Below are 115343 nucleotides of genomic sequence, written 5' to 3' on the forward strand. Positions count from 1 at the left end.
TTTCTAATCAGTTCGCTCGACTTGCATGTATTAGGCACGCCGCCAGCGTTCATCCTGAGCCAGGATCAAACTCTCCGAAGAAATATTTGACTTGCTCATTTAAAAAATAAAATTTAACGTTGACGTTTGTCGCTTTGTTCAGTTTTCAAAGTTCAATCGCCGCTCTTAAGCGACTTTTTAATCTTACCAGTTTATCTCTTTCTTGTCAACAACTTTTTTAAGAAGTTTTTTCAAGTTTTTGATAAATTTAGTATCGCTCATTGGCGACGTATATAAATTTACCACGGATATTTTAAAGCGTCAATAGATTTTTTAAAATAAATCGTGTTTTTTTAGAAAAACCTTTTATCCAGGCTATAAAGTCATATGTCAGGGTATCTACACGTCATAACCGCACCGTATCAGATACCCTTTATCCTCTCTATCATTTCGCCACATAGTGTCTATGGTACAAACTCTTTCCTTTGGTTTCTACTTTTTTTACCATAATGATATCTTTTTCAATTAAAAACTCAAGAAGTATTCCTAAATCAATAGCATAAGGGCGTATTTCGGGATGATGAACCAGTTCATTAAACGTCCATTCCTGCTTTTCACTTTTCATAATATGAACAAGATGCTTGGCACCCAATTCAGTTTTTTTATTTACTAGAAATTCACTCGCTAAAAAAAGCAGCTCTAAACGCTTGCTAACCTCTTCTTGGCTAATAATTAGCTCTTCGTAAAGACGATGAATTTCAGGTTCTATTTTTTTCACTTGGTTCCATACTGTCACTTCTGGGTGAAATCCATTTTCTAACACAGACAGTCGTGCTAAATGATGAAGAGCATGAATGACATGATTGAATGCATCTAAATAATGATTAGACGCATAAAAGTCTTTTCCTTCTTTAAATCGGCGAATCAATTTAGCAAACTCGACACCTATTCTCTTTGTCCGATCTTCTCTAGGAAAATCAATTAAGCGTTTCTTTAAGTTTTCCATATATTCGTTTCGATCAAATAGCACTTTACCATTTAAGATCCAATCAATAATACGGCGGTTCGTCCCATTCATAATCCATTCACTCATTTGCTGTTCAGAAGCCATATAAAGTGCCGCACGCTCATTTTCATATTCGTATTGTTTAATAAAAAGAGAAGTTTCTGTAGTTTTGGTCACAATAAATAAGATAGCATCCAAATTATCCGTCACTGGAGATTCTGATTTCTTTTTTTCAATCAGTAAGATACCTAGTGTGTCTTTATTGCTAGCTCTTTCTTGATATATTGGCCGTAAAACATCTTCCATTTTGAGCTCTCCTAACTGTAATAAACAAATATTTTTCAAAATTTTAAAGGCTATGGACTAAGATTTCTTTTTTTATTATATACGATGTATAACGGATATCCCACTCAGAATTATGGAAATCATTCAGAAAGCTCAAAAACCAACGATAATTTTCCGAAGATTCAATTTTTATCATCATTCACTGTCTCACTCTATGATATATTGGTAACAGGGGGGATACTGATGGGGATAAAGTATTCAAATAAAATTAACAAGATTCGCACGTTTGCACTCAGTCTGATCTTTGTTGGTTTCATTGTTATGTATGGGGGAATTTTCTTTCGGTCTTCAGTCTGGCTAATGACTATTTTTATGCTTTTGGGGTTGCTGTGCATCGTAGCCAGTACCGGCGTTTATTTCTGGATTGGCATGCTTTCTACAAAAGCGGTTCAAGTAACCTGCCCTACATGTCAAAAGCAAACAAAAATGCTAGGGCGCGTAGATATGTGTATGTATTGCAACGAGCCGCTTACGCTTGACCGGTCTCTTGAAGGAAAACAATTTGATGAAAAGTATAATAGAAAAAAACAAAAAGAAAGCTGATAGTATCACTACTATCAGCTTATTAATGCGCTTTTTTAGCCGTACAATCAGGACACGTTCCGTAAATTTCCATTCGGTGGTGACTAATATCAAAGTCAGTAATATGAGCAGCCAGCTTTTCTACTTCGTCTAAACCAGGATAATGAAAATCCACAATTTTTCCGCAGCTTTCGCAAATCACATGATAATGCTCTGTTGTAACATAATCAAACCGGCTTGATGCATCACCGTATGTTAGTTCCTTTACAATACCAACTTCGCGAAATACTCTTAAATTATTGTACACGGTTGCTACACTCATATTTGGAAACTTACCTTCCAGCGCTTTATAAATATCATCTGCTGTTGGATGTGTCATGGAATTGATTAAATACTCTAAAATAGCATGACGTTGTGGTGTAATACGAACGCCAGTACCTTTTAACGTTTCAAGGGCTTCTTGTAAATGATTTGACACGCCATGCACCCCTCTTCTGTAAGTATTATTACTTTATAATTCTTATAATTAGTCTACATGTTTTACCCACGTTTTGTCAACTTGATGCCTATTCCTATTTTATGTAATACATCATCATTATTTACGTATTCTGTGCAAAAAAAGAAGTGTGGAAATTAATCCACACTTTTAAATATATTAACATCTGAGGAGGTATGCCCTACACTGATATTGTATGTGCAAAGACAAAAACTGCTCTAGTTATCTGCCTGTTTTTATGCCATTTTTTCTTTAATAAACGATAAAGCTTCTTCCACATGGCCTTTTACCCGTACCTTGCGATACTCTTTTACGAGCATTCCTTCTTTATTAATGATAAAAGTGGAGCGTTCAATGCCCATATATTCTTTTCCAAAGTTTTTTTTCAGTGTCCATACTCCATACTCTTCAGCTACGCTGTGATCTTCATCAGCTAAAAGTAAGAATGGAAGGCCGTGCTTATCAATAAACTTATGGTGTTTGTCGATCGGATCCGGGCTCACTCCTAAAATCACCGCATCTAGCTCTTCAAAATTTTCATGCTGATCTCTGAAATCACAGGCTTCTGTTGTACAGCCTGGCGTCATATCTTTCGGATAAAAATACAGCACAACGTTTTTTCCTTTCATCGACGCTAGTGATACTTGCTCTCCATTTGTAGACATCAATACAAAATCGGGTGCTTTTTCTCCAACTACAGCTGTCATATTTATCTTCTCCTTTACGCTTTTCATTTTCTTTGAATAGCGTACCCAATATTAGATAAGATGACAAGTTTAAGTGCGGGTAACAGTTCGCATCACAAAGATTGCAGGCATAATATAGCCGATAAACGCTTCAAAAGTTGCAAATAATTTCCCAATTCCAACCGGATACATATCTCCGTATCCTACTGAAAATAACGTTGCTGCGCTGAAATACATGCTGTTAAACAGCGTATAAAAATAATGACCTTCATGTTCAAACCCTCCGCTTAACACTGGAATACTCCCCATCTCACACACTGTATAAATAAGGCTAAATCCCAATAAAACTGTAATATATGAATAAAACAAGACAAAGAAGTGACCAATTGAGAAAAAATGAAATTCTCCAAGTTCTTTTTCAAAGAGAAACTTCATACTACCAATTACAAAAACAACGATAACGAGGATTAGAAAAATAACCATCATTCTACTCCTTTAATTTATACTCTATTACCACTATACGCGCGTTCTTGTCCATTCATTACTACTCTGAAGCCACGAAAAAGAGCAGGCATTTAATTGCCTGCTCCTCTGTATTTTTTGACACCTGTATTCCATAAGAAGATAGAGATCGTAAAAAAGATGATTCCCATTACTGGAGTTAAAAATGCATATCCGTACCATTCAGCTCTTCCTAGGAAATAAGCAGCTGGATATACGCCTACAAATGCAAAAGGAAGAATCCACGTTAAAACATAGCGGATGACATTATTGTAAATATCTACAGGATACCTTCCGTAGTTTCCAATATTATAAATAGTGGGCATAATAGAGGTTCTGGCATCCGACCAGAAGCCTATGCTTGCTAAGGCGATGAAAATTCCTGCGTATACAAGCGCTCCTCCCAAAATAAATAATAGAAAAACAAAAACATCATACCACTGGAAATGAAGATGTAAAGAAGACGCAGCGTAAGCCATTACGGCAATCCCTGTGACACCACCAAACAATGATTCTAGCTCCATTCGCTCCAAAATAACTTGAAACAAACTATGAATCGGCCGCGTTAAAATTCGGTCCATTTCTCCTTTAACAATGTAGCGCTCATTGAAATCCCAAATGTTAAAGAAAGACGAAAAAATAGCAAAAGGAACTAAAAAGAAACCATAAATAAAGATAATTTCCTCTCGTGACCATCCGTGCAGCGACTGAGTATGACCAAATACAACTAAAATAAAAATTAAGTTAACCGCTTGAAATAATAAGTCCGATATGATTTCAACTACCATGTCGGTACGATACTGAAGCCTTGTTTTCATATATTGACCAATGTACTGAAAGAAAATCGAAAAATAAAACATTTTCATAGACTACCCTCCTTGAATAACCATTTTTTTCTTCGCTATGTTCCACAAACATGCAATAGGGATAAATAGAAGTCCTGACCAAACTGCTTGTGTGATAAGAGCATTTATTACTTCCTGCCCTTTAAATCCATTTGTGAAAATCATGCTCGGAATATAACTAATGGCTTGAAAAGGGAAATAGCTCATAATATGTTGCGCCCAGAAAGGATAGAAACTGATGGGCAGAAGAAGTCCTGAAAACAAATCAATAACAACGCGCTTCGCTCGAATGAGTCCATCATTGTTAAAGAGAAAGAAAGTCGTAATACCCGTTAATAAATTAATTTGTGTATTGATAATGAAACTAAAAATTAAAGACAGTCCAAAATAAAGCCATGTTGCTGCATTTGCTGAGAACTGTACTGGAAATAAAAACGCGACAATAATCATGCCGGGCACTGAGAAAAACAGCACTCGAAAAATCCCTTCTCCCAGTCCTTGCATCGTTTTCATACCAAGGTAGCTGTATGGTTTAATTAACTCTACAGCCACTTTGCCATCTTTAATTTCCGTTGCCATTTCACGGTCAATGTTATTAAAGTAAAAGGCTCTGGCCATCCATGAAACGGCTACATACGTTGTCATTTGAGTAATGGATAAACCTTGAATATTCTCTTTTCCTCCATAAATAGCCGACCATAAAAAATAGTAAGCACCAATATTAATTGCATAAATCAATATTCCGCTGTAATAATTCGTCCGATACGCCAGCATCATTAAAAAGCGAATGCGTATCATCTCTATATATTTATCCATTCACAACACCTTCTTCATAAATGTTGCGGATAATTTCTTCCGTTGAAATTTCTTCAATGTTAATATCGCTGATTTCATGCTTTGCCACCACTTTAGCAATCAGCTGCGACATTAAGTCTCCTTTATTTTGAAGCTGCGCTGTCCACAAATATTTTTGATCACCTTCAATCCAGTTAACAGGCATTCCTTGCGTCAATAGCTTCAACTGCTCTTTATTTGGCGCAGTCCCAAATTCAAACGTAATCTGCTTAAGGTCGCCCCAGTTCGAACGCAGCTTTTGCAGCGATCCATCATAAATAATACTGCCTTCATCCAGCATTACAACGCGTTCACATAAAGCTTCAATATCTGCTAAATCATGTGTTGTAAGCAAAATCGTCGTGTTGTATTTTTCATTAATTTCTTTTAAAAATTGGCGGATTTTTAATTTAACTAGTACATCTAAACCAATCGTCGGTTCATCTAAAAATAGAAGCGGCGGATTATGAATGAGAGCAGCAGCCAGCTCACAGCGCATTCTTTGACCTAAAGAAAGCTTTCGCACCGGCTTATCTAGCAGCGGCCCGATATCTAACGTTTGAATAACGTGCTCCATATGAGCGTTATAATCTTCATCTGACACTTTGTATACTTTTTTTAACAGGCGAAAAGATTCTTGTACGGCAATATCCCACCATAGCTGAGAGCGTTGACCAAAAACTACCCCAATCGTTTGGGCAAACTTTTCTCTTTCTTTATGAGGGTTCATTCCATTTACGGTAATGTCGCCTGCAGTTGGAGTTAAGATCCCTGTTAGCATTTTGATTGTGGTTGATTTCCCCGCTCCGTTTTCTCCTATATACCCTACCATTTCCCCTTGTTTTACGGTAAACGAAATATCGTTCACAGCTTTCATGACTCTATAATTACGGGTAAATAAATCCCGGAATGCCCCTTTAAGGCCAGAGCGGCTAGAATAGGCTTTAAATTCTTTCCGAAGTTGATTCACCTCAATAGCATTTTTCATTGTATTCCCTCCGTTACGTCGACGTATTAGTGGTTTCTTTTATTGTTTCCGGCGCCCTTGCTAGCAACTCCTCCAAGAGACGAGGAACTATTTTCTAGCAGTTAGCTCACAAATTTCTATCATACACGTTCTCGAATGTTTTTCAAGAAACAAATAAGTTTGATAGAATAAAGAAGTTGAACTTTTCATTAGGAGGCATACTATGCAATTCACAAAATCAGAACAATTACACGCTGAAGCGCTCGAACATATTGTAGGCGGCGTTAACAGCCCTTCACGTTCATATAAAGCCGTAGGAGGCGGAGCGCCTGTTGCAATGGAGAAGGCAAGCGGAGCTTATTTCTGGGACGTTGATGGAAATAAATATATTGACTATTTAGCAGCTTATGGTCCTATTATTACAGGACACGCTCATCCTCATATCACGAAAGCTATTACAAAAGCAGCTGAAACGGGTGTTCTTTACGGTACTCCAACTGCTCATGAAGTCACATTTGCTAAAATGCTCAAAGAAGCGATGCCCGCATTAGATAAAGTGCGCTTCGTCAACTCTGGAACAGAAGCCGTTATGACAACGATTCGTGTAGCACGCGCTTATACTGGACGCGATAAAATTATTAAATTTGCAGGTTGCTACCACGGCCATTCTGACCTTGTGTTAGTAGCAGCTGGATCTGGTCCTTCTACACTCGGCACTCCTGACTCTGCTGGTGTACCAAAAAGTATCGCTAACGAAGTCATCACAGTTCCTTTTAACGACATCGAGCCTTACAAGGAAGCATTAGAAAAATGGGGCGATCAAATTGCGGCTGTTTTAGTAGAACCAATCGTTGGAAACTTCGGAATTGTTGAGCCGGAACCTGGCTTTTTAGAACAAGTTAATGAATTAACTCACGAAGCTGGAGCACTTGTTATTTACGACGAAGTTATTACAGCGTTTCGCTTTATGTATGGCGGAGCTCAAGATTTACTTGGTGTAAAACCTGATCTGACTGCATTTGGAAAAATCATCGGCGGCGGTCTTCCGATCGGAGCCTACGGCGGTAAAAAAGAAATCATGGAAAAAGTGGCACCGCTTGGACCCGCTTATCAAGCAGGTACAATGGCAGGAAACCCAGCTTCTATTCTTTCTGGGATTGCTTGCCTGGAAGTACTAAAGCAAGAAGGTGTTTATGAACAGTTGGATAAGCTAGGGGCGATGCTCGAAGAAGGTATTTTAAAACATGCTCGTACATATAACATGCCTATCACTATCAATCGATTGAAAGGCGCTCTTACTGTCTACTTTACAACAGAAACGGTCAAAAACTATGAACAAGCAGAAAATACAGACGGCGAATTATTTGCACGCTTCTTTAAACTAATGCTCCACCAAGGTGTCAACTTAGCTCCTTCGAAGTATGAAGCATGGTTCCTTACTACAGCTCATACAGAACAAGATATTACCGACACATTAGAAGCAGTCGAAAAAGCATTTAAACAATTAAGTGAAGAACGCTAATTCTTATTCTAAAGAGGCTGAGATAAAAGGATTTTAGACGAAGTGGAAAACGAACCATTGATCAAGATGTTTGATTAGTGGTTCGTTTTTTTTGTTAGGGTAAACGTAGGTTTCATGTATGCAGGTCTTTCTAGCAGCTGATTGGAGGGCAAGTCGAAGACTTCTGCAGAAATCAACTACTGTGTCACAAGCGATTCAGCCCATGTATCCTATTTATTCATCTTTAGATTGCATTTACTTCGTTATATCTCAACCTCTTTTTCGTTTTACCTTTGGGTTTCCTTATAGAACATTTCCACCTTTCATAACCATTTCTTACGCGTCATCTCCTTTTTGTCAGCCTGTCGAAAAATCCCGAGAAATACCCTTATTTTTCTGCTTGTTTTCTCTTGATATCCATTCTTAAACCTTGTATAGTATGTTATTGTTTATATTATTTCCAACAGGTTATGTAATAAAGAAGGATTGATTTTTGCAATTTATCATTTGTTTTGGGGAACATTCTTCATAACGAAAAAACTTTTTTACAGAAAGGAACTACGAACGCACATGAAACTTGGTGCCCGCATCTTAAAAACGGGAATTGCCATTACACTTTCATTGTTATTAGGTGAATTTCTAAGTTTACCATCTCCAATATTTGCGGCAATTGCGGCAGTTTTTGCAATTCAACCGTCTATTTACAGATCTTATTTAACAATATTGGAGCAAATACAGGCGAATGTGATTGGAGCTGCTTCTGCAGTTTGTTTTGGACTTATTTTTGGTACCCATCCCATCATTATTGGTTTTACCGCTGTTGTTGTCATCGCAGTCAACTTAAAATTACGTATTAATAATACAATTGGGCTTGCGCTTGTGACAGTAATTGCAATTATGGAAAATCCAGGAGATAATTTCGTTGAATATGCACTTATACGCTTTGGTACAGTGTTACTTGGGGTATTCTCAGCATTTATTGTCAATCTTATTTTTATTCCGCCAAAGTATGAAACAAGATTGTATTATAAAATTGTAAGCACAACGGAAGAAATTATTAAATGGATTCGCATGAATCTTTATCACGCATCTGAGCACACATTGTTAAAAGAAGACATTGAAAAAATGAAAGACAATGTGGCTAAAATGAATCAAATCTTTGATTTTTACAAAGAAGAACGCACTTATTCAACCAAAAAACGTTTTGTTAAGTCACGCAAGCTCGTTTTATTTCGTCAAATGATTACCGTAACAACACGAGCTCTTACAACCTTGAAACTACTTCACCGAGTAGAAAATGATCTTCAAGTCATGCCGCAGCAATTTCAAGATTTAATCAAATCTGAAGTTGAGTGCCTGTTAATGTATCATGAGCAAGTATTATTAAAATTCATTGGGAAATTACGCGTACAGCCAACCACTACTGTACCAAACGAAGCCTGCGTTGGAAAACGAGCTTTAATCGATAAATTTATGCAGTACAAAATATACGATAATGATGAAGAGAATAAGGTTATTTATCATATCTTCCCTTTAATTTCTGTCATCATTGAGTATAGTGAAGAGTTAGAGCATCTTGATAAGCTGATTGATACGTTCCAAAACTATCACAAAGATGCTAACTCATTTGATATTAATCATCAGCGACAAGAAGATTAAAAACACCACCTATTGTTAGACAATAGGTGGTGTTTTTAAATTGTATCAAGCTGCTGAACGTTAAAGAGCTGATAGTAATGACCTTTTTTCTTAATTAACTCCTCATGAGAACCTCGTTCGACTACTCTTCCATTTTCTAAAAGTACAATTTCATCAACATGAGTAATTGTAGATAAACGATGGGCTACAATGAAAGTCGTACGGTCTTTTGCTAGTTCAGCTAATGCTTCTTGAATATAGTGCTCACTTTCCAAATCTAGAGCTGAAGTGGCTTCATCAAAAATAAGAATAGCTGGATTTTTCAAAAATACGCGCGAAATAGAAATACGCTGCTTCTGTCCCCCTGATAGCTTCATTCCCCGCTCTCCCACTTTTGTATCATATCCTTCGGGCAAATTCATAATAAAATCGTGGGCATTTGCGGCTTTTGCCGCAGCAATTACTTCTTCATCTGTCGCTCCTGGCTTTCCAAGCAGTATATTGTTTTTAACCGTGTCACTAAACAACACCGTATCCTGCAGGACGATTCCAATCTTATCTCGCAGGCTGCGTACCTTATAGGTTTTGATATCAATGTCATCAATGAGAATTTTACCCTCTGTCACATCATAAAAGCGCGGAATTAAGCTGATAAGCGTGGATTTCCCTCCTCCGCTCATTCCAACAAACGCAACGGATTTTCCTTTTTCTACATCTAAATTAATATCATGAATCACAGGTTTTTCTTCTTCTTCATAAGCAAATGAAACGTGCTCAAACTGCACCTTTCCATGAAGCTCAGTACATTCTTTTGCATCTTTCTTGTCTGTAATATCGTATTCTTCATCAATGAACTCAAACACCCGGTCCATAGATGCAACAGACTGCGTGAGCGTAGTCGATGAATTGACCAAGCGGCGAAGCGGATTATACAAGCGGTCAATATAGGCCACAAATGCTACCATCGTTCCTACGCTAAGACTTTCTGTGATGACTTGATATCCGGCAAATGTAATCACGATTAAAGGTGCCAAATCGGTAATGGTATTCACTACTGCAAATGTTTTTGCATTCCAATTCGTATGATTAATTGCTTTTTGTAGAAAATTTGAATTTTGCTTATCAAATTGTTTCTGCTCATGAGGCTCAATAGCAAAGCTGCGAATAACAGAGATCCCTTGAACCCTTTCATGCAAGTGACCCTGCACTTCCGCTAAAGCCTGCGAACGGACTCTTGTTAAATGGCGAAGACGACTGTAAAAATATTTTACAGAGAACGCATAAACCGGCAGCAAAATAATCGATACCAGTGTTAAAGGTACATTCATCGTAAACATAATCACAATGGCTATTACAATCGTCATCATATCAAGCCATACATTCATTAAGCCTGTGATAACAAAGTTTTTTGTTTGCTCTACATCATTAATGACTCGTGAAATCACTTCACCCGCTCGCGTATTTGCATAATAACGTAAGCTAAGCTTTTGAATGTGGCTAAACAGCTGATCCCGTATATCATATAGTACTTTACTCGATACCCACTGAGCATAATACTGCCTGTAATATTCAATAGGGGGTCTTAACACTAAAAATATAACAAACGAAATCCCCATAATCGTCACCATTTTATGAACTTTTTCAGAGGAAGACATGCCATGGCCATTTACGATATCGTCCAAAACATATTTCAAAAGCAGCGGAATTAATAAAGGAATAGCAAATTTAATAATACCAATTAATACAGTGCCGACAATTTGCCATTTGTATGGCTGTACAAACTTCATGTAGCGTCTTATACTTCCCATAAAATCTCCCCTTTCTATCTATGAGGGCAAGCTTTCTTAGTATATGTACACGCGTCGATTTTTTAGTGCTTTTATCTCTTCTAAAAGATGGTGAGCATAACGCCAAAAAGAACATTATATCAAACAGTCAGCTTTAGACGGCCTAACATAATGTTCTCTAGATCATTCATCAAGAATGCCGATATGTTAAAAAACGCTCATACCAAATGTCAATGAAATCTGGAGCAAACGGGCCTTTTCGCTGTCGAATCCAACCTTTTAACTCCTCGACGTGATTATGTAAAATACGGTCAATCACTTCTGGATAATTCATTTCTTTTCGATGCTTCTCATATTCATCTTCATCAAGAAGGGTGTATGTCATATCTGGATAGACTTTGATATCTAAATCATAATCAATATATTTGAGCGCTTCATTGTCATCATAAATGAACGGCGAACTGATATTGCAGTAATAATAAATTCCATCTTCACGGATCATCCCAATGACATTAAACCACTGCTGAGCATGAAAATAACAAATTGCAGGCTCTCTTGTGACCCATGTTCGTCCATCTGATTCTGTAACGACCGTACGATCATTTCCTCCAATCACTAAGTTATTGGTTGCTTTTAATACGGTTGTCCGATCCCACACGCGATGAATATGTCCATTATGCTTGTAGCTGTGTATTTGAATTGTTTCTCCTTCCACCGGAATTCCCATCTCCAATACCTACTTTCATTTTAGCACTTAAAAAAATTCATATAACGTCTCCATTTGTCTTATGTTTATTATAACGGTTTCTCTCTCATTTTAACACAAATGCGCTAACCTTCTTGAGTTCAAAAAAGCCACTCCCCCTACTTTTCCTTTGCTTGGCAGCCTTAAAAAAGAGAGGAAGTGACACATCAATGTTCATTAAGCAAGTGTAGAGCAAGCCCCTTCACTTTTATATGTACGAATAATGTCTTCGGTTTGTGCTTCAAACGTCAATTGAATCTCTTTTAATTTTAGCTTCATTTCACTAATTTCATCTTGCACAGAATGAAGTTTTGCTTCTTCATGAAGTTTTATTAGTTCACCTTCGATTTCCTGACAGCGCTCAATCTCAGACTGCAAAAACAGAAGTTGATCCATGGTCTCCAATTGTTGAGTCACTAGCTGATCAAATTTTTTCATACGATAGCTCCTCTCTATTTGCTTTAACCATACACGCGGCACTTCTGTTAACATTCTGTTTAGGTGATCCAGATTCCTTTGACGAGTTGTGTAAAGTTTCAAGAAGTTTTGTCGTACTTTGTTGCTTTTTATATAAGAAAAAGCGAACTTAACATCGCCGTATGAAAGACGTTAAGTTCGCTTTTGATATTAACCTTGGTATTTACCAGAGTTTTGGTTTTTCTTTGCTTCAGCTTGTGCGTTTTGTTGTCTCACTTCTTGAGCACTTGTTTCGCTAGCAAATTCAGTACCGAAGTTGTTTTTAGATGCTTGAGCATTTTGGCTTTTGTTTGCCGCTGCTTGAGCATTTTGTTGTTTCACTTCTTGTACATTTGTTTCGCTACCAAATTCAGTACCGAAGTTGTTTTTAGATGCCTGAGCATTTTGTTGTTTCACGTGTTGTGTGCTTGTACCAGATGCTGTTTTGTTTGTTTGTTTTGCCATTGTAATCACCTCCACGAAAATTAATATGCCCGGGAGGTAAATAGGATATGCAAACTTTTTTCAGTATTTTAAGGCACAAGCACAAAACACATTTACCTTACATTAAAAGTGAACGCCCTCCGTCAATAATAAGCGTTTGACCGCAAATCATATTTGCTTGATCGGACACTAAGAACATAACTGCATCCACCATGTCTTTTGGCTCCACCATACGACCAGCTGGAGTATGCTTGCGTGCATCATCTAGAAGCTCATCGCGATTTGGGAAATGCTTTAATGCTCCTGTATCAACAGCTCCTCCAGATACAGCATTTACCACAATATTCTTTGGAGCCAGCTCCACTGCTAAATAGCGGGTCAACGCTTCTACAGCAGCTTTTGACACGCCTACTGTTGTATAATTTTCTAAATAGCGAATAGAACCAAGCGAACTGATGGTAACAATCTTTCCTCCGCCTACTTTTTCCATACGTTTAGCCGCTTCTTGTGCACAGAATAAATATCCTTTGCTGTTAATATCCATTGTCCAGTTCCAGTGAGTTTCTTCCAATTCCATAATAGGACGTAAGACTCCTGACGCTGCATTACTTACAAATACGTCTAAGCGACCGAATACTTCATCAATTTGCTCAAACATTTCTTTAATTTTTTCTACTTTTCCTACGTTTGCTTTAACAACTAATGCTTCTCTGCCTAATGCTTTGATTTCTTCTGCTACTTCCTGCGCTGCACTTTTGCTTCGTGCATAGTTTAATACAATATCGTATCCTTCTTTAGCCAGACGTAAGGCAATTTCTTTACCAATACCTCTGCTGCTTCCCGTAACTAGTGCTACCTTTTGTGACATGATGTCATCTCCCTTATGTATCGTATTATCTTTACATTGTACTGATTTTATCGCATAAGAAACAAGTAATATAGGGAAAATAGATAAAACTTGATGAAATGAACGAGGTGAATAGAATGTATGTAGGTAGAGACATGACGGCTCTTTCAATGATTTCTAAAAGCGAGTGGAAAGACAGCGAGCTTGCGTTTTTCCATCACTCTTTACAGCAAATGACGCCGTATTTAAATGCTGAAGGACAAAGTATTCATCAGCAAATTATTAAAGAAATTGAAGCACGGGGCGGGTTACAGCGCCACGAAGCAGATTACACACACGGTACGCATGTATCATATGATTAAATAAAAGAAGCGCGGAGTTTATCCACGCTTCTTTTATTTAACAAGTAAATATTCTTTTAAGATTTTTTGATGGGAAACAGGAAATGCATATTGTTCTAAATCTTTTTCAGAAACCACTTTCAAATTTTTTAATGCACTGATATCACTTGCAAGCTCTGCTTCATATACTGTGATGTTCCAGACGATGTGAGAAAATACGTGCTGAATTGTGGTAAACGGCGCATGAATTTTAATATCGGCTCCGTACTCATTTTGAATAAATGCCTGAAGCTGCTGATGATCTGGCGCTATACTAAGATCTACTTCTATATTTGGAAATTCCCATAGGTTAGCTAAAAGTCCTTTGCTTGGACGTTTATGAATCAGATAATTTCCGTCCTCGTCTCTAATCACCGCTGCAGCAAGCTGAAGAGCACGCGGCGCTTTTTTCTTTGATTTAACAGGAAGCTCATTCTGCACTCCTTCTTCAAACGCGCGGCAGTGTTCGCGAACTGGACATAACAAACAGGAAGGAGAAGTTGGTGTACAGACAATGGCACCAAGTTCCATCATGCCCTGATTGAAATAGGAAGGATTATCTTTTGAAATAATTTCATGCACGATATCTTCAAACAGCTTTCTTGTTTTCGGTTTTGCAATATCATCCCAAACGGATAAAATGCGCGATAGCACACGCATGACATTTCCATCTACAGCAGGCTGCGGCACTCCGTATGCAATACTTAAAATGGCTCCTGTTGTATAAGGGCCTACTCCTTTTAGTTTAGAGATTTCTGCTGGCGTATTTGGAACTTCTCCCCCGTATTGTTCGTGAACTTCTCGAACGGCGGTTTGTAAATTACGGGCACGGGAATAATAGCCTAATCCTTCCCACGCTTTTAACACATCATCTTCATTCGCATAAGCTAAATCTTTGATAGTGGGAAATTTGCTAATAAAATTATTAAAATACGGAATGACCGTATCTACTCTCGTTTGTTGAAGCATAATTTCAGATACCCACACTTTATAAGGGTCCTGATCTTGACGCCAAGGTAAAATGCGCTGTTCCTGCTCAAACCAAGAGATTAAATCATCTTGAAATGCTCGAATATCGAAATTTTGTACAATATCTTTACTTTGTTTCACGTCATAGCCTCCGAGGTATTAACTATACATATACAATGTGTTGCTTTTTGAATCTTAGTAACTTTATGATAACCTTATAACAACTACAAATATGAATAGTAAAATGAATTGTTCAAATAATGAATAAAAACAGCTAATTTGCTGCGTTAGTAATAAGGCGAGATTTTTCGCCCTAAATTAAGCTTCCATGCTGAATTAGGATACTCTAAGATTGTCATTTTACAAAGGAGGAGTTCGCTCTGGATACTGGTACACACATTGCAATGGGAATCGCTTTAGGCGGCCTTGCAACATTAGACCCCACTGTATCTGCGAATACAGCCACAATGGATGCTGTAATGATTGGCGTAATGGCCGGGTCATTAGCACCTGATTTAGACACTGTTTTAAAGTTGCGAAACAATGCACAGTATATCCGCAATCACCGTGGAATTACACATTCTATCCCGGCTGTTATTTTATGGCCTTTGCTTATCGTGCTCATTCTTTCGCTTCTGCTGCCAGGAGCTAACTTGCTGCATCTCTGGATGTGGACCTTTGCAGGCGTCATTATTCACGTTTTTGTTGATATCTTTAACGCTTATGGCACGCAAGCTTTACGGCCTTTCACAAATAAATGGATTGCGCTTGGCGTAATCAACACGTTTGATTACGTGATTTTCTCAGCTCACGTACTCGCGATTTTAATCTGGTTTATTGGAGCAGAGCCAGGACCAACATTTATTACGCTGTATGTGTTATTGGCGTTTTACTATGGACTGCGCTTTTATATGCGCCACCAAATTGCCAAGAAGCTTCGAAAACAGTTTCCTGATGTTATCAAGCTCAATATCTCTCCTACAATGCGTTTCACTCACTGGCACTTAGCTGTGACGACCGAAAAGTATTTTCATGTAGGAAGAGCAATCGGAGAAGAAATTTTTATTTATGATACGTTTGATAAAGTTCCAATTCCCGAATCAGCCGTAATTGAAGTAGCGAAAAAAGATGAAAATTTATCTGCTTTTCTTTCATTTTCACCTATTTATAGATGGGAACTGGATGAATATAACGACCACATTGAAGTGCGCTTTATTGATTTACGCTACCGCAGCAAGGACTACTATCCATTTGTAGCCGTGGTCCAGCTTGATTATAATTTAAATATCATTTGTTCGTACACAGGTTGGATTTTCAGTGAGAAAAAATTGCGTAAAAAGCTTGATTATCTCCCGCACTAATCATAACAAGAACAAATATGAAACCCAAAAACGAACCGTCTGCTCAAGACGGTTCGTTTTTATTTAATGTTTTAAATAGTCATCGTTATTCAATAAATGCTGATATTTAGGGTTTTTAACCGCGATTTCATGAAGTTTGTCTCCGTAGCTGTTAATATACATCGTAACAACCTTTTCCGTCGCTTCTTTCCCTTTATAATCATACCCGGCTTTTGCGTAAGATGACTCAAAATCTTCCCAGAAAAGCTCGACCCACGTGCGTGCTTGAGCATATGAGAGCGAACTGTTTTTATTTAAGAGCTGATTCGTTAATCTTTCAAATATATCGTTCATAAGAACACCTCGATTACCAAAATTCTTTATGAGTATGTTTGCACTTTTAACTTACACTATAAATGCGGAGTTATTCACTCCCTCATGTACTATATCATAACCGCAACGCTTTCTGTTGTAAAAGGAGAGGTATCGATGCGCAATAAAGCAAAAGATTTTACAAACCAACATCATACTAAGCTTGAAGGCGAACCTCGAGCAAAAGCTGAGTACGCTTCAAAACGTGCAAATGGAACTATTAACACGCATCCTCAAGAACGTATGCATGCTTCTAATGAGCGCGAAGAATAACCGCTTGCTTTACGTTTAAAAATAGAGTAAATATAGAAATCAAACAAGCAGCACACCACACTTCGTGCTGCTTGTTCATCCCTTTATTTTTTCAACATAGAAATAGGCAGTGCCTCTTCGTTTTGCGGTGAGCCAAGCCTAAATCCCCACGCAAAAACTCCGTTCATATAATCAATTTTAAAATATGAACCCGGATCTCCTTGAATTTCATATACTTCCCCTGCTTTAAACGTTTCGGGATCCAATAAATATGACCTAGCCATCGTTACTTTTCTTTCTAATACTGCATACTCATTGACCATGCCAAGCTGTTCAGCTTTTCGTGCTTTTTCTTGAAGAGACCCAATTTCTTGTTGAAGTTCATACGTCGTCATATCACTGTAACGTTTTTCAGACATGCTGTTTTCCCCCTTGTTTGCTTTCATTTTATTATAACAAAAGGTATAACTAAAGGGAGACTATGAAAAGGGAGTTTTGGGAATGAAAACAGTGCTAATCACGGGCGGTGCGACCGGTCTTGGAAGAGAACTCGCTAAACTTTACGCAAAAGACTACAACGTCATTCTAGCTGGACGCAATCACCATAAATTAAAAGAGGCGCAGCATGAGCTAGGAGACAACGTATATACGATGTCTGTAGATATTACAAAGTATGAAGAAGTAGGAAAATCTGTAGAAAAACTGCTGATGCAGCATTCAGTAGATATCCTTATCAACAATGCAGGCATTGGACATTTTGGTCCTTTGACCGATTATACAAAACAAGCCATCGATGAAGTCATCGATACAAATGTAAAAGGAACTATTTTTTTAACACAAGCGCTTATTCCTCATCTCTTGACGAGACCTGAGCCTAAAGTTATGAATATCATTTCAACTGCAGGACTTCGCGGGAAAGCTAATGAAAGCGTCTATGTGGCCAGTAAGTTTGGCGTAAGGGGATTTACAGAAAGTTTAAAAGTGGAATACCAAGATACCAGCCTTCATGTGATTGCAGCTTACATGGGAGGCATGAATACCCCTTTTTGGGATCACAACAACCACATTAAAGATAAAAGCCGATTGCGCTCGGCTTCAGAAATTGCTGAGATTATTTATAAACAGCAGAATGACTCAGAAGATATTTTGTTTTAAAAAGAGTGAAACATAACTGCATTAATCTAATCTAAAGATAAACACATGAAGTTTACGTTTGCCATCACAATAAAAAAATCCGAACGAGTTGGATTCTCCATCAAGAATCTCGATTCATCGTTCGGATTTCCCTTCAACTAACATACTTTTGTCCCGCCTTTATTCCTCTTCAATAGAATCTAGAAATGATTGAATTTGGTCAATAGAGAATCCTTTTCTATAAAGAGCTTGCTTCATTTTTTGCTGATATTCCCAGCCTTCATACTTTGAAAAACGACGATGCGCTTTCATTCCTTGGTATTGCAGAGCTTCCCATGCCTCATCGCTTTCTTTTTCTGTATTCGTGCGCTGAAATGCTTCTTGAATAATAGAAAATGAATAACCATTCACTGCCAATGCTTGTTCCATTTTTTGTTTCATCATTACCTGAGATAATTTTTTATATTTTCCTTTTAACTTTTCAATTAACTTCACAGCAGTTTGAATTTGCTGTTCTTCGGGGTATTCACATAAACTAAGGGTAATAATGGAATCAGAAATTCCCTTCTCTTTTAATTCTCTTTGAATCACATTTGGTCCTTTTGATGTCGTGTTCATCTGAGTTAACACAAATGCTGTGGCAAACTCTTCATCATTTAAATAACGTTGGCTGACTAATTTCTGAATAACTTGTTGAATAATAGTAGAGTTAATTTCTTTTTTCTTTAAATAATCATGTACCTCTTTTTCAGAGCGCATTCGATAAGATAAGTAAGTGATCGCTAAATTATAAGCTTTCTTCTCATCATCTGCGTACTGAATTTCCGTTAATTCAAATTCATCAAGCTCACGACCTTTTTTCAAGTCATATTTGATAAGGACATTTTCGTCAACACCAAAGCCAAACTCTTCACCTTTACCGTAATCTAAATACACATTATAACGTTCACCGCTATTCTTTTGCGTTGTGATCTTTGTGACAACAGGCATACACCTTCACCTCATATTTCTTATTAAATTGATGGCTGAAGAACCGCCAAACGTATCATACACATTTTTATTTATCTCAACAAAGGAGGAAGTTCGTATGAAAATTGTTATTGCTGGAGGAACTGGATTCGTAGGTAAAGCTTTAACAAAACATTTTTTAACACAAAAACATTATGTATATATTTTAACACGCAATGCAGATAAAGCTGCAAGAGATCCGAAACTTAAATATGTAGAGTGGATGCAAGAAAACAGCCAACCTGAAGAGCATGTAGAAGGAGCAGACGTTTTTATCAATTTAGCTGGCGTTTCACTTAACAGCGGCCGCTGGACGGACGAGCGCAAAAAAGCCATTGTGGAAAGTCGCCTTTCTTCTACTCAAGAAATCCTTCGTATTATGGCTGCCTTACCCGAAAAACCGTCCCTTTATGTAAATGCAAGTGCGGTTGGTTATTACGGGACATCGACTACAGAAACGTTCACAGAAGCTTCTCCATCCATCGGCACAGACTTTTTAGCTGAAACGGTAAAAAAATGGGAAAATGAAGCGTTAAAAGCGATGGAACTCAATATTCGTACTGTTTTAACAAGGTTCGGCGTTATATTAGGCAAAGATGGCGGGGCACTCCCTTCTACTGCCCTTCCTTATAAATTATTTGCAGGAGGGACAGTTGGTTCGGGAGAGCAGTGGATGTCTTGGGTGCATCTTCAAGACGTCGTCAAAATTATTGATTATTGCATTCATACCGAACAAATAGAAGGACCTGTTAATGTAACTGCTCCCAATCCCGTTCAAATGAAAGAGTTTGGAAAGACGATTGGAAAAGTATTGAATCGCCCTCACTGGATGCCCGTACCTAGCTTTGGCCTTCAGCTGCTGATGGGAGAAATGAGTATGATTATTTTGAAAGGACAGCGCGTTTTACCTGAAAAATTGATTCAACAGAATTACATTTTTACATATACTGTATTAGAAGATGCATTGCGAGATTTACTCTAGTTATTTTCTGTTATTTCCCTAAAACAGGTGACTAAGCTGCCTATAGATAGGAGTAACTTTATGAAAACCATTCTCTTGAAAAATGCAACGCTCTATCCTATTACGTCAAAACCTATTTATAATAGTGATGTGCTCATTCAAGATGGAAAAATTGTTTTAATTGGGCCAAACTTGCAGCCACCTCTTCAAGTAGAAGTTATTGACTGCAAACAGCGTTATTTATTCCCTGGATTTATTGATGTTCATACACATCTAGGATTATATGATGAAGGAACCGGCTGGGCCGGGAATGATGCTAACGAAACCATTGAACCCATGACTCCACATATCCGGGCTTTTGACAGCGTACATCCTTTAGATCCTGGGTTTAAAGATGCCATTGAAGCGGGTATTACGTCTGTACACATTATGCCAGGAAGTGCAAATGTGATTGGAGGTACAACGTCCGTTATTAAAACAGCTGGAACAAGCATTTCTCAAATGTTAATTCAAGAGACAGCTGGACTTAAGATTGCGCTAGGAGAAAATCCAAAACGAATTCACAGCCACGGCAATAAAGAATCGATTACGCGAATGGGTATTATGGGGATGCTGCGAGAAGCCTTTTATCACGCAAAAAGCAGTGACAACAAAGATGATTTACGCATCAAACCTCTCACTCAAGCACTGAATAGAGAAATTCCAGTTCGAATTCATGCTCACCGAGCCGATGATATTCTATCAGCTCTGCGCTTAGCAGATGAATTTAATTTAGACGTCCGTATTGAGCACTGTACAGAAGGCCATTTAATTGCTAAAGAGCTGGGTGGAAGAAATTTAAAAGTGAGCGTAGGTCCAACTTTAACACGCCGCTCAAAGGTTGAACTTAAGAATAAAACGTGGAAAACCTATCAAGCTCTTTGCAATGAAGGAGTAGAAGTTTCCATTACAACAGACCATCCTTATACGCCTATTCAGTATTTAAATATTTGTGCATCCATTGCCGTACGTGAAGGCCTAGAAGAGCAAAAAGCATTAGAAGGCATCACGATTACTGCTGCTCGAAATCTCCGTATTGATCATCGAATCGGCAGTATCGAAGCAGGAAAAGACGCTGATTTAGTGCTATGGAGCCATCATCCCTTTCACTACCTTGCAAAGCCTATTTTCACCATGATAGATGGTAAAATATTATTTAAAAAAAATTAACATTTTACCTATTTTCTTTTTTAATTTTTTTTAGTATGATACGTTTAGAAGCATGTGAATTTCACAAAAGCATAAACATCACACGTTGACTTTTTATGTTTGTTGACTTGTAATGGGAAGGCAAATGGTGCGCCACCAGGTAACTGGTTCTAGTGGGTTCGATTCCCACCCCGAAATTTTTTTAATTATTAAAAAATTTCGAGGGTGGGGACTTGATTGGAGTCTGTATATACCCTCGATCAGGAGGGAAAAGTTATGTTAAAAAAACGTGACCTAAATGACTGTCAATCTCTATACGAACTCATGGTACATCCTGATGTCTTCCCTTTTGTTCGTCATAAAGCCCATTCCTATGAAGAATTTTTATTTGTGACTAAACAAACGATGGAAGCAGAAGATCATGGAGAAATCATTTCTCGCACGATTTTAGACGAATGGGGTAACCCTATCGGCACCATTAATTTATTTGATGTACAGGACCAAGCTGGTTTTTTAGGCACTTGGCTTGGCAAACCGTTTCATGGAAAAGGATATAATCAAATTGCAAAAGAAGCGTTCTTTAATGAACTGTTCTTTGAGTTAAATATAGAACGAATTTTTATGCGAATTCGTAAAATCAATATCAGGTCTATTAAGGCTGCAGAAAAACTGCCTTACGCAGTACTTGCAAATGAAACACATAAAGCTTTATACGATGAAATTAATCAACATGAAGACGTATATGATTTATACGAAATTCCAAAAGACTTGTATACATTATACTACTTGCGTCACGAACAAGACGTTCAAGAAGATCACCAGCTTAAAGAAGCGTAAGAGTCTCTCCGTATAACGGAGAGTTTTTTTTATGATTAAAAACGAGAGATTCTGGAAAAAATAAGTAGCATGATCGAAAAACGTTAATTGGAGGGTTTTTTATGTCTGAAAAAAAACGAAAAGAAAACGCAAAAAATACGTTAAGTAGCGCTCAAGAAATCTATTACGGCCGCGAGTTTAAAAAAGCAGACCGTGCAGGCGGCTACACGAAAAAATAAGTGAGGCAAAACATCTCTATCCAACGCTTGATCATCCCAACGTCCTTTCTGTACAGTTTGTATCGGAAGGACGTTTTTATATTATGTAAAAATAATAACACGAAGATTTTATGCGTATGATTTACGTTTTTTTAACACTCTACTATATCCACAAAGTTTACCCACAATTATGTGGATAATGTGCATAACTTTATCGAATATGTATATTACCGCTTTCATAACTTGAAATGACAGCGGGTAATTTTTATGTAAATTTTCTGAAAAAATGTGAATAGTGTGGATAAAGTTGTGAATATCCTATATAATTCAGCAGTTAACTTCTTGTTAACCTGTGGATATCTTCTTTAGCACTTTCGTTTGTTTTAGCAGCATGAAAGCTTTTGATATATTATAAGTATAATAATAAAAAGTAGGGGAGCTTCCCCTACTTTTTTATGATTGGAAACAATATATCCACACTTGTTCCTTGATTTAACCGACTCGAAAATGTCATCTGCGCACGGTGAGCTTTAATAATCCGATAGCTGACCATCAGTCCTAAACCTGTACCTTTTTCTTTTGTACTATAAAAAGGCTCGCCTATCTTCGCTAACCGTTCAGGAGGAATACCTTGCCCTTCATCAGCAAGCTGCAGCCAAAGGTGGTTTTCTTTTGCTTTAATCGTAATATGGATACCGCCTCCTTCAGGCATTGCTTCGATAGAGTTTTTAATAATATTAATAAATACTTGTTTTAACTGATTTTTATCTCCATATACCTGTGGTAACTGGTCGTCTCTTTCAAATATGAAAGCTACCTTTTTTTCTACTGCTTCAGGTTCAAGAAGCGAGCACACTTCTTGAACAAGCGCTTGCATATTCAAGGGTTCAACATTCATTACCTGAGGTTTTCCTAACATCAAAAATTCTTCTACGATTCCATTCATTCGTTCTAATTCAGTTTCCATGATATCTATATACAAAGCATCTTTAGGATTTTGTTCTTTTAATAAGTGAACAAAGCCTTTTAAAGAAGTTAGAGGATTTTTGATCTCATGGGCAACTCCAGCTGCAAGTTCTCCTACAACGGCAAGCTTCTCAGAAGTTCTAAGCTTCTCTTCTGCTCTTTTACGCTCCGTAATATCTGTCGATACGCACAGCATTTGAATCACTTCCTGTTTTTCATTCATAATAGGAAGTTTTGCTGTTTCGACCCAGCGCCGGTTTCCTTTCGAATCTTTAAACTGTTCTTCTAATACCATCCCTTTTTGGGTACAGTTTGAAAACGCCCCTTTATATAAAAGATCTGATTGAAGGTTGAACTGATATTTATCAATTGATTGTCCAATTAAGTCATCAGATTTTTCACCTAAGAGCATCGCAAAAGATTCATTAACGAGAATGAATTCCCTTTTTTGATTGATAGCATAAATATAGCTTGGATTAATGTCAATAACTTGTCTTAAAAACGTTTTTTGTTCCTGCAGCTGATTTTCTTTTTGCTGTAAATTCGCTTTAGAATGGCGTATATAGCTAATCATTTCATTAAACTGTTTAGATAAAATACCGATTTCGCCCCGCTCAATTTCTCGTTCCGGAATTTTTTGATGAAAATTCCCGCGCGCTACTTGTCCCGCCAATTCATATAGTTTATGAATTGGATTCACAATTTGCCTTGCATATAACGCAGTAAAAAAAGAAAGCAGTAAAATCGTAACGCCTGAAACGATCCAAAGCGTTTTTTCAAACATTTCATAGGGCCTGTAAATTTCTTCAACGGGTAATTCAGCGACAATTCCCCAATCCAAAACAGGAATATATTCGAAAGACGCAAAGAAATACTTGCCTTCGGTGTTCACAACGCGCTGATATCCTGATTTATGATTCATCGTTTTCTGAACGATTTCATTTTTCTTGGCATTTTCACCGATTCTCTGTTTCTCTGGGTGGGAAATAATTCTACCATTGCGGTCTACAATAAATGTATAGCCGTTCTCTCCTATATCAAACGTTTGAAAGATGGATTGAAAACTTTTATTTTCTTCAATTCGCAGCGCTAAATTTACGACTTTTTTTACATTTTGCTGCCCATCCAAAATAGGAATCGCCATCACCACAATGTAGTGCTTTGTATCTGCTGAAACGACATCGCTTAAATATATTTTTTTGGTTCGCAGCGCTTCTTGAAAATATTTTCTTTTACTTAAGTTCACATGTTTCATATTTTTTAAATCATTCGGGTAATAATGCTCAACATACCCTTTTACATTAAAAATGGTTCCGCTATCGATATACGGTGAAATATTAACTATTTTCTGCAATTCTTTGTCTATTTCCTGTTCATCATCCGATAAAAAAATAGGATCTTGCTGTACCTCGTCGCCTAGGCTCCAAATATCTTTAATGACGACGTTAATTTGCTCTTTCATTCTCTTGACGGTTTTATCAGTTACCTGTCGATATTGATCTTGAGAAATATTAGGCAGCATCACTCTTGAAACAATAAACATTAGCGTTAATATGGTACAAATAAGAAGCACGTTAATCGTGAAGATTTTCCAAAACGTATGAGATTTAAACCATTTCATGTTTGTTCACCTTAATCTAATGAAGTCTACCTTCATTGTACTCCAAAATGAAGACTTTTCCATATAAATGACGGAATTCCATCTTTAGACATAGAAGAAAAGCAATTTGTTCTATATTCCTATCAGAAAACTATGAGCTTTCTCCCTATGTTTTCTGTTAGAACAACTTTTTAGTTTTCTTCTATAAACTTTGCTTCCTGCATTTTATTCATGCAGTAGAAATCAATTATTTATCCTCCACTAAAAAGACCTCATCACGGAGTGATGAGGTCAGAAGTTTACTATATTTTTTTATAAAAAATTATGGTTGTTCCCTGCTGATTTTTTAGCCTTTAAAGATTTATTTATTTTCCCCTTCTAGTCCAGTAAAAAATAAATAAGAGAATAAACCAAACGGGCGTCAACAATAAGGCTGGGCGCGTCGCGTCAGAAAACAGCATAATAACAAGAATCACCGCAAACAAAGCTAACACAACATAGTTTATAAATGGTGTTAACGGTGCTTTGAATGCTGATGCTGCATGCAGCTGCGGACGCGTCTTTTTATACCTTAGATGGCAAATAAGAATGATACTCCACACCCAAATAAAACAAATAGCGCTAATGGTCGTTACGATGCCAAAAGCTTGGTCTGGTATAAGCTTGCTTAAAAGAGCTCCCGCTGAGATGACCAGCGTAGATACAAATAATCCGTTACTTGGTACGTGATTTTTATTCAGTTTTGCAAACTTGGATGGCCCTTGGTCATTTTTACTTAAATTATATAAGATACGGCTTGTTGAAAACATCCCGCTATTACAAGCAGAAGCGGCTGAAGTTAATACAACAAAATTAATAATTCCAGCAGCAAGCGGAATTCCGACTAAACTAAAGGTTTTAACAAATGGGCTTTCTGCTGCATTTAATTCCATCCACGGGTTAATAAATAAGAGGACGATAAGCGCTCCAACATAGAAAAATAAGATTCGCAGCGGAATTTTATTAATGGCCGATGGAATATTTTTTTGGGGATTTGATGTTTCTGCTGCCGATACCCCTACCAACTCAACCCCGACGTATGCGAATATAACCATTTGGAATGAAAGTAAGAAACCTGAAACTCCATTTGGAAACAGTCCTCCGTGATTCCAAAGGTTTTGAACAGTAACGGATCCCGCGTCTGTTTTAAATCCCATTACCAGCAAAATAACGCCAATAATAATTAACGCAAGAATCGTAATAACCTTTATTAAAGCAAACCAAAACTCTAATTCTCCAAATAATTTTACGGTTAATAAGTTAAGCCCTAATAAAATGATTACACAAATAAGTGCAGGAATCCACTGAGGAATATTGAACCAATATTTCACATATACGCCAACTGCAATCACATCAGCCATAGCTGTCATGATCCAGCAAAACCAGTACGTCCATCCGGTGACAAATGAAGCCCACGGTCCAAGATACTCTTCAGCAATATCTGTTAGTGATTGATAACCTGCTTTAGAAAGCAGTAGTTCTCCTAACGCTCTCATCACAAAGAAAAGCGCAATACCAACAATTAAATAAGCAAAGATGATAGAGGGACCCGCAAGCTGTATGGCTTTACCAGAACCTAAAAACAAGCCCGTCCCAATGGTTCCTCCAATCGCGATTAGCTGAACATGACGATTGGATAAATCCCTCTTTAATTCTCGTTGTTCCAACTCTAACTCCTCCTAACAATAAAACCTTTGATGCAAACGTGCGGACTACAAATAAAGTCCAATAAAAAAAGAGATTGGATGCGCTCCAATCTCATGGTCATAAGAATAACAAATATTAAGATACATGTTACCAATTAGTAACACGCCAAATAAATATCCGGTACTCTCCTGTCCTTTTGCCTGAGATTGTGAACCCTTCGGCGTCGCGAAACTCTCGCGATCTCTCCAGAAGCTGCTCCTGCTATAGTGTGATCCATAGCAATCATAGCTTTCTACGTATTAAATTTTTCCGATCAAGATAATGACTGTCGAATAGTTGTTTATTTTAATACCAGTTTAATGCTTTGTCAACAAGAAAGATTATTTTCATTTATTTACCTTCTTTGAAAAAAGATGATTGCACAGGTTCAATTGTCAACTTAGTATCCTTTTCCGCACGCTATCTTAGTCCCTGAGGAAACCTGAACACATTAAACGGATCGTACTTCTTATTCACTCTCTCTAATCTCTCTGCGTTGTCTCCAAAATACTCACGCTCGTAGTTTCTAAGGTTGCTGATAGGAAAGTTCACGTAGGAACCTACCGTTATACTTTTAATATCTTGAAATCGCTTATAAAGCCACTCTCTGTTGACTCTTGCATATGCATCGTCTGTCCATACAGACTGAAACCCCATAATATATCTAGCATTTCTGTAGAAAAAGGCTGTCTCTCTTTTACCAACACTGCGGATTTCTCCTCCTAGTGCATAAAAAGAAATCGCCGCATAAACGGAACCTTCTGCTGGACGCTGTATGAGATCTGTAAGATTTTCAAGCTCACCACGTGAATATGTTCTTTGCACAAATCTTCCCGTTGACTTAAATTTTTCAGGCGGAGGATAGGTTGCCTCTATTTTTTTTACCGCTTCAAGAAAAGATAATGACTCTAATTCGACTCGAAACCCTTCTACTTCTGCAAAAGGCTGCAAAACCTTACGAGCTCTTTCTGGGGAGCCGTAAAAAAAGCCGTTTGCAAATATGCCTACCCCTTCTCCTTCAGCATTATAAAAGCTTGCAACTAGCGTCATACGTTTGTCCAGTTCGGGAAGCCAGTTTTGCCATATATTCATCACTTGCGCCTGCTTTTCTCTCGTAGTACCTACATAAAAGAATCGAACGAGCGTCACCGAGCTGTTCGTTGGCTTTGGAAGCTGAAACGTCATGCTTACTACAACGCCAAAGTTACCGCCACCGGCACCGCGGCATGCCCAAAAAAGATCAGCGTTACACGATTTATTTGCTTTAATGAGCTTTCCTTCATAATTGACTAACTCTAGCTCTATCAAGCTGTCGCATCCTAACCCGTAAAGTCTGCTCGAAAGTCCCCAACCTCCTCCGAGCGTAAAGCCAGACACGCCAACAGTCGGACAGGTTCCTCCTGGAAAAACATATCCGTTCGAACCGATGAAATCATACACTTCCGTATTTTTCGCTCCTGCTTCCATCTTTAAAATGTTCCGTTTTTTGTCTAATTCCAACCCATTTAATCGACTAATATCAATGACTAATACACAGTCACCCGTAGAATATCCTTCATAATGATGACCGCCAGATCGAATGCGAATCTCAATACGATGCTTGCGCGCCCAGCGGATCGCATTCACAACATCCTGCTTTTTTTCACAGTACACAATCACAAGCGGAAATTTATCAATAGCGCGATTCCATTCCTGACGAGCTTCCTCATAAATGGGGTCTTTTGGCGTTATCACTTCTCCCGTAAGCCCTTTTAAAAATATTGGGTCCATTTGACCTCTGCCACCTCTGTACATACTTTTTAGTAGTTTTATTAATATAATATTCTTGATGTGGTTAAAGGTTTGGGTTTTGGGATAGAATTTGCGTTTATTATTTTTATAAAATACGCCATTATAGTTATATTTTAAAGACATTAATTCTCTGATTTAACTTCTCTTTATCGATGTAAAAATTTACAATAATAGATTTTATAGGAATTCCACTTCACTATACTAAGATATTTTTATATTAAAGAACAGATGTTTAATTTTAATAATTCCCCCCATTAATAAAAGTACAGCTCAAAGAAAAAAGAGCAGAATCTAATCTGCCCTTTACTCTTTTTCTATTCATTTTTTTAACGTCAAACTCACTACATTCTCCACATGTGCGGTTTGTAACTGGCAACACAAGAGATGTTAGCGGGTTTCTTCGTAGCAATTAGCTAGTTAAGTTTAATTTTATTTAAAGACCATAAAAAATAAAATTTTATGAATAGGAGTATTTTATGGAAGAAAAATATCGTTTAATGTTTGTTTTTAGGACCCGTGATATCTCTATGCTTTATTGTGTAGGTATGGATTATTTGAGGGGAGCTATGTTTAGTATAAGACTTTACAGTCCTAATGATAAAGTCCAAGTGGATTACAACACTAGACATTATCCTAATCAATTAATCGAATACCTGAAACAAGAGAAAGAAAAAATTGATCAAGGCCTATATGATATAAGAATGTGGGAGATGGATTTATACGATGAGCAATTACTAAAAGATAAATAGTATCTTTATAATACAAACCCATATCTTTTATATTTCATTAAGAATGGCACAGGTATGAAATATTAAATTCTTTATTTTTAAATTGTTTATGAAGTGATTTCATATACCTTTTCTGTTTCAAGATATAAAGGCTATGAAGAACATAGCAAGGCTTATTAAAAAGAAAAGTTCCCATTAAAGATTCCCTGTATGAATTGGGAACTTTTCTTTTTTTATAATTTTCTCAAAAAATAAATTATAATTACAATTCGATTAAGTAAAGATTATTTTATAATTGAGAACTGAAGTCTAAATTATAGTTTGATGCTCTAATTTCTTCTAGAGAAATCAAAAGCCAATTATCACTATGAGAATGCCGTTTCTTATATGATTCCTTGAAGTCCTCAAATAAACTTTTTATTGATTTTTTATTTTCCAATGAAAAGTTTCTAAGGTTGTAAATCCATACCTTTTTGCAATTTGCTTTTCCCTTAGCATTTTTTCTAAAAAACAACACATTTACTTCCTCTTTTTCTTCTTTGTAGAAACCTTGAGGCAATCTTAGAATCATATCTAGATCACAATCTTCTATAAGCTTACGTCTGGTTTCCTTTCCAACCTTCTCTCTTAAAGCTCCGTCGCTTAATACAATTGCTGCTCTTGACTTGTCATTAGGCTTTAAAGATATTATAGTTTGATGGAGAATATTTAATTGATTGTCAGTTGTAAGCTGATACCCTTTTGATAGATCTATCTCTAGACTCTCACTTAACGTAATTATAGGGTCCGTTATTATAACATCATATTGATTATACCCGTTAGATTCTGCTAATCCACTTTTAAGATTTATATTGGGATGAGCGATATCGCTAAACACCTTAGAAAGCCCATTAGATTCTGCACTTTTATAAGTATCATAATTCTCTACCTCTTGAAAAGCAGATATAAAATTAGCGCTATGTAATAAAAGTCCAGCAGATCCCGCAGTGGAATCAAATTCATATGAGTTGTATACATTTTCATTTGGTTGGATATCCATCAACTGATTTATTAGTTCTTCCAATTGGTTATTCAAAACAGCAGAAGCAGAGATTTCTTCTTCCTTAGTCATATTTATATCGAGAAAATCCTGTCTCGCTCCATAACTATGTGGGGAGTTTAGTATATTTACAATCCTATCCAGATGAAAAATATCAACATTAATATTTGTTAAATTTATTAATTCTTTTCGTTTAGATATAGTAATTTCTTGATTCGTAACAAAAGCCAATCCACTGGCTTGATTTTTGAAAACACCATCAAGATCTTCCAGAAATTTTTTCTTTATTTTCCCAAATGTTTTTTTCTTTCGAGGAAAATAACAAGCACCCACCCATATATCTCCATCTTTTTCACATAACATATCTTTGGTTCCATCTCTGCCTCCAAGTGGATGAGACGGATCAATAGACTTATAACCTTCCATATTTAAAATATGACTAGAAAGTCTCTCTGCTGGAGTCTGACCCCCAACCCAATCTACTAACCGATACCGTGTTTCTTCACCATTGCTTCTTCTATTATTAGCCACAGTTATATACTTCCCTCCAAAAATTGCTTCCGATAAGCAAAATAGCATAGATTCTATGTATACTTTGTGATTATTCAAAATAGTTAATAGTTAAACTAATAAATAAACTTTAAGTTAATATTATTAAATTTAAGCTACAAAACTTCAATTTAAATTTAAACCATATGCTCGCGAACCAAGTTTATTTTTATATTTCATTTCTTCAATCAATATTTCATTTCTAGTTAACGTCTTTGGCAAAGTTTGAAGAATGGAAAATTTAAATTTCTGGATTCTGTGTGGATCCAATTCTATAATTTCTTTCAACTTTTTGTTTTCACCGTGCCCATTCTTAGCGTACTCTTTCCAACGACCAAGAATTCCTTCTTTTCCAGAAGCAGAACCAATATATTGCAAACCATCTTTAGTATCTAAAATTAAGTATATACCTCCTACTAAAGATAGCATTTTATGCCAAATGCTATTAGCAATCGGATCTGTAATAACCCTTTGGAGTTCCATAAAAGACAAATTGATTTCTAAGTAACCAGGGAAATCTCTTACATACCCTTTGGGTAATAATTGAACGACCTCCTTTTCATTGGTATCAAATTTCATACACCAGGCTTGTGCTATGTTTTGCCACTTAATTACTAGTCTCCCTTCTAATTCTTCAAATCCACTCAATTTTTCTAATTTATATCTGTATTTGCTGTTAACTTTTGCATTCCCTCTAAATGGAACGTCTACATTATCCGGAAACCCCTCTACCTTAGCTATGTTTACTATTTTGTAAACACCTATAAATAGCGCCTGATTATTTTCAAGCCCAAGGCAAGAAACAAGATAATCACAATCTTTAAACGTATTTTTTTCTTGATAAGATTGATATAGTTCAAAGTATTCAGTGACATATAATTCGTGTACATCCACTCCCCTAGTATCCATATGTCTTGCAATTTTAATTCTTTTTGATATATCCAAGCCAGCACATTTCAAAACTTTATTAATTGTTATCATACACATCCTCCAATAAATAAAAACTAAAAACTTAAATATTTCTCGAGCGGATAATTATAATATTACATAGAAAGTGATGTTCAATAATAAAGTACATATTGATCATTCTTTACCCTTCATTAATGATTTAATTTATAATTAAACTCTTATATAGAAGTGAGCAGATACACTGCGTATCTTAATAAAAAAATGAAATTTATTTTTTACAAGACTGATATAGTTTGAAGCTTAAAATAGAATTTTTGTATTGTTGAATAGAGAATTACGGAGATGTAAGGATAGGCGAAGACAAAAACCTTAAAACTAACAGTAAAATTTAAAACTGAATAGCTATATTCGGAAAAATAATTCAAGAACCAAAACCCTCTAAAAGGAATTTTGGCTCTTAAAACTGGAAACGATAGTTAAAATTTTCTTATTAGAATGTTATGTAAATTCCTTATGAGGTGTTTACATATAACAATTATATAAACTTTATATAATTTCACAAAATTCAAAAAGTTGTTCTCGTCCTATAAGAACAAATTCATTATCCTCTCCCCATAAATTCAATTTTTGTAATTTCCTTTTTATCATACTAAAATGATCTAAACAAATTAGATATACAGTATGTTGCAAACTTTCTGTTTCTAATTTGCTACTTAAAAGCCTTAGATAATTTATATCCTTGGTATGAAAAGCTTCAGGACTAAACTTTATCTCTACAAACTCTCCCATATTTCCATCCCAATATCCAGCATCTACAGTTTTTCTAGTCCTGTCACTGTCCTCAGGCGTATAGACAGGATTATTAACTGTATATATAACCGGAGATCCACTTATATCTACTCTCGCACCATAACCCTTTTGACATCTTGTTCCATTATGTCTTTCCTCAAATATCTTTTCAAAAAGCTTTTCTGGTACTAGCCCTCTAATCTTTTTTATTTCATCATTATCTTGACAAACTCGAAAAAATTCAGTTACTAAAGCGGCCAGTTCTAGGGTATCTGAGGCTGCTTTGTTCTTTTTTCCAATATATCTAGGGGACCAACGATCGAGGTTACTCTTATAATTGGACATATTCCAAGTTCCACTTACTCTCATAAACTCCGCAAAGTCCTTAACCTTACTTCTGTGCCTATATAAAAAATCAGCAATTTTATTAGCAACTGCTTCCAATGAAGGATAATCATAATCTAGCTTTGTAAAAGTAACTTGATCAAGTGACATTATTTCTCACCTTCCAAATCCTCTTTTCTATTACTCTTTATAGACTCTAATATATCCATAGTTGGTAAAACAATAGGTGGTATTGACATCTGAGAAGTAATGCTACTTATTAAACTTCTTGCATAAGGAAGAAGCTGGGGAGTTGTTTGTATTTGAGTCCACTCTTCTAACGAAGCACTGTCAATTGGATTCTCGCTTACAAAACGACCTCTGTGTATAGTAGTTATATGTAAACCTACTTCTTTTGAGTCCAACTTCTTGCATACAACATCTACTTTTAAGTAACCATAGATTTCTTTTTCATTTATCTCTTCCACTTTGTTTCCAAAACTAATTTCTTTCAAATACTCTCCCTCAAGCTCTGGAGTTTCTTTTTTCACTTGAATTGATTCTATTTCTGCACTTTCAAGATAAATATTTGTCTTAGCTAATTTATAAATGTTAAAAGCTTTTTTTGTGTCCATTTACCTATCACCTCATAGTCTATAATACCAAAAATCCTGCTGGGTATCAGCAGGATTTGTTTCATTATTCCATATAAAACTTTCAAAACCTTCATATTTTGAGAAGTTACTTAGAAGCTGCTTCTCAGATACAGTTAAATTCTGATCTGTCATTATAGTAGCTGCTTGCTCTAAATAACTTTCCATAAATTCATCAATTGAAGTAATTGTTTCGGCAATCGATGTAAGAAGACTTTCAATAATATTATTTTCTATATCCATCTCAAGAAGCATTTCTCTATACTCTAAAAAGTGCAAAGTTTCCTCATTATCATTCAAATTTATTGATTCAGTCTTTCTAATAGAATTTATACCTTCTTCATTTAACCATTCAAAAAAGTAAGAAGTTTCTTCTTCAAGTTGATTTGCTATTAGCTGCTTCACGGAAGTAAATTCATTAATATTTAAATTAAGTTGTTCGCAAACTGAAGTAAATGCTTTAGTAAATATATTTTTTAATATTAGATCTGCCTGAGTTTCTTCAGATCTTTGAACCCCAATGAATTCCCAAACATTGTAGGACATCAAAGTTCCTCCTTATAAAGAATTTCCACTTATTATATTTATATGTAATTACAAACTTTAAGTGTCTCTAATTAATAAAATTATCCTATAAAATCCTCAAATTATCAAAAAAACCAACTTACTATTATATACGACTAATCGTTTCCTTATTCCTTTTTCTAATATTTATTAATATTATATATAATAACCAATAATTTATCCATATAAAACCTTTTTTTAAAGAATAACTTAAACTAATTATATGTCATTAGACAGTTTTTATGAAAAAGGTTTAAAAATTTGATCTTAATTATAATATTAGATTTAATTAAAATTGTGTAAATAGTTTTACCTAACAATATAAAGTTACATAACTAAAAACCCAAAACATTTCATAGTTAATTAGAACTATAAAAAAGGACCTTTTTGGTCCTTTTTTCGAAATAAGTATATTTTTGAGAATTAGTTAATAAATCCGAGAAGCAAAAAATATCTAATGTAACATTAATTATTTTTATATATTCACCATTCACCGCTTATAAGCTCATTAGATAAATATAAAGGAGGATAAGAATAAAAATATCCCTATTACATCTTATATTAATTCTCTAATTTTTTTAAATCCTGCTTCTGAGCTTAAACCTGAGAATTCTCCTCCTACTTTCCAAGATTCACTTGTTAAATTACTACTATTAATTTTATTACTAAAAAGCGCTAGAGTAGTCGAAATCTCACCTTCTGTAACATTTAAAATTAACCCTATAAGTCCGTTAATTGACTTTGCTCCCATCGTCTTTTGTAGATAGTAATTTTTGTTATACAATGTATTAACTTCTTCTAGATTGTTAAACCCTATAACCTCTTCAAAACAGCTACTCCATTTTTTGTGAATAACATTCCAACAAGGGATTAATAATTCTTTTGAAATAATTTCAGCCTGTTTGTTAACATAAGCCAATTTATCTTCAAAAGGTAAATCTTCAAAATCAGGTTCACTTCCAATGAAATGTTCACAAATAGGCCTAATCGATTCATAAAAAGTTTTGAACCCAATAATTCCGATAGAGTTTGAATTATTTATATCAAGTTTAATTGCATTTTTCCAAACAGATCCCTTATCTTCATTTAATATATGAGCTACTTTTATTGCTATATGTTCTTTCACATCAAATTTTTTCACCATCTCTAAAAGATCATACTTGTATAACGCAAGTATAGTGAGATCCATTTTTAAAGGTTTGGCTTTAGAATTTATATTATTAAATACTTTGACTTCCCTTCTTCTTTTATCGTCTTCAATTATCATAATAATTACACTAAGCTCATAGTCTAATAATTTTTCATTTGATTTTGCAGCTAATTCTAATCCTTTCAGCCTATGTTGGCCATCAATTATTCTGTAAGGGCGCTCTTCTCCTTCTTCAGGTATATGAATAAATAAACTATAAATATTGTCGCTGATATTCTCTGTCTTTAAATTATTAAAATCTGATCTATTAATCCCCAATACGATAGATGTGGGAGAAATTAATTCATTTGATTTATTAATACTTCTAAATATCTTTTTAAAATGAGATGGATTTAAATTTCTTTGATAGCCATAAGGTTCGTCATCTCCGTAGACTAAAGTTGTGGTGATTTTATTAAGAATATTAAAGGGTAATACTGTAATGAAATATTCTTGATCAACCTGTAAATATCTTAGAGCATTGAATTTATTCATAACGTCCTCCTAAAATAACATTTAATAAACTTATGGTTCCATTAATTATTTCCGTCTTTGCCTCATCAGGCGACTTAATCTTATTCAAAGATTCCACCATTTTACTTATAAATATCTTCTTATCTCTATCATCTTCACTGTTTAATCTCACGTCTTGAATAAATAAATGTTTAAATAGTAAGAATTTAAGTTCCTCAATGAAGTTTTCAAACTCTTCAAGTTCGAGATCTTCAAAATCAGAAAATTCCTCTTCTTGAGAATTATTTCCAACATCGTCAATTGCGTTATTTATCATAACAAACTGAGCTAATGCCTTGGTATTAATAAGTAAATTCTCTCTGAAACATTCAAAATTACGTTCCTTCATAATATTCACAATAGTATTGATATATTGATCTGATAGCAATTTCATTGTCAGCAAATCGGCCACGTCATCAAATGAATGATACAAAAGACCTTTAATTAAACTTTCAATTCGTTCTTGTGCTTCTGGAATATTATCAGCTTGTTTGAGTTGAATCCAATTAAAGTGAATTGCTTCTAATAGTGCAATATCAAAATTATTCATTTTCAAAACCTTGAAATTTTCAATCAGTTCATTTTCCAGCGATAATTGTTCAGGTAACTTTATATTCTCAACTTTCACTTGATGATCTACAGAATACTTTCCAAAACAATATTCATACACACCATATATTCTATCCATATTTTTCTCTAATACATATTTAGAATTGTAATGTGCTTGGACGAATTCTTTAAAACCTTCACTTATAGATTGATAAAAGCTATATTTTTTATATTCGCTATTAAATTCATTTTTACTTTGTCTGATGGACAACATTAGATTTTCCGTTTGCTCTAGTAAGGAGCCAATTCCAAGCATTATTTCTTTATTGTTATTTTTAACATAGTTAAAATCATAATCTTTATAGAAAAGATTATGTTCTAAATCTCCCCAAGTGGAGTCTATCTTGCTTTTCACTTGCAGTTCAAATGAGTATGTATTTTTATATCGTCCTTTTATTTTAAAAATCTTTCTTCCGTTACTCATAGTAGTTGGTATATCACCTTCTAAATCCAACTCTATACCGTTTGTTTCATTAGACATCTTTTCCTTAATAAGTTTTAATACATTTTCACAGTCATTATTGAGACTCGTAAGTATTTTTACTCCAATGATGTCATCGATTTCATAAAAGAATTTATTTAATTCCATTTTTTGATCTTCTTCTAGACTATTTGTATTGAAGCGCTCAGAAAGGTCAAAAATAATATTTTTATTTTTTAACTTTTCAACTAGACTTATCGGTTCTTTGACCCTATCTGTAAATTCAAACAGGTATATATTTTCATATACAGAATTACTAATCACTAATTCAGCATCTCGAGCGTATAATTCAAATATCTCTTTAAACTCTCTTGTGATTTCAATTGTTATGTCTTTCAAATGGTTATATACATTCTGCTTATAGTACTCCCCAAAAGAATTTGCTTTGTCTACATAATCTTTAATATGTTCCATAGGTTCTTTTAACCTCCTTTAATGCCTTGCTTATCTTCAATAATGTTTGATAGATATATAGTAATAAATAAGAAGGTAATTCTGTGATTCCTCGTATTTTTAGATTATCTAAAATCTTTATTAGTACTCACACCTTCTTATTCCTTATATTAAATAGAAATAAATAAGTACAAATTGAAATTATCTTTTCAACTTGTACTTATGACTTATTAAGCTCCTTCAAACTCCTCAGTATTGCGATTAATATTGTCAATCACTCCAATAATTCCACGAACATCATCAATATTATCTCTAAACAACTCCGTCACACTACCCAAACTACGAAACGGATCTTCCTGCAATACTTTCTTCTCTAAAGTACCGTTTTTCACCACATAATCAATAATAAGTTTAACAAATTTTATTTGATTAACATTCAGCTTTTCTTCATTAAGGAATTCGGAAAAGGCTTCGTTAGCCGCCTGTTGATCTAAACCTACAATTTGCCTTACTAACTTTGTTATAGGAGTATCGCCAAACTCTTTTTTATAATCATCTTCTGTACCTAACTCAGTCCATAAGATTTCTTCTAGAGTCTGTATATCCTGTTTTGTTAACGGTTTGTTTTGACGAAGTTTATAAATAGCCGTTTGATCTTGATGATCCTTTAGGTATCGGTTCACTTTTTTACGGTAATTCTGTAAATCATTAGAACCATAGAAAGCCTCTTCTTCTTTATTGATAATCGTAAACATATCACTAAAGTTAGTATAATAATCTTTTTGACTTTCTTTTTCTAAAAATTTCACCAGTTCACGAATAGCTTCACGAACTTCTTCTAATTCAAAGATATTCGCTTCTTCCCAGAATTCTTCAGATTGTACTTTTATTAATATATCTCGTTTAGCATTGATTTGAGGGATAGTACTAAGTTTTGATAACTCTTCAGCCGTTTGGACCACACTTTTTATTGGTTTTCCTGCGCTTTTAGCCGTTAATTTAGCTAATTCAATTGAATACATAATATTATCAAAACGTTTGGCTAATTCATCGTCTACAATTGAAAGAATTAAAGGAGAAATATGCTCTTGAATTTCACTCACATTCGTAACGGAAAGAGCTTGCCAGTTGGAACGATTTTTATACTTATGCACAAATTGCAAATGCATTCTCACTTGAAAATTTTCATCGTTTAAACGGCTAATTTCTTGGTAAACATCTTCAATTAATTCTTTTCTGTGATTAATATAAGCCTCTTCTTGGAAATCCAATCCTTGAAGTTCTTTAATAATATCTACTTTCATATTAAATATTCGTTCAGTTAACCCAACTGAAACTTTTCCTTCAATGCCTTTTTGATTTTCCCTGAAAAACTCAAAATTTCGAAGGTAGTCAAAGATTAGAAAGTGTTCCTTATTTTGTCCTATCCCCAAAAGGTTTGGACAAAGACGCGTGCCTCGGCCAATCATTTGCCAAAACTTTGATTTTGAACGAACTTTTTTGAAGAATACCAAATTGACGATCTCAGGTATGTCAACTCCTGTATCTAACATATCTACAGACACTGCGATTTGAGGCAGCTTATCTTTAGTTGAAAAGTCTTCAATGATACTTTCAACATAATCTACCTGATAATCGACCTGGGCAGCAAATTTCCCATTATAGTGGGGATAGATATGGTTAAAGCGGTCTACTATATGTTTAGCGTGCTTTGAATTATTAGCAAAGATAATAGTCTTCCCTAATTTATCTCCACCTTCTACTTTAATACCTTTTTCCATTAAATCGTTAAGTACTTGATCAATCGTACTATGATTAAACAGCCACTGATTTACGGCAGAATTGCTAATCTCTTGGCCTTGCTCTTCGCCAAAAGTGTCTTCGTATTGTTCTCTCTCTTCATCTGATAACTCATCATAGCGAACCCCATCGTCTAGAATTTTTGAAGTAGATTCAATTGTACGATATTCCACAAGATAGCCATCTTTAACTGCTTGTTCTAATTCATATGCGTATGTCGGTGCACCAGTTTCCAAGCCAAAGATATCATACGTATTTTTATCGATTTCATCCTTTGGTGTAGCTGTTAACCCTAATGTAATACTATCAAAATATTCAAAAATTGTTCGGTATTTTTTGTATATACTTCGGTGACTTTCATCAACGATAATTAAGTCAAAATGACCAACAGTAAACAATTTATTTCCGTCTTTTCGTTTTGTATCATCAATGGCATTCATCATTGTTGGATAAGTAGAAAATACCATTCGGCTTAATTCTGGATTATCTTGGTTGTCCAATAAATTACATAATGTCATACTAGGAAGGAGATTATTGAAGTTTTTCTTTGCTTGAGATACAAGTGTTTTCCGATCAGCTAAAAACAGAACATTCTTTACCCAATTATGTCGGACTAGAACATCCACAAGTGAAATAGCCGTTCTCGTTTTACCGCTACCGGTTGCCATAACTAAAAGCGATTTTCTCTGCTTTGCTTGAATCGTTTCACATACAGAAAGGATAGCTTCTTTTTGATAATAACGGTTGGAAATCTCATCTTTAATCTCAATATTAGTTAATGGCCGCTGGATTGTACGTCTATTAATCAATAATTGCAGGTTGGCTTTCGTATAAAACCCAGACACTTTTCGTTCTGGATAATTAGTATCGTCCCAAAGACGAATATCAAATCCATTTGTATAAAAGATTATAGGCCGCTGTCCGTGCATTTGCTCAATACAATCAGCATACAGCTTTGCCTGTTGCTTTCCTTTATTTGCATCATAAGAAGTTTTCTTGGCTTCAATCACCGCTATTGGTTTACCGTTATCACCCAATAATACATAATCTACAAAACCAATACCTTGATTGTTCGGCATTCCAGTTACTTGATATTCCTCAAGAATGTCCCTACCAAACTCCCAGCCCGCTAATTTCAGTTCAATATCAATATAAATCTTTCGGGTATTAAATTCAGAAAGCTTGTCCACTTGAAAATCGTATTGCTCTGTATTTTCAATTCTTTTTTCAGTTAAATCTTCACGTAACTTTGCGTTTTCTTTCATTAAATCTTCAAGTTTACGATCTTTTGAACTCAATTTTTCATATAGCTCTTTATATTCTTCTGGTCTTTTTCTTGACTCTTTCCCCGTAAAAAGAATTTCTTCTTTAAATTCTGATTCTGAATACTCTTCAGAGTAGCAATAATCTAACCAATCAATAAATTGGTGTAGATTATGTAATGCCAATACAGCTTCATCTCTTGTAATTAAAGAATTCGTATGAACTGCTACATTGCCTAATTTAATAATATATTTCATTAAAGGAAAAAGATCTTCGTCAATAATAGACATAAAGGTACGTTCGTGAATTAAGCTTGATAAATTATCCTGATATGGAACTTTTAATTCACTATCTGAAGCATACAACCATTTAACTGATAGCTCTAACGCGCGTCGTGTCAAAATTGCACAAGTAGTAGGGCTTACTTGAAGGCTTTTCTCTGCCTCCAAGCAAGCATTTGTAAAACTATTAAACTGAGTCTTCTCCCTCAAAAATTCAAAGTTGGTTAACAAATAAATTCCCCCATAAAAATTATCAAGTTATGTTAAATTCATTAAGTTAATTGTTAAACACTTCTCCTTTAAACGCCTGTTGTATCAGAGAGTTAAAATTATTTTCTAATTCTCTAAGACTGTTTTCAAGTTTTAACTTATTTTCAGAAATTTCATTAACTATATCAGCAAAACTATTTTGCTGCTCCATAGAAGGTAATAAAATTTCCATATCTATGAATTTTTTTTGAGATATATTTAGCATTGAACCGCTTGTCCCAGTTGCTTCTTTAGAAAGATTTTTTCGAAAAGATTCTTGCTGTATAAAAGTAATAAAGTAGTATGGATTAATACAATCTAACTTCAAATTAATTTTCCAAATTTTATCTGGAATGAACAAATCTTCATAATCATTCTCGATTATACAAGAAGCCCCGACCAATTCCCTCGTATTTGCTCTACTAAACAATATGGAGTGTTTAGTAGGATGTATTATTTTTTTAGGATTTTTAATTTCTTTAGTTGGAACTTTATAAGCTTTAGCGTTAAATGTTCCTTTAGTAACCGAACCAACAGTTAATACACCATACTCACCATCTCTTTTTTCTCTAGCTTCTCCGCCCGTACTTAATCCAGCTTCTAATGAGTCAACTAGATCTACTATTTTCACTCTTTTCAAAGAAGTTTGATCGCTAAACATATCTAAAAATACGCTTTGCTTCAGGGATGATAGTGCTATAATTTGAGATTTTCGTTTATCGATAAGACTTCTACATAGATTAAGCATAGCTACTATTTTTTTTTGTTTATCGATTGAGCAATAAGGGATTTTAATATCCCTAAGGATTGAAATAGATATATTCGGTTGCGCTCCTCCTACACCCTTAGAGATTAGTTCACTTTTAATATTTCGAAAAAAATAATAAAGATATTCAGGTATAATATCTTCAGTTGGTAAAAATGCTGCACAAGCTTGGTTAGTAGCAGCTTCTATAGACAGAATAGAACTATTGCCAATAGTTGCCCCATACATTGCAACCAGAACTGTACCTTTAGGAAACAATTTGGCAGAAGATTTTTCTAATCCTTCTTCTGTAATAGACTCTTTTACTTTTTCTAAATACATACTTTTTAGATCACCAGTTTTAGCCCAAGGAATTTTTCCTTCTGAATAAAACTCAGAATTTTTTCTGGAAGGTGTACCACCTGATGTAATCTTATAATAATTAGATAGCTTTTCATATCTCATTTTACTTGATGTCCTTTTATTGTCTTTGTTAATTCAACTAAATCTAACATTATTTCTTTCTCAAGATTATTAATTTTAGATAATATTGCTTCCGGTTTTTCATACTCAATTTCTTCGTAGTCAACTTCTTTGTATTTATTAATTGATAAATCATATCCATTGTCACGAATTTCATTAACTGACACTAAAAAAGATGTATCTTTACGGTTTCGGTCCTCTTCACTTGCTAAGTCATTAAATCTAGCTAAAATATCAGGGATATCATTTTCTTCAATTAGATTACGTTTGTCATCTAAGGAGTAACCATCCGCTTTCATATCATAGAACCAAACGTTATCCGTTCCGCCTGCGTCTGTTTTTGTAAAAATCATTATAGCTGTTGAAACTCCTGCATAAGGCTTAAATACTCCTGATGGCATTGAAATAATTGCCTCTAGTTTATGATTATCCACTATTTCTTTACGAATAGACTTGTGAGCATTTGAACTTCCAAATAAAACACCATCTGGAACAACCGATGCACATCGGCCTCCTTTTTTTAGCATTCTTAGGAACAAAGCTAAGAAAAGAAGTTCTGTTTTCTTTGTTTTTGTTACTTTCAACAAATCATTCGAAACAGAATCATAATCCAATGAGCCTTTGAAAGGTGGGTTGGCAAGAATTAATGTATACTGCTCTACATCCTTATTTTGTTCCGACAAACTATCACGATATGCAATATTAGGATTATCTACACCGTGAAGCATCATATTCATTGCGCCAATTCGAAGCATCGTACCATCCATTTCAAATCCGTGGAACATATTCTGATTAAAATGTTCTCTTAATCCTTGAATAAGGAACATATCACTATGGTTTTCTTTTAAGTACTCTCCTGCACCCACAAGAAATCCAGCTGAACCAGCTGATGGATCAACAATTATATCTTCTGGTGTTGGCTTCATTAGGCGGACAATCATATCAATAATATGTCTAGGCGTTCTAAATTGACCATTCGTTCCAGCAGTAGAAAGTTTAGATAATAGATACTCATATAGATCTCCTAAAGTATCTTTCTTTCCTTCCGCATTACTAACTTGTAATAATCCATTAATTCCAGCAACAACTCTTGCTAGTAAGGATGGAGTTGGAATAACAAAAATAGCATCCTTCATAAATTTAGAGTAAATCGATTCTTTACCGCCTAAATCTTTAATAAATGGAAAAACTTCTTGAGTTACCACCTCAAACATTTCTTCTGCACCCATATTAGAGAAGATAGACCAACGCAATTGAGGTTTATCTTTAGGAAAAACTCCTTCAAATTCTAAGCCTAATAGTTCAGCATCTGCTTCCTTTTTTTTCTCATTATCATCTAAACCTTTTATATAAAGCAGATAAGTAAACTGCTCAATCACAGTAAGTGGATTTGTAATACCGCCTGTCCAGAATGTTTCCCAAACTTTATCTATTTTGTTTTTTAATTCTCCAGTAATCATTATTACACCTCAAAAATAAAAGTCATATAAGTTCATATGTAACTTACATTATACAGCATTCCTCACTAGAACTATAATGACTAAATCCATTCTAAAGACTTAACGACACCTTCTAATGACCTATTTATAACAGTATTTAAAAATAATAATTGGCTATAAAAAATATTTTTGATTTTTTCTCTAGACCCTTGTTTTCTAAAAAAGTTAAAGAATATAATCCCGATGAAAAATTTAATAGAGGTAAAAGGAGAGAGTACATTTGAAAGTAATTCGCCGCTACGCTACACCAGAAGAAGCAGTTAATGTAAAGAATATTATTCAAGACTTATTAGTTACTGAGTTAGATAAGATAATGAATTCGCAATTAAAAGAGGATTTGTCAAATGAAAGCAACAGCCCGGATAGTGACTGCGCTTGAACTCTATTACATATAAAAATAAAACAATCCCTAACAAGAAATTTATTCAGCAATTAGAAGAGCTTCAGAGGAAGGGTTACTTATCTCCCTTCCTCTTAGAAAGCTTTCTTAACTCACAAAGACGGAGGGACCATTATGAAACAAGACAAGATTGAATTATTTCCTGGTCAAAAAAGAGGAACAATCAAAGTTTTTATTAATTGTGCAGATAATAAAGAACCTATTCAGTTACAACTTGAATTGAAATTTGAAGACTGAATTATGTAAGTAACCAAAGTCGCCTTTGTATAAAATGCACCTACTTCCGTCAAAGATGGTAAGCGGAGGTGTATTTATGCGAAGAAAAGTTCAATTACGAACAGAATCAGAAGTAAACACTGTTACAGACTTATGGATTCAACACCTGATTCAACGTATTATCGTTGAACAATTAGAGATTCCTCATAGACTACAAGCGAAATTACTTCATCAAAAGTTAGAGAAGGGAAAGAAATAAAAAATGAATAATCTACAGCAAAATAAATATAAAGTTTTTTTCAGACGTGTTAGTACAGTTGGACAAGATCTCAGTATGCAGGAGTCAGCAGATGCTCTATACCGTCAAAGGTATATTCCGAGTGAAATTTTAATGATTAACGAGTATGGAGTTTCAGCAAATAAATTGAGTATTGAACGTCGACCTGAAATGAAAAAATTAATCGTAATGATTCAAAATAGCCAGGTTGAGACCGTTTATGCTTTTGATCGTTCTCGTCTATTCCGTGATTTTTATGAATCAAACTATTTTGTATGGCTATGCAAAAAATATAATGTTCAAATTGTTTTCACATCAAGCGGTCATCAAGATGCGACAGATAGTACATTGATTGAAGGAGTAATGAACATTGTGGGAGATATCGAAGGGAAAAACATTGCCCGAAGAAGCGCAGAAGCACGAAAAAGATACCCGGCTAAAAAATTCGGCTACATCAAAAAAAAGGAAACAAAAAAATACGTCAAAGATTCCATAAAGAAAAGCGCTATTGTAGAATTTTTCAACGATGTATCAAAAATCAAAACAGTTAATGAGTTAGAGGCAGTATTACAACGCTATAAAAAGATCCTAAAAAAGACACCAGATAAGCTTCTTAAATTTGCAACTGATCCTTTCTATGCTGGATATGATTTAAGTAATGGTGAAAATAAACTTTCACACGTTGAACCTTATTTATCGTTAGCACAGTTCAAAGATTTACAAACAAAAAATGTGATTGTTTCAAAATACGTAGAGAAAAAAGCACAGCTGATAGCCGAAGATATTTTTCAACCATATTGCGGGAAATGCAAAAAACTAATGAAATTTCAATTTAATGTCTTAGAAAATAAAGCTTGGTACCATTGCTCAAGTAAATCACGCCATTCAAACATTGTTCTATCAACTAAAGATTTGATTTGCATTATTAATACAACTTTAGATAAAGCTCTTGGGCAGCTTGACACAGAAAAAATAGTTAAAGATTCTCGTGCTTACCTTCAATATATCCGCAAACCTATCGATGAAGAGTTAACATCGATTTCTAAGAAGAAGAACCGAATACTACAAAAAATCATTATAGAAAATGATGAGCTAACAAATTGGAGAGAGCACCCTTCTTATATTGAACTATCTAAGTTAGAAGATAATCAGCAGCTATTTCTCAACGAAATTAACACGAAGGAAGAGTTATTGTTAGAAAATAAGTATTTAACTAAATTAACAAAAGAATATTTAAATAACTGCAAAAAGACGAACCTTTTCTTTCTTATGTCTATGCTCATTAAACGTCTAGATGTTTATCCTCAGGAGATAAACATTGAGATTAGCAAATTTGACTATCTTGCAGATTTTCAAAGCCAATACATTTTTGATGAAGGTGAACTCGTATGAGGTTAGCATTTGGGTATATTCGAAGATCTTCTTACAAACAACAGGAAAATAACAGCGTGGAAATTCAAAAACAACATATTCAAGAATTCGCTAAAAGAAATCAATTAAATGTACCAGATGATTTTATTGTTATTGAAGATGTTACAAGTGCATTTTCCAAGCGAGCAAATCAGAGAAAAGAGCTAATGAAACTACGGGAGAAAATGATTGAGATGAATGTTCCAATCGTTATTTTTCACGAGGTTTCTCGTATGGATAGGACAGGGTATTCTTTCACAATTGATTTTTATCGCCCACTATTAGAAAGTTTACCTAACCTTGAGGTATACACAACACAGTCAAATGAACCTATTGATCCAGATAGTATGAATTTAAAGATGAACTTCCTATTATTCCAACACGAATCAGAGGTAAAATCGGAGCGTGCATTGAGTAACTTGAAAGCTGAACTTCAACAAGAACGACCTGTTCGTCCTGGTTCAACTATACCTTATGGATACACACAAATAGATAAACAGCTTGTACCAAACAAAGACGCTGAAATAGTTTCGTTTATTTCCTTTCTTTACAGTTGGGGAAAGTCACTAAAGAAGATTGCTTTTCTCTTAAATGAAGCTGGTGTACCTTCTCCTAAAGGCAAACAATGGCGTTCAAGTACCATAGAAAACATACTCAAAAACTCTGTTTACACAGGTAATCTCACTTGGAATATTACCAAGATAAAAGATGAAGAAAATGTTTTTATTTTTAAAGATTCACACGAACCTATAGTAAGTGATTTTCACCTTCATTTACACCAATACAATAAAAAAGTTCAAGCAACGTACGGTCGTCTAGATACGCCTTTTCTGTTTCTTAACAAGCTTAGATGCCATCACTGCCATCAGGCTATGGTCACTCAAAATGGTTCCACTAAACGTAATGGAACTACGTATCAATATCATTATTATGTTTGCAAGCATTGCCAATATAAAGTGTGTATTAACGACGTTCATAAAAGTTTAGTTCCAATGATTTTTGAGCATATTCAACAACTTTCATTATCAGAACAAAACAAAAAATTAACTTTAGAGCTACTTAAACAAATGAAAGCTAAATTTGAAAAGGTAGTTCTTGAAATAAACGTTACAATCAACACTCTCTACAAAAAGTTAAAACAAGCACAAAAAATAACCGATCGCGAGTTAGAGCTACAAATATTAGCTATGCTAAATCAAAATCAAAATTCGTTATTAGAATATGAAAAGGTGTTAAATGCCTTAGATAACTATTATCGAGCAGTTGAATCAAATCACTTTTTTCCAAGATTCAACGAAATTTTGGAGCATCAATTAGACACTTCAGAAAAAAGACTGATTATCTTATACTTTGTTGATTTCATCCTAATATCAACTGACCAAAAGCCGCATATTCAGTATAAGACTAACATCTTTGATTTCTTACAACCTGCTTGCAATGAGTAATGGATGCACTACCGAAATTAAAACAAATTGATTGGTTGAAAAACCGAACACAATTTATTAGAGATTTAATTGTTTAACATCAACTTCAGAAATCCCTTGTTATAAGGGATTTTATCTAGGGCTTGTTCGATAATGCGTCCAAACTGGTATACCAATTTGGACATAATCCCGAAAAGTATTATCAGTATGGACAAATCACCGAAATTTATACATAGGCTGATTACTATACCAAGGAGAGATTTTATGCCAATACACATTAATTTACCATATATTTCTTTAAGAGTTAAAACAGCGTTCTACACTACCTTTGAGACTTCTGCTTCTTTTTTATCTCAATTTGATCTTGGAGGTAACTTAGTATGAGATGTGCTATATACGCTCGTGTTTCAACTAAATATGATTCTCAAAAGACCTCTATCGACAACCAGATTGATTTCTTTCGTCACTATGCTGCCCAAAATAATTGGGAAGTTACAAAGATTTATACAGATGTACAATCAGTTACGAAAAAAAGTGGGAGTGGTTTAAAAAATCTCATAGAAGACGCAAAAGCGGGTCTATTTGATGTAATTGTAGCCAAAGAACTTGCCCGCTTCGCACGTAATGGTCGCCTATCTTATGAACTGCGAGATACTTGCATACTAAATAATATTGATATAGTGTGTCTTGACGACTCTATTGATACTACTAAGGGTGATATGGACAAGTTCGGATTATATGTTTGGATGTATGAAACAGAAGCCGCTAATACTAGCAGACGAAACAAACAAGCTAAACAAGCAAAGGCTCGCAGAGGTCTATTTGTTGGTTCTACTCCTCTTTACGGTTATTATAGTGAAAATGGCGTACTAAAAGTCCGTGAAGATGAAACTCCCAATGTAGTTCGTCGTATATTTAATTGTTATTTAGAAGGAACCGGAATGGACTCTATTGCTAAATCTTTAACAGCTGAAAAAGTGCCTACTCCTTCTCAAATAGCTAAAAAGTCTAACGCCTCTAATTTATGGCACGCTTCTACCATTAAAAACATCTTAAAGAATCGACATTACTGTGGTGATTTAGTTCAAAACAGAACGGAAACTATTGCAGTAACAACAACCAAACGCCGTACTCTTGATGAAGATGGTCTAATCATTCAACAAGATACACACGAACCTATTATCTCAAGGGATGTTTTCCAAACTGTACAGAAGATGTTACAAAGTAGAACTCGCACTTCTACAGCTCCTAAGAAACACTTTTTTACAAATATGCTATATTGTGAAGACTGCAAAAGAGGGCTGTGGTATAAAGCTAATCAAAAAGCATACCGGTGTGGCGGAAATCTTAAGTATGGAGACAGTTATTGCTTGAATAGAAAAGTTGTTCGAGAGAAAGAACTCAAGAACGTCATTCTTAGCGATTTGCAGGAGCTATTTCAGTCTTTCCACAACGATTCTCTTATAGAAAACTTATCGAGCAAAGCTAATAGGAAGCACGAGCAAATGCAACAAGAACTAATTAATATCGAACATAAAATTAAAGAACTACGTAAGCGAAAACTAAATTATGTTAATTTATATACAGAACAAGTAATAACAAAAGAAGAACTAATTGAATACAAAGAGTTAGTTGATCAAGAACTTAAAGAACTGGATATTAATAGAACTCAGCTTGTTCAAAACCTTACTGAAGGGCAAGATGAGAGTTATACTGCTGATTTACTCAAAAAATTAAAGGCTGCTTTCTTAGTAAAAGATCTTGCTCCACAAACCTTACATTCTTTAGTGAAGAAGATTACTTGTACAACTGAAGGAACTATTCAAATTCACTACAACTTTTCGAATGACTTTATAGAGAATTAAAGAAAAGATATTATAATGGCGTATAAACATAGAAAAAAGAAGCTGCTCTAATAAGCAGCTTCTTTTTTATCCAATTTATAAGTAGTAGTTTATGTTGTATTCAAAACATTTATATACCTAATAATTTAAGAATAAAAAAAATGGTCAATACTAAGTCTGGAACCCGCTAACATCTCAATACAAAATTACTATTGGTGGTGATTGTATATGAGATGCGCTATCTATGCTCGTGTTTCAAAAGAGCTTGATTCACAAAAAACATCTATTGATAATCAAATTGATTTATTTCGTAACTATGCTAACGAAAACAACTGGGAAATCGTTAAGATTTACACTGATAAAACATCTGGAACAAAAGTTAACAGACCGGGTTTAAAATCCTTAGTTGCCGATGGAAAAGCTAAATTATTTGATGTAATTTTAGCTAAAGAACTTTCTCGATTAGCTCGAAATGGTCGTTTATCTTATGAATTAAGAGATATTTGTCAGTTAAATAACATTCACATTGTTTGCCTTGATAACTCCATTAACACTCTTACTGGCGATGTACAGAACTTTGGATTATTTGCTTGGCTTTATGAAAACGAATCTTTAAATAATAGTCGAAGAAATAAAGCATCCAAGCGTACAAAAGCTGTTAGAGGCGAGTTCACAGGATCTAACCCTACGTATGGATACTATAACGATGGCGGCAAATTAAAAATTCGTCAAGATCAATCGCCTGATATCGTCCGTCGGATATTTAACTATTATTTGGAAGGGACGGGAATGGACACTATCGCTAAAACTTTAATAGCTGAAGGCGTTCCGACCCCTTCTCAAGTAGCTAAAAAAACAAACGCATCTACTTTATGGCACGCTTCTACCATTAAAAACATCTTAAAGAATCGACACTACTGTGGTGATTTAGTTCAACATAAAACAGAAAGTATCTCAGTAACTACTACGAAGCGACGTACTCTCGATGAAGAAAGCCTTATTGTTCACCGAGATATGCACGAGCCCATTATTTCAAGAGAGACTTTTGAAGCTGTACAGAGAATGTTACAAAGCAGAACTCGAATAGGCAAAGCACCTAAAAAGCATCTCTTCACAAATGTATTATATTGTAAAGAATGTGGACGAGGTATGTGGTATAAAGTTAACCAAAAAGGATATAGGTGTGGTGGAAACCTTAAGTATGGCGATTTTTATTGTTTAAACAAAAAAGCTGTTAAAGAGCTCAAATTGAAGAAGATAGTTCTTGCTTACTTAAAAGAGCTATTTCAGGCCTTTCAAGATGACTCTATGATGAAAAGCCTAATGAAAAAGCTTGAGCAAAAACAGCAAGAATTTCAAAAAGAAATGTCTAATGTAGACAATCAAATTCAAGATTTACGTTTAAAAAGGCTTGAATATCTTAACTTATATACTGAACAGGTAATAACCAAACAGGAGTTAATTGAATATAGAGAGCTAACAGACAAAAAACTTAAAGAACTAGATATAATTAAAGCTCAAATTCATCAAAATCTCGAAGAATGTACAAATGAAAATTACGCTATAGAGTTAGGTAATAAATTAAAGAATTTCTTTCCACTTAAAGACCTTGATTCTAAATTGTTACATTCCTTGGTAGAAAAAATAACCGTTAGCATAGACGGCGATATTGATATTCACTATACCTTTATAAATCCTTTTCAGGACAAATAAAAGACAACTTCCCCCGAAGGGGCTAGTTGCCTTATTTTAAAGTGAGTTGCGAGACACATTCCACGTGCGCCGTATGAGGGAACATATCCACAGGCTGAATATAATCAACATGATAAGCCTTCGACAGCTGCTGCACATCTTTGGCTAATGTGGATGGATTACAAGAAACGTAAACCACTTTCTTTGGCTTCACTTGTAAAATCGTTTTTAGAAGCTGGTCATCACAGCCTGTTCGCGGCGGGTCAACGACGATAACTTCTGGCTTCCAGCCTTCTTTTACCCATTTTGGCATCCACTTTTCAGCTGGACCCGTCACATATGTGGCATGTTCAAATCCATGATCTTTGGCATTTTTTCTCGCATCTACAATCGATTCTTCAATCGTATCCATTCCGCGAATTTCTTTGGCATCTTTAGCAAGCCATAAGCCAATTGTCCCTACTCCGCAGTAAGCATCTACAATTTTTTCATTGCCCGTTAGCGCAGCTGCTTTTTTTACTTCATCATATAGCTTCACGGTTTGAAGAGGATTCAGCTGGAAGAATGCACGAGCTGAAAGTTCGAATGAAATGTCTCCTAACGTTTCTTGAATCACTGACTTTCCAGCAAGAGTAAACGTTTCGTCTCCAAAAACAAGCGATGTTTTTTGGCCGTTTACGTTTTGTACGAGCGATTTCACTTCCGGTAGGCGACGCTGAATTTCTTTAATCAGCAGCTCTTTTTTCGGAATATCTTGTTTAGCCGTAATCAAGACAATTTGCACTTCACCCGTTTCAAATCCTACTCGAGATACGATGGTACGTACAATACCACGGCGTTTGCGCTCATTGTAGATAGGAATTTGAAGGTCTTGTAAAATTCGTTTTATTTCTTTTGTCACGTGATTTGTAGCTTTATGCTGAATGGGACAGTTTTCAATATCAATCAAGCGGTGAGAATTCAGTCCGTACAAACCAGCGATGACTTTTTGTTTGTCCACACCGACTTGAAACTGGGATTTATTACGATAGCGCCAAGGATCTTCCATACCAATCGTTTGGCGTGTTTTTTCTTCTACTTTTTTTAATGAGCTGTGACGTTCGAACGCTTGCAAAACGATATCGCGCTTGGATTCTAGCTGACCTTCATACGATAAGTGCTGAAGCTGACAGCCTCCGCACTGTTCGTAAATAGGACAGGGTGCTTCTACGCGATGAGGAGATTTTTTGCGAATTCGCTTGATTTTTCCCTCAGCAAAATTACGCTGAACGTTTGTTGCTTCTACAACCACTTCTTCATTTGGCAGTGCTCCCGGTACAAAGACGACTTGGCGCTTAAAATATCCTACGCCTTCTCCATTAATACCGAGTCTTTTTATCGTTAACGGAAACGTTTGTCCTTTTTGAACTTTCATTTCAGTTTTTGGTTTATTCATGAGACCAACTCCGATTAGTTTAAATTCTTTATATAGTTATTAACGGTCCTTAGCTGCTTAAAACCTAGTAGACCGTATCGCTTTAAAAAAGACATCAACGCATATTATAACACTTCAACAGCAAAAAACCGACAGGAGAAACATTCCCATCGGTTTTTATCGTTATTTCGTTTTAGAAGAACTTTTCTTCATTTGTTTGCGTTCGTTCATTAAATCATCAATGCTTTTAAACGTATAGCCCTGCTTTTTTAAATCTACAATCGCTTGATCTAATGCATCTGCGTTATCCTTTGAAACAGTATGCAAAAGCATGATCGCACCTGGATGTATTTGAGCCATCATATTGTCGTATGAGTAGCGCCAGCCTTTTTGTTCATTCACTTTCCAGTCAACAAATGCAAGTGACCAAAATACGTTCGTATAGCCCTCTTGCTTTGAAAGAGCTAGCGTTCGTTCACTAAATACGCCTCTAGGTGAGCGAAGATACTTCATTTCATCACGACCCGTAATGTTCTTGTATTCATCTTTTACTTTTTGCAGTTCTTCTTTAAAACGTTTGTCATCCACTTGAGTTAAGTCAGGGTGATGCCATGAATGATTGCCGACAATATGCCCTTCTTTTACCATTCGCTTAATTAGCTCAGGCTCTTCTTTTAAATAATGTCCTGTTACAAAGAACGTCGCAGGAACCTTTCTTTTTTTGAGGACGTCTAATACCTGCGGTGTATAGCCATTTTCATAACCGTTATCAAATGTTAAATAAATATTTTTTTTAGTTGTATCTCCGAGGTAAAAAGCATCATACTTAGCAAGAATTTGTTCATAAGCTGTACCTGCGGATGCGGGCTTGTGATTTTTGCTTTTTTGAAATCCCCAGCTAATCGGAGTGTTTGGATACATTTGTGCTTCAACAGATGATATGCCTGTTGACATCACAAATAAAAAAACGAGAAAAAAGGTGAACCGGCGCATAAGAAGCTCCTTTCGGAAGTCATTTTACGCTTAGTATCCACTCAATTTTCTCGTTCATGAACGTTACTTTTTACCATAAGCTCCGGACGTATGTTTATTTAAATACCGGTTCTTTAAATTGCTCAAGCTTTTCAAATGAAGACTTGTCTACATCTGCATGCAAGCTGTTTCCGTGTGAATCCATCGTCACTACAGCTGTAAAGCCTTCTACTTTTAAATGCCACATTGCTTCAGGAATACCGAACTGCATCAAATCAACGCCTTCTACACTCTTGATACAGTCAGCATAGTACTGTGCAGCTCCGCCGATCGCATTTAAATATACGCCGCCGTGCTCTTGAAGAGCAGCAAGTGTTTTAGGACCCATACCGCCTTTACCGATAACCGCGCGAATACCAAATTTCTTCATAATATCTCCTTGGTACGGTTCTTCACGGATACTTGTTGTTGGTCCTGCAGCGGTTACGTGCCATTTTTCATCTTCATCTTTTAACATAACCGGACCACAGTGATAAATGATTTGTCCATTTAAATCAATTGGCGCATCGTGATCTGTTAAATGCTTATGAATAGCGTCGCGTCCTGTGTACATCATACCGTTGATACGCACCACGTCGCCAACTTTTAATTCACGAATTTGCTCTTCTGTAATAGGTGCTTGTAATACAACTTCTTTTGTTTCATCCGCATTTTGTTTCTCTTCTGCACCTGCATTTTTATTAAAATCTACTTCTTCGCCTTCTTGATACAGCCACTCTTGAACGCTTCCTGTATCGGCATTGATTTTAACGCCCAAACGGCGGTAAGCCCAGCAGTTATACGCAACTGACACATAGAAGCTAGCAGGAATACGATTAATAACGCCGACTTTACAGCCAAGTAATGTCGTTTCTCCGCCAAAGCCCATTGTACCAATTCCTAACTTATTGGCATTTTCCATTACATACTCTTCTAATTCTTTCAGCTGAGCATTTGGATTTTCGTCATCTAAGTTTCGGAACAGCTGCTCTTTTGCTAATTCATAGCCTGTTGTACGGTCGCCACCGATTCCAACACCAATGACGCCGGCACTACAGCCTTGACCTTGTGCTTGATACACAGAGTGCATCACACATTTACGAATTCCGTCTAAATCACGGCCAGCTCTACCTAAACCTTCTACTTCACAAGGCAGGCTGTACTGAATGTTTTTATTTTCACAGCCGCCGCCTTTTAAAATAAGACGCGCATCAATATAGTCATTTTCCCACTGTTCAAACTTAATAACCGGCGTGCCGCCGCCTAAATTATTACCGCTGTTTTCTCCCGTTAACGAATCTACGGAGTTAGGGCGAAGCTTTCCGTGCTTTGTTGCTTCTTCAATTGCCCAATAAATCGCTTCTTTAATTTGAAGCTGATTCACTCCTACAGGGGTTTTAATTTTAAATGTTGGCATACCTGTATCTTGACAAATTGGTGATAAATTATCATCCGCCATTTTAATATTATTGGTAATGGTCGCTAAAGACATTGCTGCACGCGTTCCTGCATTTTCACGCGCTTTTGCCTTTGCGATAGCACGTCGAACGTCTTTTGGCAATTTTGTAGATGTTTCAACAATTAAATCGTACATGCTTTGTTTTAAAGCTTCAATCATCACTTAATTCCTCCCATATCCCGCTAATGTATGTATTTATCTATCTGTCGTACAACTTTCAAAATTTATTATACTCCTTCAAAAATTGTTTCGAAAGACCTTTATAGGAGGATTTCCACTTCAAGCAAAAAAGCGCTAGTTTTTCTAGCGCTTTTTCCTTTGTTCATTCTTTATCTTTTTTAAACTGCTCACATTTTGCTTCGAGGTCATCAATCATTGTAATCAAACGGTCAATGTCTTCTAGGTCTGTGTTTTCAGGCTCCATAGAGTCTAATACGTGTACAAACATATTTAAACGATCTTTTAAATAACGTACTTGTGAATCTTTATCTCGAACGGCGTTTCCCATTTTAAACCCTCCTGATATAGCTTTTCATTCGTATTTCTTTATATCCTAACGAATACTTTCATATTTGACAACTAAAAGCAATAAAATCCATAATAGTCACTGGTGTCCGTTTTGAATGAGACGTATAATTTATTCTAGCAGGACGGACCGTGAGATGTTTTCATCATCATTTCACTTTACGGAAAAATAAAAGGAGTTTTTTTATGGCCACTTTACAACGAATTACCCCGGAGTTCGATCCGTGGGAAGCGTATTTAGATATGAAACAATATGGCAAACCCACGCTTACAAACGTTGAATTTACCACAACGACGCTTTGTAATATGCGATGTGAGCACTGCGCAGTTGGATATACGCTGCAGCCAAAAGACCCAAACGCACTGCCGCTTGATTTAATTTTAAAACGTCTCGATGAAATTCCAACTCTTCGAGCGTTAAGCATTACGGGCGGAGAGCCGATGATGTCTCTATCTTCTGTGAAAAATTATGTGGTGCCTTTATTAAAGTATGCACATGAACGAGGTGTCCGTACACAGATTAATTCAAATTTAACATTAGATCTTGCTCGTTACGAACAAATCATTCCTTATTTAGATGTTTTACATATTTCTCACAACTGGGGAACGATGGATGACTTTGTGGAAGCTGGCTTTGCAATGATGGAGCGAAAGCCTACTTATGAGCAGCGCGCCAAATATTTCGACCGTATGATTGAAAACAGCCGCGCGCTTGTAAAAGCAGGTGTAACCGTATCAGCTGAAACGATGTTAAATAAACGTACGCTTCCTCATATGGAAAAGATTCATCGTCAAATTGTTGATGAAATGCTTTGTCAGCGTCACGAAGTACACCCTATGTATCCAAGTGACTTTGCCAGCACTCTAGAAACATTATCTCTTCCTGAAATGCGTCAAGCTATTCATCACCTTCTTGATATTCGAGATGAAAATGTGTGGATGCTATTCGGCACGCTGCCGTTTTATGCATGCAGCAATAATGAGGAAGACTTAACGCTCTTACAGCGCTTATATAGCAGTAAAAATGTAACCGTTCGAAACGATCCAGACGGGCGCTCTCGCCTAAATGTAAATATTTTTGACGGAGATATTATCGTAACCGATTTTGGGGATACGCCTCCTCTTGGCAACATTCAAGATACAAAGCTTACAGACGCTTTTGATACGTGGCAGCAAAGCACGATTTCTAAAGAACTTAGCTGTCATTGTTCAGCAGTGTCTTGTTTGGGACCTAATATTTTGGTGAAAAACAGCTATTATCAAGATACTGATTTTAGCAAACTCCAAGCGAATATCACAAAATAACAAAAAGAGATTCCACCACTGGAATCTCTTTTTTGTTATCTCGGCTGATCGTAAGCCCCAAAGCTTAAGGAAACATAATCTTGTACTGGAATCCATGCTCCAATTCCTTGAGACGTTACATTTCTCACTACAATTGAACGCTTGCTTCCTTTTACCGTTACATACACTTCTCCATATGTTACTTTTCCTTTTTCACTTACAGCAGGCGTATACGCATACAGATAACCTACTTTTTTAGGAGCTACGTTATAGACCTGGTCTTTTTTCGTTCCGGCACCTACAAACGTTTGAAATGATAAAGTGAGCTTTGTTTTTTTAGCTGCTTCAATTAGCATCATTTGTTTCACATGATCAGGCTGAGGTACTTTTGCTGTTAATCCGCCTTTTATATGGCTTTGATTTTCCTGGCTGTACATCATTTTGTACTGAGTTTTTCCTGCTCTGTTATCATAATGATTTGTATTGATTCGCTGGTGCTGCCAGTTAACGTTTGTTTCTGTTGATTCGTAATTTAATGGCCACTGTCCTAAAAAGATAGTTGCTCTAAAACCAATTGCCCATGGAGTTTTAGAAATGTTTGATTCATTTAATATACGAATTAAATCAGGGTTTTCAATTTTCACATTTGATGTTTCAATGAGCTCTTTTGTAAACTCACTCGGCTGCAAATATGGCGTATCTTGACTAGCATTTGGATACGTATTTTCTTTTGAAATATTTAAAGCTGAAGAAGGCACGTTGATGGTAGGCTGAGCTGTTTTCGCAATGGCGATCTTCGTTGAACATGAAAATGAAATAATGATGGTAAACACAAATAAAAGCAATTTACGTAACATCTAGAAACTCCTTTCAACATCGTTAATGAATGCAACCATAGTTTTTTCAAACATCTCCTGTTTTATCCTGAATACCAAAAGGGAAATTCTTCTATTTACTTACACAAAAAGAATCCGAACGATTAATCGTTCGGATTCTTCCTTCAACTAAAACATGTTTGTCCCAGCCTCTTCTTTTTTAAATAAGATAAAAACCAATTCCCATAATAATATAAGCACCTAAAAGAGTTGCACCTTCGAACCAGTTTGTATCTCCGTCATTAGAAATAGCAATAGTTAAAAATACGGCCGTTACCATCGCAATCAACTCAGGCCAAGTAAAGACAAGAGACATTTGATTTTCGAACATCAGCGAAACTAACACTAATATTGGTGCTACAAACATCGCGACTTGTAAAGTGGATCCAACAGCAATTTCAACAGCTACACCCATGCGGTTTTTAACAGCCATAATAATAGCGGAAGCGTGCTCTGCTGCGTTTCCAACAATCGCTACAATGATGACCCCGATGAACAGCTCACTCCACCCAAAACTTTCGGATACAATTTCGATTGTACTAACCAAGCTTTCGGATACGTAAGCTACAGCTAACGTAGACAAAAAGAGAACAGTAATCGCTTTCCACATTGACCATTCTGGCTCTTCATGTTCTTCCACTTCTTCACTTTTATGCTGATACACGCCTCGGTGCGTTACCAGCTTAAAAAATAACGCCGCTAAGTACAAGATGATGAGAATAATGGATATTCCGACACTCAGGGACATGGTCTTCGCTTCGTCCATTTCGCTAGCAAACACTTCAGGAATAACAAACGCAACGATAACGGCAAAGATCAATAATCCAGAATTATGTCTTGCATCATAGACATTAAATTCTTGGCGCTTAAATTTTAATCCCCCGATGAAGAATGAAAGACCGCCTACAAGAAGGAGATTTCCTAATACAGAACCGGTTAACGATGCAAGCACCACCGCTGTAAGGCCTTCTTTTAGAGCAAAAATAGAAATAATTAATTCTACAGCGTTACCAAACGTAGCATTTAATAGACCGCCTATTCGAGGACCAGCTACAACAGCTAAGCTCTCTGTTGCTCTCCCCATAAAAGCTGCGAGGGCAATGATTGTTAAACAGTAAATAATAAACATAAGAACATCTGACCAGTGCATCATGTGCCCAATAACAGATAGCGGCACCCCAAGAATAACCGCTATAAGAAAAATTCGATTGATCATCGATATGTACACCTACCTTATTCATTTTTTGACAACAAAATCAATCATATCAAATTAATGGAATTTGTATAGACTCACCGTCAATGTTAGTATTTTTAACCTATTTTTATAAAAGATAAACCCTTAATTGATTTTTGATTAAGATAGTTAAAAATCAGCCAAACTACCAAGGGTAAAAAGATATAATAAGGAGTGAAAAAATGAGCAATAATGATGTGAAAAATCAAATTTTATCCGTACTGGATGACTATACAATTGGGACGTTAGCTACAATTCAAGATGGAAAACCTTATTCACGCTTTATGATGTTTTTTCATGAAGACCTTGTGCTCTACACCGCCACCAATAAAGATACCCATAAAGTCGAAGAACTAGAAAAAAACCCTTACGTTCATATTTTGTTAGGCTATGATGGGCAGGGTTGGAGTGATCCGTATGTAGAGGTAGAAGCCAAAGTAAATGTAGAAACAAACGAAGAGTTAAAAAAGAAATTTTGGAATGAAAAGTTAAAAGAGTGGATTAAAAGTCCAGATGATCCAAATTATTTGCTTCTTCAGCTGACTCCTGAACGCATGCGCTATTTTGATAAAGCCGGCAGCAAACCGAAGGAAATATGAGATTGAGACGTAGCTAAGTCCATTCCATCTGAAGACGAACAAATGGGAGCAAGGAGCTGAACCGCTTGTAACAACACCATAAAAATCCGAACGAGTTTGATTCATCGTTCGGATCTTCTTCAACTAAAATATTTTTGTCCCAACCTCATTTAATTTCGAAGGTTTCTGTCACTTCAATACTGTCAATAACCGACTGTAGCATCGAACAATTTTTTCGTGCTAGCTCAATTGATTTTTCAATTTTTTCTAATGGAAGGTCTTCTCCTGTGATGATATAGTGCAAATGAATTTTTTCGATTCGCCCCGCTTTTTCATCATTTCGCGTCACATCAGCTTGGATGCGTAAATCGGAAAAAGCAATCCTTTTTTTCTCTAGAATCTTTCTTAACACGCCTCCGCTGCAAACAGCAATGGACGATACCATGAGCTGATACGGACGAAAGCCATACTCTTCATCTCCGGCGATATGTAGCTCTCCATAAGGAAGATTTGTTGTAAATCCCGCCTCTTTTTTCATGTTAAATTCCATTTCCTTCACTCCTTTACTTCATTATAAACCGCTTTTTATATAACCAACTACTCTCAATACGGATACTTGTTACACCGTCACCATAAAAAAATCCGAACGAATTTGATTCCCCATCAAGAATCTCGATTTATCGTTCGGATCTTCCTTCAACTAAACTACTTTTGTCTCAGCCTTTTTTATGACTCTGTGTTAAATTAATTTTCCGGCGCGAATATCATTTGTCATTCCTTCGTAAGGCGCTTGAGCGATAACTTCCTCATTGTTCGCTCCGACATTTTTGATAAATGTAATGTCAGCAAATTCGGGTACAACATATTTCGGATATGTTTCGTATTTTTCACGGGATTCATGCATTAAATCAAGATGATCATTTTGATAGCACACGGTAATTTCAGGATGTTCATGTACCCATTTTGGGAAGAAAATAATGCCGTGCATCCGTTTTTCATCAGGCATAAAGTTCAAAGATACATCTGTTCCAGTCGGCTCAGTCCACGATACTTTATATACACCTTCTGTTAATTTCACAATATCTACTTTTTGGTCGCGAACCCATCGTCCTGCCACCATTCCGCTATGAATACGATAATCGATTGTATTTTCGTTTTTGATATAAATTTCATATTCCCATCCGTTTTCGTATGTGTAAATCATATGATTTCCAATAAATTTTCCCATTTTTATATCGCTCCTTTGATTTATAACACTTCGTATATATCTGACACAACGCGATCCGATCTAAGCGTCTCACAGCAGTGCCTAGAAAAACGCAGTTTTGTAAGCGTTTGTATTTCACATTTCCTGTATGACCAATGACAATCGCTGTACCGACATTGATTGTGAATGTCGCTATTTTCTTAAGCACTGTTTGTATCCTAGCGATCACTTTTTATTTGTAAATAAAAACATGTAACTATTTACATGTTTTATTCTACTTCCCTTATAAAAAGATGTCAAATTAACAGCACAGCACGTCTACATCCTTGTCAATAAAGCGTTTTCCTTGTACGATTAAACAGTTAGATTGACAAAATATAGATAAAAAGAGGTTGAATGCTGTGAGTGCTACTCATAAACAACGTTTCTGGATTTTAGTTAGCCTTGTCGCCATTTCTGGATTCAGCCAAGGTATGCTGCTGCCTTTAATTGCTATTATTTTTGAGAAAGATGGTCTTTCTTCTACTATAAACGGATTAAACGCAACTGGATTGTATCTAGGTATTTTATTTATTTCTCCTTTCATGGAAGGGCCGCTTCGCAGATACGGATATAAACCAATTATCGCAGCAGGCGGACTTTTAGTTATTGTATCTTTAGCTTTGTTTCCCCTGTGGAAATCTGTTGTTTTTTGGTTTGTGCTCCGTTTATTTATTGGAATAGGAGATCACGCGCTGCACTTTGGTACTCAAACGTGGATTACATCGTCTTCACCTGCTGATAAACGAGGTCGAAACATTTCATTGTACGGGCTCTTTTTCGGTATTGGTTTTGCGGTTGGCCCTTTAATGACGCCGTTAATTGAAATTAATCAAGCGCTTCCTTTTATGATTTCTTCAGCTCTCTGCCTCATAACATGGGTGTTTTTATTTTTGATAAAAAATGAATTTCCCCTACAGGAAGTGGAGGTTAATTCATTAAAAGAAACGGCTAAGCGATTTTCTAAGGCGGCTAAGTATGGTTGGATTGCTTTTTTGCCGCCTTTTGGATATGGATTTTTAGAATCATCACTGAACGGAAGCTTTCCTGTATATGGCTTACGAATTGGTTTGCAAGTAGAGTTTATTTCCCTCCTCTTGACTTCCTTTGCAGTTGGAGCTATTGTATTTCAGCTTCCTCTCGGAATACTGAGCGATAAACTTGGACGAAAATTGGTATTAGGATGGATTTTATCCATTGGAGCCGTTACGTTTTTTACAGCAAGCCTCTTGGAAGAGACCGCTATTCCATTGGTAGCTTGTTTATTTATAGCTGGCATGGTTGTAGGCTCGACGTTTAGTTTAGGAATCAGCTATATGACGGATTTGATTCCTGCTCGTCTACTGCCTACAGGTAATTTACTATGCGGCATTGCTTTTAGTATCGGAAGCCTTGCCGGCCCTTACATAGGCGGCACGTTTATTCAGTTCTTTCACCATATCAGCTTTTTTAATATTATTAGCGGGATGCTTGGCTTTATTTTTATTATTCTTTTTGTATTCGGACAAAAGATGCCTATGCAACAAAAAACAAGCGAGAACCTATAGGTTCTCGCTTGTTTTTTAAACTTTTAGCGTTCGATGCTGAAGAGCTGATTTTTCAATTTGTATCGTGGTATGCTCAATGCCGCAGTGATCATGTACTAAATCGATGGCTTTTTGCAAAATTTGCTGACAATCTTTTTCATCTTCTACGCGCATATGACAGCTCAATGAGTCCAGTCCTGAAGTAATGGTCCAAATGTGTAAATCATGCACATCTTTGACTCCTTCAATGTTTTCAAGAAGGTTTTTTATTTCACTGTGGTCTACCCCTTCAGGAGAGCCTTCCATCAAAATATGAACGCTATGAGCAAGCACGCCCCAAGCGCTTTTTAAAATTAATACAGACACAACTACAGAAATAATAGGGTCAGCAATATACCATCCAAAGAGCATCATAAGAAGTCCAGCTACAATAGCTCCAATAGATCCTAAAGCATCTCCCAATACGTGTAAGTAAGCGCTGCGTAAATTTACGTTTCCTTTTACATCGCCTTGTCTCATAAGTGACCATGCGCTGATTAAATTAGCGAGTAAACCAACAGTAGCAATCAGCATCATGCTGCCGCTTGCTACAGACTGCGGCTCTAATACGCGCTGATAGGCTTCATAGATGATAAATCCTGCTATTACAAACAGTGCCACTCCGTTAAAAAGAGCCGCTAATATTTCAAAACGATAATAACCGTACGTTTTTTTAGCCGATGCAGCTCGATTAGCAAACCATATCGCTACAAGGCTAAGAGCAAGTGAGCTTGTATCAGAAAGCATGTGTCCGCTATCGGATAATAACGCTAAACTATTTGTAAAAAGCCCTCCAACAAACTCAAGAACCATAATACCCGCTGTGATAATGAGTGCAATTAACAGACCTTTTTTGTTGCCTTCACGCTGTGTATCAAAATGGTGATGGTGACCGTGATGGTGACCATGATGGTGGTGATGATCATGACTCATGCAAAGCCCCTCCTTTTATTCGTTATGTGCGCATTCTACGTGCTGAATTACTTGATGCAGTATTCCAACCACGTGTTCATCATCGTACGTATAGAAATACGTATTCCCTTCACGGCGATATTTTACTAAACGTAAATGACGCAAGTGAGTTAACTGATGTGAAATAGCTGATTGTGAAACACCAAGCACTTCAACCATATGACCGACTGAACACTCTTCTTGAAATAGCAAATAAAGAATTTTCATTCTCGTAGGATCTGAAATAGCTTTTAGTATTCTTGACGCTTCTTCTACTGTTTGAGGCGATAAAAACGAATGTTCATCTTTTTTCATAACATCTCTCCGTTCATTATATGCAAGTATATGAGCATATGTTCATATATAAATTATAAAACACCTTTTTCTATATAGTCAATTATTTACGTCTTTCTAAATTTTTTTGCCTATTTTAAAAAAAAATCCACACAAAATACTTTTTCTGTTATATAATACAATTAAATATAATAAACTGTATTAAAACAGATGGAGAGGAGAATAATAAATGAGCAGACAAGAACGCAAAAACATGATTACATTTATTGAAACAATGAAGGGGATTGACCGTGAAACCTTAATGTACATGACGGATGCCGATATCGAGCACATTTACACTTCCGCTTATAGATATTATGAAGAACATTTAGATATGTAGTACGTTTTTTACAGAATGCAGACGTCCAGCTGCATTCTGTTTTTATTTTTTAGGCGTTAGTCGTTACCTCCTTGCTTGTTCCGTGCTATACTATACTAAATATCCCAATTTAAAAGACAATAAATGAAAGAAATGTGCTGCTATCGCTGAGATGGCAGCTTTCGTGCTTTTTTAGGGGTAATGATTGTGATTATTCTTCTCAATTATCGTTCAAGGAGGATTTGTATGGAAAATGTGTTACCTAAAAAACAAGAACAAGCGCGGCAAACATCTTCTGCTGTCAATGTATTAAAAACACATGGTGAACTCATTGCTGCATTGTTAAGCAGCGTGCTAATTTTAGCCGGCTGGCTGCTGTCAAAACAGCAGGATACTGCTCTATCTATTACGCTCTTTGTATTAGCTTACGTGATAGGCGGATTTGCTAAAGCAAAAGAAGGCATTGAAGAAACGATTGAAAATAAAGAATTGAATGTCGAAATGTTAATGATTATTGCAGCCATTGGAGCGGCTGTAATTGGCTACTGGACAGAAGGCGCTATGCTTATTTTCATTTTTGCATTAAGCGGTGCATTAGAAACGTACACCATGAATAAAAGCAATCGAGAAATTAGCGCCTTGATGAATTTACAGCCGCAAGAAGCAACGCGTTTGATTGGAGATCAAGAAGAAATTGTATCCATTTCAGATTTACAAATCGGTGACTTGCTGTTAGTTAAGCCGGGTGAACGAGTGCCATCCGATGGTATTGTTGTCTCAGGTCAAACAACGATTGATCAGGCTGCTATTACAGGGGAATCTGTTCCTGTACTAAAACAGCTCGATGATGAAGTATTCGCGGGCACGGTGAATGTGAAAGGCGCCATTACCATTAAAATGACAAAGCCAAGTGCTGAGACGCTGTTTCAAAAGATCATTCAACTTGTTCAAACGGCTCAAAGTGAAAAGTCGCCTTCTCAATTGTTTATTGAACGATTTGAAGGCACATACGTAAAAATTGTTCTATCGGTTGTGGCAGTTATGCTATTTCTCCCACACTATGTGCTTGGATGGAGCTGGACCGAGACATTTTACCGTGCAATGATTCTCTTAGTTGTAGCGTCTCCTTGCGCTCTGGTTGCATCTATCACTCCTGCTTCGCTGTCTGCTATTTCAAACGGAGCAAAAAAAGGAATTTTGTTCAAAGGCGGCGTTCATTTGGAAAGGTTAAGCCATTTAAGCGCAATCGCTTTTGATAAAACAGGAACGTTAACAAAAGGAAAGCCAGAAGTGACAAATGTCATTGTCCGTTCTGATATGAACGAACAGGAATTTCTTGTTAAAATCGCATCAATTGAACGTCAGTCCAATCATCCCCTTGCTCAATCCATTGTTGACTTTGTGAAAAACAAGCAGGAATTGATCCTCGTTCAGCCAGATTCGCTTGAAGACGTTCCTGGATATGGTGTCATTGGGTCTCTTCAAGGAAATACGTGGAAGATAGGAAAAGCAGATTTTGTAGGTAAAGAAGATGCAGGTGAATTTGAAAATGGGATTTCATCTGCGCTTGCCAGTGAAGGAAAAACGATTGTGTACGCAAAAGACCAGCATGGTATTGTGGGATTGCTTGCGCTAAAAGACGTTGTACGAACAGAAGCTGTAGATGCTGTTAAATCTCTTAAAGAGCAGGGTATTCATACCGTCATGATTACAGGAGACAGCGAAAAAACAGCCGAAGCCATTTCAAAAGAATGTGCAGTTGATGAATACATTGCAGAATGTTTGCCTGAAGCGAAAGTAGATAAAATTAAAGCGTTAAAAGAAAAATTCCCTACCGTTTCAATGGTAGGAGATGGCATTAACGATGCACCTGCTCTTGCTACTGCTAACGTTGGAGTAGCCATGGGAGAAGGAACGGATGTGGCACTTGAAACAGCGGATATCGTTTTAATGAAAAATGATCTATCAAAAATTTCGGATGCAGTAGCTCTTTCCAGAAGAATGAACTCAATTGTGAAGCAAAACGTTATTTTTTCTATTGCCGTCATCTTTTTATTAATTTGTTCAAATTTTTTCCAAGTGCTTGATATGCCATTTGGTGTTATAGGTCACGAAGGCAGCACCATTTTAGTTATCTTAAACGGCCTTCGCTTGCTAAAATCTTAACGAAAAAAAAGCCTAACGTATTTGTTAGGCTTTTTATTATGGAAATCAATGCCTTAATGGTAACCGTTTTGTCCATTTTGGCTGTTGCTTGTTTTATGCTTTGGCTGGCTCTTTTTATTTTGCTTTGTATTGCTTCCGTCTTTTTTTGTATGCTTTGTCATGATGTAAAACCTCCCTTTCACTTTGTTAGTATGCTCATATCTTGCGAATGATTTCATCCCAATTTGTGACTATGAAGATTTAAACCGACGGTCGTAGAAAATAGCGTTAATTTCTCCTCCAATAACGATAATCATCCCCGATAGGTACAGCCAAATAAGCAGGATAATAATTCCGCCCAAGCTTCCATATGTAGCTGTATAGTTATTGAAATGATTTACGTAATATGCAAACAGCATCGATACCACTGTCCATCCGACCGTAGCAAAAGCCGCTCCTTTTACCACATTTCGAATCAGCAGCTTTTTATTAGGAGCAAAGTAATATAACCCCGTAAAAACAGTAAACAAAATGAGACCGCTGATAATCCAGCGGGAAGCAGACCATAAAGCGAGAAAGGTTTCTGAAAACCCAAACGTAGACGATAAATAAAGACCAATCATATGACCGAAAACAGGAAGTAAAAGCGCTACAATAATAACAAATATCATCGCAAAAGTAAGGAGAACTGCCATACCTCTCGCCACTAAAAAAGGCCGATTTTCTTGTACGTGATACGCTCGGTTAAATGCTCTTACAATCGCATTAATTCCATTTGAAGCAGACCACATCGTCGCAATGATACCAAAGGACAATAGCTTTTCATTATGAGAACCAATGATATGGGAAACGTTGCTTTCAATCATGTGCAGCGTTTGCTGTGGCGCTACATTTTCGACCAAGTCAAGCAGGTCTGTTGATTCCAATGGCAAAAATCCAATCAGTGTAATTAAGAAAATTAAAAAAGGAAATAGCGAGAGCAGCAAATAATAAGCCAATTCAGCTGATAAACTGGGCAGCTCATCTCGATGAATGCGGCCCATCAGTTCTTTGCCAAACCTTACGATGTTATTTATGTACATTCCAGCCATATGTGCCTCCTTATTTATTTTTGTTCATCACCATACTTCTCCACAAATGCTTCTTTTGTATCGTTTACAATTTCCATCACCTGAGGCGTTGTTTCTTTTAACTTTTCTACTTTTCCTGCTACAAATGATACATCTTCAGAAACTTGCTCAATGGTCGTGCGAATGGTTTCGTATTTCTCTTTGACAGTATCCGTTACAAGTTCAGGGTGCTGAATAAGATTTGTTGTTTTGTCTTTCAGTTTTTTACTTCCTTGAATGACGGATCTTCTTGTTTCTTTATCAAATAAAGAAACAGCTCCTCCTATAATTGCTCCAATGACAATACCTTCTACTAGCTTATTGCGTTTACCCATTTGTCGTTTCTCCTCCGTTTTTTATTTTTTAAGTATCGCTTATTCCGAGAAATGCTTCTCTATAATTTCGTCTAAAAGAGCCTTGCATCCTTCTTGAACTAAGTCATATACTTCGTCAAAATTTCCCGTGAAATAAGGATCAGGCACATCTTCAATATGTAAATCGGGCACAAAATCCAAAAGCCTTGCAATATAACCTGTTTTAGTATGTCCAGCCATCCTTCTCAGATTTCCTACATTTTCGACATCCATTCCAATAATATAATGAAATTTAGCTACATCCTCTTGAATCACTTGTCTTGCTGTTTGCCCTTTAAAATCAATGTTGTTTTTCGTTAAAATAGATTGCGTCCCTTCATGAGGAGGATTGCCTTTGTGCCAGCCTCCTGTGCCTGCAGAATCTACGTGAATTTTTCCTTCCAGCCCTTTTTTCTTCACCATATCTTTAAAGACCGCTTCTGCCATGGGTGAACGACAAATATTTCCTAAACAAACGAATAATACGTTAATCATAGTCTCGACTCCTTTCCCTTATTACAAACATTATATACAATCATTTTTAAACTAAAAAATAGTTTTCTTTTATTTATATCGTTTCCACTCTTCTGTGGATAAGAACCTGACATAAAAGTGTTCACACGATAAAAACATGTTACAATAAAAAAAACGCAACTGGAAGGATGAACAAAGTGGATTTATCAGTAAAATCTCCAGAGAATATTAAACATATGGTCGATAGCATTAGTGAAAAACTGCGCATGCTAAATATCGGAGCAATTAAAGCTGAAGCTTTTGACGAAGAAATGTATGAAGACTTAAAGTACTTATACGATATGGTAATGAGAAAAGATTCTTTTAGCCCAAGTGAAATGCAAGCGATCGCAGAAGAATTAGGTACACTGCGTAAACAAGCTTAATGACAACTCCGTCGATGACTAATAGCCATTGACGGTTTTTTCTACATTTTTTTCTACACATGAATGCTGCGCCTTTTAGCGAGCAAATAAGAGTTAAATCGTTTACATACACATAGATGAAATATTCCCAAAAATCTTTCTTTTTTATTAGGAATTGACGTTTTTATTATTTGTCTATAGAATGTATCGAAATACCTAAAGCTCGTATAGTCTTGGAAATAGGGTCCAAGAGTTTCTACCGAACTACCGTAAATAGTTGGACTACGAGGGTTGAACATCATTCATGCTGCATTTTTATTCTTCTTTATGTTCTCCCTTACATAGTCCTTCATTGTTATTCAGTTATACAATGAGAGGAGTCACATTCATGTCAAATACAAAAACAACCTTAAAAAAACAGCTTGCTGTTGCCAATAAAAAAATACCTGCAGATCTTGTAGTGAAAAACGGGAAAATTATCGATGTCTTTACGCTTTCCATCATTGAAGCTGATATTGCGATTGCTGATGGAGTGATCGTTGGAATAGGTCAATACGATGGGAATAACGTTGTGGATGCAAAAGGAAAATACATTTCTCCTACATTCATTGATGGACACGTTCACATTGAATCATCAATGGTTACACCTAAAGAGTTCTCAAAACTTCTTGTACCTAGAGGCGTCACAACTGTCGTAACGGACCCTCATGAAATTGCGAATGTTTCAGGGAAATCTGGCATTGAATTTATGCTTCAAAACTCGGATTCCATTCCTTTAGACGTATTTGTAAACTTACCTTCAAGCGTGCCAGCAACTCCTTTTGAAAGCTCTGGAGCCGTCTTAAAAGCAGTTGACTTAGCGCCATTTTTCTCTCACCCTCGCGTGCTTGGATTAGCAGAAGTGATGGATTTCCCTGCTGTTCGAGATGGAGATGACGATATGCTCGATAAATTACAAGCAGCTAACGATGCAAACGGCGTAATTGATGGGCACGGCTCAGGGCTAGATGCCACGGGCGTTAATATTTATCGTACCGCTAACATTTCAACAGACCATGAATGCGTAACAGCAGAAGAAGCAATTGAACGTATTCAGCGCGGGATGTATGTTCTGATCCGCCAAGGTTCTGTCGCTAAAGATTTAAAACAATTATTACCTGCTGTAAATGAACGCAACGCGCGCAGATTTTTATTCTGTACAGATGACAAACACCTAGATGATTTATTAACGGAAGGTTCTATTGATTATAATGTTCGTTTTGCTATTGAACTCGGGCTGGATCCGTTAATTGCGATTCAAATGGCTTCGTTAAATGCCGCTGAATGCTACGGGTTAAAAGATAGAGGTGCGGTTGCTCCTGGTTACAAAGCGGATTTTATTCTATTAGACGACTTAACCGATATATCTGCAGCACATGTCTATCAAAACGGAGAGCTTATTGCTAAAAATGGAGAGATGCTTTCTGTTCAAGAAGAACAAATTGATCTTCCAACAGAACTAATGAATTCTGTTCATTTGAAAGAGTTCTCTATTAACAGACTTACGATACCACTTCAGCACAATCGCGCTAATATTATTGAAATTAATCCAAACAGCCTGATTACAAATCATATTGTAGAAGAAGTTCAAGTGAAGCAAAACGAATTTCAGTCTTCTGTAGAAAACGATCAGCTGAAAATGGCTGTTGTTGAGCGTCATCATCTAACAGGGAATATTGGTCTTGGAATTGTAAAAGGTTTTCAGTTAAAAGACGGAGCGATTGCTACCACGATTGCTCACGATTCACATAATATCGTAGCCGTAGGAACAAATGATGAAGATTTAGCAAAAGCAATTGCGGCAATTGAAGAAATCGGCGGAGGTATTGTTATTGTAAAAGGCAGTGAAGTGATTGGCTCCCTCCCTCTTTCCATTGGAGGATTAATGTCACCTCACCCTTACAATGAAGTAAACAGCTTACTTAAGCAGCTTCACGGGGCTCTTCATGAGCTTGATATTTCAAAGAAATTCAACCCGCTGCTGACATTATCTTTCTTAAGCTTGCCTGTTATCCCATGTCTAAAATTAACCGACAAAGGATTGTTTAACGTAAAAGAATTTAAGCATATCACCGTTCAAGCATAAAATAAAAAGGACTCTTTCGAGTCCTTTTATTTATATCCTTTAGACGGCGCAGTTCGAGTTTTACGATTTTTATAATGACGATATCCTTCTTTTAAAAGGATAGGAAAAACAGCGACTAGAATTTTTTTAAATATACGTCCCAATTTAAGGCACTCCTTTACGTGTTCTTACTTTACTATACCCAAATTGGACAGCTAAAAACGCAAAAAAGAGCAGGTATATCCTGCTCTTTTTGTATTACTTACCGATAAATTGTTGAGTCCAGTACGTAGTATCACCTTTTACGTATCCAACACCAATTTCAGTGAAATCAGGGTTTAGAATGTTTTTGCGGTGACCGTCACTGTTCATCCAAGCATTCATTACATCTTCAGGAGATTGCTGACCTTTTGCAATGTTTTCACCTGCAGTTGTATATTCAATGCCGAATTGTTTCATCATATCAAATGGTGAACCATATGTTGGTGAATTGTGGTCAAAGTACCCTTTGTCCATCATATCTTTTGATTTAGTGCGTGCAACGTCACTTAATTTTTTGTTAAGTGTTAGAGGTTTTAAACCTTGTTTTTCACGCTCTTGGTTCACTAAATCTACGACCTTTTGTTCGAATTGACTAGCATCTTTTGTTTGTTCTGCTTTATCAGTATTTTCTGATTGTTGAGCTTTTGTGTTTTGCTGTGTTTGCTCTGGAGCTTTTGCTTCTTCACTTTGCTCTGGTGCTTGTGCTTGTTCCTGTGGGGCTGCTTCAGCTTGCTCTGGTGCTTTTGTTTCTTGTTGTGGAGCTGCTGCTTGAGCAGATTGTCCTTGAGCGTTAAATTTCTTTAATAGCTCATCTACATTTATGTTTTGTGCTGCTTGAGCATCTTTGATGTTAATTTGTTTTGGAGTGTTGCAATCAGGAGCTGCTGCATTTGCTTGTCCTGCTGTTAGTAATCCTAATGATACGGCACCTGCGACAGTGGCAATACGAAACCTTTTCTTCATGTTTGAAATCCTCCTATGTGATAATAAAGTTTTTTTGTAAAACCGCAACGCATCTAAGCTTGTAGCAAGCCAATCTCGTGATGCACCCTCATTGTTGCATGAAAACTATGAAACTCGCAACGTCTTTTAAGCTACCAAAATTATACTTTCATTTATGTAAAAAATGTTTCGATTGTGTTACGTGGCTTTCATCTATTGATAGTAAAAGGTTTTCATATTCTTTTAGAAACCGCTTCATCCAATGCAGTAATATAACTGTAAATTCCTCGTCAAAATCGTTACATACAAAAAAGGCGACAGCAGAGTGGTAAACCACCCTGTTATCGCCTTTTACAGAAAGTTTTACTAATATTATTTACTCATTTTAAGACATTTACTGATTCACGTACGAATGCTTCCATATCGTCTGGTGTACGGCTTGTAACTAGTTGATTACCGCATACCACCACTTCTTTGTCATGGAAGTTTGCACCTGCATTTTTCAAATCAATTGCAATTGATTTGAAACCAGTTACGTCACGTCCTTTTAATGTTTCAGCATTGATTAGCAGCTGTGGTCCGTGACAGATAGCCATAACCGGTTTGCCTTCATCCATAAATGATTTTGTGAAAGCTACGACTTGATCGTCCGCACGTAAGATATCTGGTGAGAAACCTCCCGGTAAAAACAATGCGTCAAACTCTTCTGGTTTTACATCCGCAATTGCTTTATCAATTGTTAATGTTGTTTCGCCTTGTTTACCTGTTACTTCACCTGTTTTAACATCGATTTTTGTTAGCGTATGGCCTTCTTCTTCAAAGGCTTTGGCTGGATCTGTATATTCCACATCTTCAAATAAATCTGTTACTAATACTGCAATTTTCTTACTCATTCTAAGCAACTCCTTAATTGATTTGTGTACTAATGTTCTATAAATAAAATACCCGTACACTATTCTTTTAAACATAGTTTATAGGTAAAAAACTTTTCTACAATAATCAAAAACCACATTGAAGATTTTTATAAAGAAGAAATTCAAAACAAATTAAATTTCTGGAACGTCGTCTCTTCTGGAACTGGGTACACGTCTCTCCCTGCAATCACGTTCAGAATACGCTGATTGCGCTGAACGGATAAACCAAGATTTGTTGCGCCAGATCCATGTGAATGTTCAATATTGGTTAACGTAAAAAAGTGGTGGTTACGAGGTTGTTTAAAGACAAGCCGGTAATCTTTTGTGACTTTAAAACGCTTGTCATCTTCCCATTCGATATCATCTTTTATTCGTTCGATGAACGGCGAAATTTTTGGCTTATAGCCCGTGGACAATATCAAACGATCCGCTTCGTATTGAAAAGAGCGTTCAGCTTTTAATTGTTTGCACTCCAGCTCATATCCACTTCCTTTTTTATGAATATCACTTACTTCAGTCGAAGCTTGAATCGTAACGGGTACTTTTCCTTTAAGTGAACGATGATAAAGTAAATCATAGATTTTCGTTAAGGTAGAAGATTCAATTCCGTGACGTAAAGGATTTAAATCTTCTACCGTGCTTGTACGTTCCTCAAAAGCTAGCGAATGAAAATAATCTACATAGTCTGGCGAAAATAACTCTTGAGCAAGCTTGGATTGATCAAGCTGAAAAAAATTAGAGGATCTTGTAAACCATGTAAGGTGGTAATGATGTTCAGTCTGTTCTTCTAGTAAATCAAGAAAAATCTCTGCAGCGCTTTGCCCTGAACCAACGATCGTTACATGCTTTCCTTTTTGAATCTCTTCTTTTTTATGTAAATAGCCGCTGCTGTGTAAAATATGCTCATTCAGCTTTTCTTCAAAAGCCGGAGGTACAAGTGGAATGCTTCCTGTTCCCATTACAACGTGTTTAGCATTTACCGTTTGAATTCCCTCAGGTGTTTCTACCTTTACTTCATAATACTCTTCTTCATTTTTCGGTATCACGTCCACAACTTTTGAAGAAAAGTGACAGGAAGATAGCTGCTCCGCTACCCATTTTGCGTACTCGTTGTATTCTTGACGCGGAATGTCAAAACGATTAAAGAAAAAGAACGGATACAAGCGTTTTTGCTTGTGAATGTAATTTAGAAAAGAATAGGGGCTTGTTGGATTCGCAAATGTAACTAAGTCTGCTAGAAACGGAATCTGCAAGTCCGTGCCGTCAATTAACATGCCCGGATGCCATTCAAATTTCTCTTCTTTATCAAAGAAGATGGCATCAATTTCATCAAGAGGCTCAGCAAGGGCCGCTAAGCCTAAATTAAAAGGTCCTATTCCTATTCCCACCATGTCATACTGCGTATTTGTCATCTTTAAACTCCCTTTCATAAAAAAAGCTAACAGTATTGTCTACTGTTAGCTTTTTACCCTTTTTCCATACATTTATGCGGAAGGAGTCATACTCATTTTCGGGCCAAACGATTCATACATGATATTTTCTTGGGAAATACCCATTTCAGCTAGGCCTTCTAACACCATTTGCGTAAATGAAGAAGATCCACAAACATAATAATATGCATGTTTATCGCCTGCATATTTAGCTAGCTCTTTTTTAGTTAAGCGACCATACGTTATATGTTCATCATGCTGAGCTGTTTGCGCTTGACTATAGAAAACGTGTTGTTCAAACGTATATGTCTCTGACAACGATTGAAGCTCTCGTTTCATTGCATGAAACTGCTCATTTTTAGCACTGTGAATAAATGTTACTTCTTGATTGTTTTCTAGTGCTTGATGAAGCATTGACATCATTGGAGTAATTCCTACACCTCCGCTGATAAATACTGATTTACTATTTTCTTTTAAGACAAAATCTCCTGCTGGAACGCTGACTTCAAGCAAGTCTCCTTCTTTCAATTGGTCATGTAAATAAGTTGACACGACCCCGTCTTCCATTTGCTTTTCTTTTTTCACCGTAATTTTATAGTATGGTTGGTTTGGATAGCCAGATAAGCTGTACTGACGAATGGATAAATACTCTTGACCAGGAATTCGTACACTCACATACTGACCTGGCAGGAAAGCAGGCAGCGCTTTTTGATCAGGTGATACTAAATAAAACGAGTACACGTCTTCTGCTTCTTTTACTTTTTTATGGACCATTAGTTTTTTATAATCTTTCCATCCTTTTTCTTCGGCTTCTTCATATAATTCTTTCTCCACACTTATGAATACGTCCGCAATGGCACCGTATGCTTCTTTCCAAGCTTCCATAATCTCATCGGTCGCAGCTTCTTTTAAAACATCTTTAATTGCTTTTAATAAGAACTCTCCGACAATTGGATAGTGCTCTGCTTTTACGCCGATACTGCGGTGTTTATGAGCGATTTGCTTTACAACTGGAAGCAGCGTTTCAAGACGATCGATGTACTGCGCAGCGGCATAAACTGTATTAGCTAACGCCATTTGCTGACGGCCTGTTTTTTGATTTGTTTGGTTGAATACATTTTTTAAAGAAGGATACTGTTCAAAAAGCATCTCATAAAAACGAGTTGTAATTGCTTGACCATGCTGTTCTAAAACAGGAACTGTACTTTTTACAATAGAAATAGTTGTTTGTTTCATAACTTTCGCCTCCGAAAGATTCATTTTTAAAAGATATATTTTTAATACATCTTTATAATACTCATATCCTACTTAAAAAGATATATTTTATATACATATTTAAAGAAATGTTCACAAATTCACCTCGTCAAAAATGTGAGCATTCTTTCTGTATTTCTTAGATATAGACATGCTATTATAGATATATCAGCTGCTGATAAGAGAAGAGGTAAAAAGATGAGGCTCACACAATATACAGATTACTCACTGCGAGTTTTATTATATTTAGGTGTTCGCGATAATAATAAACTAAGCAATATAAAAGAAATTGCTGAAGCGTATAATATTTCAAAAAACCATCTTATGAAAATCATTCACGAGCTTGGAAAACTTGGCTTAATTGAAACGATCCGAGGACGAAACGGCGGTATTCGTTTAGCTCAGCTTCCAAAAGACATTAATATTGGAAAAGTGGTACGTCAAACAGAAGAAGATTTTCATATCGTTGAATGTTTTGATCGTGAAGGAAACTTCTGCATTATTAGCCCCGTCTGCAAGTTAAAAAGTGTTTTACATGAAGCCATGCAAGCCTTCATTAAGGTGTTAGATCAATATACGCTAGAAGATCTAATTCAAAATAAAGATGAATTAAACCTCCTCCTTCTATCTCAAAAAAACGAGGAATGAGTAAACTAACATTCACTTGAAATCATTCTCGTTTTTTTAACCTTTTTCCCTTTCATCATAAAATAAAAGATGTTACAATGAGGCACGTATTGGAAAGACAAGATGTCTCCATTCGAGCAGACAATGAACCTCATTCTGTTCATCCTAAAAAAATGACGAAAGGGTGTTTGAGTATGCACGTAGGAAGCAAAGGTTGGTATGTTGAGGAACTTAAAAAACGAGGAGTTCGCAACCACGAAGGCCGCAAAGTAGAAAAGTACAAAACATATGTACTTGCTAACTTACTTGATAAACACAAAAATTAATTAACGTGTAATAAGAGAGTACAAATGCGTACTCTCTTTTTTGTTCATTTAATAAGCAGCGTCTTGATAAAAATAATTTGGTGATAATACTTTATTTTTATAAGGCTTATGAAAAATATGCGTGGTAGCTGGCGAAACCGGTGGAATCAACCACGTCCAGTTCCCAGTCACTTCGCGGCCATTTTTTTGCTCTCTTTCTTCAAACAAGTGAAATTGCTGAGCAGCAGTGTGATGGTCTACAATGCTAACGCCTTCTCGTTTAAAAGAAGAAAGCACCGCAACGTTTAATTCAACAAGAGCTTTGTCCTTCCAAAGCGTCGCGTTGTAATCCATGTTCAATCCCATCATAGAAGCTATTTTTGGAAGTTGATTATATCGATACGTATCCGCTAAATTTCGCGCCCCAATCTCAGTCCCCATGTACCATCCATTAAACGGTGCTGCGACGTAATCAATCCCTCCAATTTCTAGCTTCATATCTGAAATCATCGGGACAGCGTACCATTTTAACTGTAAGTCTTCAAATTCAGGAAGTTCTGGATGCGTAATAGCTACTTCTTTCACTAAATGTTTTGGAATCTCAAAATATCGAGGCGACTCTTCATTCACTTGCAGTACCAGAGGAAGGACATCAAAATGCGTTTTCTCACCTTCCCACCCCAAATTTCGGCAAACCTCCGTGAACGCAACAGAATCAGGATCTCCTGCCGTACCGTATTCCGTCTCATACCCTGCATAGCGGATTAGCTGGTGATTCCATATTCTAACCGGCTCTTTTTCTTTCATTTTCGGTTTAAACACCGTAATAGTAGGCCGGATTTTCCCGTCATTTGTTGCATATTCAATATGGTGAAACAGGGCGTCTCTTACCTCTTCAACTGTGCTTGCATCTCGCTTATCAAATACATTGAGCGAGTGCCAAAATAATCGTCCAATACATTTATTGCTGTTTCTCCAAGCCATACGAGCTCCGTGCTCTAACTCTTCAAATGTATGATCATAATGTCCGAGTGACATAATTTGCTGATGGATTTCTTTTAACCGCTTGTTTTTATCCGCTTCGCTTTTTTCAAGTTCAGCGTAACACGTCTCTATAAATACACGTGCTTGTTCAAATAATTCTTCTTGCTTCAACGTTTGTTCCCCCCTAGAAGAACAGATTTCATTCTTTTCGTTCAAGAAAAGCAAGTTTCAGTATACCATTCTCATAGCGGAAACGCGCATCATAATGCTTTAATAGCCTCTTTCAATATTAACCAAGTTAGAAGGCAATTCGCCTTGCTCAACTTTTTGCAGCGTTTCAACAAAGCACTCGACGGCTTCTTCAGGCGTAGTCACCGCTGAAATATGAGGTGTTATGATGATGTTTGAATGATCCCACCAAGCAGATTCTTTCGTTAACGGCTCATGCTCAAATACGTCTATGTATGCTTTTCGAATACGCTTTTGCTCAACAGCCGCTACTAACGCATGTTCATCTACAGTTGCTCCTCGTCCGACATTTATAAAGTATGCATTTTCAACTACATTCATCCATTTTGAATCAAAGTAGCTTTTTGTTTCATGTGTTAGAGGCATTGTACTAATAATCCAATCGGCTTCTTTTAGCAATTCTTTTTCCTTCGAAATCAAGACCACTTGATCAAATGACGGCTTTTCATTTCCACTTTTAGATACACCCATTACTCGTACACCAAAAGATTTTAAAACGGCTGCAAGACGCCCGCCGATTTCACCTGTTCCGTAAATTATGACCGTTTGAGTAGAAAGCTGCTTAGGCTCTACCACTTTCCACTGCTTTTGTTTTTGCTGATGCTGAAACTCTGCGTGGTATTGAAGCTCAGCTAGCATATAGCTAAGACAATATTCACTGATTCGCTGACCGAATGAACAAACCGTACGTGTTAACATCACACTCTTTTTCCAGTTCCCACTTTCTAAGAACCGATCGACTCCTGCGCCGAGAGAATGAATCCATTTAAAGCTATGATCTTCAAAGCAGTTCGTTGGACCGAAGGATAAAAGCGCGTCAGCCCAGTTTAAATCTTCCATTGTAACGTCTTGCTCTTCCATAAATCGAAACGTCTGAGACAGCTGCTTTTGTTTGATTATCTCCTCCAGCTCTTTATGCATTCTTCCTGCCACTAGTATCGTATGAATGTTCATTTCTTTTCCCCCTGCCTTTTTATTCTTTTATATACTCTATTTGAATGATTCGACATAACCGTCCCTTCGTCATGAAGGATTTTCTACATTGATATATATAGTATGAATGAAGTGAAAGGAAGACGCGAGTGAATTTTATATGACTTTCAAGGCTGGAAAACTCATATGGATTTATGTATATAAGTTCGCTATAATCGTTATGAATCAATTTGTTTATAACGAAACGTACGATAGATATTTTAAAAGAAAAGGTGTGTCAGCATGAGTGTATTAAACGTAAAAAATCTAAGCCATGGTTTTGGTGACCGTGCGATTTTTAACGATGTATCATTTCGATTGTTAAAAGGTGAACACGTCGGCTTAATTGGAGCAAACGGCGAAGGTAAATCAACATTTATGAACATCATTACAGGCAAGCTAGAACCGGATGCTGGAAAAGTAGAATGGTCTAAAAAAGTGCGCGTTGGCTATTTAGATCAGCACACAGCATTAGAGCGCGGCCTTTCTATTCGTGATGTACTAAAAAGTGCTTTTCAATACTTATTTGATTTAGAAGCTCAAATGAATGGCCTCTATGAGAAAATGGCGGAGGTATCACCAGAAGAACTCGAAAAACTATTAGAAGAAGTCGGTACGCTTCAAGACCTCTTAACAAACAATGACTTTTACGTTATCGATGCGAAAGTCGAAGAAATTGCACGCGGATTAGGATTAGAAGATATCGGCTTAGATCGCGATGTACAGGATTTAAGCGGCGGACAGCGTACGAAAGTATTATTAGCTAAACTGCTGCTTGAAAAACCAGAAATTCTTTTACTTGATGAGCCTACAAACTACTTGGATGAACAGCATATTGAGTGGCTGCGACGCTACTTGCAAGAATATGAAAATGCCTTTATTTTAATTTCTCACGATCTTCCATTTTTAAATAGCGTGATCAATTTAATTTATCATATGGAAAACCAAGAGTTAAATCGCTATGTAGGAGACTACGACGATTTTATGAAAGTATATGAGATGAAAAAACAGCAGCTTGAAGCAGCTTATAAAAAACAACAGCAAGAAATGGCAGATTTAAAAGATTTCGTAGCGAGAAACAAAGCCCGTGTGTCGACACGAAATATGGCCATGTCCCGTCAAAAAAAGCTCGATAAAATGGAAGTAATTGAACTAGCTCAGGAGCGTCCAAAACCAGAGTTTAACTTTAAGGGTGCTCGTACTTCAAGCAAATTAATTTTTGAAACATCTGATTTAGTCATTGGATATGAAGAGCCGCTTTCTAAGCCACTGAATTTAAAAATGGAGCGAGGTCAAAAGATTGCCCTTGTAGGAGCAAATGGAATTGGGAAAACAACTCTTTTAAAAAGTATTTTAGGAGAAATCAAACCGATTTCAGGCTCTGTAGAAAAAGGAGATTACCAGCATATTGGCTATTTTGAACAAGAAATCAAAACGGCTAATTACAATACGTGTATTGAAGAAGTATGGAATGAGTTTCCTCACTTTACCCAATACGAGATTCGTGCAGCTCTAGCTAAATGCGGCTTAACAACAAAACATATTGAAAGTAAAGTAGAAGTTCTAAGCGGTGGAGAAAAAGCAAAAGTTCGTCTATGTAAGCTGATTAACAACGAAACCAACATTCTTGTACTGGATGAGCCTACAAACCACTTAGATGTAGATGCAAAAGATGAATTAAAACGAGCCTTAAAAGAATACAAAGGAAGTATCTTAATTATTTGCCACGAACCTGAATTTTATCAAGATGTTGTCACAGACGTGTGGAACTGCGAATCTTGGACGACTAAATTATTTTAAAAAAACGGGTTAAAAGAGGCATATCTTTTAGAAAAAGTGGGAATGATAAGATTAAGTTCCCCCCCTTTGTGTGAGTAGCCATTTTTTAAATGGTTACTTTTTTTATGTATAGTCCTTTAATAAAATGGCTATATTGTATCTATACTCCCTAAACCCAAAAAGACCGCTGCAGCGATGCAGCGGTCTTTTCATTGTCATGGCTTCATCTGTAGCCAGCTATCAAAATGATGAACAGCTATACTGCTTGGAGGATTTTGAGCTTGACACTCCGTAAGCAACATACCCAGCTCTTGCATCATCTTTTCTTCTCCTTTAGCAGAGAAAGAAATGTATTCTCCTTCATCCGAAGCCATCGTTTCTACCCCTATTTCAATCGGAGTGGATAGTACACGTCCCCACTTGCGTTCATTTTCTGTTATGTCAGCAATGCCATTTTCTTTATCCGCGTGGTTTCGGTACGCCATAATTGTGACTTCATCAGCGTACTGAATAACCCACTGCCCCAGCGAACCGGAACCATTGCTATTTTTGAATGGAACTTCGTCAAACCAAAACGGTATATCTACAGCAAGCGGCAAGTGTAACTCATGAGAGTGTACAGCGGCTTGAGAAATAACATATTGATACTGCAGAATACTTTTCGCGCGATTACTTTCCCAACTTTTATACAAATAAGGCTCTACATCCAAATGAACCCCTGAAAATTGCTGTTGCTCGTCTGCTTCTGCTTGGTAAGCTGTTATCCAATTAAAAAATGCTTCCTGCTCTTCTATACCAGAAGACCCTATCCAATAAGGAGCGCCGTCAAGTGCGTAAACACTTATGCCCTTGGCTTGTGCTTGTTGGATAAAATGTCTATATACGGAAGGTAAAAGATGAGTATCAATTTGTAAATAAACGTTTGTCACCTTTTTTTCTTGAAGCTTTTCGAGGATAGCTTCTTGGTTCAGCATCCATTTCTTTGTATCCCACACCCACGTCGACAGCGATATATTCATCTCTGCATTCACCTTTGATCCACATCCTATTCCTTTCCCCATATTAAACAGCCATACAACCACCAGAAAAATAAGAACGCACTTGCTTTTCACACTCTTTTTCCTCCTTTATACGAGCCAGAACTCATATAAAGAGAGTCTGACAGCTTGGCACAACTTTATGGTGAATTTCCCCCTTAAATCTGTAGCTTTTAGCAAGGTCCTCCTTATCATTTTTTTGCAGCTTAATCTCTATATGTTCTATCGGTTGCTTGATTTATTTCTCTATATCTTTCTTATTAAATAAATATGCCTGTTTTGGATGGTTTGGCTGATTTGGATATTTCAACTGTAATTGTCCTTTTCGTAATAGCTTTGTTAAATAATTATTACGTACTCCATCCGGCGTTCTTTCTAGTAAATAAGCAAACTCTTTAAGCATGAGCGGTTTTTCTTTACATAACTCCAGAATAATATGTTCCATCTGATTCGGCGAAAGCCGTTTTTTTTCACGAGCCAGCGCTGCAATATCCCATAGCTTCGTATCAATATTCTCTGCATTTACCAAATTAGAAGAATTCTCTCCTTGTTCATTATTACAGGAGTTATAATTTTTATTATAGGAGTTAACATCGTTATTATAGGAGTTATCTTCCTTATTAAAGGAGTAAACATCGTTATTATATGACTTTAACTCCTCTATTAATTCTTTATTATAGGAGTAATCGTTTTTATTATAGGAGTCTGTTTCGACATCGTTTTTAGGTGTATTTTGATATTTTTCGACATCTTTAAAATTATTTCCCGAATCATCTATAGACGTGTTATAAGTGTCTTTTTCAGAAGAACTTACCTGTCTTTCTTGAGTGGACAGAGATAACATAACCACTGTACGATGCATAGAAACATCTTGATCAATAACCGGCGTTTTATAATGATGCAGGTTCCAATTTTGCTTTACTTTTTTCAAACCAGAGCCCGAACGTTCACATAGCCCTAGTAAACTAAATAGCTTAACGATATTTGGGTTTCGAAGCTGACTAACGGTATTGCTAAAAACTGAATCTGTAGGTACTAACAAAAGACCTGGATTAGAAAAAACGTAATGAGAAGGTTGCTTTTCTAAAATAACGCCGCCCTCGCCATTATAATCTGCATGAATAAGCATATTAATCAAAACTTCTGTTAAAGAGGAAGCGATTGACGGCTGAGGTTCGCTATTACGAACAATTTCATGAATATGAAAATAAAAATCAAAAATATTTCCTGACCACGTCCCGTCTTGAGAGGTAAAGCGCTCTGTCCATTCTTCGTTCCCTTTACTTTCCCGGTATTCTAAAAAGTATTGTGGTAAAACTTCTGTGATAATCCGTTCTTCACTGAATAAAAGCAGGCCTGCGAGTGTGACTCCTTCTTTATGGGTATCTCTAACCTTTCCCCAAGCTCCTACTTTGTATAAAAACTCCTTTGTTTCAAGTGCATTCCAAGGATGAGCTGGTTTTACTTCAGCAAACCGATCCCGGTAGCTTTTGATCGTATCAAAATTTAATTCGTTTAATCCATAGTGCTCTAGGATGAGATTATCTTGTAACATATTCAACTCTCCTATTATCTTTGTATATTTATTCAACAGCGCGAATATGCTGTTTCTTACCTCTTGTTACTAACGTACTAACTTTATTTATCTAGATGCCATCAGTACACCAAAGTCTAGTCCGTAGATTGTACTTCTGCTGTGCAATTTCTTCTAAATCGATCTATACATCTTATCTATTCTATCATTTTTTCTTTATTCTCTCCTTCATTTTTCAATCTTCAAAACAGTCGAGTTTATTGTGTAAAAGCTGTGGATAAAGATAAATATCCACAGCTTTTACACAGACTACAAACCCTTTTCTAGCTGTTTCAATATAAATTTGTTATAATACCCTTCATAACAACGGATTAAGTGAGGGATTACGTATGGAAAAAGCTACATTTGCAGGTGGATGTTTCTGGTGTATGGTTACACCTTTTGAAGAGCTAGAAGGTATTCACGGCATTGTATCAGGATATATGGGGGGAACTGTGGATAACCCTACTTATGAGCAAGTAAAATCTGGGACAAGCGGTTATTACGAAGTGGTTCAAATCACATTTGATCCTAAAGTGTTTCCGTATAAACGTTTATTAGATCTTTATTGGCCGCAAATTGATCCAACAGATGATGGAGGTCAATTCCAAGATCGCGGCTCGCAGTATCGAACAGCAATTTTTTACCATAACGACAGCCAAAAACAAGCAGCTGAAGAGACGAAGCTAGAGGTCGCAGAAAGCGGACGTTTTAAAAAACCAATCGTGACAAGCATTCTTCCTGCCTCTACGTTTTATGAAGCCGAAGAGTATCACCAAGATTTCCATAAGAAAAATCCAAAGCATTATAAAGAAGACCGAGCTAAGTCCGGTCGAGATGAATTTATTCAAGCGAACTGGAAATAATTCTTGTGTTCCAAACAAAGCCGCATAGCAAGTGCTATGCGGCTTTGTTTTACCAATTATCTGTATAAGTCGTTGTTGTTGACGGTACGCTCCAATATTGCTGCGAAGGCTGCCATGCTTTTAACGATCCATCAGCTCTCTTCACAATTGCTTTAAATTGAACATTTTGACTCGCAGGAAAATAGACAGTGCCTCTCCAATCAGCTGTAGATGAATTGTATGTTAATTTAATTGGATAAATGGACGTATCCCACTGACCTAGCTCAGCTCTGTCTCCAACGATATAAACCGTTTCTCCTAATGCGGTTGGCGCATTTTTTACTACAACCGTTTGCGCAACTGGTGTAACGCCCAACGTATTTTTAAATTGCCCCATCAGCGTATCATTGTTAATAACATCGTAGAAACGAAGCAAAGTAAATCCTGCAAAATTATAGTTAAAGGCCATTTCAGCTGCTTTTTTATATTGATCTTCACTGCCTATAGTTAAAGCATTTTCCCCGTTTAAAACAACTCCTTTTGCATTCGCAATACCTGCTACCTGGCGTACAAGTGTCTTTGGCATAGAATATTCTGGATAACTTCCGCTGTCCGTCATTTCTAAGCACGTAAACGTTATATCTAATTTAGCTGTTTTAAACGCATCTAAAAGCGCGTTGTAATCATTATATCCAGCAGGTTTTTCTGCAGCATGAGGAATCATAGGATTGTTATACTGCCAATGAATTCCCGCCACTTTTGCACCGATTGGTACGTTAAAGGTGGAATCAAAAGCCTGATGAGCTAACTGTCCAATACGTTTTGTGTGATCTTCCAAAGCTCCTTGATACCATGCTAAGAAATCTTTTCCATAAGCTGTTGAATAACCATCTTTTAAGAACTGATAGCCATCTGATGGCGGTAAAATTTGTGATGCAGACGTTAAATTGGTTCCCCATGCTTGATTAATACCGGCGAGTGAACCGTATTTAGTCAAAGCATATGATTGAAACTTGCTTTTGGCGAAGTTCGTATACACTTGAAATTTCCCTCTAGACGGATAGCCGGTTCCGTCTGCTGCTGTATAAGACGGATAACGAATTTCACCTGCAGGGCCTCCTGATAAATAGATTTTAGCAATCACGTCTTTATAAGGTGCTAACGCTTGCGCAAATGCCGTATAGAGCTCTCCGTATTGCTTAGAAATAACGTCTGTTGCAAGCGGGCTTAGCGTTTCTTTATTTATCGTTCCCGTTTCAGATTTAAAGTAAAGGCTATCATCGCTTTTTAAGTTCCATACCCAAGATGGAAGCGGAACGTTACAATCATCTCCTACATTGCCGCCGCACTGATGAGTAGAAATAATTGGAACGATCTTTATACCCGCGTTACGAGCTGCTTGAGCAAAGCGCTGAGCATAAGAAAAATCGAACTGCTGATCGCCGTTTTTCTCCATATCTCCCCACCAGAAGTCTACTGTCACTGCATAAAATCCATTTTGTTTCGCTTTGCGTAAATCGTTCTCAAACGCTTCCCATGTCGTATAGTCTGTTACCTTTTTTAAAGGCGCCATTAAATAGGTTTTGTAACCTGGATTCATTGATTTTCCATCTACGGCAGCCGCTCCGTTAAGTGGATTCAAAATGAAAGCGTTAACAAAAATAAGCACTAAAATAAAAGCCAATCCTTTTTTACATAGCTGTTTCATAGCTTCCCTCCATTTTTTCAAAATCACCTATAGGTATTCGGCGGATTTTAGTTTTTTCCTTTTTCTTTTATAAAAAAAAGACGCCCTGTCAGGACGCCTCCTTCATTAGTTCCAAATCTCATTCACCCATTCAGGATGGTCAATAAACGGGTTGCGATTATGCTGATAGTCTGAATAAATAATGTCATTTCTACGTCGTTCTCGATCATCTACTGGATCTTGGGCGTTCCATTGAAGAAGCACAGATAATTTCCCGTGATAAGGAGCAGTGCCATTATTTACTGTGTTATTAAGTTCTAAATCAGGTTCATCACTTATATCGCCTTCATAGCGCACGGCCATATAAAACAACATACGAGCCACGTCGCCTTTTACTTCATCTCGAGGTTCCCAAGAATCACTGTCAAAATAATTTCGGAGTGCTTCGCTATGTTCCGTCCCTCCGTTATCAAAATCTAAGTTTCCTCTCGTACTGTTTACAGACACATCGGTTGGACGTAAGTGATGAAGATCTGTTCCAGGTCCCATAGCTGTTCCAAAATCCCCGTGAGACTTTGCCCAGACGTGCTCACGATTCCAATCGTCCACTCCGCCTCCATTTGTACTCTTAGCCTGTGAACGCCCCGTATAGAGCAAAATAACGTTATTTGCGTTAGCTGGATCTTCATCCGTTTTCTTTAAAGCTTCCCATACGGCTGAATACGACAGTTCTGTGTGATGATCAATAATGTTATGAAGCTCTGTCTTTAAGGTATTTCCTGTTTTTCCAGCTGCGGTACGATAATAGTCTTCTACTGGAACGGTTGGCTCTGTGGGATCTGGAGTCGGATCAGTTCCTCCTGTTTCTGTACTGATAGAAGTAACTGATTTTATTCCTGGGTGTGAAAAATAAGGAGTGAGTGTGCCCTTAACAGTAAGACTTTTCCCTTTTAACTCCGAGTGACTTTGAAGTCCAAATGTACTTCGCAAATTTGAAGGAATTTGAACGTACACCATCTCGTCTGTATTGGTTTCATTTGCACTATCAGCAAGAGCAAGTGCATAATCGTTTGGGTAATTGCTCGTAATAACCGTAGATGTGCCTGTAGGTTGACCTACTACATATCCTTTAACCGTTTGTACACTATTGTTTTGATTCTCAAGAGCTTGTGCAACAGATAAAAATGCGGCTGCTTGACTAACAGGAGTTAAGCTTACTAAAAGAACAAAAACAAGCAGGGATAGTGCCCATGTTTTTTTACACAGAGCGTATAATTTCACTTTTTTATTCCTCCTTATGATAGGTTTGAAAACTAGTTTTCTTCCACCTCTTTATATTATTTTTTCACTGTGAATTCCCTGCCTATTTTTTGTTAAGTTTTATAGTGAAAAAGATGTATTCTTCTTTACAGTGACAGCCACTTTATGCGAAGGGTTATATTTTCAAAAGTCCACATTGGAAAAAGCATTATGTGTCTTTCTTTATATATGGTATAATCAACCGAATCGTAAAAGAGCTTATACCATTTCAGAAAATGAAATGATTTAAATAGAAATGAGGATTGTCTATGCTTAGTTTTGACGAAAAATTAGCTATTATTTCATCGTTTCCAGAGCTGCATCGAAAAGATGTATCTTTAGGACGCGTGAACTTTCATTATGAAGAGAGCGTGTACGATAAAACGGTTGTTGTGCATCATCTGCACCCTAACGGAAATGGATTTGTATATGCAGGGTTTTTAAAAGGATATGAAACAAATGACAAAGGTCTTGTAAACATCCGTGATTATACAGAAGAAGAGCTTCGCTCAATTATTGAAGCTTCTATTGAATCTTTGTCTACCCTTCCTGATACAGCTAGAGAAGAAGCTATTGTAGGGAATGGAAATGAACAGCGCTGGAACGGCCCAGACAATGCAACGCTTTTACTTGTTCATGAAGATGATCTGTGGAATGTTTATTCTGGCTTGAATTTAGAGGCAGCATTTCTATCTTACGAAGAAGCCGAAGATTATTTGTTTGAAGAGGGCTTCCGCCGCCTATAAGCTTGCTTCTATACGCAAAAACCTCGCTGTTGATTAACAGCGAGGTTTTTTCATTTTTTCACAGAAGGCTGAGGGCTAATGCGCGGTATTAAAACCACAAATAATACAACAACCCCCACACCAATCAATAATAAATAAAACCATTGTAGGTCTGATGACTTTTCAGAAGCAGTTTGTTCTGTTCGATCTTTCTTGTAGGAAGTGTTTTTAGAAGAAAACAAGTTATATTCTTTTGCTTTCGCAGAAATCGTATTATCTTCAGCTGATGCGTTCGCAAAAAGACTTTCTTTTAAGCTCTCTTTCTCTGCATCTTCCTCTTTTTCAAATGTAAGATCCTTTATTTCCTCCGGAATATTTCCTACTTCTTTTTTATTTTCTAGCAAAGATTCGGGGTCCAAGTTAATCGGATCATCCTTATATACATTTGGTTTAATCTCTTCAACGTTTCCGTCATCAGCTTCAGCCGCTGCTGCTATAGGGAAACAAAGAAGTGAAAAAATAAGAACAATACTTCCAATCTTCTTATTAAGCACTATAGGTTTCATCATTTTCAACCTCTTTAGTCGTCTTTAAAGCACGAATAATAGATGGCAGAACACTTAAAACGGCAGTCATTCCCAGTAATACAATAAGCGCCTGTCCAAACAGAGACTGCGTATCATATTGAATTGACATATATACTTTAGATACTGGATCTTCATAATTAAAGTTTGGCATAGATAAGTTAAGAAGCGGGGTAATATAAAATAAAATCAACCCTACTGTCGTCACCCATCCAGCGAAGCTCCCTAATAAGAAAGCAATACGTACGAGTGTAGATGTAGCAAGCAATAAGACAATCGTAAAGATTGACCATTCCATTGCCCGGTCTCCCGATAACGAATAAATATTAAGGCTAAAGATACTTACCATTAACCCTACAATTAAATTCAATAACCCAAACAGCGTACCTTTCACAAGCATAGGTGCATGTCGGTAGTATTGACTGAAATAGCCAATTAGTAAGCTGCTGATTAAGATAATAACCAAAATGACAACTGGTGGAACCTCTTTTACTTTTTCAGCCGGCACTTCACCGCTTACTTGAAGAGGATTGGCTAAATAATGATAAACGTAATCATTATTCTGTCCATCTACTAATGTATTATTTAACAAACGGTATACCTGGCCGCGAACCAACTTCGTCGAATCCACGTTTTGGGCCCACTTGCTGTTAAGCGTGTCAGCTTTATCCTGGACTTCATTTACACGCTTCTGCAATTCATCTGTGTATGTGACAACATTTGCTTGTCTTTCACCTAAAGATGAAATGAGTTCGTTCATTCCCTTCAACTCTTGACCCATGCTTTGCTGAAGCGTCATTAAGCCCGTGACGTCCGGAGCTTCTTTCTTTTCTAATGCTTGATCTTCACCTGCGCTAGATTGAAGCTCTTGATTCATTGCATTTGCTTTTTCTTGAATAGCTGATAGCTCTTCCATAATAGATGCTTGTTCAGCATCAACTGTTTGTCCATATTGATCAGCAAAATCTTGCACTGAACTTTGGAACTGTGCTAACTCTTCTTTTGTTAGAGACAGGTTTTGTTGGATTTGCTTACGTGCATCTTGAGAAGAGACGGTGCCAGCTAATGCCTGCTGCAAACTTCCTTTAATAGAGTCATTGTTAAGGACGCTGTTCTGTATGTCTGTATTTCCTACCTGAGCTAAAGTCAAATCATACTGCGATAAATCACCGTAGTACTTTAGCAGATCTTCTGCACTGCTGCTTTGAATCTTACCTGAAAATGTATTGCTCAACTTTTCCTTGCGAGAAGCTGAAAGGTTTGGAGAAGATAAAATTTTATCTTCTTTGTTTGTAATCATCGTAATGAGATTGTCTACATTCACACTACCTTTAGAAGGCTTTTTGCCGTCTTCTTTCAACTTTTCATTCTCTTTTTTTAATCGTTCATTTTCTTCTTGAAGCTTAGCAATTTGACTGCTCGACGACTTGGTCGCTTCTTCTAAGTCTTTCTCTGCTTTGTTTTTCTGTGCTGTCAAAGACTTAACGTCTGCTTCCAAACTCGCAATTTTCTGCTTCAGCTCATCCGTATTTTCTCCTGAAGCTTTCGGCTGAACTGTTACATTTTGCAGCTCATCTTTGACTGCTTGTACCTGTGTTTTCAGATTAGCCACTTTTTCAAGCGCACTTTTCACAGCATCGGATGTACCTGATGTGTCCGGTGTGTCCGGTGTTTCAGTCGTTTCCGTTCCCTCAGATGTCTCAGGTACTTCAGGTGCTTCAGGTGTTTCGTTCACCATTCCTTGGAGCTGCTGTTCTAAGTCTTCAAGCCCTTTTGATATATCATCAAGCTTTGCTGTTTGCTGAGATAAATCCACTTGAATTGGTTCTGAGGTTTCTTCGCCTTGACCAGCATCTGGCTGAGTTCCATCATCTTCTCCAGGATCCGTCGGCGTCTCTCCACCTTGATTCGGATCTGGCTGAGTTCCGCCACCTTCTCCAGGGTCCGTTGGCGTCTCTCCGCCTTGATTAGGGTCTGGCTGAGTTCCATCACTTTCCCCTGGATCCGTTGAGCCTCCGCCACCTTCATTTGATGAAGCTGTCTCTAGCTGCGCACGAAGCGGCTTTAGCTTACTTTCAATTTGATTTAGGGTTGTTTGCTCAGACTGCTGTTTATATGAACTGACTATTTGGCCGTTCAAATCTTGCAGAGCTTTTTCTTGTTCACTGACGTTATCTGCTTGTTGGTCTCCAAGTTCTCCAACGGCTTTTTGGTTTTGATCCAGCTGCTGTTGAATGGAAGATAAGCCACTAAACACTTGATTGGCCTGTTCATTAAAATTTTGCTTAGCGCTTGGCTGATTAGATTCAAGGGAAGACAACCCTTGTTGAATCGCAGCGACGCTTTGAGCCTGCGTTTTTTCAAGCATTTGTTTCTGTGTTTCTTGATATGTTTGATATTGATTTACATATTCAATGAAGCTGTTTAAATTCTTTTCAACCTGTTCTACGTCACCTTGTCTGTCGCTAGAACCTTTTTCCGCTTTATTTACATTATCTTGGATTTGCTGAAGAATTTTCTTTTGATCATTTAATTCACCTGCTAAATCTTTTGAATTCGGTTTATAAAAAGCGACCATTGTTTTTTGAAAGGCGATTTCTTTATTTAGAATTTTATCGAACTGTCCGCGTACCTTATCCACTTCCTGTGATACATAACTCCAGTACAAAGAGGACATTTCATTATTAACCTTTGTAGTAGCATCTTCTAATTCCCCTACTACTTTTTCCTTATTAACTGCGTTAAGCTGACTTTGAACTTTGTATTCCAAAGTAGCTTTTTCTGGCTTTTTTTCCTGATACGATAAAATATTTTGTGAGAAAGTCGAGGGAATATAGATAACCGCATCATATTTTCCATTCTGTAAACCGCTTGTAGCTGCGCTTCGTCCAAGCACGGTCCATTGATAATCCGACCCCTCCTGTAAAAGAGGAGTCACTTTTTCTCCAAATTCTATCGCTTTTTCACTATTTTCTTTTACTCCATTATCTTCGTTAACAACCGCAATCGTTCTTGTTGAGTTTTCTGTGACTTGCAGCGGGTTGTCTCCAATATACTGGAAAAAGAAAGAAGGAAGAGCCAAAATTAAAACAACAGCTAATATGACTTTAAGTGTATACTTACGCTGTTCGGTCATGTTAAGATCTTCCTTTCACTTACACATAGCGGGATTTGAATTCTTGTTTCTTTTCCACTTTTAATATAATAACCGAAGCCAGGATTAACGTCGGCTTCTTTTCGGTCATAAGGAAGTGTAAATAAGCTTTGCTCTGTTTTCTTCATCAGCAGCACGGCTTGGCCAATTTGCTTCACTTCTGTTGTTAACGCGTCAAATCCTTTTGAAAACTCATTGTTGTTCCCAGCAACAATCAAGTTAAAGCCCAGGTGGCTATAATTTTTCATCAATTTTGTAATACGATCCTGCAGGACGCTGTCTAAGTTTTGCTGGAATCGTACAAATCCGTCTACTACAAGCATGATCGGGGCAAATGAAAGACTGTGTACCGTTCCTGCCTGCACTGCTTCCAAATACTTATTTTCACGTCGCTGCAACCGTTCTTCAGTTAAATCAAGCCAGTCGATAATCTGTTCTTTTGTTTCCATGTAAACAACTTCATCTTCAGCTGCATAGCTTGATAAACCGCGGTCAACCGAATCAAATAGTCCGATTTGCTTCACGCCTTGTTCAAGCGCTGTTTGCAGTATGACTTTCACTACATTTGTCTTTCCTTTTTGCGTCTGCCCCATGACGATACAATGCTTATTTTTCGTAAAGTTCATATGCACCGGTCGAACAAACTCTTCATCCAACCCAAGAGGAATAACTCCTTTTTCCCGAATAACTCTTCTGTCCGTCATAAACTCGGCAAGCACAAGTTTCGATGACAGCATTGGCACCGGCTCCGGAAGAATAGCATCAGCATATTGATTCTTTAATCGTTGAATTTGCAGCTTAACTGCATCAAAAATTTCAAAATCATCTTTTCCTTCCGCAGGTAAAAACAGCTGCGCAAAATAAGGTTGATCCGTTTTGATAATAGCCCGGCCTGGAATAGACTCTAGCGCATACGGCGTACGTCCTAAAATAGAATACGCTTCTGAATGATCCATTAAATAATGAACCACTTTCGTTTTCAGGTTATTCATAAGTGACTGACGAATAGAATTCACGCGCGTCGCGGTAAAGATCATATAAATTCCTAAAGACTGGCCGTCACGCACAAGCTGTGTGAACTGCATTTCTAGATCTTGCATTTCTTCTTTGACCAGATCAAAATTATCAATCGTGATAAAAATTAGAGGAAGCTCTTCTGAACTTAGAGCATTATACATTTTGATATTGCTAACTTCCTGCTGTTGAAATAACTGCTTCCGCCTTGCGATTTCTTGTTTGATAATCGTCATGAATTTTTCAATTTTACGCATTTGATCCATTAAGAAATAATCCGCCGTATGAGGCAGCTGACGAAGCGGCAGCAGCGTGCCGTTTCCAAAGTCAAAAATGTAATAATGAAGCTGCTCCGGGCTCTGTCTTTCAGCTAGACTAAGAAGCAACATCATGACTGTAAACGATTTACCGTATCCTGACGAACCAAATATACCAATGTTTCCATCATCCATCAGCTGATAATTGTATACCGTTTGACTTTGCTTTTCTGGTTCATCAATCAAGCCAATTGGGAATACGCCGTCTCGCTTCTCTTTGTACTCACTGCGAAGCAATCTCTCTTTAAGAGGCGGCAGCCATGGACTATTTAATTTTTTGATACCTAATTCCTGCTGCGTTTTTTCAATTTTTTGCACCACAACATCAATTTCTGCTTCCGCTTGTTTAGATGACGTCTGCTGAGTAGATACATCAGATAAAGGAATCAACCCGAGATCTGTGACAATGGCGACTTCATCTTCAGCCCCATACGTATCTTCCATGTACGGCGCGCCGCTCCAAGCTGACTGAAACAGTTCATACACTTCATTATTTCCAACCTGCAGATAGCCTCGACCCGTCACCGTAATAGAAGCAGCGTCCGCATTTTTTAAGATTTCTTTACTGTCAGCGGCATCTTGGACTTTTAAAGCTACTTTAAAGCGCGCATTACTCCAAATTTGATCGTCAATAACACCGCCTGGCTTTTGTGTTGCTAAAATTAAATGAACGCCTAGACTACGTCCAATGCGCGCCGCGCTGACTAATTCGCGAATGAACTCTGGTTCTTCACTTTTTAACTCAGCAAATTCATCCGAGATTAAGAATAAGTGAGGGAGAGGTTCTTCTGCCATACCTTGCTTATATAAATCTGTATAATCATTAATATGATTGACTTCATATCTATCAAACAAGCGTTGGCGTCGCTTTAATTCACTTTTAATAGAAGCTAAGGCTCTTGTACTAAAATTCTTACTTCCTTCAATGTTTGTAATGGTTCCAAGCAGATGAGGCATGTTTTTAAACGGCTGAGCCATTCCTCCGCCCTTATAGTCAATCAATAAAAACGCGACTTCATGTGGGTGGAAATTAACCGCTAGCGAAAGAATATACGTTTGTAAGAATTCACTTTTCCCTGACCCCGTCGTACCTGCAAGTAATCCATGAGGGCCGTGAGCTTTTTCGTGAAGATTTAGTTCAACAATATCTTCTTTTCCTTTTAACCCAATAGGAACTGCTAGCGACTTAGCTGATTCATTGCTTTGCCACCTTTGTACGATATCCAACTCACCAATTTCTCTTGCTTTAAATAATTCTAAGAATGAAACGCTATTTGGAATTGAGTTGGTCATGCCAACTTGGTGATCCAATGTCCGCAGCATCCTTGAAAATTTTTCATTATAATCAAGCGTGTGTTTATCAAGCTGAAATGGAATATTCACAGCTTTTTGCTTTTGAATTAATATATCTCCCTCGGATTCGTTAATATAACGAACGAGTGTGTGAACATGCTCCGTTAAGCTTTCCTTTGTCTCTGCCGCAAATATCGTAGAAAACCCGAGGTGAGGGTGATATCCTTCTAAATACTCTAAGATAACGTGATCTGCAATTAACTGCTGATTCGTAATAATAAAAACAAAGTGAGGCAAGAAAACCCCTTCTCCTTTTGCTTCATCTAAATCGCGTTCTCTCAGCATTTCATAAATAGAAGATAAAAGCTGATCTCTCGTTTGTTCATTATAAATGAAACCTTTCGCAAAAGAATGGGGAAGCTGAAAATGAGGAAGCCATTTCATCCATTCCCACTCCTTATATTCTTCTTCATCAAAAATGAATACGAATCTTACGTCATGATAACTGTGGGAAAATGCCAGCTGTCCTACAAGCTGATGCAGTTCATTCTTCACCGTTTTCATCTTTCCTACCAGACCGATAGAGCCTAAACCTAAATGAGCAGTAACAGGGGCATTTTTCACTTCTCGATAGACCTTTTCCATGTGCTGAGACTGCTCAAGCAAATCATCAATTTCTCGATTAGCCATATCTCCGCTATTCAAAGAAATTTGGTAGCTTCCAGGAACTGTTCCTGTTCCAAGGCGCACCTGTAAAAAATCACTGCTTTCTACAGTTCGTTCCCAAATTCGATCAGAAATCTGTTCTGTTAAATATTTCATTCGTTCAAACGTCGGAAAATGATAAGATAATACATCTCGTTGAACTGATACTAGTTCTTGTAATTCCTCGCGCTTGTTCTCTAAATACTTTGTATAAATTCGACGACGACGCTCCTGCCGCTTCTTGCGCTGTTTTTTATCTTTAAAATATTGAACAGTAGATACAATCAGCGTGGTCGTAAACATCATGACAGATATAATAATAAAAATTCCCCTAGGCTGAATAATCGAGACCGTACCCATGACTAAAAGCATGACTAATGGCGGTAAAATAGTAAGCCATAAGCTTCGGTTATTTTCATCATTGTCTTGCGAAGGAAAGGACAAGCTCACCTTATCATTAGGCAAATCATATATCATGCGCGGTGTCCGTCTATAAACCGGGTACTTCTTTTTCATTTCAGAAATAGGCTGTGCCGTAGCTGGAAGCTTAGATGCATAATCATAGCAGCTTTGAATCTTCAGCAAATCTTTTTCGATCAATTGAATCGTCATAGAAGACCATAAAATAAGATCTCCAGGCTGAAGGTTCGTATTCTCTTCTAGTCGGTGTCCGTTAAGATAAAGCGGTTCTTGGTTATAAAAGACCTTCCACTTCCCGTGTATCTTTGATAAGTAAAATCCTTCTTTTGGCTCTATTACACACTTTTCTTTCTGCTGATACACATCAGCTGCTTCATCACTTGTGGAAAACGAGACTTCTGATCCGTAATCAATATAATAGACAGCTTCTTTAACAGCCTTCTCTGTAAGGACAAAGGTTAAAGCATGTCCTTGTTCTCGCCATACAAACGACTCAGAAACAGATAGCTCTGCTATCCTTTCTTCTCCGTAGGAAATCAAGAGCCGTCCGTTCTTTTCAGATGACAGCGTGATTTGCCCTTTCTCAAACGGATAGGAAAACGTAAAAGTTTGATGCTGAGTGTTTCCTACCGTTGCTTGGCGAAAGGTTTTAAAATCTACAGGCAGCTGCTGATACGTTTGCCCACTAACTACCCAAAGCATATTCATACAACTACCTCCCTACTTCGATTGATCTTCCTGCTGTTTTTTCTGCTCTTCTTGTTTCTTTTTCTCGGCTTCTGCAGCTTTCTGTTCTTCTTCCTGCTGCTTGGCCGCCTGTGCTTCCTCAGTTTGTTTCTCTTCTTGCTGCTTGGCTGCTTCCGCTTCTTGCTGATCATTTTCTTTCTTAAATTCTTCAAGTTCGTTCGCTACTTTATCAAGCTCCTCTTGCTTTTTATCAGCCGCTAAATCGTTGTCTGTCTTTAGCTGACCTTCGTATTTCATTAGTGCATAGATAATTAACGAACGTTCTTCTAACAACCTGCTGACTTCTAGCGCTTTTTTGTTGTCTCCTCGGCCAATGTAAAACCAATAGGCAAAATACTGAGGATCTGACTGAAGCGTAATAGTCTTTAAAGCATTTGCTTTTTGCTCCTCCCCTAACTTTTCATTAACAAGATAGGAAGTTGCTATTTCGTATTGCACAATTTTAGGCATGCTTTCAATGTCATAATCTTCAAGTGTGTCGACTACTTTGCTGTAGTTTTTTTCAAGAAAGTATTCGTTGCTTTCTACAAATGCTTCTTGTTTCGGCTGAGCAAAAAAGTAAGAGTAAAAAGTATAAATAAGAGCTGGAATTAATAAGACAAGTATACCCACAGATGAAAACTTAAAAATGGTCCAGCGTTTTTGAGGAAGTTGAACGAGTGTCTTTTGATGCTTTTCAATTTGAGTTAGCTTATGCTGAACAAATTGACTCAACTCTTCCTCATTGCTGATATGCATTATTTTTTTAGCGTCTTCTTTTAATTGCAAGGTCTCATATAACTTAAAATACTGTTCAAATGTATGTGATGAGTCAACGGCCGCTGCTATCGTAGCCTTTAACTCTTGAAAGCTTTGTTCCTCGTTAGACTCATAAGGAGGTAAACTTTCTTTCACTCCATAGTGTAAAAAAGCCGGACTTAAACTTTTATCAAAAATGATATTTTCTGGACAAATCAACAAATGCAGCCTTGAAAAAGAATGCTGCTTTACCTGTTTGATAAGCTGATCTGCAAACAGCCACTTTTGCTGTTCTTCTTTTCCTCTTAATGCCGTAAAAGGTTGAAATTCAGAGGTAGGCTTAATTGTTATTTTAAGTTCATCATCGCTCATCATGATTTCTTTTTGAAAAGCCGTATTTACATCCTTTAACATTTCAATTTCAACAGAACGATTAAGTCGAATTTTTTCTTTTTGAAAAACAAATGTATATTCATTATTATGACGTGTCATTACAGCTTCGAGCTGTTCTTCTAAGTAAGTCGGTTTCTTCTCTGACATTCTAATAGACTCCTTTAGAGAATTTCGATACAATCACCTGTGGTAATTCCGCAGTTAATCATCGTCTCATTTCCCGAGAAAATAAGATTTTTATTTGAAACACGTATCCACGCACCGTCCTTTGGTGATTGAGTAATCTTTTTAGCTTGCCAAACGATCTCGACTACTTTTTTGAGTGAATGATAGTTTGATAGTCGCAAATCGAACCGATCACCTGTATAGTGCTTTAAGTCTACTGTTACTTCTATATACATAGGGTTTCATCACCTCAAAACATAGAAAAAGCGCCTTCATCTTTTGAGAATAGGGCGCTCCTTTTATTACTTCACTTAGATTATTAGATGAAGTTAACCGCGGATTTGGCTAGCGATTTGGTTATCTGTATCTTCAAGAACGTTTGCAGAGTCGTCTAATTGCTTAGCAATTTTTGTAAGTAGGTTAGACATTTCAACGAAAGAAGGCTTTAGTTCTTCGTATTGAGCAGCAAACGCTTCGCTTGAAGCACCTTCCCACATATCTTGAAGTTGATTTTTCATTGTATCAAGACGGCTTACTAATTCTTGAACTTGACCGCTTTCGTTAGTGTAGCGACCTGACATGTCGCGAAGCTCTGCTGGTGTTACGCGAATAATTCCTGACATACATATCTCTCCTTCGGTTTATATATTTACTATTATTGTAAGAAACTCTAGTGATAAGGTCAAAGGTTACTTGCAAAAGCCTCCAAAAATGAGAATATGTATCTACAAATACCCCTGAAAAATGCAAATAAAACCTAAACAACCAAGATTTTGTTCTCATTTAAACCTTTTCCATCTGATCTATAGGTACCTATTTAAAGGAAAATAAAAACTATAAGACTATTAAATTACATTTTTGTTCATTATCTATAGAACTATTTACTAGTAATAAAAAAGCAGCAGCCTATTTAAGGCCCTGCCTCTTTATATATCTTATATTTATTTAAGATTCAGACATGCTTGGAAAAAGCACATGCGCTTTTTATTTTTGGGCTACTGCTTAAAATAATTTTGATCTTCTTTTAACATCCTTATTTCTTCGGGGATGAATAATTTTGAGAGAGGCGTGTCAGGGTTAAGCAATATCGCTATTTCTTCATTTAATACAGGCAGCATATCCTTAAATGATACGCATACGGTCTTTTCATCTTTCAGCATCTGTTCAATCGGATATTTTGACGAAAAAACAGGTAAATATCGGTACGCTGCGCTTTTCATCGTCTGAACGTAGTGCTCTGCAATCAATATATCTGATGCTCCATGCTCTGAACTAACAACTAGCCATAAATTGCTATTCATTAAAGTTTTATAAAATTGAGCAATTTTCTTATTATCTTTCATTGCTTCAATTAATGATTTTTCTAATAAGTTAAATGTATATTTCATTGCCGAGACAACCCTGTAAGGAACTGTACCATTTCACTTCCAGCGCCATCATATACTTCATTCATTCTCTCTTCACTTCCTCTGTGCTGTCACTAAACATAATGTTTGAAGGATTCATTTCCTGACTTAAAATGCCCAACCCCATTTGAATAACGCCATAAGTAAAAAATTCCGTTCGACTGCATGTAGAACCATTCACTACTTTTTCTTCCCAAGACATAGAAAGCGAATTCCACATAACATTAAGAGTACCTAAAGGTTTTTCAATCGTTCTATGCATATTGTCATACGTATTCCATTCTTTTAAGTTCTTTATATCATTCCACGTATCTTGTGAATGGGTGCTCCCATCGCTCCATACGCTCGACCAAAACTCCGTCCAGCCTGAAGAGCCTTCTAGCTCTCCATCTGCTTTTCTCATTTGTTCTGCAGTATCTTTTACTAATAAATGTGCGTTTTCCGTCAGCGAATCAAGTTTGCGAATCATATGCTGTAACTCTTCCTGCAAGTCCAGCACTTTATCAATATCTGCAACAGACAAGAAATGTAGATTTGTAGCTTCCCAGCTTAGTTTTTGAAGTGCATCAGCCGTCTGTGAATGAGACTGCTGAATTCGCTCTGCAAATGTCTGCAGCACCTCTGGATTTACTTTTATCTCCATGTATGTCCGTCCCCCTATCTCTTGTAAGCCTTCAGTCATCATCTAAACATTTTTTAAGCCTATACGGAAAGACTCACTTTCTAAAGGAGTGAGTCGATAATGTTATTTATTACGCCGATGCTAACTCTCTTAGTCGTGAAATTTCTAAGCGTAAAGTTTGAAACAATTCATCCCTTACGTCGTACAGATGAAAAGTAGATTGCGTAATATCATTATAAATATCCTCATATGAGCTCTTAGAACGCCCTGACCAATCTGACGCATATTGTTGGTGCGAATTTTGAAACAGATAGATACCCTCTTCAAGAAATTCCATGATACGTTGAACTTCATGTAAATATGATTCTAATTGATCTGCATCTCGACTATATTCTTTACTTTTTCTTCTTCGCTCTATGTCGTCAAAGAGATCATCAATTGCATCCATAAAATGTCCCCACGTCCTTCTTCCTCTTTTATTAGAAGTCTCTTAAAGTAATGTTAAAATAAGGTTACAAAAAACAAAATCCATCATTCAAACTATTTTCATACCTAGGAAAAAATATCTACATTTCTCTTTTTTTACTTATTTATACAGGGAAAATAGAGAAAATAAACAACGCCAGGCTGCTGTAATAAAGCAGTAGACGTTGTTTTTTAGGTTGTGACACTGCTGTTATAAAAAGGAAGAATACCTAGTTTACATTCGACCTTTTTGTTTCTTTTTCTTGTTAAATGGCTTTTTTGAAGGTTTTTTAGCTGTACGGGACTGCTCTTTTGTTCCTTCATCCACGATTTCACCCATATAAAGCTCTTTTTTCACTAATGAAAGTTTAAGTTCACGGGCGATTTGTTTTAAATTTCGCTCTTCACGTTCAGTCACAAGAGAAATGACTGTACCTTCTGCTCCCGATCTGCCTGTTCTACCTGAGCGATGTACGTATTGATCTGCATCTTGAGGAACATCGATGTGAATGACATGCGTCAATCCCTTAATGTCTAATCCTCTAGCTGCGACATCCGTTGCTAATAAGACAGGGAAATCTCCTTTTCGAAACCCTTTAATCGTCGTAGCACGATCTTCTTTTTTCGTTTCACTGTGTAAAGAGCCTGCCTCTACACGCTTAAATGTTAATTTTTCTTCAAACTCGATTAGAGTATCAATTCCTTTAAAAAAGGCTAAAGCTTTCATTTGTTCTTGACGAACTAGTTTTCTAAGCACGTCCACTTTATCTCTAGCTTCACTTTTGATGTATACATGCTCTACCTTCGAAGCCGGTAGTTCATCTCTTCCTACCTCTATTTCAAGAGGGTGGTTCATCATATCTTTCGCTAGCGATTTGGTACGTTCTGATACAGTAGCTGAGAAGACTAGGATTTGACGATCACTTAACGCCATTTTCACAATCTGTTGAACCGTTTGAACATGCTCAGGTACAAACAACTGATCCGCTTCATCAATCACAATTGTTTTGACTTCGTGCATTTTTAATTTCTTCATTTTAATTAGCTCGTTCAAACGTCCTGGGGTACCAACAATAATATTAGGACGTTTTTTGAGTTTTTCTAATTGCCGTTTCATATTTGCTCCGCCAATAAACGCAGCGCTTGAAATACCGCTGCCCTGGGACCAAGTTTGAATTTCACCGTGAATTTGCATAACTAATTCATGGGAAGATGCTAAAATAACTGCTTGAATATGAGATGGTCCCGGCTGAATGCGATGTAAGACAGGCAACAAATATGCCAGCGTCTTTCCTGTTCCCGTTGGGGATTCTCCTATTACATCTTTATTAGCTAAAATCTCTGAAATAGCTTTCGTTTGAATGGCAGTAGGCTCATTGAATCCTGCTTTTTTCCACGCCTCTTGTAAAAAAGGCTGTAAAGTCTCTATAAACTGACTCATATCTATCTCCTTTTCCATGCTTTTCTCGATATTATAAACGATTTTTTTCATTTCAATTAAACGAATGTATCAGTGGTCATGTGCGTTAATACTGACCTTAATTTCTATTTATAAATAAACCTTTCTTATCCCAAGGGACCCTGTCAATCCGTCAGTAGAAAAATCGGTTGTTACCTTAACTTTTCTACATCAATAAACATAGCTTCAACTATGATACACTATTGCTTCTATAGAAAACAATATGATCCTCTTTATTATGGACGAAAACTTGTATAAGAAGGAGGTTTTATGTCCTATATGGATCCAGACGCAAAGGGCTCAGCTGCTTACTTTCTCTTTTTCATGAAAACAGCCGCCTCTCTGAACTACGAGAGGCGGCTGTTTCGTTCTATAATTGGCATATCAATAGTAACCGTTGTCCCTTTTCCTTTACCGCTTTTGAAATGCATGGTACCTTGATGACGCTCCATGATTTTGTAACACACGGCCAGCCCTAAGCCAGTGCCAGCTTCTTTTGTAGAATAAAACGGCGTTCCTACTTGTTCAATCCTCTCTTGACTCATTCCAATTCCATTGTCTTCAAAGTGAATCAATGCTCGTGTATCTTTTTCTTCAACTGTTATTGTAATATGACCTTTCTCCATAATAGCTTCTACACCGTTTTTGATCACATTGATGAACACTTGTTTCAACTGATTTGCATCAGCCGAAACATAAATAGGCCTTTTTGTTGTTTCTTTCAATAAAATAGAAACATTATTTAAATTGGCCTGCGCTTCCATTAGGGTAATAACTTGTTTTAAAATCTCGCATAAATTGGTCTTTTCAAAAGATACATGCTGCTTTTTTCCAAGAATGAGCATTTCACTGGAGATTAAGTTGATGCGGTCGATTTCAGACATCATGATATCTAAATATGTGTCATTTGTTTCCTTAGAGGCTTGCATAACCTGTACAAAACCTTTTAAAGAAGTAAGCGGGTTTCTAATTTCATGTGCGACGGCACCTGCCATTTGTCCAATAACCGACATTTTTTCCGAGGTTATCATAAGCTCTTCATCTTGACGGTATGTAGTAATATCGCGTGCAATCATAAATACACCTACTACCTGCTTATGAACGATAATGGGAAGCAAAGAACACCTCAGCAACCGTCTTTCTCTCTTTCTATTGATCACATTCATTTCGAACTTAGCACCTTTTCCATTCAGCACTTCTTTAAAATACTCTTTACACATATCAAACTCTTCAGCTGCGATAAGAGCTGAAGGTTTCATCTTTTGCAATTCTTCACTGGAGTATCCAACGATTGCTTCACCTTCAGGATTAGCAAGAAGAACTTCACCCGTTTTACTTATTTCAAAAACGCCATCGGGATTATGTTTGAATAAAGATTGATAATGCTGGTTGCTCGTTTGAAGTTCGTGTTCTTTCACTACGAGCTCTTGCTGGGACTCCACTAGTTTATAAGCTCTCCTATATACCAACCCATACAAAATAATACCCGTAGCTAAAATAAAAAACCAACCTTTGTATTGTTGAAAAAAAATATATACTTCAAAACGACCTTGCGCTAATGTTCTAGATATATTATCAGATATCAAGATCCATACAGCGCCAATAATGATATATATAATTGAAATTCTTAAAGCTACTTTACGCGCGTGTTTCACCAAATTTTAATCACCTGTTTATCAATATTGATCCCCTGTCTTATTGTCTTTATATGAAGTGTTCACTTTTTGTAGCCATTTCATGCCGTTGTAAAAAATTGATGAATGGCCTGACCTAAGTTACTAATAGATTTTACATTTGCTTGAAAATGATACTGGTGAAGCCATTGACTATGATCGGGTGTCACACCTGTTAAATAAATCTGTACACCCATTAGCTGAAATTCCCATATTAAATGTTCTAGGGCTGCAACACCTCGTTCATCAATTTGACCTATTCCATTAAAGTCAATGATAACTCGATCAACCGTTTCCTCATCTATTTGTCTGAGCAGCCGATGTTCATTTTTCATGATGACTTCCTCAAATAAATCGCCAAACAGAGGTATAAGCACCATGTTGTTCGATAAATGAATAAACGGTCCTGACAGTTCTATAACTCGGTTCATTGCTTTTTCTAATCGTTCTTTTTGCAACAGCAGTTCTAAGTCTGTTTCAGATAAACGCGCTGTATGTTGTTGGATTTTTTCTGAAAGAATTCTAATTTGAGAATCTTCCTCTACACATATTACATGCGCCTTATCTTGCTCCCATTTGCAATTCACGGTATAAAGAGACATCTTAGCTTTGCGCGAATGCATGACTAATTCTGTTTTTATTTTTTTCTTCTGCCCTAATCGTTTTCTAGCTTTGATCTGACTATCTTCGTCAACAATTTCTAAAAAATGTTGAACCTCTCCGAATAAAGCGGCTGCTTCATCAGATTGCGCTAGAATATTCATTTCCTCATCCATAATAAAAACAGGAAGCGGAGCATATTTAATAGTCGACAACCTTAATCCCCCTAATTGATTGATAATGAAAAAACTCTTTCAACTCCTCTAACTGTGCAATAAATCGAACTTGATTTGTTTGAACAAGAGGAAACTTATAGTTTGAAACTACTCGGCCTCCAACTAAAATAAGCGGCTGATGTTTTGTCTTTTGTAAGCCTTCTATATATTCGTTTGCTTTTTCTATATGATGAGTTAAACTGAACGAGATTCCTACTAAATCAGGTTTCCATTGTTCAACAGCGTGCGTTGCATGTAAAAGCGGAGAATCTGCTCCTAAAAGTTTCGTCTGCCATCCGTGCTCTTCAAAGAGAATGGAAATCATTTTTAACCCTAAAAAATGCTGCTCATTTTCTATACACAAAAACAGACCTTTTTTTTCATTTTTAATAACTTCTTGTCTTATACACAATTGATAGCGTGACAAAACATAGTCACAGGTAGTAGTAGCTAAATGTTCATCAGCCACTGAAATTTCATCTTCTTCCCACATCATACCGATTTGAGCCATTGACACTGAAATGAATTGCTGAAAAATATAAAATGTATCGAAACCCTGCTGTCTTTTTTTCCACACAATATTCCAAGCTTCATCTTGATTCCCTGATAACAGTAATTCAGTCAAGCGTTCTATGCTTCCAATCAAGAAACCACCTCTTTTTTGAGTCAAACGACTTGTTTTTTTCCTTTGTTATTATCAACCATACCACTTAACTCACCGGCACTCTACAGTAAAATATTCTCACACCGACAAAATAGCACCGGACGTCTCTCACAGGTCAATCTCTTTATTTTTCAAAATCAACGAGGTAGTGATGCAGCAAGTGACGGTTTTGTTCATTGTATAAGTACGCATACACAGGACGTCCTATTGTGCCGTAAGTCATTCTTTCTCCAAGAAGACCTATATCTGTTAGAAATTTTAAATATTTCCGAATAGACACTCTTGAAATTCCCGTTTTTTCAGCTACATCATCGGTCGAAAAAGGGTGATCTTTAAGATGCTCAATGGCTTCTACGATAACTTCTAATGTTCCTGTCGTTAAACCCTTAGGCAACGGCTCTACAGGAGCTTCTTTTATTTTTTTATTAGACAGCAGCCCGTCCAATTCCTGTTGATTAAGCTGAGGTTGCTGTTTTAACGTACGAAATGTTTGTTTGTAAGCCGAAAGTGCTTGATAAAAGCGTTCAAATGTAAAAGGCTTAATCAAATAATCAATCGCTCCGTAGCGTAAAGCTTGCTGAATCGTTTGGGCATCTGAAGCAGCGGTGATAAAAATGACATCTATTTCCTCTTGTTTTGTTCGAATCTCTTGTAAAACTCTCAAACCATTTTGCCCAGGCATAAAGATATCAAGCAGCACTAAATCAACTTGATATTCATTTACCTTCACCAAGGCTTCATGACCCGAATGAGCAACAGCGACTACTGTAAACCCCTCTATCTCTTCAATGTACTTTTGATTAAACTGAGCAACCATGGGGTCATCTTCAACAATTAATACTTTAATCAACTTGATCTCTCCTTGTTTCGTACGGAATATCAATATAGAATGTGGTACCGCTATTTATAAATGAGTCAATGACGATTTGGCCACCTAGTTCATCAATCGTTTGCTTTACTAAATGCAGCCCAAACCCTCTGCTCGTTCCTTTTGTAGAAAAGCCTTTCTTGAAAATCTGATTCATTGTATCGGAAGGAATGCCGCAGCCTGTATCCGTGACTTGAATCGTAAGTTTATTGTTTTTATACACAAGCATAACGGACACTTTTTTAGAGGCTTGATGACAAACTGAATCAATTGCATTATCAATTAAATTTCCAATAATGGTAATGAGATGATGAGTAACGTGTGGATCTGAAGGTTCTGGAATAACTTCATCAGCGGAAAACGTCAGTTCTACGCTTTCCTCTCTAGCATAACTCATTTTGCCCATAAGGAACCCTGCCAACGCATGATCTTTAATAGTTTTAGTCACTGAACTAGATTCATCGACACGGTGATTAACAAGCTGATGAATATACGTTTTTAGCTCATCATAATAATTCATCTGCACCATTCCTAAAATCACATGAAGTTTATTCATAAATTCATGCGATTGTGCTCGAAGCGCTTCCACATACATTTTAACACCTGTTAGCTGCTCTGCTAAGATATTAACTTCTGTTTTATCCCGAAACGTAGAAAGTGCCCCTACAATCTCTTCGTTTACTACTAGCGGAACCCTATTAACCACAATGGCTACTCCATTTATGACTTGCTCTTCATCATAATGAGATTCCCCTGTAGACAAAACGTCGTCCAACCTGGAGGTGGGCATATATTCTCGAATAGACAAACCGATTGGCTCTGGTGCTAACCCAGCTTTAACAAATAAGCGGCGTGCAGAACGATTAGCAAGTGTAATATTACCTTCTTTATCAACAGCTATCACTCCTTCACGAACCGACTGCAGCATGGTGCTTCTCTCTTCTAGAATTTTAGCAATTTCAGAAGGTTCCAAGCCAAATAAAATTTTCTTTATGTAATTCGCTAATAAAATAGCACCAAGAACGCCTACAAGTAAACCAATTAATGAACCTAAAACAATTCGACGATGCCCATCTCTAATTGCTTCATTTACATTATTCAAAGAAATCCCCACGGCTACTGCGCCAATTTGCTGATTTTTCTCATTATAAATAGGTGCAAAAGCACGCAGAGATTTATCAAGCGTTCCTTTTGATACAGATACATAAGATTTCCCGTGCAATGATTTTTGCTCATCGCCTCCGGCAAACCTCTTTCCTATCTTTTCAGGATCTGGGTGAGATTGGCGAATTCCATTCATATCCATAACAACGATAAACAAGACGCTTGATTTTTCACGAATTCGTTTAGTAAATTCTTGAATTGACTGAGGTGTTTTTGTCTCTAGTCCTTCTTTCACGTTCGTTGATTCTGAAATAATCGTAGCAATAGTCCGAGCTTTTTCAGCCTGTTGATCCCGAATATTTTTTCCAATTGAACTGCTAACTAATAAATCCGTTAACAATAGCGATAGAATCACCACCATGCATACAAGCAGCACCGTGATGCTGCGCAGCCCCATTCTTCCGTGTTTCACATTCTTCCCTCGCTTCCCTGCTTTTCTTGTTTATAGCACAAGAAAAAGATCTTATCTAGAGTCAGATAAGATCTTCGCTTATTTAATTTCATTTTTACTGAGTTGATTAACATTTATACAGGAAGGTTTACAATCTACTTTATAGTTTAGGTCCTTTTCGATATTTGAACCATCCCATTTTATAAAAGGCAAAGACCATTACGCCTACAAGCCCAATCATAATGCCAAGTACAATAAAATAATTATATTTCCCCGTCAGTTCCGGCATATATGAAAAGTTCATGCCATAGAGGCCAGCAATAAACGTCAACGGTAAGAAAATAGCTGACATAAGCGTGAGCGTAAACATGATCGAGTTCATACGATCCGAGTTAATGGACATAAAGCTTTCTCGGATGTCATTTGACAAATCCCTGCTTGCTTGCATAATTTCAATCATATTTAATAGGTGGTCATAAATATCATTAAAATAGCGAACCTGCTCTTTTGCTTTTAACGCATTCGTTGACATAATACGATACATTAAATCTCTCATAGGGTTTAAAATACGGCGCATTCGTGACAAATCACTTCGGATGTCATAAAGCTGCCTCATTAATTCATCCATAGGTTCGTCTTTTGCATTGTCTTCAATGTCGTCTATGTGATCTTCAAATTTATAAAGCACAGGGAAGTATTCGTCAACGGTATGATCTAAGAGTTCATACATGATATCCCATGTTCCATCTTCGGTAGCCTCAGGGTCTTTTTTGATAAGCTCCCACACCCTAGCCACGCTCGTTAGCTTATCCATATGGTAAGTGACTAAAAAGTTATCTCCTACAAACGCAGATACTTCTAAGTGCTCAAGCTCTTCTTTATGAAGGGCATAATAGACTAAAAAATAATGCTCATCATACAACTCAAATTTAGCCCGCTGACCTTGATTTAAACAGTCCTCAACTGCTAAAGGATGAAAATTAAATTGTTCAAGCTGCTTTTTTTCTTCCTCGGTGGGATTGTAAAAATCAACCCAATACCATTGAAAGTCATGGCTTGAACGAATCTCATTCATTTCTATTTCTTTAATAGCTCCTTCTTTGGTTTTAGCTACAATTTTAATCATAAGATAACCTCTGTCTTTTTTGATACTATTCTCTGCACATACCCTTTTTACCATTTTGTTAAACTTTTTTCTTTTTCTTTTAATGTACGTCTTTTCTTGTCTACACATACGATGATGGTGACGACAAGAGAAAAAAACGGTGAGGAGGTATATCCATATGTATGAATTTTACTCCCGGCATGAAGAATATTGGGAAGATGATACAAGACTAGATGAACAGCTTCTAAGAGATATAAACAAAGCTGTAAACGATGAGTTTTCCGCTATTCACTACTATACACGCCTAGCAGAGCTGGCTCCTAATAATCAATTTCAACAAGCTATATCAGGTATTCGGCAGGATGAAATTAAACACTTTGACTGGTTTTCTAAAGCCTATTATGATTTATCAGGCAGCTACCCACAGATTTCATTAAACATAAAACTGCCAAATACTTTTCAAGAAGGGGTCTCTGAATCCATTAAAGATGAAGTGGAAACCGTTCCATTTTATCAATCAATCGCTAGAAGAATCACAAATGCTCGAATTCAAAGCCGCATTGTTCGAGCTGCGAGCGATGAACAGCGCCACGGTCAAATTTTCCGAACCCTTCAGTCCCACTTCTCATACTAAATAATACGCTTGCAGTCGCAAGCGTATTATTTAGTATGGTTTTATCATTATCTCTTACTTTGTAGCATTAAATTCTTCTTTGATTTTTTGGAGCAACGCTTGATTTGTTAATACGTCATACCCTGTTAATGCCATTGTTTGTGCCCCGAGTATCATTGCTTCTCTTCCTTGCTCACTTAAAGCCGCTTCTCTAAATTCGTGCGTATGACAAACAAAATAATCATCACAAATTTGAATATACGGATGAATAGCCGGAACAACTTGGCTTACATTCCCCATATCTAAAGATCCATGATCGCCTTGGTCTTCTGTAATGCTTTGTTCACTTACGCCTAATGAGATGAGATTATTTGTATAGACATCGGATAATGTTTGATTCGTTTGCATATCATCATAAGAAAACTCATAGCTTGAGATTTTTAATTTTGTTCCCGTGGCTAAAGCAGCACCATTTGCACATGCCTTTACTTTTTCTGTCACTCTATCTACATATGCACGAGTTGAAGCACGGACATAAAATTGCGCTACTGCATAATCAGGCACAACGTTGGCCGCTTTGCCTCCCTCTGTAATCACTCCATGAATTCGTACATCCGGCTTCACATGCTGGCGAAGCGCATTAATACTGTTGAACGTTTGTAATACGCCGTCTAACGCATTGATTCCTTCATGAGGAGCAGCAGCTGCGTGCGCGGATTTTCCGAAGAACTCAAACTGAATGGCATCCATCGCAAGAGAACGTCCGCTTTTTTGGTGGCAGTAATAAGGATGTACCATCATAGCTACGTCTAAATGATTAAAAATACCTTGCTCGGCCATCGTCACCTTGCCGCCTCGTGTTTCCTCTGCAGGCGTGCCGTATACGTATACTTTGCCCCCTGTTTCTGCAACTGCTTTACTAAGACCAATACCAGCTGCAATGGACATGGTTCCAATTAAGTTATGTCCGCATGCATGTCCGAGATCCGGCAAAGCATCGTACTCAGCCATAAACCCAATCGACGGACCTGGCTTTTGACTGTCATAAACAGCGGTAAAGGCCGTTGGTAAGTCACATGTACCAATTTCAACTGTGAAGCCTTGTTCTTTTAAAACATCCGTTAATGCTTTGCAAGCTTTGAATTCTTCGTGACCAAGCTCAGGGTTTTGCCCAATATATTTGCTTACATCATAAAATGTATCCTGTAATTTATTGATTGTTTCATTTATTAATTGTTTCATTAGTTGTACTCCTCTTTTAAATATTTAAACAAATTATAGTATATTTATTCGTTTTTTGAAAGCTAGTTTTTAAGACGGGTTTTCCTATCACCTTAATATGCCTTATAATTAAATTACTAACTGTTTTAAAGAAGGTATGCATAATGATTAACGTAAAAAAATTCAATTTTTTAGGCGGTCGTATTATTAAAACAGGCATTGCCGTTTTTTTAACTGCGCTCATTTGTCAGGCCATTGGCTGGCCTTATATGCTCGCTGTTATTACAGCTATTGTTACGATTGAACCAACCGCTGCCGATTCTATCAAAAAAGCATTCATCCGCTTTCCTGCTTCAGCAATCGGAGCTGCTTTTGCCATGCTTTACACATTTCTATTAGGGGTAACGCCGCTTACCTATATGCTTGTTGCCATTTCTACTATTATATCCTGTTCTAAATTGCGTTTGCATGCGGGAACACTCGTTGCTACGCTAACAGGAGTGGCTATGCTGACGATTGTGCATGACCATTATTTTATCTCGTTTTTAATTCGCTTAGCGACCACCAGTATTGGGCTGCTCACTTCTTCACTTGTGAATATCATCGTTCTTCCTCCTAATTATACACCGATTATTACGAGGAAAATTCAAAATCTCTCAAAACAAATGGGCGGCGTCTTACAGCAAAGAGGCAGTGAGCTTTCCCAAGTACACGCTTGTCATAAACAAACAAAGCTTCAATTTCAGCAGCTTTCTGCTGAAATTGAAAAAATTGAGACGCTTTGTGAGTATCAGCGCAAAGAATGGAAGTTTCACCATTTCACTCGTACAGCTATGAGAAAATTTCACTATGAATATAAGAAACTTTCTCTTATGAGACAGCTTCTCTACCATATTGGTAATTTAATTTATTTGCCTGCTCATCAGCTGCAAAGTGCAAGACATCAAGTAATATGGGATACTTTCACTTCCTTTCATAACGTCTTACAAAATGAACAATATAAAAGCTCTTTGCAGCATCAAATGCTTGTTTTGACTTTAAAACAAAGGTTTTGGGCACATAAGCAGGAGGAAAACAGAGCGGATCAGCCTTTTTCAACAGAAACAACAATGCTGTACGAACTGCTTGCAATTCACCATCTGCTTGAAGAACTGCACCGTATTCATTGTTTGAAGGATCGATATAACTTAAATAACTCATCTGTCTCACTTTCTTCATAAAAAAATCCTCACATATGTGAGGATTTTCTTGTTTACGAAACCTGTGACTCATCTTTCTTATATTCTTTCTCCCAGTAGTCTGCATTTTTAATTCCTAGCTTAACAGGATCAAACACAGGGTCTACCCCTTGTTTTTTCTGAGCTTCATAGTCTTTTAATGCAACTAACGCAGGCTTAGCTAAAATTAAGATAGCAATTAAATTTAGCCATACCATGATACCAAGTCCAGCATCACCTAACGCCCAAGCTAGTGATGCTTGTTTAACTGACCCGTAGAACGTAGCTCCTAGAAGGACAAGCTTTAATGCAAACATAGCCCACTTTCCGTTCTTGCCGCGAGTTAGGTAAGCAATATTTGTTTCAGCAATGTAATAATAAGCCATGATCGTTGTAAACGCGAAAAAGAATAGGGCTACTGCCACGAAGCCAGCTCCGAACCCTGGCAACACTGTTTCAATAGCAGCTTGTGTAAATCCAGGCCCTGCTTCTACACCTGGTAAATTTGAAATAATAAATGAACCGCCTGGTCCTTCCGTGTTGTACATGCCTGTGAATAAAATCATAAACGCTGTTGCTGAACAAACGAACAGTGTATCAATATAAACCGAAAAAGCTTGTACAAGGCCTTGTTTCGCCGGATGTGAAACTTCTGCTGCAGCTGCTGCGTGAGGTCCTGTTCCTTGTCCTGCTTCGTTTGAATAAATGCCGCGCTTAACTCCCCAAGAAACAGCTAAACCAACGATTCCTCCAAAAGCAGAATCTAATGCAAAAGCACTTTTAAAAATAAGAGCGATAACTCCCGGCAACTCGGAAATGTTCATGGCAATAATAATAAGAGCTAAAATAATATACCCAAGTGCCATAAAAGGTACAACGAATTGGGCCACTCCTGCAATACGCTTAACGCCTCCAAAGATAATAAAAGCAAGAATAATAACTAATCCTACTGCTGTAACCGTTGGACTAACGCCGAATGCGTTGTCGATGCCAAGCGCGATGGAGTTAGACTGAACGCCCGGCATTAAGATACTCATCGCAACAAGTGCTGCAATAGCAAATAAAATGCCATACCATTTCATCCCTGTTCCTTTTTCAATGTAGTACGCTGGACCACCTCGATATTGGCCATCTTGTTTAACTTTATAAATTTGAGCAAGTGTTGATTCGATGAATGCACTAGAAGCACCAATAAAAGCAACTGCCCACATCCAAAATACAGCTCCTGGACCTCCAAAAGCGATAGCTGTTGCAACTCCAGCAATGTTTCCTGTTCCAACTCGTCCCGACAGCGCTAAAGACAGTGCCTGGAAGGAAGAAACTCCTGCTTCTGAGCTTTTACCCTGAAACATCAGCATAACCATGTCTTTTAAGTGTCGTACCTGCAAAAACCTCGTTAAAATTGAGAAAAACAGGCCAATCGCAAGACACCCATAAATAACAGGTGTGCTCCATAGCACATTATTCAAACTCGTTACAAATTGCTCCAAACGATAACCCCCTTATTTTTTCATTCAGACTATTTTAAATTATAAGTTAAATTATAAATTTTAACAATAAAACTCTAAATTAAAACTCGTTTTTAGTTAAAATACACAAAAAAACTTATAAAATCCTCAAAAACATCCAATGATAAACCGTTTACATTCCATAATTATCGCTTTCAAAAGAGAGATATCTGCACCTTTCTTCTCAGGAACACATAGGCTATAGGAGTTATTTTCTATTAGAAGGTGTGAAAAACAATGATGAGAATAGAGCCTTTATTTTATCGTCCTTTAGCTCTAGACCTTCTTTATGCGTGCGTCTTAGCTTATAAGCAATACGCACAGGGAGGCACATTTGATGTACCTGAAGGCTACCGGCTTATTAAATCGTTTAAAGCTTCTGCCGTAGGGGTGCAAGAATGGTTTGGTTTTATTTTAGAATCTGATGACTCTATCGTAATTGCCTTTCGAGGAACTCAATCTGAGGCAGACTGGATTGCTGATGCTCGCATTAGGCAACGCCCTTATCCATACAATCAACAAGCTGGTCTCGTTCACGAAGGTTTTTTAGCCGTTTACGAATCATGCCGTGATGAAATTTTTGAAACGTATCAGTCCCTTACCCCCAAGCCACTTTATATAACAGGGCATAGCCTAGGTGGTGCACTTGCTGCTCTTCATGCCTTAGATGTCGCCACAAACGCATCTTTTCCAGAAGTTACAATGTACAACTACGGAGCTCCTCGAGTAGGTGATCCTCAATTCGTTCAAACATACACAAATCTTGTTTCAAATAGCCGCTGTTTTGTTAATACGACGGATACGGTTCCTAAAATCCCTCCGAAGCGCCTTTATTCCCCTTCCACCAAGCAAACAATTTATTACGATCAAGATCCTCTGCAACTCTCGTTTACCATTCAAACAGGCTCTACCGTAGGGAACCATAATCCCCAAACATATAGTGTTGGTATTTGGATGATGTCGGACTATCCTATTTTGGTCCAAAAATAAAAAAACAGGCGGACTGCCTGTTTTTTTTATGCACCAATTGCTGTTTTGATTTCTTCTATTTGTTCTTGATGACGCTTTTCATGATAGCCAATAAAATCAATCCACTGCTTTAAATCCATTAACCCAAACACAGGGTGTGGAAATGATTTTTGCTTTAGCTTGTCTTCACTTGCTGTTTCTTCTAGCTCTATTAAAGCCGCTCTTGATTCTGCCAGCTTACTCTTCATTTCTTCTAATGTCTGCTTTTCATTAGAAGGCGTAACTTGAGCCGGTGCATCTACTTTTCGTGAACGGTCTACCGCTAAATGAAACGGCTTATCTTCAGTTGGCTGATCCACACCGTTTTCTAACTGATCCTTTACACGTGAAACAATCATGCGCTCCATCAAATATAAATGTTCTAATACCTGCATAACGCTCCATGTATTAGATGCTGGCTGTTGATTTAATTGTTCATATGTTAATGATTCTACACTGCTCAATACATCATTTCGAAACTGTTCATTTTTATTCATTTTTCATCCTCCTCTAGGATTCCTCTAGCTTATCGTATCAAAAAACTCTTCCATATAAAAAAGATATCCCTTTATTTAACCATGTTTTAGCTATAATTGTTTCACGTGAAAAAATCAAATTTTCTATTTGACATAGATCAACTGAGGTGTTATATTTAGATTTCTGGCTTTTCTTTAAGAGCTGGACATAGTGAAAGTAACTTGAAAGGATGTATCGTACAATGCAAGGTAAAAATACTGGCATTCGACACATGTCTTTGAACAAAACTTATTCACACTGGATCGGCTTCGGAGCCGTAAGGATGCAAGAGAGGTAGGGCTTGCGTCGTTTAGGTTAATCGATCATGTGGAAAAACAAACCGCGGCAATGGATGAAATCCATGCAAGCACAATCAATGCTAATTGTGCCCTAACAACAACGAAACATACAAAAACCGTAATCATGGATTTTATAAAGAAAGTAATCATTTTGTTTTTACACTTGCAGAAAGCAAGTTACTGATAAGAAACACGAACAAAAGCGAGCAGATGCATCTGCTCGCTTTTTTAATACATTAATTTCTCCCTTTATTTGAAGCTACTGCCTCATAAATTGACCCACCTTCCATCATACACGACCTATTCTTTACCAATAAATAGGTCATCCCTACGGTCTTTTACACCATTTGTATATGATTCGTTTAAATCAATGTAATTTTTTGCATAACCTTTAGTCTCATATACCCAACACCCTCTAAATTGGAAACACCTTACACAAAAAAGCCGAAACCAATATGGTTTCGGCTTTTTTCTTATTGCTCTGCTAGTACATCCGCAAATGCTTTTGCATAAGGTGGAAGGTCTGGCGGACGGCGGCTTGAAATGATGTGGCCGTCGATTACGACTGCTTCATCATGCCAAATAGCTCCCGCGTTTTCCATATCATCTTTGATTCCTGGCGTACTTGTTACGTTTCGGCCATCTAAGATTTTTGCAGAAATTAATACCCATCCTGCATGGCAGATTTGGCCGATTGGCTTTTGCTGTTCGTCCATATGACGAACCATTTCAATTACTTCAGGGTAGCGGCGCAGTTTATCCGGCGCCCAGCCTCCAGGTACTAAAATAGCGTCATATTCAGCTGGATCAACATCTTTAAACGCGTAGTCCGATACGGCTGGAACACCGTATTTCCCCATGTACGTTTCGTTTGCTTTTTCTCCAACTAAATGTACTTCTGCTCCTTCTTCTCGAAGACGCATCACTGGATACCATAGTTCTAGATCTTCAAAGTCTGCACTAACAAGCGCAATAACTCTTTTATTTTCTAAGCGCATCGTAACACCTCCGCCATCAGTATAGCATGTTGGAGAATAAGATTGAAAATAAGGGACTAACTTGTACATAATTAAAGGATTTTTCAAGTGCCCTTCAGAAAATTTTCGTATGCCAAATGGTCTAATTTTATATTTTCACTTGACTGGGGACAAACATCACACTACAATGTGTAGTGTGATGTTGATAATGTTGTAAAATTATCCAAATCGGAAAAACTTTCTGATTTAATTGCTACATTTATTTTTTCGGGCTTTTACACTACATAACGTAGTGTTTTTCAAATACATTTAAAGGAGGAAGTAAAGTGAATAAAAACGTCGAAATTGGTTCACTTATTATTCGTTTAGTATTAGGTTTTACATTTTTAGTACACGGCTTTCAAAAATGGCAAGGCGGGATTGAAAATACAGTAGGGTTCTTCGATAGCTTAGGAATTCCTGGTTTCATGGCATATATTGTTGCAACCATTGAACTTGTAGGTGGGATTCTTATTATTCTTGGCCTAGCAACAAGAGTCGTAGCTGCTTTATTTGTGGCAGTTATGCTTGGCGCCATTTTTACAGCCAAGCTTAAAAGCGGATTTGTTGGCGGGTTTGAGTTTGATATTGCCTTGATTGCCATGTCTGCTCACTTATTTCTTGCAGGAAGCCAGTTCCTTGCTCTTGATGCAGTGGTATTCAAAAAGAAAGAAACTGCCTTTTCTCTTCAAGAAGAAAGCAGTAAATAAAAAAAAGAAAGCTTATACTCTCCCAATATAAGCTTTCAGATTAGTCCCCGCCGTTTGAGGCGGGCTTTTTTTATATTTGCAGCAGCAAATTCGCAAATAAAGAAGAACGCTCGGACAACGTATCAATTTGAATATGTTCATATTCCGCATGTATTCCTTTTCCGCATGCTCCCAATCCATCCAACGTGGGAACACCAATGGCCGCTGTAAAATTGCCATCACTTCCGCCGCCCACAGCTGCTTCTTCCAATTTCATACCCAGTTTGGCCGCGATTGATTGAGCACATTCAAATAGCTCTTCCGTTTGTTTAGACTTGACCATCGGAGGACGATTCATGCCTCCCGTTACTTCGAGCTTAATCCCTTTTAGAATGGGGGTTAAAT

108 protein-coding genes, 1 rRNA gene and 2 riboswitches (1 of these 111 running past the window's edge) are annotated in these 115343 nt (G+C 36.9%); of the genes, 35 read left to right on the top strand and 74 right to left on the bottom strand.

Going from position 1 to position 115343, the window contains the following annotated elements; translation table 11 throughout:
• A 16S ribosomal RNA gene (locus AC2YJL_RS22735) occupies positions 1 to 81 on the bottom strand; the annotation flags it as partial.
• Positions 82 to 424: 343 nt separating this feature from the next.
• Complete coding sequence (locus AC2YJL_RS22740; RefSeq protein WP_013055174.1) at positions 425 to 1291, bottom strand: nucleotidyltransferase-like protein; 867 nt, start codon at positions 1289 to 1291, stop codon at positions 425 to 427.
• Positions 1292 to 1513: 222 nt separating this feature from the next.
• Here AC2YJL_RS22740 and AC2YJL_RS22745 point away from each other — a divergent pair, with 222 nt between their 5' ends.
• Positions 1514 to 1873 (top strand): YgzB family protein, encoded by a 360-nt coding sequence (locus AC2YJL_RS22745; protein ID WP_014461817.1) that lies wholly within the window; start codon positions 1514 to 1516, stop codon positions 1871 to 1873.
• A gap of 22 nt (positions 1874 to 1895) precedes the next feature.
• On the opposite strand, the gene perR is transcribed toward AC2YJL_RS22745, so the two are convergent.
• The 6 genes from perR to AC2YJL_RS22775 all read right to left on the bottom strand — a co-directional run bounded on the left by perR (position 1896) and on the right by AC2YJL_RS22775 (position 6202).
• Positions 1896 to 2330 (bottom strand): peroxide-responsive transcriptional repressor PerR, encoded by a 435-nt coding sequence (gene perR, locus AC2YJL_RS22750; RefSeq protein ID WP_013055172.1) that lies wholly within the window; start codon positions 2328 to 2330, stop codon positions 1896 to 1898.
• 254 nt (positions 2331 to 2584) lie between these two features.
• Positions 2585 to 3055 carry a thioredoxin-dependent thiol peroxidase gene (gene bcp, locus AC2YJL_RS22755; protein WP_013055171.1) on the bottom strand — a complete coding sequence of 157 codons (471 nt, stop codon included), beginning with the start codon at positions 3053 to 3055 and terminating at the stop codon, positions 2585 to 2587.
• A gap of 69 nt (positions 3056 to 3124) precedes the next feature.
• Positions 3125 to 3517, bottom strand: coding sequence for an ion channel (locus AC2YJL_RS22760; protein WP_028410112.1), 393 nt, complete (start codon positions 3515 to 3517; stop codon positions 3125 to 3127).
• Positions 3518 to 3609: 92 nt separating this feature from the next.
• Positions 3610 to 4395: an ABC transporter permease gene (locus AC2YJL_RS22765; RefSeq protein WP_116516647.1), complete on the bottom strand. Its 786-nt coding sequence runs from the start codon at positions 4393 to 4395 to the stop codon at positions 3610 to 3612.
• A gap of 9 nt (positions 4396 to 4404) precedes the next feature.
• Positions 4405 to 5196 carry an ABC transporter permease gene (locus AC2YJL_RS22770; protein WP_028410114.1) on the bottom strand — a complete coding sequence of 264 codons (792 nt, stop codon included), beginning with the start codon at positions 5194 to 5196 and terminating at the stop codon, positions 4405 to 4407.
• The gene (locus AC2YJL_RS22775; protein ID WP_028410115.1) at positions 5189 to 6202 is read right to left on the bottom strand and encodes an ABC transporter ATP-binding protein; all 1014 of its coding nucleotides are present in this window, start codon (positions 6200 to 6202) and stop codon (positions 5189 to 5191) included. The genes AC2YJL_RS22770 and AC2YJL_RS22775 overlap by 8 nt, the downstream gene beginning before the upstream one ends.
• A 202-nt stretch (positions 6203 to 6404) precedes the next feature.
• On the opposite strand from AC2YJL_RS22775, the gene AC2YJL_RS22780 reads away from it, so the two are divergent.
• Positions 6405 to 7703, top strand: coding sequence for a glutamate-1-semialdehyde 2,1-aminomutase (locus AC2YJL_RS22780; RefSeq protein WP_028410116.1), 1299 nt, complete (start codon positions 6405 to 6407; stop codon positions 7701 to 7703).
• 549 nt (positions 7704 to 8252) lie between these two features.
• Positions 8253 to 9341, top strand: coding sequence for an FUSC family protein (locus AC2YJL_RS22785; RefSeq protein WP_013081550.1), 1089 nt, complete (start codon positions 8253 to 8255; stop codon positions 9339 to 9341).
• A 35-nt stretch (positions 9342 to 9376) separates the two neighbouring features.
• Here AC2YJL_RS22785 and AC2YJL_RS22790 read toward each other — a convergent pair whose 3' ends face one another.
• The 5 genes from AC2YJL_RS22790 to fabL all read right to left on the bottom strand — a co-directional run bounded on the left by AC2YJL_RS22790 (position 9377) and on the right by fabL (position 13620).
• Positions 9377 to 11128, bottom strand: a complete 1752-nt coding sequence (locus AC2YJL_RS22790; protein ID WP_013081549.1) for an ABC transporter ATP-binding protein — start codon at positions 11126 to 11128, stop codon at positions 9377 to 9379.
• Between the two features lie 169 nt (positions 11129 to 11297).
• Positions 11298 to 11834, bottom strand: a complete 537-nt coding sequence (ntdP, locus tag AC2YJL_RS22795; RefSeq protein WP_013055163.1) for a nucleoside tri-diphosphate phosphatase — start codon at positions 11832 to 11834, stop codon at positions 11298 to 11300.
• Between the two features lie 195 nt (positions 11835 to 12029).
• Complete coding sequence (locus tag AC2YJL_RS22800) at positions 12030 to 12290, bottom strand: YgaB family protein (RefSeq protein ID WP_013081548.1); 261 nt, start codon at positions 12288 to 12290, stop codon at positions 12030 to 12032.
• A 189-nt stretch (positions 12291 to 12479) separates the two neighbouring features.
• The gene (locus AC2YJL_RS22805) at positions 12480 to 12773 is read right to left on the bottom strand and encodes a gamma-type small acid-soluble spore protein (protein WP_013081547.1); all 294 of its coding nucleotides are present in this window, start codon (positions 12771 to 12773) and stop codon (positions 12480 to 12482) included.
• Positions 12774 to 12870: 97 nt separating this feature from the next.
• A complete protein-coding gene (gene fabL / locus AC2YJL_RS22810) occupies positions 12871 to 13620 on the bottom strand; it encodes an enoyl-[acyl-carrier-protein] reductase FabL (protein ID WP_251568980.1) in 750 nt (249 codons plus the stop codon).
• A 116-nt stretch (positions 13621 to 13736) separates the two neighbouring features.
• On the opposite strand from fabL, the gene AC2YJL_RS22815 reads away from it, so the two are divergent.
• Positions 13737 to 13961, top strand: coding sequence for a hypothetical protein (locus tag AC2YJL_RS22815; RefSeq protein ID WP_014461827.1), 225 nt, complete (start codon positions 13737 to 13739; stop codon positions 13959 to 13961).
• A gap of 33 nt (positions 13962 to 13994) precedes the next feature.
• Here the strand turns inward: AC2YJL_RS22815 and mutY are convergent, their stop codons facing one another.
• The gene (gene mutY / locus AC2YJL_RS22820; RefSeq protein WP_195695524.1) at positions 13995 to 15089 is read right to left on the bottom strand and encodes an A/G-specific adenine glycosylase; all 1095 of its coding nucleotides are present in this window, start codon (positions 15087 to 15089) and stop codon (positions 13995 to 13997) included.
• 239 nt (positions 15090 to 15328) lie between these two features.
• Here mutY and AC2YJL_RS22825 point away from each other — a divergent pair, with 239 nt between their 5' ends.
• Positions 15329 to 16309 carry a metal-dependent hydrolase gene (locus tag AC2YJL_RS22825; RefSeq protein ID WP_285852948.1) on the top strand — a complete coding sequence of 327 codons (981 nt, stop codon included), beginning with the start codon at positions 15329 to 15331 and terminating at the stop codon, positions 16307 to 16309.
• A gap of 63 nt (positions 16310 to 16372) precedes the next feature.
• Here AC2YJL_RS22825 and AC2YJL_RS22830 read toward each other — a convergent pair whose 3' ends face one another.
• On the bottom strand, positions 16373 to 16642 hold the full coding sequence (locus tag AC2YJL_RS22830) for a YfhJ family protein (protein ID WP_013055156.1): 270 nt from the start codon (positions 16640 to 16642) through the stop codon (positions 16373 to 16375).
• A 135-nt stretch (positions 16643 to 16777) separates the two neighbouring features.
• Between AC2YJL_RS22830 and AC2YJL_RS22835 the strand changes: the two genes are divergently transcribed.
• Positions 16778 to 16933: a small, acid-soluble spore protein K gene (locus tag AC2YJL_RS22835; protein WP_016762865.1), complete on the top strand. Its 156-nt coding sequence runs from the start codon at positions 16778 to 16780 to the stop codon at positions 16931 to 16933.
• A gap of 83 nt (positions 16934 to 17016) precedes the next feature.
• On the opposite strand, the gene AC2YJL_RS22840 is transcribed toward AC2YJL_RS22835, so the two are convergent.
• Complete coding sequence (locus AC2YJL_RS22840; RefSeq protein WP_013055154.1) at positions 17017 to 17331, bottom strand: YfhH family protein; 315 nt, start codon at positions 17329 to 17331, stop codon at positions 17017 to 17019.
• Positions 17332 to 17413: 82 nt separating this feature from the next.
• Between AC2YJL_RS22840 and AC2YJL_RS22845 the strand changes: the two genes are divergently transcribed.
• A complete protein-coding gene (locus AC2YJL_RS22845) occupies positions 17414 to 18067 on the top strand; it encodes an SDR family NAD(P)-dependent oxidoreductase (protein WP_195695525.1) in 654 nt (217 codons plus the stop codon).
• Positions 18068 to 18226: 159 nt separating this feature from the next.
• On the opposite strand, the gene recX is transcribed toward AC2YJL_RS22845, so the two are convergent.
• Positions 18227 to 19036 (bottom strand): recombination regulator RecX, encoded by an 810-nt coding sequence (gene recX, locus AC2YJL_RS22850; RefSeq protein ID WP_251568984.1) that lies wholly within the window; start codon positions 19034 to 19036, stop codon positions 18227 to 18229.
• A 97-nt stretch (positions 19037 to 19133) separates the two neighbouring features.
• Here recX and AC2YJL_RS22855 point away from each other — a divergent pair, with 97 nt between their 5' ends.
• The 4 genes from AC2YJL_RS22855 to AC2YJL_RS22870 all read left to right on the top strand — a co-directional run bounded on the left by AC2YJL_RS22855 (position 19134) and on the right by AC2YJL_RS22870 (position 22258).
• Entirely contained in the window at positions 19134 to 20036 is a 903-nt protein-coding gene (locus tag AC2YJL_RS22855; RefSeq protein WP_050688500.1) for a TIGR01777 family oxidoreductase, read from the top strand.
• A gap of 60 nt (positions 20037 to 20096) precedes the next feature.
• Positions 20097 to 21224 carry an amidohydrolase gene (locus AC2YJL_RS22860; RefSeq protein ID WP_230931712.1) on the top strand — a complete coding sequence of 376 codons (1128 nt, stop codon included), beginning with the start codon at positions 20097 to 20099 and terminating at the stop codon, positions 21222 to 21224.
• Between the two features lie 255 nt (positions 21225 to 21479).
• Positions 21480 to 22040, top strand: a complete 561-nt coding sequence (locus AC2YJL_RS22865) for a GNAT family N-acetyltransferase (protein ID WP_013055149.1) — start codon at positions 21480 to 21482, stop codon at positions 22038 to 22040.
• Positions 22041 to 22141: 101 nt separating this feature from the next.
• A complete protein-coding gene (locus AC2YJL_RS22870; protein ID WP_013055148.1) occupies positions 22142 to 22258 on the top strand; it encodes a YfhE family protein in 117 nt (38 codons plus the stop codon).
• 424 nt (positions 22259 to 22682) lie between these two features.
• Here AC2YJL_RS22870 and AC2YJL_RS22875 read toward each other — a convergent pair whose 3' ends face one another.
• The 3 genes from AC2YJL_RS22875 to AC2YJL_RS22885 all read right to left on the bottom strand — a co-directional run bounded on the left by AC2YJL_RS22875 (position 22683) and on the right by AC2YJL_RS22885 (position 28298).
• Positions 22683 to 24824 (bottom strand): PAS domain-containing sensor histidine kinase, encoded by a 2142-nt coding sequence (locus tag AC2YJL_RS22875; protein ID WP_251568985.1) that lies wholly within the window; start codon positions 24822 to 24824, stop codon positions 22683 to 22685.
• A 344-nt stretch (positions 24825 to 25168) separates the two neighbouring features.
• A complete protein-coding gene (locus tag AC2YJL_RS22880) occupies positions 25169 to 26509 on the bottom strand; it encodes an amino acid permease (RefSeq protein WP_050688496.1) in 1341 nt (446 codons plus the stop codon).
• A gap of 158 nt (positions 26510 to 26667) precedes the next feature.
• Positions 26668 to 26748, bottom strand: a riboswitch (glycine riboswitch).
• Positions 26749 to 26948: 200 nt separating this feature from the next.
• Positions 26949 to 28298, bottom strand: a complete 1350-nt coding sequence (locus AC2YJL_RS22885) for an FAD-binding oxidoreductase (protein ID WP_251568986.1) — start codon at positions 28296 to 28298, stop codon at positions 26949 to 26951.
• 497 nt (positions 28299 to 28795) lie between these two features.
• Between AC2YJL_RS22885 and AC2YJL_RS22890 the strand changes: the two genes are divergently transcribed.
• Positions 28796 to 29068: a hypothetical protein gene (locus AC2YJL_RS22890; protein ID WP_487374967.1), complete on the top strand. Its 273-nt coding sequence runs from the start codon at positions 28796 to 28798 to the stop codon at positions 29066 to 29068.
• Between the two features lie 268 nt (positions 29069 to 29336).
• On the opposite strand, the gene AC2YJL_RS22895 is transcribed toward AC2YJL_RS22890, so the two are convergent.
• The 10 genes from AC2YJL_RS22895 to AC2YJL_RS22940 all read right to left on the bottom strand — a co-directional run bounded on the left by AC2YJL_RS22895 (position 29337) and on the right by AC2YJL_RS22940 (position 43340).
• Entirely contained in the window at positions 29337 to 30617 is a 1281-nt protein-coding gene (locus tag AC2YJL_RS22895; RefSeq protein WP_487374968.1) for an HsdM family class I SAM-dependent methyltransferase, read from the bottom strand.
• Between the two features lie 144 nt (positions 30618 to 30761).
• Positions 30762 to 31616, bottom strand: a complete 855-nt coding sequence (locus tag AC2YJL_RS22900) for a GIY-YIG nuclease family protein (RefSeq protein WP_487374969.1) — start codon at positions 31614 to 31616, stop codon at positions 30762 to 30764.
• 474 nt (positions 31617 to 32090) lie between these two features.
• Entirely contained in the window at positions 32091 to 32828 is a 738-nt protein-coding gene (locus AC2YJL_RS22905) for a hypothetical protein (RefSeq protein ID WP_487374970.1), read from the bottom strand.
• Positions 32828 to 33292 (bottom strand): protein-export chaperone SecB, encoded by a 465-nt coding sequence (locus tag AC2YJL_RS22910; protein ID WP_487374971.1) that lies wholly within the window; start codon positions 33290 to 33292, stop codon positions 32828 to 32830. The genes AC2YJL_RS22905 and AC2YJL_RS22910 overlap by 1 nt, the downstream gene beginning before the upstream one ends.
• A gap of 12 nt (positions 33293 to 33304) precedes the next feature.
• A complete protein-coding gene (locus AC2YJL_RS22915; protein WP_487374972.1) occupies positions 33305 to 33856 on the bottom strand; it encodes a hypothetical protein in 552 nt (183 codons plus the stop codon).
• A 574-nt stretch (positions 33857 to 34430) separates the two neighbouring features.
• The gene (locus AC2YJL_RS22920) at positions 34431 to 35558 is read right to left on the bottom strand and encodes a DGQHR domain-containing protein (protein WP_487374973.1); all 1128 of its coding nucleotides are present in this window, start codon (positions 35556 to 35558) and stop codon (positions 34431 to 34433) included.
• Positions 35551 to 37080: a hypothetical protein gene (locus AC2YJL_RS22925; RefSeq protein WP_487374974.1), complete on the bottom strand. Its 1530-nt coding sequence runs from the start codon at positions 37078 to 37080 to the stop codon at positions 35551 to 35553. Before AC2YJL_RS22925 ends, AC2YJL_RS22920 begins: the two co-directional genes overlap by 8 nt.
• Before the next feature lie 209 nt (positions 37081 to 37289).
• The gene (locus AC2YJL_RS22930; RefSeq protein WP_487374975.1) at positions 37290 to 40634 is read right to left on the bottom strand and encodes a DEAD/DEAH box helicase family protein; all 3345 of its coding nucleotides are present in this window, start codon (positions 40632 to 40634) and stop codon (positions 37290 to 37292) included.
• Between the two features lie 46 nt (positions 40635 to 40680).
• Complete coding sequence (locus AC2YJL_RS22935) at positions 40681 to 41862, bottom strand: restriction endonuclease subunit S (protein ID WP_487374976.1); 1182 nt, start codon at positions 41860 to 41862, stop codon at positions 40681 to 40683.
• Positions 41859 to 43340 (bottom strand): type I restriction-modification system subunit M, encoded by a 1482-nt coding sequence (locus AC2YJL_RS22940; RefSeq protein WP_487374977.1) that lies wholly within the window; start codon positions 43338 to 43340, stop codon positions 41859 to 41861. The genes AC2YJL_RS22935 and AC2YJL_RS22940 overlap by 4 nt, the downstream gene beginning before the upstream one ends.
• A 259-nt stretch (positions 43341 to 43599) precedes the next feature.
• Between AC2YJL_RS22940 and AC2YJL_RS22945 the strand changes: the two genes are divergently transcribed.
• From AC2YJL_RS22945 to AC2YJL_RS22975, 7 genes are all read left to right on the top strand, one after another.
• Positions 43600 to 43758, top strand: coding sequence for a hypothetical protein (locus tag AC2YJL_RS22945; RefSeq protein WP_487374978.1), 159 nt, complete (start codon positions 43600 to 43602; stop codon positions 43756 to 43758).
• 135 nt (positions 43759 to 43893) lie between these two features.
• Positions 43894 to 44016, top strand: coding sequence for a hypothetical protein (locus tag AC2YJL_RS22950; protein WP_487374979.1), 123 nt, complete (start codon positions 43894 to 43896; stop codon positions 44014 to 44016).
• Positions 44017 to 44092: 76 nt separating this feature from the next.
• A complete protein-coding gene (locus tag AC2YJL_RS22955; RefSeq protein ID WP_487374980.1) occupies positions 44093 to 44254 on the top strand; it encodes a hypothetical protein in 162 nt (53 codons plus the stop codon).
• A gap of 3 nt (positions 44255 to 44257) precedes the next feature.
• Complete coding sequence (locus AC2YJL_RS22960; protein WP_487374981.1) at positions 44258 to 45664, top strand: recombinase family protein; 1407 nt, start codon at positions 44258 to 44260, stop codon at positions 45662 to 45664.
• The gene (locus tag AC2YJL_RS22965; protein ID WP_487374982.1) at positions 45661 to 47127 is read left to right on the top strand and encodes a recombinase family protein; all 1467 of its coding nucleotides are present in this window, start codon (positions 45661 to 45663) and stop codon (positions 47125 to 47127) included. The genes AC2YJL_RS22960 and AC2YJL_RS22965 overlap by 4 nt, the downstream gene beginning before the upstream one ends.
• Before the next feature lie 359 nt (positions 47128 to 47486).
• Entirely contained in the window at positions 47487 to 48971 is a 1485-nt protein-coding gene (locus AC2YJL_RS22970) for a recombinase family protein (protein ID WP_487374983.1), read from the top strand.
• Between the two features lie 207 nt (positions 48972 to 49178).
• Positions 49179 to 50663, top strand: a complete 1485-nt coding sequence (locus tag AC2YJL_RS22975; RefSeq protein WP_487374984.1) for a recombinase family protein — start codon at positions 49179 to 49181, stop codon at positions 50661 to 50663.
• Positions 50664 to 50694: 31 nt separating this feature from the next.
• Here the strand turns inward: AC2YJL_RS22975 and rlmD are convergent, their stop codons facing one another.
• From rlmD to AC2YJL_RS22995, 4 genes are all read right to left on the bottom strand, one after another.
• Complete coding sequence (gene rlmD / locus AC2YJL_RS22980) at positions 50695 to 52077, bottom strand: 23S rRNA (uracil(1939)-C(5))-methyltransferase RlmD (protein WP_487374985.1); 1383 nt, start codon at positions 52075 to 52077, stop codon at positions 50695 to 50697.
• A gap of 162 nt (positions 52078 to 52239) precedes the next feature.
• Positions 52240 to 53049, bottom strand: coding sequence for a delta-lactam-biosynthetic de-N-acetylase (gene pdaA / locus AC2YJL_RS22985; RefSeq protein ID WP_251568987.1), 810 nt, complete (start codon positions 53047 to 53049; stop codon positions 52240 to 52242).
• Between the two features lie 94 nt (positions 53050 to 53143).
• The gene (locus AC2YJL_RS22990; protein ID WP_116758279.1) at positions 53144 to 54685 is read right to left on the bottom strand and encodes a fumarate hydratase; all 1542 of its coding nucleotides are present in this window, start codon (positions 54683 to 54685) and stop codon (positions 53144 to 53146) included.
• Between the two features lie 163 nt (positions 54686 to 54848).
• Positions 54849 to 55034, bottom strand: a complete 186-nt coding sequence (locus AC2YJL_RS22995) for an SE1561 family protein (protein WP_013081532.1) — start codon at positions 55032 to 55034, stop codon at positions 54849 to 54851.
• A gap of 203 nt (positions 55035 to 55237) precedes the next feature.
• Between AC2YJL_RS22995 and yfkAB the strand changes: the two genes are divergently transcribed.
• Complete coding sequence (gene yfkAB / locus AC2YJL_RS23000; RefSeq protein ID WP_034263747.1) at positions 55238 to 56356, top strand: radical SAM/CxCxxxxC motif protein YfkAB; 1119 nt, start codon at positions 55238 to 55240, stop codon at positions 56354 to 56356.
• 35 nt (positions 56357 to 56391) lie between these two features.
• Here yfkAB and AC2YJL_RS23005 read toward each other — a convergent pair whose 3' ends face one another.
• Positions 56392 to 57192 carry a YfkD famly protein gene (locus AC2YJL_RS23005; protein WP_025752771.1) on the bottom strand — a complete coding sequence of 267 codons (801 nt, stop codon included), beginning with the start codon at positions 57190 to 57192 and terminating at the stop codon, positions 56392 to 56394.
• 178 nt (positions 57193 to 57370) lie between these two features.
• On the bottom strand, positions 57371 to 58426 hold the full coding sequence (cax, locus tag AC2YJL_RS23010; protein WP_016762856.1) for a calcium/proton exchanger: 1056 nt from the start codon (positions 58424 to 58426) through the stop codon (positions 57371 to 57373).
• A 200-nt stretch (positions 58427 to 58626) separates the two neighbouring features.
• Here cax and AC2YJL_RS23015 point away from each other — a divergent pair, with 200 nt between their 5' ends.
• Positions 58627 to 59043, top strand: a complete 417-nt coding sequence (locus AC2YJL_RS23015; RefSeq protein ID WP_013055138.1) for a pyridoxamine 5'-phosphate oxidase family protein — start codon at positions 58627 to 58629, stop codon at positions 59041 to 59043.
• A gap of 145 nt (positions 59044 to 59188) precedes the next feature.
• On the opposite strand, the gene AC2YJL_RS23020 is transcribed toward AC2YJL_RS23015, so the two are convergent.
• Together AC2YJL_RS23020 and AC2YJL_RS23025 are read right to left on the bottom strand one after the other, a co-directional pair.
• On the bottom strand, positions 59189 to 59572 hold the full coding sequence (locus tag AC2YJL_RS23020; protein ID WP_230931708.1) for an OsmC family protein: 384 nt from the start codon (positions 59570 to 59572) through the stop codon (positions 59189 to 59191).
• Between the two features lie 189 nt (positions 59573 to 59761).
• A complete protein-coding gene (locus tag AC2YJL_RS23025) occupies positions 59762 to 60250 on the bottom strand; it encodes a phenolic acid decarboxylase (protein ID WP_230931707.1) in 489 nt (162 codons plus the stop codon).
• A 380-nt stretch (positions 60251 to 60630) separates the two neighbouring features.
• On the opposite strand from AC2YJL_RS23025, the gene AC2YJL_RS23030 reads away from it, so the two are divergent.
• Complete coding sequence (locus tag AC2YJL_RS23030) at positions 60631 to 61815, top strand: MFS transporter (RefSeq protein WP_230931706.1); 1185 nt, start codon at positions 60631 to 60633, stop codon at positions 61813 to 61815.
• 15 nt (positions 61816 to 61830) lie between these two features.
• On the opposite strand, the gene AC2YJL_RS23035 is transcribed toward AC2YJL_RS23030, so the two are convergent.
• Together AC2YJL_RS23035 and AC2YJL_RS23040 are read right to left on the bottom strand one after the other, a co-directional pair.
• Positions 61831 to 62766: a cation diffusion facilitator family transporter gene (locus tag AC2YJL_RS23035; RefSeq protein WP_251568989.1), complete on the bottom strand. Its 936-nt coding sequence runs from the start codon at positions 62764 to 62766 to the stop codon at positions 61831 to 61833.
• Between the two features lie 15 nt (positions 62767 to 62781).
• The gene (locus AC2YJL_RS23040) at positions 62782 to 63099 is read right to left on the bottom strand and encodes an ArsR/SmtB family transcription factor (protein ID WP_013081523.1); all 318 of its coding nucleotides are present in this window, start codon (positions 63097 to 63099) and stop codon (positions 62782 to 62784) included.
• A 208-nt stretch (positions 63100 to 63307) separates the two neighbouring features.
• On the opposite strand from AC2YJL_RS23040, the gene AC2YJL_RS23045 reads away from it, so the two are divergent.
• Both AC2YJL_RS23045 and AC2YJL_RS23050 read left to right on the top strand, forming a co-directional pair.
• Positions 63308 to 63457 carry a BH0509 family protein gene (locus tag AC2YJL_RS23045; protein ID WP_035335825.1) on the top strand — a complete coding sequence of 50 codons (150 nt, stop codon included), beginning with the start codon at positions 63308 to 63310 and terminating at the stop codon, positions 63455 to 63457.
• A 225-nt stretch (positions 63458 to 63682) separates the two neighbouring features.
• Complete coding sequence (locus tag AC2YJL_RS23050) at positions 63683 to 65602, top strand: heavy metal translocating P-type ATPase (protein ID WP_251568991.1); 1920 nt, start codon at positions 63683 to 63685, stop codon at positions 65600 to 65602.
• 230 nt (positions 65603 to 65832) lie between these two features.
• On the opposite strand, the gene AC2YJL_RS23055 is transcribed toward AC2YJL_RS23050, so the two are convergent.
• Genes AC2YJL_RS23055 through AC2YJL_RS23065 form a run of 3 tightly spaced genes read right to left on the bottom strand, consistent with a single transcriptional unit; the run spans position 65833 to position 67538 of the window.
• Entirely contained in the window at positions 65833 to 66672 is an 840-nt protein-coding gene (locus AC2YJL_RS23055) for a YihY/virulence factor BrkB family protein (protein WP_082178431.1), read from the bottom strand.
• A gap of 14 nt (positions 66673 to 66686) precedes the next feature.
• Complete coding sequence (locus AC2YJL_RS23060; protein ID WP_050688488.1) at positions 66687 to 67025, bottom strand: hypothetical protein; 339 nt, start codon at positions 67023 to 67025, stop codon at positions 66687 to 66689.
• 39 nt (positions 67026 to 67064) lie between these two features.
• A complete protein-coding gene (locus AC2YJL_RS23065) occupies positions 67065 to 67538 on the bottom strand; it encodes a low molecular weight protein-tyrosine-phosphatase (RefSeq protein WP_216143111.1) in 474 nt (157 codons plus the stop codon).
• A gap of 176 nt (positions 67539 to 67714) precedes the next feature.
• On the opposite strand from AC2YJL_RS23065, the gene AC2YJL_RS23070 reads away from it, so the two are divergent.
• The gene (locus tag AC2YJL_RS23070; RefSeq protein WP_013055127.1) at positions 67715 to 67942 is read left to right on the top strand and encodes a DUF1128 domain-containing protein; all 228 of its coding nucleotides are present in this window, start codon (positions 67715 to 67717) and stop codon (positions 67940 to 67942) included.
• Positions 67943 to 68124: 182 nt separating this feature from the next.
• Positions 68125 to 68226, top strand: a riboswitch (purine riboswitch).
• An 83-nt stretch (positions 68227 to 68309) separates the two neighbouring features.
• Positions 68310 to 70046 carry an adenine deaminase gene (gene ade, locus AC2YJL_RS23075; RefSeq protein ID WP_195695535.1) on the top strand — a complete coding sequence of 579 codons (1737 nt, stop codon included), beginning with the start codon at positions 68310 to 68312 and terminating at the stop codon, positions 70044 to 70046.
• A gap of 237 nt (positions 70047 to 70283) precedes the next feature.
• Here ade and AC2YJL_RS23080 read toward each other — a convergent pair whose 3' ends face one another.
• From AC2YJL_RS23080 to hmpA, 4 genes are all read right to left on the bottom strand, one after another.
• Positions 70284 to 71030, bottom strand: coding sequence for a CAP domain-containing protein (locus tag AC2YJL_RS23080; RefSeq protein WP_195695536.1), 747 nt, complete (start codon positions 71028 to 71030; stop codon positions 70284 to 70286).
• 359 nt (positions 71031 to 71389) lie between these two features.
• Positions 71390 to 71902: a type 1 glutamine amidotransferase domain-containing protein gene (locus tag AC2YJL_RS23085; RefSeq protein WP_116516585.1), complete on the bottom strand. Its 513-nt coding sequence runs from the start codon at positions 71900 to 71902 to the stop codon at positions 71390 to 71392.
• A gap of 143 nt (positions 71903 to 72045) precedes the next feature.
• Entirely contained in the window at positions 72046 to 73335 is a 1290-nt protein-coding gene (locus AC2YJL_RS23090; protein WP_230931703.1) for a lysine N(6)-hydroxylase/L-ornithine N(5)-oxygenase family protein, read from the bottom strand.
• A 72-nt stretch (positions 73336 to 73407) separates the two neighbouring features.
• Positions 73408 to 74589: an NO-inducible flavohemoprotein gene (gene hmpA, locus AC2YJL_RS23095; RefSeq protein ID WP_195695538.1), complete on the bottom strand. Its 1182-nt coding sequence runs from the start codon at positions 74587 to 74589 to the stop codon at positions 73408 to 73410.
• A 216-nt stretch (positions 74590 to 74805) separates the two neighbouring features.
• On the opposite strand from hmpA, the gene AC2YJL_RS23100 reads away from it, so the two are divergent.
• Positions 74806 to 75255, top strand: coding sequence for an Rrf2 family transcriptional regulator (locus AC2YJL_RS23100; RefSeq protein WP_028410145.1), 450 nt, complete (start codon positions 74806 to 74808; stop codon positions 75253 to 75255).
• A 173-nt stretch (positions 75256 to 75428) separates the two neighbouring features.
• On the top strand, positions 75429 to 75560 hold the full coding sequence (locus tag AC2YJL_RS23105; protein ID WP_016762840.1) for a YflJ family protein: 132 nt from the start codon (positions 75429 to 75431) through the stop codon (positions 75558 to 75560).
• 48 nt (positions 75561 to 75608) lie between these two features.
• On the opposite strand, the gene AC2YJL_RS23110 is transcribed toward AC2YJL_RS23105, so the two are convergent.
• Together AC2YJL_RS23110 and AC2YJL_RS23115 are read right to left on the bottom strand one after the other, a co-directional pair.
• Complete coding sequence (locus AC2YJL_RS23110; protein WP_195695539.1) at positions 75609 to 76694, bottom strand: nitric oxide synthase oxygenase; 1086 nt, start codon at positions 76692 to 76694, stop codon at positions 75609 to 75611.
• A 99-nt stretch (positions 76695 to 76793) separates the two neighbouring features.
• Entirely contained in the window at positions 76794 to 77726 is a 933-nt protein-coding gene (locus AC2YJL_RS23115) for a D-2-hydroxyacid dehydrogenase (RefSeq protein WP_230931701.1), read from the bottom strand.
• 261 nt (positions 77727 to 77987) lie between these two features.
• Between AC2YJL_RS23115 and AC2YJL_RS23120 the strand changes: the two genes are divergently transcribed.
• Positions 77988 to 79544 (top strand): ABC-F family ATP-binding cassette domain-containing protein, encoded by a 1557-nt coding sequence (locus AC2YJL_RS23120; RefSeq protein WP_013055117.1) that lies wholly within the window; start codon positions 77988 to 77990, stop codon positions 79542 to 79544.
• Positions 79545 to 79738: 194 nt separating this feature from the next.
• Here AC2YJL_RS23120 and AC2YJL_RS23125 read toward each other — a convergent pair whose 3' ends face one another.
• Together AC2YJL_RS23125 and AC2YJL_RS23130 are read right to left on the bottom strand one after the other, a co-directional pair.
• A complete protein-coding gene (locus AC2YJL_RS23125) occupies positions 79739 to 80635 on the bottom strand; it encodes an amidase (protein ID WP_230931700.1) in 897 nt (298 codons plus the stop codon).
• Between the two features lie 163 nt (positions 80636 to 80798).
• The gene (locus AC2YJL_RS23130; protein ID WP_230931699.1) at positions 80799 to 82115 is read right to left on the bottom strand and encodes an ATP-binding protein; all 1317 of its coding nucleotides are present in this window, start codon (positions 82113 to 82115) and stop codon (positions 80799 to 80801) included.
• Positions 82116 to 82483: 368 nt separating this feature from the next.
• On the opposite strand from AC2YJL_RS23130, the gene msrA reads away from it, so the two are divergent.
• Positions 82484 to 82999, top strand: coding sequence for a peptide-methionine (S)-S-oxide reductase MsrA (msrA, locus tag AC2YJL_RS23135; RefSeq protein WP_153252085.1), 516 nt, complete (start codon positions 82484 to 82486; stop codon positions 82997 to 82999).
• Positions 83000 to 83048: 49 nt separating this feature from the next.
• On the opposite strand, the gene AC2YJL_RS23140 is transcribed toward msrA, so the two are convergent.
• On the bottom strand, positions 83049 to 84686 hold the full coding sequence (locus tag AC2YJL_RS23140) for a family 14 glycosylhydrolase (RefSeq protein WP_230931698.1): 1638 nt from the start codon (positions 84684 to 84686) through the stop codon (positions 83049 to 83051).
• A gap of 105 nt (positions 84687 to 84791) precedes the next feature.
• Positions 84792 to 85946, bottom strand: coding sequence for an endonuclease (locus tag AC2YJL_RS23145; protein WP_195695544.1), 1155 nt, complete (start codon positions 85944 to 85946; stop codon positions 84792 to 84794).
• 287 nt (positions 85947 to 86233) lie between these two features.
• On the opposite strand from AC2YJL_RS23145, the gene AC2YJL_RS23150 reads away from it, so the two are divergent.
• A complete protein-coding gene (locus AC2YJL_RS23150; RefSeq protein ID WP_013055111.1) occupies positions 86234 to 86710 on the top strand; it encodes a hypothetical protein in 477 nt (158 codons plus the stop codon).
• A gap of 50 nt (positions 86711 to 86760) precedes the next feature.
• Here AC2YJL_RS23150 and essA read toward each other — a convergent pair whose 3' ends face one another.
• From essA to corA, 16 genes are all read right to left on the bottom strand, one after another.
• Positions 86761 to 87258, bottom strand: coding sequence for a type VII secretion protein EssA (gene essA, locus AC2YJL_RS23155; protein WP_230931697.1), 498 nt, complete (start codon positions 87256 to 87258; stop codon positions 86761 to 86763).
• Complete coding sequence (gene esaA / locus AC2YJL_RS23160; protein WP_230931696.1) at positions 87236 to 90409, bottom strand: type VII secretion protein EsaA; 3174 nt, start codon at positions 90407 to 90409, stop codon at positions 87236 to 87238. Before esaA ends, essA begins: the two co-directional genes overlap by 23 nt.
• Complete coding sequence (essC, locus tag AC2YJL_RS23165; protein ID WP_230931695.1) at positions 90406 to 94884, bottom strand: type VII secretion protein EssC; 4479 nt, start codon at positions 94882 to 94884, stop codon at positions 90406 to 90408. Before essC ends, esaA begins: the two co-directional genes overlap by 4 nt.
• A 12-nt stretch (positions 94885 to 94896) precedes the next feature.
• Positions 94897 to 96201: a type VII secretion protein EssB gene (gene essB, locus AC2YJL_RS23170; protein ID WP_230931694.1), complete on the bottom strand. Its 1305-nt coding sequence runs from the start codon at positions 96199 to 96201 to the stop codon at positions 94897 to 94899.
• A 14-nt stretch (positions 96202 to 96215) separates the two neighbouring features.
• Positions 96216 to 96455 carry an ESX secretion system protein YukD gene (gene yukD, locus AC2YJL_RS23175; RefSeq protein WP_013055106.1) on the bottom strand — a complete coding sequence of 80 codons (240 nt, stop codon included), beginning with the start codon at positions 96453 to 96455 and terminating at the stop codon, positions 96216 to 96218.
• Positions 96456 to 96548: 93 nt separating this feature from the next.
• Positions 96549 to 96842 (bottom strand): WXG100 family type VII secretion target, encoded by a 294-nt coding sequence (locus AC2YJL_RS23180; RefSeq protein WP_028412473.1) that lies wholly within the window; start codon positions 96840 to 96842, stop codon positions 96549 to 96551.
• A gap of 372 nt (positions 96843 to 97214) precedes the next feature.
• Positions 97215 to 97607, bottom strand: coding sequence for an SseB family protein (locus tag AC2YJL_RS23185; RefSeq protein WP_013055104.1), 393 nt, complete (start codon positions 97605 to 97607; stop codon positions 97215 to 97217).
• 61 nt (positions 97608 to 97668) lie between these two features.
• Positions 97669 to 98268 carry a WXG100 family type VII secretion target gene (locus AC2YJL_RS23190; protein WP_013055103.1) on the bottom strand — a complete coding sequence of 200 codons (600 nt, stop codon included), beginning with the start codon at positions 98266 to 98268 and terminating at the stop codon, positions 97669 to 97671.
• A gap of 109 nt (positions 98269 to 98377) precedes the next feature.
• On the bottom strand, positions 98378 to 98695 hold the full coding sequence (locus AC2YJL_RS23195) for a hypothetical protein (RefSeq protein ID WP_013055102.1): 318 nt from the start codon (positions 98693 to 98695) through the stop codon (positions 98378 to 98380).
• A 252-nt stretch (positions 98696 to 98947) separates the two neighbouring features.
• Positions 98948 to 100153, bottom strand: coding sequence for a DEAD/DEAH box helicase (locus AC2YJL_RS23200; RefSeq protein WP_487374986.1), 1206 nt, complete (start codon positions 100151 to 100153; stop codon positions 98948 to 98950).
• 365 nt (positions 100154 to 100518) lie between these two features.
• Positions 100519 to 101826 (bottom strand): ATP-binding protein, encoded by a 1308-nt coding sequence (locus AC2YJL_RS23205; RefSeq protein WP_242614835.1) that lies wholly within the window; start codon positions 101824 to 101826, stop codon positions 100519 to 100521.
• A gap of 80 nt (positions 101827 to 101906) precedes the next feature.
• Positions 101907 to 102659, bottom strand: a complete 753-nt coding sequence (locus AC2YJL_RS23210; protein WP_050688469.1) for an STAS domain-containing protein — start codon at positions 102657 to 102659, stop codon at positions 101907 to 101909.
• Positions 102646 to 103305, bottom strand: a complete 660-nt coding sequence (locus AC2YJL_RS23215; RefSeq protein ID WP_050688468.1) for a cobalamin B12-binding domain-containing protein — start codon at positions 103303 to 103305, stop codon at positions 102646 to 102648. The genes AC2YJL_RS23210 and AC2YJL_RS23215 overlap by 14 nt, the downstream gene beginning before the upstream one ends.
• Before the next feature lie 142 nt (positions 103306 to 103447).
• The gene (locus tag AC2YJL_RS23220; RefSeq protein WP_025752831.1) at positions 103448 to 104173 is read right to left on the bottom strand and encodes a response regulator; all 726 of its coding nucleotides are present in this window, start codon (positions 104171 to 104173) and stop codon (positions 103448 to 103450) included.
• Positions 104166 to 105752 (bottom strand): DcuS/MalK family sensor histidine kinase, encoded by a 1587-nt coding sequence (gene dcuS, locus AC2YJL_RS23225; protein ID WP_050688508.1) that lies wholly within the window; start codon positions 105750 to 105752, stop codon positions 104166 to 104168. Before dcuS ends, AC2YJL_RS23220 begins: the two co-directional genes overlap by 8 nt.
• A gap of 154 nt (positions 105753 to 105906) precedes the next feature.
• Positions 105907 to 106872, bottom strand: coding sequence for a magnesium/cobalt transporter CorA (corA, locus tag AC2YJL_RS23230; RefSeq protein ID WP_013055095.1), 966 nt, complete (start codon positions 106870 to 106872; stop codon positions 105907 to 105909).
• 157 nt (positions 106873 to 107029) lie between these two features.
• Here corA and AC2YJL_RS23235 point away from each other — a divergent pair, with 157 nt between their 5' ends.
• The gene (locus AC2YJL_RS23235; RefSeq protein WP_050688467.1) at positions 107030 to 107485 is read left to right on the top strand and encodes a ferritin-like domain-containing protein; all 456 of its coding nucleotides are present in this window, start codon (positions 107030 to 107032) and stop codon (positions 107483 to 107485) included.
• Positions 107486 to 107539: 54 nt separating this feature from the next.
• Here the strand turns inward: AC2YJL_RS23235 and AC2YJL_RS23240 are convergent, their stop codons facing one another.
• Positions 107540 to 108706 carry a M20 family metallopeptidase gene (locus AC2YJL_RS23240; RefSeq protein ID WP_487374987.1) on the bottom strand — a complete coding sequence of 389 codons (1167 nt, stop codon included), beginning with the start codon at positions 108704 to 108706 and terminating at the stop codon, positions 107540 to 107542.
• A gap of 143 nt (positions 108707 to 108849) precedes the next feature.
• Between AC2YJL_RS23240 and AC2YJL_RS23245 the strand changes: the two genes are divergently transcribed.
• Positions 108850 to 109905, top strand: coding sequence for an aromatic acid exporter family protein (locus tag AC2YJL_RS23245; protein WP_487374988.1), 1056 nt, complete (start codon positions 108850 to 108852; stop codon positions 109903 to 109905).
• A 32-nt stretch (positions 109906 to 109937) separates the two neighbouring features.
• Here AC2YJL_RS23245 and AC2YJL_RS23250 read toward each other — a convergent pair whose 3' ends face one another.
• The gene (locus AC2YJL_RS23250; protein ID WP_028412486.1) at positions 109938 to 111392 is read right to left on the bottom strand and encodes an alanine/glycine:cation symporter family protein; all 1455 of its coding nucleotides are present in this window, start codon (positions 111390 to 111392) and stop codon (positions 109938 to 109940) included.
• 255 nt (positions 111393 to 111647) lie between these two features.
• Here AC2YJL_RS23250 and AC2YJL_RS23255 point away from each other — a divergent pair, with 255 nt between their 5' ends.
• Positions 111648 to 112400 carry a lipase family protein gene (locus tag AC2YJL_RS23255; RefSeq protein ID WP_013081488.1) on the top strand — a complete coding sequence of 251 codons (753 nt, stop codon included), beginning with the start codon at positions 111648 to 111650 and terminating at the stop codon, positions 112398 to 112400.
• A gap of 26 nt (positions 112401 to 112426) precedes the next feature.
• On the opposite strand, the gene AC2YJL_RS23260 is transcribed toward AC2YJL_RS23255, so the two are convergent.
• Together AC2YJL_RS23260 and AC2YJL_RS23265 are read right to left on the bottom strand one after the other, a co-directional pair.
• Complete coding sequence (locus tag AC2YJL_RS23260) at positions 112427 to 112915, bottom strand: DinB family protein (RefSeq protein WP_050688463.1); 489 nt, start codon at positions 112913 to 112915, stop codon at positions 112427 to 112429.
• Positions 112916 to 113706: 791 nt separating this feature from the next.
• A complete protein-coding gene (locus AC2YJL_RS23265) occupies positions 113707 to 114231 on the bottom strand; it encodes a type 1 glutamine amidotransferase domain-containing protein (RefSeq protein ID WP_013055087.1) in 525 nt (174 codons plus the stop codon).
• A gap of 305 nt (positions 114232 to 114536) precedes the next feature.
• Between AC2YJL_RS23265 and AC2YJL_RS23270 the strand changes: the two genes are divergently transcribed.
• Entirely contained in the window at positions 114537 to 114959 is a 423-nt protein-coding gene (locus AC2YJL_RS23270) for a DoxX family protein (RefSeq protein WP_028410169.1), read from the top strand.
• A gap of 70 nt (positions 114960 to 115029) precedes the next feature.
• Here AC2YJL_RS23270 and AC2YJL_RS23275 read toward each other — a convergent pair whose 3' ends face one another.
• On the bottom strand, positions 115030 to 115343 hold the 3' portion of the coding sequence (locus AC2YJL_RS23275) for a M20 family metallopeptidase (protein WP_251569030.1). 817 nt of this gene lie beyond the right edge of the window; only the last 314 of its 1131 coding nucleotides appear in the window; its start codon lies off the right edge, out of view; its stop codon occupies positions 115030 to 115032.

This window comes from Priestia sp. SRI_019 (genome assembly GCF_057586255.1).

Bases quoted from the DNA above. Each gene is read 5' to 3' on its own strand.
- AC2YJL_RS22740 (WP_013055174.1), bottom strand. From the start codon at position 1,291: ATGGAAGATGTTTTACGGCCAATATATCAAGAAAGAGCTAGCAATAAA.
- AC2YJL_RS22745 (WP_014461817.1), top strand. From the start codon at position 1,514: ATGGGGATAAAGTATTCAAATAAAATTAACAAGATTCGCACGTTTGCA.
- bcp (WP_013055171.1), bottom strand. From the start codon at position 3,055: ATGACAGCTGTAGTTGGAGAAAAAGCACCCGATTTTGTATTGATGTCT.
- AC2YJL_RS22760 (WP_028410112.1), bottom strand. From the start codon at position 3,517: ATGGTTATTTTTCTAATCCTCGTTATCGTTGTTTTTGTAATTGGTAGT.
- AC2YJL_RS22765 (WP_116516647.1), bottom strand. From the start codon at position 4,395: ATGTTTTATTTTTCGATTTTCTTTCAGTACATTGGTCAATATATGAAA.
- AC2YJL_RS22770 (WP_028410114.1), bottom strand. From the start codon at position 5,196: ATGGATAAATATATAGAGATGATACGCATTCGCTTTTTAATGATGCTG.
- AC2YJL_RS22775 (WP_028410115.1), bottom strand. From the start codon at position 6,202: ATGAAAAATGCTATTGAGGTGAATCAACTTCGGAAAGAATTTAAAGCC.
- AC2YJL_RS22780 (WP_028410116.1), top strand. From the start codon at position 6,405: ATGCAATTCACAAAATCAGAACAATTACACGCTGAAGCGCTCGAACAT.
- AC2YJL_RS22785 (WP_013081550.1), top strand. From the start codon at position 8,253: ATGAAACTTGGTGCCCGCATCTTAAAAACGGGAATTGCCATTACACTT.
- AC2YJL_RS22790 (WP_013081549.1), bottom strand. From the start codon at position 11,128: ATGGGAAGTATAAGACGCTACATGAAGTTTGTACAGCCATACAAATGG.
- ntdP (WP_013055163.1), bottom strand. From the start codon at position 11,834: ATGGGAATTCCGGTGGAAGGAGAAACAATTCAAATACACAGCTACAAG.
- AC2YJL_RS22800 (WP_013081548.1), bottom strand. From the start codon at position 12,290: ATGAAAAAATTTGATCAGCTAGTGACTCAACAATTGGAGACCATGGAT.
- AC2YJL_RS22805 (WP_013081547.1), bottom strand. From the start codon at position 12,773: ATGGCAAAACAAACAAACAAAACAGCATCTGGTACAAGCACACAACAC.
- fabL (WP_251568980.1), bottom strand. From the start codon at position 13,620: ATGTCACAAAAGGTAGCACTAGTTACGGGAAGCAGCAGAGGTATTGGT.
- AC2YJL_RS22815 (WP_014461827.1), top strand. From the start codon at position 13,737: ATGTATGTAGGTAGAGACATGACGGCTCTTTCAATGATTTCTAAAAGC.
- AC2YJL_RS22830 (WP_013055156.1), bottom strand. From the start codon at position 16,642: ATGAACGATATATTTGAAAGATTAACGAATCAGCTCTTAAATAAAAAC.
- AC2YJL_RS22835 (WP_016762865.1), top strand. From the start codon at position 16,778: ATGCGCAATAAAGCAAAAGATTTTACAAACCAACATCATACTAAGCTT.
- AC2YJL_RS22840 (WP_013055154.1), bottom strand. From the start codon at position 17,331: ATGTCTGAAAAACGTTACAGTGATATGACGACGTATGAACTTCAACAA.
- AC2YJL_RS22845 (WP_195695525.1), top strand. From the start codon at position 17,414: ATGAAAACAGTGCTAATCACGGGCGGTGCGACCGGTCTTGGAAGAGAA.
- recX (WP_251568984.1), bottom strand. From the start codon at position 19,036: ATGCCTGTTGTCACAAAGATCACAACGCAAAAGAATAGCGGTGAACGT.
- AC2YJL_RS22855 (WP_050688500.1), top strand. From the start codon at position 19,134: ATGAAAATTGTTATTGCTGGAGGAACTGGATTCGTAGGTAAAGCTTTA.
- AC2YJL_RS22860 (WP_230931712.1), top strand. From the start codon at position 20,097: ATGAAAACCATTCTCTTGAAAAATGCAACGCTCTATCCTATTACGTCA.
- AC2YJL_RS22865 (WP_013055149.1), top strand. From the start codon at position 21,480: ATGTTAAAAAAACGTGACCTAAATGACTGTCAATCTCTATACGAACTC.
- AC2YJL_RS22870 (WP_013055148.1), top strand. From the start codon at position 22,142: ATGTCTGAAAAAAAACGAAAAGAAAACGCAAAAAATACGTTAAGTAGC.
- AC2YJL_RS22875 (WP_251568985.1), bottom strand. From the start codon at position 24,824: ATGAAATGGTTTAAATCTCATACGTTTTGGAAAATCTTCACGATTAAC.
- AC2YJL_RS22885 (WP_251568986.1), bottom strand. From the start codon at position 28,298: ATGGACCCAATATTTTTAAAAGGGCTTACGGGAGAAGTGATAACGCCA.
- AC2YJL_RS22890 (WP_487374967.1), top strand. From the start codon at position 28,796: ATGGAAGAAAAATATCGTTTAATGTTTGTTTTTAGGACCCGTGATATC.
- AC2YJL_RS22900 (WP_487374969.1), bottom strand. From the start codon at position 31,616: ATGATAACAATTAATAAAGTTTTGAAATGTGCTGGCTTGGATATATCA.
- AC2YJL_RS22905 (WP_487374970.1), bottom strand. From the start codon at position 32,828: ATGTCACTTGATCAAGTTACTTTTACAAAGCTAGATTATGATTATCCT.
- AC2YJL_RS22910 (WP_487374971.1), bottom strand. From the start codon at position 33,292: ATGGACACAAAAAAAGCTTTTAACATTTATAAATTAGCTAAGACAAAT.
- AC2YJL_RS22915 (WP_487374972.1), bottom strand. From the start codon at position 33,856: ATGTCCTACAATGTTTGGGAATTCATTGGGGTTCAAAGATCTGAAGAA.
- AC2YJL_RS22920 (WP_487374973.1), bottom strand. From the start codon at position 35,558: ATGAATAAATTCAATGCTCTAAGATATTTACAGGTTGATCAAGAATAT.
- AC2YJL_RS22925 (WP_487374974.1), bottom strand. From the start codon at position 37,080: ATGGAACATATTAAAGATTATGTAGACAAAGCAAATTCTTTTGGGGAG.
- AC2YJL_RS22935 (WP_487374976.1), bottom strand. From the start codon at position 41,862: ATGAGATATGAAAAGCTATCTAATTATTATAAGATTACATCAGGTGGT.
- AC2YJL_RS22940 (WP_487374977.1), bottom strand. From the start codon at position 43,340: ATGATTACTGGAGAATTAAAAAACAAAATAGATAAAGTTTGGGAAACA.
- AC2YJL_RS22950 (WP_487374979.1), top strand. From the start codon at position 43,894: ATGAAACAAGACAAGATTGAATTATTTCCTGGTCAAAAAAGAGGAACA.
- AC2YJL_RS22955 (WP_487374980.1), top strand. From the start codon at position 44,093: ATGCGAAGAAAAGTTCAATTACGAACAGAATCAGAAGTAAACACTGTT.
- AC2YJL_RS22960 (WP_487374981.1), top strand. From the start codon at position 44,258: ATGAATAATCTACAGCAAAATAAATATAAAGTTTTTTTCAGACGTGTT.
- AC2YJL_RS22965 (WP_487374982.1), top strand. From the start codon at position 45,661: ATGAGGTTAGCATTTGGGTATATTCGAAGATCTTCTTACAAACAACAG.
- AC2YJL_RS22970 (WP_487374983.1), top strand. From the start codon at position 47,487: ATGAGATGTGCTATATACGCTCGTGTTTCAACTAAATATGATTCTCAA.
- AC2YJL_RS22975 (WP_487374984.1), top strand. From the start codon at position 49,179: ATGAGATGCGCTATCTATGCTCGTGTTTCAAAAGAGCTTGATTCACAA.
- rlmD (WP_487374985.1), bottom strand. From the start codon at position 52,077: ATGAATAAACCAAAAACTGAAATGAAAGTTCAAAAAGGACAAACGTTT.
- pdaA (WP_251568987.1), bottom strand. From the start codon at position 53,049: ATGCGCCGGTTCACCTTTTTTCTCGTTTTTTTATTTGTGATGTCAACA.
- AC2YJL_RS22990 (WP_116758279.1), bottom strand. From the start codon at position 54,685: ATGATTGAAGCTTTAAAACAAAGCATGTACGATTTAATTGTTGAAACA.
- AC2YJL_RS22995 (WP_013081532.1), bottom strand. From the start codon at position 55,034: ATGGGAAACGCCGTTCGAGATAAAGATTCACAAGTACGTTATTTAAAA.
- yfkAB (WP_034263747.1), top strand. From the start codon at position 55,238: ATGGCCACTTTACAACGAATTACCCCGGAGTTCGATCCGTGGGAAGCG.
- AC2YJL_RS23005 (WP_025752771.1), bottom strand. From the start codon at position 57,192: ATGTTACGTAAATTGCTTTTATTTGTGTTTACCATCATTATTTCATTT.
- cax (WP_016762856.1), bottom strand. From the start codon at position 58,426: ATGATCAATCGAATTTTTCTTATAGCGGTTATTCTTGGGGTGCCGCTA.
- AC2YJL_RS23015 (WP_013055138.1), top strand. From the start codon at position 58,627: ATGAGCAATAATGATGTGAAAAATCAAATTTTATCCGTACTGGATGAC.
- AC2YJL_RS23020 (WP_230931708.1), bottom strand. From the start codon at position 59,572: ATGGAATTTAACATGAAAAAAGAGGCGGGATTTACAACAAATCTTCCT.
- AC2YJL_RS23025 (WP_230931707.1), bottom strand. From the start codon at position 60,250: ATGGGAAAATTTATTGGAAATCATATGATTTACACATACGAAAACGGA.
- AC2YJL_RS23035 (WP_251568989.1), bottom strand. From the start codon at position 62,766: ATGAGTCATGATCATCACCACCATCATGGTCACCATCACGGTCACCAT.
- AC2YJL_RS23040 (WP_013081523.1), bottom strand. From the start codon at position 63,099: ATGAAAAAAGATGAACATTCGTTTTTATCGCCTCAAACAGTAGAAGAA.
- AC2YJL_RS23045 (WP_035335825.1), top strand. From the start codon at position 63,308: ATGAGCAGACAAGAACGCAAAAACATGATTACATTTATTGAAACAATG.
- AC2YJL_RS23050 (WP_251568991.1), top strand. From the start codon at position 63,683: ATGGAAAATGTGTTACCTAAAAAACAAGAACAAGCGCGGCAAACATCT.
- AC2YJL_RS23055 (WP_082178431.1), bottom strand. From the start codon at position 66,672: ATGGCTGGAATGTACATAAATAACATCGTAAGGTTTGGCAAAGAACTG.
- AC2YJL_RS23060 (WP_050688488.1), bottom strand. From the start codon at position 67,025: ATGGGTAAACGCAATAAGCTAGTAGAAGGTATTGTCATTGGAGCAATT.
- AC2YJL_RS23065 (WP_216143111.1), bottom strand. From the start codon at position 67,538: ATGATTAACGTATTATTCGTTTGTTTAGGAAATATTTGTCGTTCACCC.
- ade (WP_195695535.1), top strand. From the start codon at position 68,310: ATGTCAAATACAAAAACAACCTTAAAAAAACAGCTTGCTGTTGCCAAT.
- AC2YJL_RS23080 (WP_195695536.1), bottom strand. From the start codon at position 71,030: ATGAAGAAAAGGTTTCGTATTGCCACTGTCGCAGGTGCCGTATCATTA.
- AC2YJL_RS23085 (WP_116516585.1), bottom strand. From the start codon at position 71,902: ATGAGTAAGAAAATTGCAGTATTAGTAACAGATTTATTTGAAGATGTG.
- AC2YJL_RS23090 (WP_230931703.1), bottom strand. From the start codon at position 73,335: ATGACAAATACGCAGTATGACATGGTGGGAATAGGAATAGGACCTTTT.
- hmpA (WP_195695538.1), bottom strand. From the start codon at position 74,589: ATGAAACAAACAACTATTTCTATTGTAAAAAGTACAGTTCCTGTTTTA.
- AC2YJL_RS23100 (WP_028410145.1), top strand. From the start codon at position 74,806: ATGAGGCTCACACAATATACAGATTACTCACTGCGAGTTTTATTATAT.
- AC2YJL_RS23105 (WP_016762840.1), top strand. From the start codon at position 75,429: ATGCACGTAGGAAGCAAAGGTTGGTATGTTGAGGAACTTAAAAAACGA.
- AC2YJL_RS23115 (WP_230931701.1), bottom strand. From the start codon at position 77,726: ATGAACATTCATACGATACTAGTGGCAGGAAGAATGCATAAAGAGCTG.
- AC2YJL_RS23120 (WP_013055117.1), top strand. From the start codon at position 77,988: ATGAGTGTATTAAACGTAAAAAATCTAAGCCATGGTTTTGGTGACCGT.
- AC2YJL_RS23130 (WP_230931699.1), bottom strand. From the start codon at position 82,115: ATGTTACAAGATAATCTCATCCTAGAGCACTATGGATTAAACGAATTA.
- msrA (WP_153252085.1), top strand. From the start codon at position 82,484: ATGGAAAAAGCTACATTTGCAGGTGGATGTTTCTGGTGTATGGTTACA.
- AC2YJL_RS23140 (WP_230931698.1), bottom strand. From the start codon at position 84,686: ATGAAACAGCTATGTAAAAAAGGATTGGCTTTTATTTTAGTGCTTATT.
- AC2YJL_RS23150 (WP_013055111.1), top strand. From the start codon at position 86,234: ATGCTTAGTTTTGACGAAAAATTAGCTATTATTTCATCGTTTCCAGAG.
- essA (WP_230931697.1), bottom strand. From the start codon at position 87,258: ATGATGAAACCTATAGTGCTTAATAAGAAGATTGGAAGTATTGTTCTT.
- esaA (WP_230931696.1), bottom strand. From the start codon at position 90,409: ATGACCGAACAGCGTAAGTATACACTTAAAGTCATATTAGCTGTTGTT.
- essC (WP_230931695.1), bottom strand. From the start codon at position 94,884: ATGAATATGCTTTGGGTAGTTAGTGGGCAAACGTATCAGCAGCTGCCT.
- essB (WP_230931694.1), bottom strand. From the start codon at position 96,201: ATGTCAGAGAAGAAACCGACTTACTTAGAAGAACAGCTCGAAGCTGTA.
- yukD (WP_013055106.1), bottom strand. From the start codon at position 96,455: ATGTATATAGAAGTAACAGTAGACTTAAAGCACTATACAGGTGATCGG.
- AC2YJL_RS23180 (WP_028412473.1), bottom strand. From the start codon at position 96,842: ATGTCAGGAATTATTCGCGTAACACCAGCAGAGCTTCGCGACATGTCA.
- AC2YJL_RS23185 (WP_013055104.1), bottom strand. From the start codon at position 97,607: ATGAAATATACATTTAACTTATTAGAAAAATCATTAATTGAAGCAATG.
- AC2YJL_RS23190 (WP_013055103.1), bottom strand. From the start codon at position 98,268: ATGGAGATAAAAGTAAATCCAGAGGTGCTGCAGACATTTGCAGAGCGA.
- AC2YJL_RS23195 (WP_013055102.1), bottom strand. From the start codon at position 98,695: ATGGATGCAATTGATGATCTCTTTGACGACATAGAGCGAAGAAGAAAA.
- AC2YJL_RS23200 (WP_487374986.1), bottom strand. From the start codon at position 100,153: ATGAGTCAGTTTATAGAGACTTTACAGCCTTTTTTACAAGAGGCGTGG.
- dcuS (WP_050688508.1), bottom strand. From the start codon at position 105,752: ATGGGGCTGCGCAGCATCACGGTGCTGCTTGTATGCATGGTGGTGATT.
- corA (WP_013055095.1), bottom strand. From the start codon at position 106,872: ATGATTAAAATTGTAGCTAAAACCAAAGAAGGAGCTATTAAAGAAATA.
- AC2YJL_RS23235 (WP_050688467.1), top strand. From the start codon at position 107,030: ATGTATGAATTTTACTCCCGGCATGAAGAATATTGGGAAGATGATACA.
- AC2YJL_RS23240 (WP_487374987.1), bottom strand. From the start codon at position 108,706: ATGAAACAATTAATAAATGAAACAATCAATAAATTACAGGATACATTT.
- AC2YJL_RS23245 (WP_487374988.1), top strand. From the start codon at position 108,850: ATGATTAACGTAAAAAAATTCAATTTTTTAGGCGGTCGTATTATTAAA.
- AC2YJL_RS23255 (WP_013081488.1), top strand. From the start codon at position 111,648: ATGATGAGAATAGAGCCTTTATTTTATCGTCCTTTAGCTCTAGACCTT.
- AC2YJL_RS23260 (WP_050688463.1), bottom strand. From the start codon at position 112,915: ATGAATAAAAATGAACAGTTTCGAAATGATGTATTGAGCAGTGTAGAA.
- AC2YJL_RS23265 (WP_013055087.1), bottom strand. From the start codon at position 114,231: ATGCGCTTAGAAAATAAAAGAGTTATTGCGCTTGTTAGTGCAGACTTT.